The sequence below is a fragment of the Glutamicibacter sp. NPDC087831 genome, from assembly GCF_044742845.1.
Classification (GTDB): domain Bacteria; phylum Actinomycetota; class Actinomycetes; order Actinomycetales; family Micrococcaceae; genus Glutamicibacter.
This window is the reverse complement of sequence record NZ_JBIUVH010000003.1, coordinates 1-115,343: the sequence shown is the minus strand read 5'-3', so window position 1 is coordinate 115,343 and position 115,343 is coordinate 1. Positions and strand designations below refer to the sequence as shown.

The following is a 115,343-nucleotide window of genomic DNA, read 5'->3' as shown; positions in this document are numbered from 1 at the left end:
GCCGAACTTCTCAGCCAACGGGCCGGAAACCACGGTGAAGATACCGAAGAAGACGACACCGATGATCAGCATTGTCAAGAAGGTCGGGCGTTCAATGCCCAAGCCCGGAACGAAGCCTGCGGCGTCAAAGGTCTTGCCCTTGGCTTCAGCTGCAGCAGTCGCCTGCTCGACGGTAGCTGGCTGGGTGCCGTAGGTCAGGGTGAAGGAGGTCATCAGGTAGAACAGCACATAGGTTGCCAGCATGATGAAGGTACCGGCCAGGGTTGGGCGCCAGTGCTTCTTCATGGTCACCGCAAACGGCGACTTCACTACCTTCTTCTGGTCCAGGACCTTCTTGAAGGACGCGGATTCAACCAGCTTCAGGCGTACCCACAGGCCGATGATCACCATGACTGCCGAGAAGTAGAACGGAACGCGCCAGCCCCATGCCATGAACTGCTCTGCAGTGCAGAAGGTCTGCAGGGCCACGAACATCAGGTTCGCGATGATGAAGCCGATGGGTGCGCCCAGCTGGGGGAACGTGCCGTAGATGGCGCGCTTGTTCTTCGGCGCATTCTCGGTGGCCAGCAGCGCAGCGCCGGACCATTCGCCGCCCAGCGCCAGGCCCTGTGCGAAGCGCAGCAGCACCAGTGCGGTCGGAGCCAAAACGGTCCAGTTGCCCGCGGCCGGCGGCAGGAAGCCGATTAGGAAGGTGGCAATGCCCATCAGCAGCAGTGACGCCACCAGGGTGCCCTTGCGGCCGAGCTTGTCGCCGTAGTGGCCGAAGATGATCGAACCCAGTGGACGAGCCACGAAAGCCACGCCGAAGATCGCGAACGATGAAAGGATCGCGTTGATGGTGGAGGCGTTAGGGAAGAACAACGCCGGGAAAACGAGAACCGACGCGGTGGCGTAGGCGTAGAAGTCGAAGAATTCGACAGTGGTGCCAATCATGCTGGCAAACAGCACGCGACCGCGGGTGTTTTCCTTCGGCGCCACTGCTTGGTTAGCCTGCGACATGGAGGCTGCTCCTTAGAGTGAAAGTACGAGTCAGATGTTCATTTACGTTGCCATAATCGTAAACCTCGGTGACCAGTATTCGGATATTGATGTCCAGCATTTGGACACCAGATGAAATGAAAATGAACAGCAAACGGCAATCCACGGGCCTACTAGCAGGAATATGCGCTTCCACATATTGAGACGTGACCTGAGAAGACGGTTTTTACACTTATATCAGAGTCGGTCGGCAAAGTGAATGGCGTCACAAGAGCTTGTATTACGGCATTAATGGCAAAAGGACGGCATCTCCCTGAATGCAAGGGAAATGCCGCCCTGGAAAAGTTCTTCAGAACCTACCGATGACGGTGCAGGCGACGTGCCGCTTCGGCCAGCGAACCGGACAATGACGGGTAAACGGTGAAGGTTTCAGCCACGTCATCAACATGAAGGCTGTTCTGGACCGCCAGTGCCAGCGAGAAGATCAATTCACTGGCACGCGGAGCAACCACAACACCGCCGATAACAGTGCCCGAGCCCTTGCGGGAAACGATCTTCACGAAGCCCTGGTCCACGTTCATCATCTTGGCACGAGCGTTGGTGTTCAGGTCAACCTTGATGATGTTGGCCTGGTACTTGCCCTCGGCAACCGCACGCTGGGTCACACCCACGGTAGCGATTTCCGGGGAGGTGAAGACGTTGGATGCCACTAGATCCAGGTTCAATGGCTTTACCGAGTCGCCGAGCAGGTGGGCCACGGCAATGCGGCCCTGCATGGCTGCTACCGAAGCCAGGGCGAAGACGCCCGTGCAGTCGCCGGTAGCGTAGATGTTGGTTGCGGTAGTGCGCGAAACGCCATCGACCTTGATGTGGCCCGAGTCGGTCAGCTGCACACCGGCTTCTTCCAGACCCATGTTGGCGGTATTGGGGATGCCGCCCACTGCAACCAGGCAGTGGCTGCCTTCGAGCACGCGACCGTCCGCCAAGGTGACCAGCACCCTGTTGCCCTGGCGCTCCACGCCCTCGGCGCGAGCCTGGGAAACAACGTTAACGCCGTTGTCCTTGAAAGCATCTTCCAGCACGCCAGCTGCGTCTGCATCCTCGCCGGGCAGCACGCGGTCGCGCGAGGAAACCAGCGTGACCTTGGCACCGAGCAAGTTGTACGCCGAAGCGAATTCTGCACCGGTAACGCCGGAGCCTACAACGATCAGGTGTTCAGGCACCTCGTTCATGTTGTAGATCTGGGTCCAGTTGAAGATTCGCTCGCCATCAGGCTTGGCGGTAGGCAGTTCGCGCGGGTGGGCTCCCACGGCAATCAGCATGGCGTCCGCTTCGATTTCCTGCTCGGAACCATCCGGGTGCGATACGGCAACCGTGTGGTCGTCCAGCAAGCGGCCCTCGCCGATCACGATGCGCACGCCAGCGCGTTCGAGGGTGGTGCGGATATCCGAGGACTGCTCCTTGGCAAGATCCAGCAGGCGGTGGTTCACCACCGAGAAGTCGGTGACGGCCGAGTCGAGGCCGTCAACGTGGACTCCAAAGGTCTCTGCGTGCTTCACCCGGCGCACTGCGTCCGCCGTAGCGATCAGGGTCTTGGAGGGCACGACGTCGGTCAGCACCGCTGAACCGCCCATGCCTGCACGCTCCACGACGGTGACATTGGCGCCCAGCTGGGCTGCACCCATGGCAGCTTCGTAGCCGCCAGGTCCTCCGCCGAGAATAACTAAACGGGTTGCTTCATTCCTACGATCTGCGCTCACATTCACTATTGTTCACCATGCACGGTGATTGCGCACATCGAAGCACGATCCCGGAACGTGATTTTGAATCTGAAGCACTAGTTTCACCTGACAAAGCGCCCCGCTACCGGTAGCGTATTTCCCGTGACTGATATGCAAAATGACCCACAGGTCCTGGCGGCACAAGCTGCCCAGGCAATCGCCGAACAGACCGGCGTCGAAAAACACGACATCGCGGTGGTCCTGGGCTCCGGTTGGGGCCAGGCCGCCGAACTCATCGGCGAAACCACCCACACCCTGGATGCCGCCTCCATTCCAGGCTTCCATGCCCCGGCCGTACCCGGGCACAAGGGCAGTATCTCCTCGATCCTGACGTCCACTGGAAAGCGGGTCCTGGTTCTGGGTGCCCGCACCCATTACTACGAAGGGCGCGGCGTGCGCGCGGTAGTCCACCCCATCCGCACCGCGGCAGCTGCCGGCTGCGAGCAGCTGGTGCTCACCAACGGTTGCGGCGGCCTGAATCCGAACTGGACCCCAGGCACCCCGGTAATGATCTCGGACCACATCAACTTGACTGCCGCCTCCCCTTTGGAGGGCGCGACCTTCGTTGACCTGACCGACCTGTACTCCTCGCGCCTGCGCGAGATTGCCCTCGCAGTTGATCCGACCCTGGATCAGGGCGTGTACGCGCAGTTCACCGGACCGCACTACGAAACCCCGGCCGAAGTCCAGTACGCCAAGGTGATCGGTGCTGATCTGGTCGGCATGTCCACCGCATTGGAAGCAATAGCCGCCCGCCATGCAGGCATGGAGATCTTCGGTATTTCCCTGGTGACCAACCTGGCCGCCGGCATCAGCCCGGTGCCGCTGAGCCACGAGGAAGTCATCGAGGCCGGCCAGGCCGCCGGTCCGCGCATCTCCAAGTTGCTGGCACAGATCATCGCGAAGCTCTAAGCCTCGCATTATCGGCGCAAAGAAGCAGTCAGTGTCCTTCGAAGGGAAATCAGTGAATCACACGCAGAAAATCCAGTTGCTTGATGCGGCGGGCCAATGGGCAGCCCAGGATCCCGATCCGCAAACGCAGGAAGAACTGCAATTACTGATCCAGCGCGTCACCGACGGCGACGCGCTGGCCTTCGAGGACATCGCCGACCGCTTCAGCGGCGTCCTGGAATTCGGCACCGCAGGCCTGCGTGCCGAATTGGGCGCCGGCCCGATGCGCATGAACCGTGTGGTAGTCCTGCGCACCGCTGCGGGCATCGCCCGTTTCCTGGGCGAAAAGGCCAACGGCGGATATGTCCCGAAGGTCGTCATCGGATTCGATGCCCGTTTCAACTCGGATGCCTTCGCCAAGGATTCAGCAGCCGTCTTCGCCGCTGCCGGTTTTGAGGTGCTGCTGATGCCCTCGGCCTTGCCGACCCCGGTGCTGGCTTGGGCCGTTCGTGAATTCAGCGCGGAAGCCGGCGTCATGGTCACGGCCAGCCACAACCCTCCGCGGGACAACGGCTACAAGGTATACGTGGGCGGCAGGATCACCGATGCGCCGGGCCGCGGGGCTCAGATCGTCTCCCCCATCGATGCGCAGATCGCTTCCTTGATTGACCATGACCAGCCAGTGGCGCAGATCCCGCTGGCACAGTCCGGTTGGGAAGTGCTCCCGGCCCCAGGCGAAGAAGGCGATATCGAGGCAGCCTATCTCGCTTCCATCCACCCGATCATCGAAGCTAACCAGCCGCAGGGCCTGGTGCGCAAGAATCTGCGAATTGTGGTTTCGGCAATGCACGGCGTGGGTGGCCACACCATGCGCCAAGCCCTGCTGAACGCTGGTTTCGACGACGTGCACATGGTCGTTGAGCAGGAACACCCCGATCCGCTCTTCCCTACCGTGAAGTTCCCTAACCCCGAGGAGCCAGGGGCCATCGACCTGTCGCTGGAACTGGCCCGCACGGTCGGTGCTGATCTGGTCATTGCCAATGACCCCGATGCCGACCGTTGCGCGGCAGCCATCCTCGACGGCGGCAGCTGGCGGATGCTGCGCGGCGATGAGGTAGGTTGGCTGCTCGGGGACCAGGTCTCCAAGACCTTGCCAGAGGGCAAGAAATTGGCCAATTCCATCGTGTCTTCGCGCATGCTGGCAGCCATCGCCAAGGACGCCGGACGCGAGCACGAAGAAACCTTGACCGGATTCAAGTGGATCTCACGCGTTGAGGACCTGGGCTACGGCTACGAAGAAGCCCTGGGCTATTGCGTAGCCCCGGAACTGGTGCGCGACAAAGACGGGATTTCTGCCGGGATCGTCCTGGCCGATCTGGCTGCGCAGTTGAAGGCCTCGGGCAGCTCCATCCCGGACCGCCTGGATGAACTGGCCGCCAAGCATGGCGTGCACGTCACCGACCAGCTGTCCCTGCGCTTCACCGACTTGGCGCAGATCCCGGTGCTCATGGAAAGGATCCGCAAGAACGCTCCGGCCTCGCTGGGCGGCTCCGAGGTTTCCGAGGTGACCGACCTGTCCAGGGGCACCGAGAAGCTCCCTGCGACCAACGCCATGGTCTTGCATACATTTTCCGGTGCCCGAGTGATCGTTCGGCCCTCGGGAACGGAACCGAAACTCAAGTGCTACTTGGAAACTATTGAGCCGGTCGATGATCTGGCCGAGGTCCCTGAAGCCCGCAAACGCGCTACCGCGCAGGTCTTGGCAATCAAGGATGAATTGGCAGCTTACCTGAATGCCAACTAGGCTTACCCCTTCGAGACCTTCATTTGAAATGATTGAAATCTTTATTGTTAGAGGAAATGATGACTGAACTAAGCGCCCGCGAGATCGCAAGCTACATCGATCACACCCTGTTGGCTCAGAATGCTTCCCGCGAACAAGTTGTGCAGATCTGCGACGAAGCCAAGAAGTACGGCTTCAAGTCGGTCTGCGTCAACCCGTTGTGGGTTTCCACCGTTTCGCGCGAGCTGGAAGGCTCGGACGTACTGACCTGCTCGGTCATCGGTTTCCCGCTGGGTGCCTCGGCCACCGATACCAAGGTATTCGAAACCAAGCACGCAGTTGCAGACGGTGCCAACGAAATCGACATGGTGATCGACGTTGCTGCCGCCCTGCGTGGCGATCGGGATGCCTTGGTCAACGAGATCTTCGCCATTGCGCAGGCCGCGCATGAAGGTGGAGCCATCTTGAAGGTCATCATCGAAACCTGCTTGCTCACCGAGGAAGCCAAGGTCCTGGCCTGCGAGGCCGCAAAGGCCGCTGGCGCTGATTTCGTCAAGACTTCCACCGGTTTCTCCACCGGCGGCGCGACCGTCGAAGACGTCGAGCTGATGCGCAAGACCGTCGGCCCGGAAATGGGTGTCAAGGCCTCGGGCGGCGTTCGCAGTGTTGAAACCGCGCGGGCCATGATTGCGGCCGGTGCGACCCGGCTAGGTTCTAGCTCAGGAGTTGCTATCCTAGAGGGAGAGCAAAGCGGTTCCAGCTACTAGGAAATCGCACCAATCCGTTTTCCCAAGGAGAAAAAGTGTACTCGAACGGCAAGAACACTGCCCATTCCGGTGAAGGCCGCCTTGTCGGCAATATCGTCAACCTCGTGATCTTCTTCGTGATGTTCTCGGCTGGCGTCTACACCTTGGGCTACTGGACCCTTGAGGTTGCTTGGTGGCCGACCCTGGTCAGCTTCGCTCTGATGTTCTTGGCTTTCGCTATCCCGATGCACCTGATGGGTCGCGCGGAAAAGGCTGAGGATCTGGTTGCGGCAGCTAACGCCCACCAGAATTAATTAGAACTTTTCAAGAGAGGGAAACCCGTGTCCGGGTTTCCCTCTCTTGCGTTTAAGCTGCCTTGCCTCGCTTAGACTGGCCCCATGGAATCATGGGATCAGCGCATCGAAGAGTTCTGGAACTCAGCCAATGGCAAACGCCCTGAACAGTTGCGCACCGAACTGGCACTCCTGGTGCAGGGCAAGGTTCCGCAGGATCCGCGGGTGCTCTTCGAGGTCGCGTCCCTGCACGACTACCTAGGGGAAGAAGAACAAGCGGTCGGCCCCTACCGGGCGGCACTGGAAGCTGGGCTGGAAGCGCCAAGGCACGATGAAGCGCTGCTCCAGCTAGCCAGCACGCTGCGCAATCTCGGGCAGTACACCCAGTCCATCGAACTGTTGCAGCAGATCACTGCCGATTCACCGATCTTTACCGACGCCCAGGCCTTCCTGGTTCTGGCCCTGCACGATGCCGGGCAATCCACCGAAGCGGTCCAGCTGGCGGTCAGCGCATTAGCGCGCCATGCCTCGCTCTACGCCCGGGCGATCAAGGGCTACGCCGGAGAACTGGCCTCGCCTGCTGCCTCGGGCCAGCGGTAGCAAACGCCGGCCAGCAGCCTGCCGGAAAAGGCATCCTACTGGCCCGCGAGTTCAACCGAATCAGTCCTTTGCTGCCGGTGCAGGTGTTGGCTCGAAAATAGCGTAGAGCAGCTTCTCCGCCCACTCCAGGATCTCCCCGTCGGCCAAGTCCCGTCCGCCAATGGGCGAGGTCTTGGGCTTCGGGATGAAGATCGAATTCAGCGCCGGCTTGTTCGCAGCCCCCGGGTACAGGCGTTCCAAGCGCACCTGGCGCGAAGCTGGCAGGTCTTCAATTCTGGCCGGAGCCAGCTTGATGTGGTTGCCGACCTGCTGGATATCGTGCAGCCCCGCAGCACCCGCGCGAATACGCAGGGCCGCCACGCGCATGAGGTTCTCCACCGGAGTTGGAAGCTTGCCATAGCGATCCACCAGCTCATCGCGGACTTCACCCAGCGCCTCGTCGGTCTCGGCCTGGGCAATGTTGCGATAGGCTTCCAAACGCAGTCGTTCACCAGGTACATAGTCGTGTGGCAGGTGGGCATTGACCGGCAGGTCAATCTTCATCTCGGCGGCTTCTTCCTCGCCTTCGCCCTTGTAATCGGCCACGGCCTCGCCTACCAGGCGCAGGTACAAGTCGAAGCCCACACCGGCGATATGCCCGGACTGCTCGCCACCCAGCAGATTACCGGCTCCACGCAGTTCCAGGTCCTTCATGGCCAGCTGGTAGCCGGAGCCAAGCTCGTTGTGCGCGGCAACGGCTTTCAGGCGCTCCAGGGCGACCTCCCCCAGCGGTTTCTCTACATCCCACAGGAAGTAGGCGTAGGCACGCTCACGGCCGCGCCCTACGCGCCCGCGCAGCTGGTGCAGCTGGGACAGGCCGTAGTTGTTCGCGCGGTCCACAATCAGCGTGTTCGCATTGGAAATATCCAGGCCGGTTTCGATGATGGTGGTGGAGACCAGCACGTCGAATTTCTTCTCCCAGAAGTCCTGGATGATCCGCTCCAGCCGGGATTCGCTCATCTTGCCGTGCGCTACCTCCACGCGCGCTTCGGGGGCCAGCTCGCGCAATTCGGCAGCTACCCGCTCAATGGAGCTGACCCGGTTGTGCACGAAGAACACCTGGCCATCGCGCATCAGCTCACGCTTGATGGCCGCGGAAATCTGCTTGTCGCTGCGTGCACCCACGTAGGTCAGCACCGGATGGCGTTCTTCGGGCGGGGTCGCCAAGGTGGAGGTTTCGCGGATGCCGGTCAGCGACATCTCCAAGGTACGCGGGATCGGGGTGGCGCTCATCGCCAGCACATCCACGTTGGTGCGCATCTTCTTGAGCTCTTCCTTGTGCTCCACTCCGAAGCGCTGTTCCTCGTCAATGATGACCAGGCCCAGGTTCTTGAACTCCACGTTCTTGGAGAGCAGGCGGTGGGTGCCGATGACAATGTCCACGCTGCCGTCCTTGAGGCCGGCCAGGATTTCCTTCGATTCCTTGGCGCTCTGGAAACGCGAGAGGGTCTTCACGCGGACTGGGAAGCCCGAATAGCGTTCGGTGAAGGTCTGGTGGTGCTGGGAAGCCAGCAGGGTGGTAGGAACCAGCACGGCAACCTGCTTGGAGTCCTGGACGGCCTTGAAGGCGGCGCGAACCGCGATTTCGGTTTTGCCAAAGCCCACGTCACCGGAAATCAACCGGTCCATCGGGATTTCCTTCTCCATATCGGATTTCACCTCGTTGATGGCGGTGAGCTGATCCGGAGTCTCGATGAACGCGAAGGCTTCCTCCAGCTCGTTCTGCCACGGGGTGTCTGATGCGAAGGCGTGGCCACGGCTGGCCATGCGTGCCGAGTAGAGCTTAATCAGGTCGCCAGCAATTTCCTTGACGGCCTTGCGCGCCTTGGACTTGGTGCTGGCCCAGTCCGAACCGCCCATTTTGGACAAGGTCGGCGCTTCGCCGCCGACATACCGGGTGACCATATGCAGCTGGTCCATCGGGACGAACAGACGGTCCCCCGGGGCTCCGCGCTTGGAAGAGGCGTACTCCGCCACCAGGTACTCGCGCTTGGCATCCTTGCCCGAGCCATTGACCTTGCGGGCCACCAGCTCGACGAACTTGCCGATGCCGTGCTGTTCGTGGACGATGTAGTCCCCGGCCTGCAGGCTCAGCGGATCAACGGCATTGCGCTTGCGCTTGACCGTCAGCTTGCGGCCCTTGCGGTTCGGGTACGCGCTGGAGCGGCCCAGCAAGTCTGCTTCGGTGAGCAGTCCCAGCTTCAGTTCCTCGAAGACAAACCCGCGGCCGGCGGTGGCCTGGGTGATCTCGATCAGTCCAGCGGTGGGTTCCGCGGACAGGTCATCCACCCTGTGTGCCGGGATCTTGAACTCGGCGAAAAGCTCCGAGAGGCGGGCTGCCGGGCCGGGACCCTCGGTAGCCACGACGAAACGCCATTGGTCCTTGACGCGTCCGGCGATGAATTCCATCATCGCCTCGATGTCGCCCTGGTAGCCGTGCGGTTCACGGGCCGGGACACGGATGGTGGCCGCGCCCAAATCCAGCTCGTCATCGGCGCCCAGGGAGGTAATAGCCCACCAGGAAACCTTGGCGGCTTGTGCGTGTTCTACGGTTTCTGCCAGCGAGGCAAAATCACCGGTAGCCAGCTTTCGCTCGGAATCCGCGGTGGTCAGATCCAACGGAGCGCTGGCTCCATCCGAAGCCGAAGCCCACGCGGCAGCCAGGAATTCGGCATTGGTGGCGTTCAGGTCATGCGCGCGGGCGCGCACGCGCTCTGGCTCCATCACCAGCGCAATGGACGATTCCGGCAACAAGGACAGCAGCGGAACCATCTTGTCCACCAGCAGCGGAGCCAAGGATTCCATGCCTTCAACAGCGATGCCGCCGGCAATCTTGGTGAGCATTTCCTGGGCCGCCGGGAAATGGTTCTTCAGATTCGCTGCCCGGCTCATCACCTGCGGGGTGATGAGCATTTCACGGCAGGGCGTGGCAATGATCCGGGTGGGACCGGGATCATCAGTGGACCGCTGATCTGCGATGGCGAAGAATCGCATCGAGTCGATCTGGTCCCCGAAGAAATCAATGCGGACCGGATGGTCCAATGTCGGCGGGAAAACATCGATGATGCCACCACGCACCGCAAACTCGCCGCGGTGCGTCACCATGTCCACTCGGGCATAAGCCGCAGCAGCCAAGTCCTTGATGACTTTATCGAAGCCCGGCTCGGCATCCAGTTCCAGGATGACCGGGCGCAATTCGCCAAGGCCGGCGACCAACGGCTGCAGCACGGCACGAATTGGAGCAATGATGATGTTTAGGCTCTCATCCCGGTCGTGCAGCCGGCGCAGCACTTCCAGGCGGCGTCCCACGGTATCGCTTCGCGGCGACAAGCGCTCATGGGGCAAGGTTTCCCAAGAAGGGAACTCGGCGATCTGGCCTGCCGGGAGGTAGGCACCCAGTGAGCTGGAGACTTCTTCGGCTTCACGGCCGGTCGCGGTGACGATGAGCGTCACCCCCGAATGCTTGCTTTCACGCAGCGCCTGGCTGATATGCGCCGAGAGGATCGGTCGCATGCCCTGCGGGGCCGCGATTTCCAGCTCTTCGCTGCGCGTCGGGTAGTCATGAGCTGCGCGTTGCCCAATACGCCTGAAGGAAGGTTCCTCGCGCAGGAAATCATGAAGTCCGCTTAGGCTCATGGGGGTTCGGGTCCTCTCATGCAGACGCTTGGCCGGGTGCATTCATACTGTATTACGTCGAAACGACACCACGAACGCCGACCGTAAATGTTTTTCCACGGCCGGAAACGTCAATATGCTGTTTTGGGTGCAGTCCTAGCCTACCCAATGCGGCTTTGCAGATAGTGTTAATACTGTCCGTTGCCGGGCCTGCGATTTCGTTGCCCGGCCACTTAGATTTCCAGATTGGGATTAGCTTTCATGGCATTGAACGCAAGCACTCAGATCGCCCACCCTGCAGACCAGGTCATCGCTACGCTTAGCGATCGTGGCTTTGCCGAGCACCTGACCAAGGTCGCCAACGGTTCCTTGACCGATTTCTCCGTGAACGGCGATACCGCAGGCGCCTTCACCGTGACCACCGTTCGTTCGGTCCCCACCGATCGCGTTCCGGATATCGCCCGCAAGTTCGTTGGCGCGACCATCGAGATCACCCAGGTAGACCAGTGGACAGCACCAGATGCTGCCGGCAACCGCTCGGCTACGGTAAAGATCTCCGTTGCCGGTGTTCCGGTGACCGTCAGCGGCACCGAACAGCTCAAGGCCCAGGGCGAAACTTCCGAATTCTCCATCGACGCCAAGGTTTCCTCGTCGATTCCATTCATCGGCGGCAAGTTGGCTTCGGCTGCGGAGCCTTACCTGGGCAAGGCACTGAATTTGCAGGCTGCTCAGGTCAATGCCTGGCTTTCGAAATAAGCCACTCCGAATAGTTACGTTTCACATTCAGTCCCCGGACGTGCGATTTCTCGCAAAGCGTCCGGGGATTTGTGCTCTGAAGCACTGTTCGCGCTAGGGTTGGTGACAGGTGTGCCGGGAAGTCTGGTCGGCGAGAAATATTCATTTAACGAAGTAAGCGAGTTAAAAGCATGACCCAAACTCCGTCTTCGGGTTCCAGCAAGAACCTGTTTTCGCGCCCCAGCTATAAAGAATCTATCCGTATCGGCGACATCCTGCGCAAGGAAACCGTCGGCGGCATGGTACTCATCGCCGGCGCTTTGCTGGCATTGATCTGGGCTAACACCCCGCTGCGCGAGTCCTACTTCGCACTGCGTGACTTCCACTTCGGACCTACCCTTTTCGGTGTGGATCTGAATCTGTCCATCGGCCACTGGGCTGCCGATGCTCTGCTGGCGGTGTTCTTCTTCCTGACCGGCTTGGAGCTGAAAAAAGAATTCGTCATTGGCGATCTGCGCAATGCGAAAACGGCAGCCGTACCGGTAGCGGCCGCTTTTGGCGGCGTGCTGGTGCCGGCATTGATCTTTGTCGCTATCGCTTCCATGTCCGGTGGCGGTGAGTTGTTGCGTGGCTGGGCCATTCCAACCGCAACAGACATTGCGTTCGCCGTGGCTGTGCTCGCGGTGATTGGTTCGGCGCTTCCCGCAGCGCTGCGCATCTTCCTGCTGACTCTGGCTGTAGTCGATGACCTGATCGCTATTGTCATTATCGCCGTCGTATTCACCGATGACCTGAAGCTGTCCTACCTGGGCCTGTCGCTGATCCCCATCATTCTCTTCACGGTCCTTGCCCGTTTCCTTGGCAAGTTCTTCGCCAAGCGTGCGTGGGCCGCGTGGGCAATCCTGCTGCCGCTGGGTGTCATTACCTGGATCTTCGTCTTCGGCTCCGGCATCCACGCCACCATCGCCGGTGTGGTCTTGGGCTTCTGTGTCCCGGTCAAGCGCACCGATGGCCGTGACGGCATCGGCCTGGCTGAACGATTCGAGCACCGTTTCCGCCCGCTGTCCTCCGGCATATGCATTCCCATCTTCGCCTTCTTCGCCGCCGGCGTGACCGTGATTTCCCCTGACAATGGCAGCGGCGGCCTGCTCACCGATCCGGTGTTCTGGGGCATCGTGCTGGGTCTGGTGCTCGGCAAGCCGATCGGCATTATGGGCTCGACCTGGGTGCTGACCCGGTTCACCAAGGCCTCGCTGGACAAGGATGCCCGCTGGGGCGACCTGCTGGGTGTCACGTTGCTGGCAGGTATCGGTTTCACCGTATCCCTGCTGGTCTCCGAATTGTCCTTCGGGTTGGAGTCGGCGCACTATGAGCATGCCAAGGTAGCAATCCTGGCTGGTTCATTCGTTGCCGCGATCCTCGGTGCCCTGTGGCTGATTCCCCGTAACCGCCGATACAAGGTCATCCACGCGCGCGAGACCCGCGATGCCGATAAGGATGGCATCCCTGATGTGTACCAGCAGGACGACGAAGGAAAGTAGCCTTCTGGAATCCTGAAGAAATAGCTCGGGCGCCGGCTTCCACATGTGGAAGCCGGCGCCCGAGCTATTTGGTTTTGCTACTATTTGCGGGCCTCGTGCATGGCGACCTCAGCGGCTACCCAAGCGAGCATTGCGCACTTGACGCGTGCGGGGAACTTCGAGACGCCGACGAAGGCAGCGGCGTCTTCCAGCACCTCTTCATCCGGCTGGAAGTTTCCCTTGGAGCGCATCATCTCGCGGAAATAGTCCCTCTTCCCAAGAAATTCTTCCTTGGTCAGCTCAGGCAGCATCTCGGCCAGCACCGAGGCAGAGGCCATGGAGATGGAGCACCCATCGCCTTCCCAGCTCATCGACGTGAAATGCTCCTGGTCATCAAGCTCTACGCGGACACGGATCTGGTCGCCGCAGATCGGGTTGTGCTGGTGGGACTCGCCGTGCAGCAATCCTTCGGTGGTCTCAACCAGCGGCGAACCGATGCGGCGCTTCGAGTGGTCCAAGATGACCTGTTGGTATAGCTGATCCAATTCGTTCATTTAAACTCCAAAGTATTCGCGCACGGAGCTCAAGGCCTCAAGCAGGGCCTTGATGTCTTCTTCCGTGTTGTACAGATAGGTGCTGGCGCGGGTCGTGGAATTCACGCCCAGGGCGCGGTGCAGCGGCTGCGCACAGTGGTGGCCCACGCGTACCGCAATGCCGCGCGAGTCGAGGTATTGGCCGACATCATGCGGGTGCACCCCGATCACTTCAAACGGGACAGTACCGATACGCTGCGCGTCGGCCGGACCGAAGACGCGCACGCCTTCGATTTTCGAGATGCCCTCATAGAGCATTGCTCCGAGGTGCTCTTCCCAGGCCGCGATACGGCCCATGCCGATTTCATCCAGGTAGCTGACTGCGGTAGCCAAGCCGTGGGTCTGGGCGATGCGCTGGGTTCCGGCCTCGAAACGCTGCGGCGATGGCATGTATTCTGCGTGCTCCATGTCCACCACGGTGATCATCGATCCACCCGAGAGGAACGGTGGCATTGCGTTGAGCAGTTCTTCACGGCCGTAGAGTGCGCCGATTCCGGTTGGGCCGAGCATCTTGTGGCCGGAGAAGGCCATGAAGTCAACGTCCAGGGCTTTCACGTCGACCGGCAGGTGCGGCACGGACTGGCATCCGTCCAGCACGGTCAGGGCCCCGACCTTGCGGGCAGCGTCAACGAACTTCTGGGTATCGGTGATGGTACCCAGCACATTCGAAACGTGGGTGAAGGCAACGAGCTTGGTTTTCTCGGTAACCAGCTCATCAAGCAATTCGTAGCGCAGTGCACCATCTTCGGTGACGGGCACATAGCGCAGCGTAGCACCGGTGCGGAAAGCCAGTTCCTGCCACGGGATCAGGTTCGCGTGGTGTTCAAGTTCGGTGGTGAGGATTTCATCGCCCGGGCCCAAGCGGAATCGGGCCGCGGCCTCTCCCCCGCGCCCCAAGGAGGCATTGGACATCGAGTAGCTGATCAGGTTCAGCGCTTCGGTGGCATTGGCAGTCCACACCAGTTCGTTGGTGCGTGCACCGATGAACTTGGCGACCTTCTCGCGTGCTTCCTCATAGATCTCGGTAGCTTCAACTGCCAAGGAATGCGCACCGCGGTGTACTGCTGCGTTGGCGTTCTCGTAGTAGTGCTGCTCGGCTTCATAGACGCAACGCGGCTTCTGGCTGGTGGCGCCGGAGTCCAGGTACACAACGTCAACGCCGTTGACTTGGTGCTCCAGAATTTCAAAGTCGGCCTTGATGCGCTCAACTTCTCCAGCTGTCAACGCCTCAAGGGCTTCTGGCTGACCGGTCATCGTGTGCACGTGGTCCTCCGAATAATTGTCATGGATGCCGGACAGGCCGTGGCAAAGAATCGTCACAGGCCTATTAGGCAAGGGGTACATTGGGTAATTATTCCACTCCGGGCCTCGAAGCACATCTAAGTTAGGCCTTAGTAAGGAACGCCTCGGTCCATAGCTTTCCTAATTTAATGAAGTCGAGGACCGCTGCGGACCGTTCAAGTCCCCAGCGGTCCCCGCTTGGCTTCACCGCGCCCCATAGGGATCAGCGGTCAGCTGATATGGAATTTTGCCTGGGCAGCTTCCAATCCCGAGTTCATCAGCAATTCCACTGCGTCAGCGCAATTGTCGATCAGAAACGGAAGATCGGCCTTTTCGGTCTTGGAGAAGTCCTGCAAAACCCATTTGGCAGTATCCATGCGGCCCGGAGGGCGCCCAACGCCTGCGCGCACGCGCAGGTAGTCCTTGGAGCCCATGGCCTTTGAGATATCCCGCAGGCCGTTATGCCCGCCTTCACCGCCACCGCGCTTGAGCTTGATGGTATCGAAGGGAATGTCAATCTCGTCGTGCACGACAATCAGCCGGGCGGCATCGATGCCGAAGAACTTCGCCGCGTTAGCTACCGGCCCGCCCGAAAGATTCATGAAAACCATGGGCTTGGCCAGCACGATGCGTGGACCGCCAACCCCCATGCGTCCTTCGACAACCTGGGAACGCGAGGAGTGGGTCTTGAATTTCGAGCCGACTCGATGAGCCAGTTCATCGAGCACCATCTGCCCGATATTGTGTCTATTGCCAGCGTAGCCGGACCCGGGGTTCCCGAGTCCGGCTACGAGCCAAGTTCCATCACTCATGATGCTCAGCTAAAACCTAGGTCGCTGTAATTAGGCAGCGATGATCAGGTCCATGTGATCAACGGTGCGGTTCAGCGCGTGGATCTGGATGTCCTTGATGGTGGTCTTCACGGTCTTGCCTTCGATGTTCAGAACCAGCTCAACACCGCGGTCGCGAACGGCCAGGGTGGTTTCGCGGCCTGGAAGCAGTACGTGCTGTGGCTCGGAGCCTGCACCGTAGACAACTGCTGGGATCTGGCCATCGCGGCGAGCCTGGCGGGCAGCGCCCTTGCCGAAATCGCTACGTACAACGGCGTCAAGGTTGACAGATGCCATGATAATTCTCCTTAGGAAATGAATGCTTCGTTAAGGCCCTTGCGTGGACTCGGGAAGCATCCAACATCTAGGAGATGAAAGAGCTTTTCCGGCCTTGTCGATAACGGTCCCACCATTGCTGGTGTTTCCCTCGCCTGGGCACAGTCAACAATTCTACCAGCTGCCATCGCCAACGGGAAAACCTGTAGCGAACGCCACTATTCCTGGATTCCGCTCAACGGCTTTGGAAAATAAAAGTATCGTCCAGCGTAAAGCCGTGGGCGTCATCGCAGCGATAACCGCGCAGCCACGGCACTCCATCCACCATCCGCAGATAGAATCCGCGCGGGAATTCCTGATCGCCGGGTGCCGCGGAAGCGACGGTCAACGAATCAGCCGGCTTCTTCCCATCACTGAGCACTGAATTGTTGGAAGACGCTTGGTCTAGGAAATCCAGTCGCATATACGGGCCGGTCATGGCGGGGCACAACTTCAATCCGACGCTGACTGCGCGTTCAAGGACCTGAGTCAACGTTGCTCCGACCTCCAGACCAAGCTGTCGCAGATTACGACTTACCACGGTCACCTTTTGGGGCCGACACAACCTCATCGAAAATCCGGTGGGCTAACAGCATTTTGGCGTAGTCGTTAAGCTGAACCCCTGTTTGGACCATGCGTTGCAGTAGCTCAGCGCGTTCCAGCCCTCCCACAGCGACCTGGCGTATGCCAAGTTCCATGCTGCCCCTCTTGGTCCTTGATCCACCATAAATAATAGTTTTCCGTGTCTGTATAAGGCACCTTCACCGGGCATTTTCTCGGGCGGGGTATATGGGAATCCGAAGTGTTTGAAAACTCGGTGTTTCAAAAATTAGCCGAGTCAAGAACACGTATATCCCGTATGACGACCGGCTTACGGAACACTTCCCTGCGATACATCTTTGAACTTCAACTCAATGCAGGATTCTTGAAAATGCCCAACGTACATGACGAAAGGATGAAGCACAAAACACATACTGAATCGTCTTGCCCACGGAATAGCTGTAAATTTTCTATGGACTGCCTGCTGTTCGTTGGCAGTATTCTAGGAGGACAACTTGGCAATGTATTCAGGTCGTGGGCTGTGGCATTTTCTTGATTCACCGGCAATTCTGGCAACGACCTCAAGGATGGGTTTCGGTTGGCACGGGTTGGACATGCAGCATGGCCTGTGGAGTGAACCCCAAATAATTTCCGCTCTTGCTGAGGCACCAGGTGGAAACATCGCCGTGCGGGTTCGCAGCGGAAGCTACGCAGATATTGGGTTTGCCCTCGATGCCGGTGCCACCCACATCATGGTTCCCATGGTCAATACGGCCGAAGAAGCCCAAGACGTAGCCCACGCGGCAAGGTACGCTCCGCAGGGCGGGAGAAGCTGGGGACCGATGAGTGCGCTGTTCGGGGCACCCGTGCTTAACCCCCAAGAAGCGAACTCTCGAATTCACCTGTCGTTGATGATCGAATCCGCCGAAGGACTGGAAAACCTGGACGCAATCCTTGGCACACCGGGCATCGACTCCATATTCGTGGGCCCGGTCGACTTGGCAATGAGCCTTGGAACGGACGTGGATTCGTTGCTCGCCGCCAAGGACTCTCCGCTTGGATACATAGCAAAAGCGTGCCATGACCACCATATTGAAGTAGGTGCTTTCGCAGGCTCGTCGGTCAGGGCCAGCGCCTTCGAAGGACTCGGCTACGACTGGGTGGCCACCGATACGGATATGGGACTCCTTAAGGCAGGTGCCGCACTAGCCCTCGATGGCTGATTCTGCCGTTGACGGGCAGGATTCCGATTCCCCTGACCCGCTCAGCGTTCCTCTTACGGGCACTGTCAATGATCGGTTAACCGCCTCTGGCCGGCACCCTAAGGTGCCGGCCAGAGGCTTTGCGAAACGAGGGCTGCTAGGCGCGGCCGTCAAACAGGTTCGTGACCGAACCGTCGTGGAATACTTCCGAGATCGCGCGGGCGATCGTCGGGGCAATCGAGAGCACGGTGAGGTTCTCGAAACGCTTCTCTTCAGGGATTGGCAGGGTGTTGGTGACAACAACCTCGCGGGCACCGCAATCAGCCAAACGCTGGGCGGCCGGATCCGAGAAGACCGCGTGGGTAGCCGCGATGATGACGTCCTTGGCGCCGGCTTCCTTCAGCACGCGCACAGCGCCTGCGATGGTTCCGCCGGTGTCGATCATGTCGTCGATCAGGATCGCGATGCGGCCCTCCACCTGGCCAACCACGGTCTTGGACTCGGCCTGGTTAGGCACCGTCAGATCGCGGGACTTGTGGACGAAGGCCAGCGGGGTGCCGCCCAGTCGATCTGCCCACTGCTCGGCAACGCGCACGCGGCCGGTGTCAGGGGAAACCACGGTGACTTCATTTACATCGACCTTGGACTTGATGTAGTCAGCCAGCAGCGGGAAGCCGAACAGGTGGTCCACCGGACCGTCGAAGAAGCCCTGGATCTGTGCGGTGTGCAGATCGCAGGAAATCACGCGGTCAGCACCGGCGGTCTTGAACAGGTCGGCAACCAGGCGGGCCGAGATCGGCTCGCGGCCGCGGCCCTTCTTGTCCTGGCGCGCGTAAGGGTAGAACGGCGCCACGACAGTGATGCGGCGGGCCGAAGCACGCTTCATCGAGTCAATCATGATCAGCTGTTCCATCAGCCAGTTGTTCGTTGGTGCTGGGTAGGACTGCAGCAGGAAAACGTCCTTGCCGCGAACCGACTCATCCGAACGCACGTAGATCTCGCCATTGGCGAAGTCGTAGGCGTTCAACGGCAGCAGTTCGGTGTCGAGTTCCTTGGCTACTTCTGCAGCCAGCTCAGGGTGCGCACGACCGGTGGCCAGCACCAGCTTCTTGTCGACGTTATGGCTGATTTCACTCATGGGGTTTGCTTTCTCGCTCGCTTCGCTATCACGTATGAGGTTGTTGTCGAGGAAATGAAGTCTGTAGCTGAATTACTCGGAAGCCGAAGAGTTCAGCGAGGACTTGAACGCTGCGTCAGCCGAGGAGGTGCCTGGGCGCTTTTCCAGCGTCCACCCCTCGGAGTTGCGCTGCGGTGCCACAGACAGTGCCAAGGCACCGGCCGGGACGTTCTTGCGGACGATGGCTCCGGCTCCGGTGTAGGCGCCGTCCCCGATTTCAACCGGGGCAACGAATACGGTGTTGGAGCTGGTGCGCACATGCGAACCGATCTTGGTGCGGTGCTTCTTTTCGCCATCGTAGTTTGCGGTGATGTTGCCGCAGCCGATATTGGTGAATTCACCGATTTCAGCATCTCCGGCGTAGCCGAGGTGCGAGAGCTTGGAGCCACGGCCAATCGTGACGTTCTTGGTTTCGTAGAAGGCGCCGATCTTGCCATCCGCACCGAGGTCGGTGCCGGGACGCAGGTAGGCGAACGGGCCAACCGAGGCGCCATCAGCGATGCGCGAGTCGGTGGCGTCGGTGCGCTTCACGGTAGCGCGCTGGCCAACAACCACGTTGGTCAGGGTGCTGTCCGGGCCAACGGTGGCATTGGCGCCGATGATGGTCTCGCCGTGCAGCTGGGTGCCTGGCTTGAGGGTGGCGTCCTGGCCGATCATGACGTCAGCGTCGATCCACGTGGTCGCCGGATCAACGATGGTCACGCCCTGGCGCATCCAGAATTCGGTCTTGCGCTCGTTGTAGATGCGGGCCAGATTGGAAACCTGGACGCGGTCGTTGGCGCCCTCGATCTGCCAGCGGTCAGCGATCTGCGAGGAGGCGACGCGGCCACCGCGGCCGCGGGCGATGGCGAGCACATCGGTCAGGTACATTTCGCCCTGCGCATTTTCGGTGGTGACCTCGGTCAGCGCCGAACGCAGGATCTGGGCATCGAAAGCGTAGATGCCGGAGTTGATTTCCTTGATCAGCAGTTCTTCTGCCGAAGCGTCCTTCTGCTCGCGGATTCCTGCAACCTCGCCCTGTTCATCGCGCAGGATGCGGCCGTAGCCGTTAGGGTCATCCAATTCGGTGGTCAGCACGGTCACGGAGTTGCGGTTCGACTCGTGCGTAGCAACCAGTTCCTGGAGCACCTCGCTGGTGAGCAACGGCACATCGCCATAGGTCACCACAACGGTGCCTTCAAGCGATGGGTCCACGGCTTCCAAGCCCAACTGCACGGCGCGGCCGGTACCCGGGATTTCATCCTGGTCGGCAATGGTGATGGAAGGGAACTGTCCCAGAATGTGCTCTGCGACCAGATCACGCTGGTGGCGGACCACCGCTACCAGGTTCTGCGGCTCCAACGCGGAAGCCGCGTAGAGTGCGTGGCCAATCATGGACCGACCTGCGATTTCATGCATGATCTTCGGCTTCGCCGATTTCATGCGAGTGCCAGCGCCGGCGGCTAGGACGATGACAGCTACTGGTGCGTTGACCTGATCACTCAAGTGCATTCTCCTGCAAATTGGATTCAAGGTTTTGGGCAGAGAAGTAAAACCTCAAAGCAAGTCTATCGCGAGCTTCGGGGTGCGCTGAAACTGTTTAAAAAATAAAAGCGCCACTTGCGTGACGCTTCATCATTGGTTCCGCCCCTAGGATTCGAACCTAGAATGCACAGCTCCAAAGGCTGGCGTGTTGCCATTACACCAGGGCGGAAAATGGCTTGCGCAGGTCATGCCCGACAAGCACGCTAATTATTCTGCCATGATCAGCCCAATGTGCGAAATCGCAAAACACCGTAGCTAAACTCACTTTTATTCTCTGCTTTAAACTGCCCAAGTCCTCTGGCACGGCACACGCTCAGATGGTCCTGCCAGGGCCTCGATTTGCTCCCGGAACGTAAAATGGAAATTGTGGCTCATTTACTCGGGGGCGAAGCCCTACATCTGGAATATCCCACCCATGTCGTTTTCGACTCGGTAACCATCGGCATTTCCGATGGCGACCGCATCGGCCTGGTGGGTCGCAACGGCGAAGGCAAGTCCTCGCTGCTCGGCATGCTCTCCGACAGGATCGAGCCCAACTCCGGGCGTGTTACCAAGCGCAACGGCCTGCGCGTGGGCGTGCTGGACCAGTCAGACACCCTGGATCCCGAAGCGACCGTGCACTTCTGCGTGGTGGGCGAGATGGACGACCACGAGTGGGCCGGCGAAGCGCGCATCCGCGACATCATCTCCGGGCTGGTCGCCGACCTGGACTGGGAAGCGAAGGTCAGCACCCTCTCCGGCGGCCAGCGCCGCCGCGTGGCTCTGGCCGCGCTGCTGGTGCAGGACTGGGACGTCGTCATCCTGGACGAACCGACCAACCACCTGGATGTCGAAGGCATCTCCTGGCTCGCCGAGCACATCAATAACCGCTGGTCCAAGAACGCCGGCGGCCTGATGGTCGTCACCCACGACCGCTGGTTCCTCGACGCGGTCTGCACCACCACCTGGGAAGTGCACGACCGCCTGGTCGAGCCCTTCGAGGGCGGTTACGCCGCCTACGTGCTGCAGCGCGTGGAACGCGACCGCATCGCCGCGGTCACCGAAAACAAGCGCCAGAACATGATGAAGAAGGAACTGGCCTGGCTGCGCCGCGGCGCCCCGGCCCGTACCTCCAAGCCGAAGTTCCGCATTGAGGCAGCCAACCAGCTGATCGCCGATGTCCCGCCGGCACGCAACCCGCTGGAGTTGCAGAAGATGGCCACCAGCCGGCTGGGCAAGGACGTCATCGACCTGCTGGACACGGAGGTCTCCTTCGGCGCCAAGCAAGTACTCAAGCCCTTCACCTGGCGCATCGGCCCGGGCGAACGCACCGGCCTGCTCGGTGCCAACGGTGCCGGCAAATCCACCTTGCTGGGCCTGATCGCCGGGACCGTGGAGCCAACTGGCGGCAAGATCAAGCGCGGCCAGACCGTGAAGCTGGCCGTGCTGGACCAGCAGTTCCGCGAACTGGAGCAGATCGGCCAGGACAAGGTCCGCGAAATCCTCGCCCGCTACCGCACCACGTTCAATGTGGATGGCAAGGACCTGACCCCGGCCCAGCTGCTGGAGCGCCTGGGCTTCTCCTCGGCACACCTGTCGACCAAGGTTGCTGAACTCTCCGGCGGCCAGCGCCGCCGCTTGCAGCTGCTGATGATCCTGATGGATGAGCCCAACGTGATGATCCTCGATGAGCCCACCAATGATGTCGATACCGACATGCTGGCGGCCCTGGAAGACCTGCTGGATTCCTGGCCCGGCACCTTGATCGTGGTCTCCCACGACCGCTACCTGCTCGAACGCGTCACCGACCAGCAGTACGCGATCCTGAACGGCAACTTCCGCCACGTGCCCGGCGGCGTGGACGAGTACCTGTTGCTGCGAGCTGCCGAAGGTTCCACTGGCGGGTCCAATCCTTCGCAGGCTTCTTCCGAAACTGCCGCCAAGCCTGCTGGCCCTTCGGGCGCAGAGCTGCGTGCCGCGCAGAAGGAACTGAATGCCAATGAACGCAAGGTCGGCCAGCTAGAGGAAAAGATCGCCAAGGTCCACGCCAAGATGGCCGATCATGACCAGAGCGACTATGAAGGGCTGGGCAAGTTCACCGCTGAGATCAACGAGTATCAAGCGCAGATCGACGAATTGGAAGAACGGTGGCTGGAACTGTCCGAGCTGCTCGGATAGCGTCTGCGTACTGTGACTGAGCTGGAGGGTCCGGAAACGGTCATTGTTGAGACACACGCAGACGAGTTAAGGCGACGCTACTGTTAGTTTATTTGGTACTGGCTTGCCACGTTACTGGCTGTGTACGGTTCCTAAAATATCACTGCCGTGCGCCTTTAGAAGGGTCCCTGCGACAGTCCCGTCGACGATTCATTGGTGAGGGAATCCAGCTCTCCAGCTACTTGCGACGCCACACGGATGTATTCCAGAGCTGATTCAAGGCTTATATCTCCCACCCCATGAGCGGCGGCATTTCGAAGCGAAGCTAGTTCGGTCACAGCATTTTTTCAGATTACTGGGGGCGGAGGAATCTCTTCGAAAGGCGGTGATGGACGATCCAGCACGTGAGGGCTAGGAACCAACAGCCTTAAGATACTTTCCGACTTGCCGCTCAACCTCGAGAAATGCGTTAATAACCCCGGCCGATGGTTTCACCTTCGCGAGTTGCGATGAGAGCTCGTCCGATGGCTCAGAGCCAACAGTCTGCTCTTGACCTAAACTCTTGATTCCTTCGGACAGGACTTTGACTGCAGCGGTGCTCCACGAAGCCTCAAGCCAAGGACTTTTCAGGCTTTCCATGCTGGGCAAACGGTCTTTTATCGCTTCCAAGAGACTTTCTAATCCAGTGCGGAACTTCATAAGTAGAAAAATGACGGCCAGTGGCCGAGCAAGAGAAGCTACCACCGACGAAATAGAGACGAAGACGTCGGGCCAAAGATCGTGCGCTGACGTTTCGACTGGAAAAAAATATACTGCAAACAATGAATACACCACCCGCACTTTCCAAAATGGAGTGATGTCGATCAAGGACGTCTTGGGATGGGCCACCAACCCAATCGTCGGGCCAGCCATGATCGCGACCAAGCCCGAGCCGGAGCGTGCTGCGATCAAGGACGAACTCGACGCCTTGAATGCAAATCCAGCGGCAAAATACCGTAGGCTTCCAATGTCCGATTTCCCATTCTTCCGTCATTTCCCGACGTTGCTGGAAGACCGCCTGAACCACCGAGATGATCCGCAGTTCTTTTCCGAGAGCTGCGTCGAGCGCGAGGAAGCGGCACGCATCGAAGTTCCAATCGCCCACATTGGCGGTTGGTTCGACCTCTTTACCCGCAATACGGTGCGGCAGTTCGAGCTGGCCAGCGAGATGGCATCGACCGATCAGCTCCTGGTCGTCGGCCCGTGGCAGCACGGAAACTTCGTCAGCGAAAAATTGTCTGGCGTCAAACTTCCTGGCAGCACGGTGGATACCAACCAGATCGTGTTCGATTGGATCGCATCGCGCAATCGAGACAGCAAGCGAGATGAGTCGAGCCCATCGGCGTACATCTACGTTTTGGGTGCCAACAAGTGGCGCGCTGAGCAACAGTGGCCCATCGCTGGAACCAAGGTCACCTCCCACTACCTTCGCGCCGACAACAGGCTCAGCGTAGATCCAGGCCCAGAAGGTGAACGCTCATTCGACTACGATCCGCGCAACCCATACGATGCCAAGTCCGTCGTTGGTGGCCTGCCCGATGTCGGAGCACATCACGACCACCCTGGGGTCCTGGTCTACCAATCGGACGTGCTTACTGTCCCGGTCGAGATTACCGGATGGCCAAGCGTCGAGCTCAAAGCTCGAACCTCCTCCACAGACGTCGACTGGCTGGTTGAGCTGAATGTCGTTTCAGCATATGGAACCTCGCGGCTTTACAGCGAAGGCATCACCCGCGCACGGTACCGGAATGGCCGGGACAAGCCCGAGGCCGTGGTGCCAGGCGAAGAAGTCACCTACACCATCGAGATGCGCCCGACCTCGGTCCAAGTCCAACCCGGAGAAAGGATTGAAATTGCCATCTCGGGCGGCAAGTTCCCCACCTACGAACGCAACCCAGGCAGCTTCATCGACCTGAATACGTGCACCGAAGATGACATGGTCGTCTCGCACAACGACATCTTGTCCGGCGTAACCGGTTCCAAGGTGAATCTGCCCATCGTTTCAGTCGAAGCACAGGGGGAATGGATCAAGAACCCTTGGCCTGGTTCCCTCAAGTGGCGCCTGACCATGGGCTTGACGGCACGGGCGCTGATGTCGGTTTCAGGGCACGCGACGACCTGAGCTGAATACTGGCAACTGCCCCGTGGCGCTGAGCGCGCCACGGGGAATTGTGTTCGTACGCCGGTTATGTGGAGTGATTACACACAGCTGAAAGTCTCAGGATCATTCACCCCGCAGCGGGCGAAGGTCGAGCAACGGCATTGATATCTCGCAATGCCTGCATGAACCATGCGCGATCCGCCTAAATAAGGCCAAAGCGAATGAATCGCTCAACGACTAGAAATCATTGATAACGGAGCCCCAGACGCGGCTAGCTGACAATTCAGGCGACGACTACCTATAAACCTAGCGACGATGCGCCACTCGGGCGACCGTGACGACAAGAACCTCGTCCATCGCTTCATAAAGTACCCGGTAGTCACCAATACGAATCCGCCACGCGTTAGTTTCACCTACTAGTTTCTTACACCCGCTAGGACGAGGATCCCTCTCCAGATGAGCAATACCTAACAAAACGCGACGCCGTATACCAGGGTCTAGCTTCTTCAGTTCTTTAGCAGCCGAAGTGGTAAATTCGACGCGGCAAGAGGTCACGCGTCGAGCTCAGCGCGCAGTTCGCTGAGGCTAATGCGCTCGCCATCATCGACCAGCTTGGCGGCTCGATAATCGGCGACATCCCGGAACATCTCCAGTTGCTCCAAAAGCTCAAAATCTTCAGGTCCAATGAGGACCGCAGCAGGCTTTCCATTCTTCGTAATCTGCACACGCTCATGCCCATAGCTAGCACGGCTAACAGCATCAGCAAGACCATCGCGAAGTGCGCGAATCGTGACAGAGGAGGTGATGGAGTTCATTCTTCTACGATATCATTTGTGTACACAATATACATAATGGACAGTTTCAATTGAAAACTAAAGCATCGGCGGTGCGTGTCAAAATCGTCGTTTACGACACATCAATCAACTTCCCTTGACGATATTTTCGACAGTTGAAAAATCAACAGATTTTCCAAGTCATTTCGTAGTTAAACCCAGTTCCATAAACCGCCTATCCGTAAAGCACTCTTCCCACGAGTATTGATACATCTAGGCTCATTGGATATCTCTTGGGGCTTACCAGGCGCTGATTAGTACCCCCAACGTGTGGCAATTTTTAGTGCTTCTGCTTTTGAATTCACATCCAACTTGCGGTATAGAGAACTAATCTGGGATTTAACAGTATTAGGCGAGACAAAAAGCTCATCTGCGATCTGACCGCGTGAACGGTCCGCACGCAGGCCTGCGAGCACACTGAGTTCACGATCAGTCAAAACAGGCCTGACTTCGACACTGGTGGGTGGCATAAAAATCTTCAATCTGCCCAGCTGATCGGAAGTAAGTTGCAGCAACTCTTCCAATTCCAACATGCTCCCGCTCATCCAAAACGGGGCCAAATCAATCAGCTCACCATCCAATGCATGTCGTTTTGCAATGTCCTCCAGGACGCCTTCCGGCAGCACCCCAATGTAACGTGCTGCTAGCCGCGTATTTCGGATCAGATTATCGTGCCGGGCTCCAGTCACTAAGCTCGGCGTTGCCGCCAGAACAGCAAGAGCCCCGTTGCGGTCCCCCCGATACAGTCGATACAGCGCACGGGTTGCAATGAGTTCAGGTGAAGAAGCGGGTATTGTGGACGCGCCTTGATGGTTCAACGCATTGAAACCACCCTCAACACCCAGAAATGCTGCGGCATGATGCAAGGCTCTACCGGCCATGGGTGAATTGGCTGCATAGGGGCGGGAGAGCACAAGTGCCCCCAGAATCCGGTGCGCTGCCTCTGCTCGATCAGTCGATGCCGCATGGATGGCAAGTAGCAGCGCGTGCACCGCCCAAAACTCATCGTTATCAGGCTCATCTGGCAGTTGACCAAGTACTGAACCCAATTTTCCGATATCCAACTCGGCGAAAGCCACGAATGCTTCGGCAAGTTCTGCAGCTCGACCGACCATTGCCGAACCCCAACGAACCTTGGAATGATGATGGCGGAAGCTTACGAGCCAGCGACGAGCAGCACGGGTGTTGCCTTCCTGAGCATGAACCAGCGACAATTTGGATGCTGCATCCGCGGCAATAAAATGGTTTTCCGTAACCTCGGCCAAGGACCACGCAGATTCGTAAGCGGCTGCCGCCGCAGGGCGTTCGTTGGCGATATCCATCGACATTCCGGCATGTAATTCAGCCATGGCTGCCAACGATGGTCTGACATTGCCAGCAGCTGTTGCCTGCCGGACCGCACGACGTAGACGGCGTGCGGCATCTGCCCCTTCGGAACCGTAGTGGCCGTGGAACCTCAGTATTCCCAACTCAACCAAGCCCGCGAAGATAGCCTCAGATTTCGGTTGCCTATAGAGCTCGATGGTGTGCTCGCGTAGCAATTGGGCAGTCTGATCCGTCAAATAGTCAGGCTCCGTTGTCGGAAAAGGAATAACCATCCGGTCTTTAACGGCCGCGGCAGCGATCTTCATCGCAGGACCATAGATTTGCGATCGTCGAGTAGCCCATCGAGGCAACCGGGTGCCTGCCTCGAATAGGAGACGTGGCTCAGTGGTAAAAAGGTCCACCCACCCATCGACGAGGACGGTGGAAAGAGCCCGCCACGAATGTCTGCCTAGTGCTGAACGTACGGCCTCGCCGGTTCTTCCAGCCGCATGCATGGATTCGATGGCGTGCTCGTGGAGCCACTGTGCACGCTGGGGCTCCCGCCACTCCAAGTCGTCAATAATCACCTGCCGAAGCAATTGGGGCATAGCCCAGTCCCCGGACAGGGAGCGTTGTGCCATGGCCGCGCGGCTAAGGGCCGAGATACTTGGAGGGTTTGGATAACGATCGCCATAGAAAGCTACCATGAGATCTTCAGTAAGTTCAGGAAGGAACGCGCACTCCCTCAATATGCCTTCAGGATCAAGAGCATCAATCCATGGCAAGGCTGCACGACGCAGCGCATTGACTGCAGCATTTTGATTAGAGGAATCCGCCAAGAGACTACGCACACAACCAGGCCAACCACCGGTCAGTTGCCATAATCTTTCTGCATCAGGGAAATCTTCTCCGGTCAACGTGGATATATCTGAAGCGGTTAAGAAAAGATCCTTGAAATCAACAACGTGAGCATTGAAATGGCGCAGCATCTTGGCGGCGGGAAAATCAGCAGGAAGAATGACCGCTATGCGTGTGTTGGGTGCACGCATCTGCTGTTCGGCAATTTTATCGAAGATCTCCTCGGGCGGAATACCCACGTTGATCAGCTCGCCTTGGCCATCGAGCCATCGTAGAGCCACCCGGTGCCGATTCGATTCTTGCGGCGCATAGATCAACAACAAGCGTATCTCCGGATCGAGGCTTGGGGCTATCCGGTCCCATAAAATCTCGGCAACAAGTTCTTCAGCGGGAGGCCTTGACTGCGTTTGGGGGTCCATGCCCAAATTATATCTTTTGACTTGGGATCTTTCGGAAGGAGTTCCGGGTAGTTTTTTGACACAGGGGCACCGCCGGACTTTAGCTCACACGGTCGAGAAATATTGCTAGGAATAGGGCAATGCCCGGATCTCCTAAATGGGAAATCCGGGCATTGCTTTTTGTATTACTTCAAGAGCTGACTAGCTGTGACGTCCGCGAGTGCGTCGAGCCAAAACTAAACCAGCCGCCGTCAAGACCAAACCAAGCGCCAGTAGCCACAAGGCAGTGAAACCGGTGCTAGCCAGTCCATCGTCTTTTGGCTTCTGCGTCTGCTGCGGTTCCTCGGAACCATCCACAGAGTCCGAGCCTGAAGGCTGATCAGACTTCTCAGCAGAGGTTGGATCCTGTGAAGGATCCTTGCTCTTCTCTGGCGACTCGGTTGAATCTTCTGCAGGTTCCTCGGTTGGATCCGTCGGGCTCGGCTCAGTTGGATCCGTCGGGCTCGGCTCAGTTGGATCCGTCGGGCTCGGCTCAGTTGGATCCGTCGGGCTCGGCTCAGTTGGATCCGTCGGAGTCGGTTCAGGATCTTCGTCTAGATAGAAGCCGAAGTCGAGAGTCCCGTCGTGATCCCCATCTTCGGTCAGACCTTCAGACTTAGCTTCCCAAGTCGAAGAGTCCTTATCCCGGTCGGTACCATTTTCCTTGGTTGGCAGGTAGCCATCCAAAGCATCAGCGGATTCCTCCCGATCAATGACCACCGTGTAAGACTCTCCATCCTTCAAGACCGGAAGATCCTTGAAGTTGTAGTAGCCATTCTCGTCAGTGGTTACCGGACCGACTGGGTTCCCGTTGACATCAACAACTTCCTTGCCGTCCGGGCCGATCAGTTTCAGCACGACACCCTCAATTGGGTCTTCGTCCTTATCCTGAATTCCGTCGCGGTTCTTATCGACCCATACATAATCGCCCAAGGAAACCGAAGGTTCCTCAGTCGGCTCAGTCGGCTCCACGATAGGTTCCGTCGGAGTCGTAGGTTCCGTCGGTTCCGTCGGAGTCGTAGGTTCCGTCGGTTCCGTCGGAGTCGTAGGTTCCGTCGGAGTCGTAGGTTCCGTCGGTTCCGTCGGAGTCGTAGGTTCCGTCGGAGTCGTAGGTTCCGTCGGAGTCGTAGGTTCCGTCGGTTCCGTCGGAGTCGTAGGTTCCGTCGGCTCCACGGTAGGTTCCGTCGGAGTCGTAGGTTCCGTCGGCTCCACCGTAGGTTCCGTCGGAGTCGTAGGTTCCGTCGGCTCCACCGTAGGTTCCGTCGGAGTCGTAGGTTCCGTCGGCTCCACGGTAGGTTCCGTCGGAGTCGTAGGTTCCGTCGGTTCCGTCGGCTCAACAGTTGGTTCAGTCGGCTCTGGTTCTGGTTTCAGAACCACACCGGCATCCCACGTTGGGTCGATACCCTCAGTAGCCTTGAACTCCTGATCGGCGTAATCCTTGGTCAACGAAGAATTCTCGTCATCCAAGGTGAACTTGATAGTCAGGCCAGACTTCGGATCAGCATCCGAGTCATTCGCATCATCTTCCCCAGCATCCTGCGAAGTAAATTCATACTTCTCAGCCTGCTCGGCAGTCAGCTCGAACTTGACCTGGTAATCGCCGGCCAGCAGCTCATCAAAGATATAGCGGCCATTCTTATCGGTAGTCGTCGAGGAAACTTCCTCACCGTTACCGTCAAGCAGAATTACCTTGACGCCATCAAGAACTTCAGAATCGCCTTGCAACCCATCATTGTTCTTATCAACCCAGACATAGTCGCCCACGGCATAAGTCTTGACCGGCTCAGGCTTCAGTACAAAACCGAAGTCCAAGGTTGGATCGTGCTGACCATCTTCGGTCAGACCCTCCGACTTGGCTTCCCAAGTCGATGAATCATTCTCACGGCTATCTTCCGTCTCAACAGTTGGCACATAAGGAGCCAAAGCTTCCTTAGATGCTTCTCGGTCGATGCTCACCGTGTAGGACTTACCTTCTTCGAGTACAGGAAGGTCCTTGAACTCGTAGAAACCGTTCTCATCGGTAGTAGTCGGTTCAACAGGATTACCGTTGACATCTACTACAGGTTTGCCATCTGGACCAACAAGAGTCAGAACAACATCCTTGATGCCCTTTTCATCCTCATCCTGTAGTCCGTCGTTGTTCTCATCAACCCAAACGTAGTCACCAACGGAGACCCGTGGTTCCTCTGGAGCAATAACAAAACCGAAGTCCAACGTTGGATCATGCTCGCCATCTTCAGTCAAACCCTCCGAAATGGCTTCCCAAGTCGACGAATCATTCTCACGGCTACCATCGGTCTCAATCGTTGGCACGTAAGGAGCCAACGGTTCCTTAGACGCTTCTCGATCAATGCTCACCGTGTAGGACTGCCCCTCTTCGAGTACAGGAAGATCCTTGAACTCGTAGAAACCATTCTCATCGGTAGTGGTCGGTTCAACAGGGTTACCGTTGACATCCACTACTGGCTCACCATCTGGTCCAACAAGCTTCAGAACGACATCCTTGATGCCCTTCTCATCCTCATCTTGGATTCCGTCACGGTTTTCATCGACCCAGACGTAGTCACCAACGGAGACCTTCGGAGCAATGAACCCGAAGTCCAGGGTTGGATCACGCTGACCGTCTTCAGTCAGGTCACCCGACTCAGCTTCCCAAGTCGAGGAATCTTTATCTCGATCGGCGCCGTTTTCCTTGGTTGGCACGTAAGGAGCCAATGGTTCCTTCGACGCGTCCTGATCAATGATCACCTTGTAGGACTGCCCCTCTTCAAGTACAGGAAGATCCTTGAACTCGTAGAAACCATTCTCATCGGTAGTAGTCGGTTCAACAGGGTTACCGTTGACATCCACTACTGGCTCACCATCTGGTCCAACAAGCTTCAGAACGACATCCTTGATGCCCTTCTCATCCTCATCTTGGATTCCGTCACGGTTTTCATCGATCCAGACATAGTCACCAACGGAAACCTTCGGAATCGTGACGAAACCGAAGTCCAACGTTGGATCATGATCGTCATTTTCAGTCAAACCCTCCGAAATGGCTTCCCAAGTCGACGAATCATTCTCACGACTGTCGTCAGTCTCGATGGTCGGAATGTAAGGAGCCAAAGGTTCCTTCGACGCTTCACGATCGATGCTCACCGTGTAGGACTGTCCATCTTCGAGAACCGGCAGGTTGTCAAAGACGTAGTAGCCGTTTTCGTCGGTGGTGGTTGGCCCAACAGGCTTCCCGTTGACATCCACTACTGGCTTGCCATCCGGCCCGGTGATGGTCAGAACGACATCCTTGATGCCCTTCTCATCTTCATCCTGGATTCCGTCACGGTTTTCATCGATCCAGACATAGTCACCAACGGAAACCTTCGGGGTAACAAATCCGAAGTCCAAGGTTGGATCGTGCTGCCCGTCTTCAGTCAGCCCCTGTGAAATGGCTTCCCATGTCGACGAATCATTCTCACGACTGTCGTCAGTCTCGATGGTCGGAATGTAAGGAGCCAACGGTTCCTTAGAAGCTTCCCGATCGATAGTCACCTTGTAGGACTGTCCATCTTCGAGTACCGGCAGGTCCTTGAATTCATAGAATCCATTCTCATCGGTGATAGTTGCTTCAACGGGGTTGCCGTTGATATCAACTACTGGTTCACCGTCAGGTCCAGCGAGTTTCAGAACGACATCCTTGATGCCCTTCTCATCTTCATCCTGGATTCCGTCACGGTTTTCATCGATCCAGACATAGTCGCCAACGGAGACCTTCGGGGTAACAAATCCGAAGTCCAAAGTTGGATCATGCTGGCCGTCTTCGGTCAGACCGGTAGAGGTTGCTTCCCACGTCGAGGAGTCATTCTCACGGCTATCATCTGTCTCGATGGTCGGAATGTAAGGAGCCAACGGTTCCTTCGACGCTTCGCGATCGATGCTCACCTTGTAGGACTGTCCGTCTTCGAGGACTGGTAGGTTCTCGAAGATGTAAAGGCCGTTCTCATCGGTCATGGTCGGCAGCACTGGGTTACCGAAGACATCGGTAACTTCCTTGCCATCCGGCCCGGCGAGGGTCAGAACGACATCCTTGATGCCCTTCTCATCCTCATCCTGCAGACCATCACGATTTTCATCGATCCAGACGTAGTCACCGACCGAGACCTTCTCCTTCTCCTCAGGCTTGAAGGTGATACCAGTCTTGATTGGCTCCTGGCTGCGGTAATCGGTTTGGCCATTTACCTGAGCCTGGGCTGCGTAACCAAAGGAGTTCCACGCCGGCGCGAAGTCCGAAGCGCCCTCGGGCATTTCAGTTTCCGAAACGGTGGTGAAGGTCAGCGATACTCTCTCGCCTGGCGCAAACCCTTCGGACGAATCCAGGACAAGTTTGATGCCCTTGATTTCCTTCGGATTAGCGGGACGCTCGGTGGTCCAGTTTCCGTCGCAACCAGCCCATGGATCCTGCATATTTGCGCCGGTTGGCTTGCACAGCGCAGGGTCGCCGGTCAGGTAAGAGAGCACCATGTCGGTTCCTGCAGGCACTTCTGGCAGCTTGATGTCCAAGAGGGTCGGAATCCACTGGGAACCACGCGGGGTGCTGGCTTGGGAACCCGTTACACCGGTGTCACCGATGTAGGGGAAGATATCCAGAATTTCCATGTGCTGCGCGTTGACGTTACCGGTGTTGGTGACGCTGAGGTTCCACTCGGCAATACCGCCCGGTTTGGTCTCCAAGATGCATGGGTAACGATAGAATCCGCCTTCAAATTCGTAGCAGGTGTCAGCGTTTTCAACCTTAGAGTTGACGTTGTACACGCCGGTCTTCTCGGTCTGTCCACCTGTCAGAACCTCGCGAACGAGCTTACGTGATGAGTAGGCTTGGCCTTCGATGATCGAAACGAGATTGTCATCGCTGCTCTCTTCGGAGTTGTCACCGCTGAAGGTGACCTTGTTCTCCAGTTTTTCTTTCGCGTTCAGCCCTCCACGCACCGTGGTTGGGAGCTTCACGGTGATCGATTCGCCCGGGTACAGTTTGGTTCCCTCGGGGAAGCTGAACTTCAGAGAGTTGCCTTCTTCAACCGCAACAACCTTCGAGGTATCAACCGCGCTGCCTTCCGGCGCTTGGTTGAACTTCTTGTCAAAAGAATACGTAGTCAGCGACTGCCATTCAGGATCAAGAATCAGCTTCGGACCCTGAGCATCGCTTGGCAATATATCGGTAATGACAGGATTCAAGATCGCGTCGGTACCGTTGTTGGTGGCCGTGAACGTGTAGTTCAACTCACGGCCCGGCGCGATCTGACCGTTGCGAGCATCCGAAGTCTTAGAAACCTCGGAATGGGTCTTTCCCGGGTTGAATACCAGATCGTCGGTTGCGTCGTCGGTGTCACGATCCTTGCCCAGACGGGAGACCTCTGCCGAAGCAGTGTTCTCGGTTGCCAGTGCCTGGGTTTCGCCAGGATTACTCTGACCGTCTTCGAGTGCAATCAGTTCACCACTGCGCAGGGTGTACCGCGGCAGAACATTGAACTTGATGGTCGTGTCATTGCTGACAAGTTCTTCAAAGTTCCGACCTTCAGCAGTGACTCGAACGCCTTGAACCTGATCATTAGCAGGCGCAGTAGTAGTCCAGTCGCCGCCTTCAGCGACCAGCGTTCCATCCTTCGACACATACTCCGCACCGGTGAAGTACTCGATGGTGACATCGTAGACACGGCTGTTTGGGACGGGATCCCACCCGGCGAAGTCGAAGGTGTTCCAGAATGTTGGATCCTGATCCACAATCTGAACATAGTCGGCCTTGTGGGTTCCGCTATTAACGTTCAAGGTGACGTTTACCGGTGCGGGGTTACCGTTGCTGGTAAAGAAGTCGATCGGGCCTTCGGGGTTGAACGTCTTGGTCAAAGTTGCATTGAGATCCACCGAGTTTTCGGTGATGATCTCCAGCGGTGCCTGTGGTTCTTTGACAGCCGATTCGTCACCGCGCTGAACGGTCGCTACAGCCGTGTTAGGCAGAACGTAGCCGCGCTTGCCGTCAATACGGTCAAGCTCGGCCAATGCTGCGTCGATGGGTTGTGCCGGATCCGAGCCACGAAGGTCATCGCGCAGCTTGGTGCCAACAGAGACCCAGAACTCGGCGTCGCGTGGAACCAGCTTTTCGCCGTCCTTCGCGAGGCTGAATTCAAATGCTGTGACTTCTTCCCAGCTGCGTCCGTCCGAAAGCGTTGGGGTCAGAGCGTCCGCACCGGTGAAGTTCAGGTCCCCAGCAGCGGTCTTCAAAGTCAGGTGGGCTAGATCCTGGAGTGCTTCGTCAGACAGTCGCACACTGATACCTGTAATGTCAACGTAGTCAAAAGGATTAACCTCGCCGTCTTTCGAATCAACGATCGACAGCTTGTCGACACCATAGGTTGAAGTGTTCTTCGCCCATAGGCTCAAGGCGCTCGTTGGGTTCTTGTTCGTCGGCGCCTCGGAAACAGGTTTCTGAACGATGACGCTCGGGTCCCAAGACTTCGAACTTTGCAGCTGAATCTTCTTGTCGACCCAGACTGACCCTTCGGTATCGTCACCGTTGTTGACACCCAAGACGTTGTCGGTCTTCAACTCATCGGATAGCTCCGTAATGACCTCGAAGTTGACTAATGCCTGCACATCCTTGTCGTGCGGGAACGAGCCTGAATCGCGAGTGTAGGTAATCTGAACTCCGGTAGCACCTTCGGGCAAGATGGTGTTTTCGATTGCCTTGCCGTCTTCGGAGATGACCAAGTCATGCCAATCACCGCTGGCATCCTTATATTTTACAACGACCTTAGTGGCCCCCTGGGTAGCCGGCACCGAGATGCTGTTGGCCTTGAGTGCGGGGACCATTGATGAGAAGTCGTCGGTCTGCACGATCTCGCGGACGTCCATGTTGGTGTTGTTCTGATCAACCTTGGTGTTTAGCCAAACGGTAGTCTTGTCGCCCGGTATACCTTCGATGCGGTGAGGGGTAAACCCCTTGCCACCGATCAACGCGAATTTTGGCTCCTGGACCAGCAAGGTCGCATCGGCTTCGTCTTCGACGACATCTTGGTTTCCAGAGGGAGTGCCCTGGCCCAGAACAACGTTCTTGTAGCCGTCGGGAGAAACTGCGGTTGCCAGAACACCGAATTCGAACTCGTATCCAGATCCAGGGGCGAAAGTGCCGTCGAAGGAGATTTCAAAGCCCTTGACGTCACTACCCGCAGGAAGATTGTCAGGCAAGGAGATCTTTCCGTCATTGTTCTCAAGTAGGTATTCTATGCCGTCAACCGTCAGCACACCCGCGGTGGCTCCGGCTGGCCAGGTGCCGCCGTTGAACTGGTCGAAATCAATACCTTCGCCGAACGGTGAAGTACCCGTTGCGGGTTCCTTCAAAGTTAGATTAGTGAGATTTCGATTTGAGGTGTTGGTCAGTCCAAGCTTCACCGTAGAAGCATTGCGCCCTTCACCAATTTCTGCGGCATCACCAGCAACGACCAACTCCGGGGAGAAGGACTTCGTGGCATCTACCGTGTAGTTTGCCGACTCAATCACGAAGCTATCTTCAGCAGTGAAAGGGTCATTCTGTTCGCCGTTAGGGAGTACAGCGATGATGTTGGTTTCATTCGCGACCACAGCGGCTTCGGCACCATCGCGTAGGACGGTGTTCAGTGGAATCGATCCAGTTGTACCGTTGGCGATGATTCCGCCTTCGGTGTCGGTTGATTTCGTTGAGGTGAAGACGAATTTAAACCCGGTAATGGTTTTTAGATCAAAGCTCTCCGGGAATACAGGCGGTGCGTTAGGGTTGGCGGTTTCTAGAACCTGAGGTTCTGGCGCGTCACCCACGAAGTAGGAAACGACGAGTTCATCGGCACCCTCGGGGTAGACAATGTCACCGAATCCGGTGAATTCAACTGAAGCGAATGGAGCGGAATTGCCTGATGGCTCCTCGATGATCAGCGAAGTTGCGCCCACCTTTGAGGTGTTCTTGATTCCTCCGAGCGTCGCGCTGATGTTCTTATCAGCTCCTTGCTCCAGCACATCTTCGGACCACTGCTTAGTAATTTCGGCGTTGGGAGCCAGATCAATGTTCGGAACAACAGCTTCGGCTGGGTCCTTGATGGATCCAAGGTCAGAAGTGAGTTCTGCTTCGTTAATCAGCTGCTGGCCGTTGAATTTTGGGTCCGCGTTATCGGGGAACTTTGCCACGATGGTTATCGTGTAGTCGGTGCCATCGTTGATACCGATTTTCCCGGGGCGGTCCTCAGAGGTTTCATTGAAAGTCAGCTTTACCGAAGTGCCATCTTCCGAGGGTTCTTCGGTAATATCCTTCGCGAACCCGTTGTAATTAATGCTTTCCAGCACCAATGGTTCAGGAAGGGCATCAATCAGAAACGCATCGCTACACGGTTCAGTGTTTGAGGAGCAGCCCAGCTTGATCTCGTAGTTGACGAAATCGCCCGGACGAATCACTTCATTACTGGTCAGATTCTTTTCCAAGAACATGCCAGCACCGGCGGCGGCACGAGTACCAACTTGCGGTGCTATTGTGCCCTGAATATTATTTACTGCTGTGGACTCTTTGTCCGCTCTTGAATCACTTGCTTCTTGACCTTCCGGTCCGCCTTCTTGCGAGTCGGCGCTTGCGACAGCTGTATCTGCTACAGACGAATCGGAGGAAGGAGCGGCCACTGCTGGCGCTACACCTGCCATTCCAATTCCGACGGTTATCGCAAGGAACGAGGCAAGCATAGATTTCCAGCGTTTTGATACGCCAGATTCGTGCTCTATTCGCATTTTCATATTCCCAATTACCGTTGTTTAGCAGGGTGGTAAACACCCGTCTGGTTCCCTAAACGCAGACTTCCCCCACTGTGGACATCGCGAGTCTAGCAAGGTGATAAATGGGACTATCAGGTTGGAAATAGCTGAGGTCAGGGAAGGATTACTATGCGAATTTGCGCGTTATGCATACGAGCTAGATTTCCAGAAGCTCGCAACCACGGATTTTATGATCGAAGATCGCTATTCTCTCTCAGATACATTCATGCTGAGCCAAGTACGCGTTTCGATTTGAAAATTTTCATACCTTACTAAATTTGGCGTTGGAAAATGATTTTGACATGGCTATATTTAGAACAGCTCTCTCGGTGAGTAGCAATTGAAGTCATTCGCGCCAGAGGATTTCACTTTTCGTGACACTGGACCACGAAGGGAAGGTGAAATAATCACGCGTCAGAAGTGATGTGATTCTTCCCAATTTGGAGCTCGTGAATTATCTACCATCTTCACAGAACTGCAAGTACTTCAAGAGTGTCCAACTGAAAATAACCTTTCGTCGGCTCACGGGTTAAATTCACCCCAAAATTCACCCTTTCTAACCCATGAGCGCTAAATCTCTAACTCACGAGTGCTAGGTCGATCATTTCCGCTGACACAGTTATTGCTGACTCAGTTATTTAATAAATCCCTCGTGGCCAAGTACGCGTACAAAGGCTGTTCGCCGGCATCCGGCGGGTTTCTTAATTTCCGGCACCTCTAAAAGCGCCTTACTGCTGACGACTGTATCGGCCACTCGATCGTCGAATGCAATGGGCTGATTCTAAGTGAACCCCTCGATGCAACGGTTGCTTTTTTCATAGACCCGGGGGCTACCTAAATAAGAAGACAAACAAGGTAAATACATTCGGCGACATGTCTTGTAACCAATAGGTTGCAAGACGTCTCTTCGAACACCGCTCCCCCGCATCAAAAGCACTGAAAATCCAACGCTTCGAAAGTCTCGCAACCATGGGCTTCAAGTAGCAACATCTAGTCGTGCGTACAAGCCCGTTGCGAGACCTTGCTGACATGGAATTTCGGTCGATGTGAATACTTGCATGCATTTGTGAATTGAAAAGTTACTCTGTGCCCGTGTTTATCCCTCGATCACCGAGATGACGGTAGAACGTGGCACGGCTCCACCCGACCAGGCGTGCTGCGTCTTCGGCGGTGCGTCCCTTGCGCCAGCCTGCACTCCGACCTTGATCGAAGCCAACAGCTCCGTTCAATTACGCATGCTTCGTGAGGGCAGGCAAAACTTGGCGATGCTCCATCAGCAACCCCCTGACGAATACGCCTCGTGGAAGCTACGCCAGGAAGCCTTTGGCCTGGCCATACGACTTGGTTCGGCGCTCATGCATGAGGCCGAGCTGACTGTGCCCTCCTTGGACGGCGTTCGTGTGCTTATCCACTCGCGGGATCAGGTGCCGACGCCGCAACAGGAGGGGATTCTCGGCAGGGCCTTGGAGGCGGGCGTGCAGCCAAAGTGGCAGTTTGCGCAGTTCGTTGAACACGCCAGGGCAAGTGCGGAGGTTGCAGATGCCGATGTGGCGCTGGTCAGCCAGATGACAGCCCAACGCCAGTTGCCTGGTTGGCGTTGGCGGCCAATACTTGGCCTCCCGCTCGAGATTACGATGTGGCTGGTGTCTCAACGGCAAACACGAGCAACCGTCCAGGCCGCAGCTCAAGCCGTCGTAAGCTATGCCGCAGCCAATCCGCCAGGAGGTGAACTTTAGTGGTTCATATCCGCCTCGTTGCTGGAAAGCCGCCAATCGAAGTTACGACTTAACCGTCAAACGAAGCTAACAATCACACCTGCGTAAGTCGGCCAAAAAGAATTCCCGGAAATACTGGTTTCCGGGCCACCTCCTTATACTGTGATTTTTCCCCAATCCACTCAAGATCGTGGCAGACTGGCGAACATGGGAATTGTGATCATGGAGGGCCGGTTGCTGTGCGCGGACGCGGCTGAGGCTGAATTGGTGGAGAAATTGCTGCCGGAGCATATACGCCTCACCAAGGCGGAAGACGGCTGCATTTCTTTCTCTGTCACGCAAACCGGCGATCCCTGGGTCTGGCTGGTGCACGAGGAATTCGAAGACAGTGCCGCTTTCGAGGCCCACCAGCAGCGGGCCGCGAAGAGCGAATGGGGCCAGACGACCTCCGGATTGCAACGAATCTACAAGATCAAGGGCTTATAGCCAGGTGCATTTTGAAGCCCACATGCGACGCGGTAAATCCTAGCCCCTCGTAAAAGCGGTGCGCGTCCTGGCGTTGCGCGTCGCTTGTCAGCTGGACCAGCGGAATTCTCTTGCTTTCGGCTTCGGAAATGGCCCAGCGGATCATTTCCGTTCCCAGGCCACCGCCGCGCAATGCGCTGGCCACGCGCACTGCCTCGATCTGCATCCGCTTCGCTCCCCTGCGCGCAAGACCCGGCAACATGGTCAGCTGCATCGTGCCGGCAATGGCTCCGTCATTGCCCTCCACCACGATCAGCGTATGCGCTGGGTCTGCGTGAATCTCGTTGAAAGCCTCCAGATACTGTTCCCCGGCGTCCCCAGCGTCCGCATGCTCTGCACGACGGATCTCATCATCTGCCATCAAGGCAATGATCTGTTCAAGATCCGTAGCCCGTGCTTCGCGCAGGAGGTAGTTCTGGCCGCGTGCCGACAAGCTGCAGGCGCTCATGGGCTCCTCGCGCACCTCAGGCACTGGCCCTGGGCGTACGCGCCGCACCCACCGAGATGGCCATGACGAAGATTCCGGCCGCTTGCAGTGCCCAGCCAAGAATTCCGGCCTGCATCAGCGTGATCATCAAGACGCCAGAAATAATGAGCACAAGTGCTAATGCGCACACATAGATTCCACGTTTATCAAGTCCCATGGCCACAGCCTATGCCCCAGTGTGCCAGCGCTCAAGGCTTTCCGGTGATTCTATCGGCCAGCACGGCCAGCGGCGAGGAGCTCCCCCGCCCCTTCAGTTCGCTTCGATCTGCGGCACCATAGGCTGCATAGAGCCCCTTGGTTGCCAGCCAGCGCAGTGGTTCCGGCTCCCATTTGCGCACCTGGTGATTGACCCACGGCAGATTGGCCAATTCAGTGCTTTCCCCGAGGATCAAGTCGCGCAAGGTTCGTCCGGCCAGGTTCGCTGCGCCGACCCCGGTGCCGACATAGCCGCCGGCCCAGCCCAGTCCGGCCGCCGGGTCCAGCCCGACGGTAGCGGCCCAGTCCCGCGGCACGCCCAGTACCCCGGACCAGGCATGATCGATTCTCGAATTCCGGGTCTGCGGGAACATGCGGTGCAGGATTTCCTGCAGTCCCTCCACGGTGCTTTGCGGCGTCTGGCCATCGGCATCCGTGCGCGAACCATATTTATACGGCACTCCCCGGCCTCCAATGGCAATGCGGTTATCCGCGGTGCGCTGGGCATACATGTAGACGTGGGCGTAGTCCCCCAGCACCTCGCCGTTGTTCCATGCCAGTTCGTCCCAGATGGATGGAGCTAGCGGTTCGGTGGCAATCAAGGACGAATTCATCGGGAGCCACAAGCGCTTGTGTCCTGCTAGCCCGGCAGTAAACCCTTCGGTGGCACGGATGATGTACTCGGCGTCCAATGACCCACCGTCGAATTCGATGCGGCGTGCGCGCAGTGTGGTGGCGCGGGTGTTTTCATAGATCCGTACGCCGAGCCGCTCCACGGCTTCGGCGAGTCCGCGTACCAGTTTTGCAGGATGGATTCTGGCCGCGTGCGGATGCCACAGCCCGGCCCGGGCATTGGCGACGTTGATCTTGCCTTGCGCTGCCTCGGCTTCCAGCAATTCGGTGTGCGTGTGTTCCCATTGCGCGTCGGCCATGGCATCGGCGCGCAAGCGCTTTTCCTGGGCAGGGGTGTAGGCAACTTCGAGTTCGCCGCCCTGCAGGATATCTGCATCGATCCCCTCGGCAGCGCACACCTCGATGACCTCGGCGACGGTCCGGTTCATGGCCAGCTGGAAGTCATTGACTGCTTGCCTGCCATGGGATTTCAGGTAGCGTTCGCGGCCAGCGGTGATGGTGTTGGTCAGCCATCCCCCATTGCGCCCTGAGGCGCCGTAGCCCACGTGCCGGGCTTCGAGGATCGTGATGCGAAGATCCGTGTTGGCCTTGGCCAGGTAATAGGCGGTCCACAGTCCGGTGAACCCGGCACCGATGATGGCGACATCTGCGGTGCCCTGACCGCGTAATTGCTGGCGTGGCTCTGGCAGGCCGATGTCTTCCCACCAGTGCGAGACGCGTCCATTGAGCATGTTGTATTCCGCCCCAGATCCAAAATGAATGGCTCTCAATAATTGCTTTGGGACTCAGCCTAGGGCCGGGCCCAGGGCGCAACAAGAGGGGTGGCGGAAAATGATGCAGGAAATCCCTGCCCGGCCCAAGGCCAGACAGGGACTTCCGGAAAAATTATTCGGAAACGGTAATGTGCGCTCCGGGCGCTGGAGCGGTCACCGGGATGGTAGCGACACCCACCTCATCGCCCAGCTGGGCCATGACCTCTTCAGCATGCTCGGCATCTTCGACCAGCAGAGCCAAGGTCGGCCCCGAACCGGAAACCATGGCTCGCAGGGCACCGGCGCCTTCTGCCATATCGCGCATGGTGCCTAGTTCCGGGGCAAGGGCCAAGGAAGCCTGGGTCAGGTCATTAGCCAGCACCTGGGCCAACGCTGGCGCGTCCGAAGCCATCAGCGCTTCGATGACCGCTGGATCGATTTCCTGCGGGACTTCGATCTCCGTGCCGGAACGCAAGCGATCGAGCATGCCATAGACTCGCGGGGTCGATAGGCCAAAGCTGGCCGGGATCAGCACCCAATGAGTCTTGGCACGAGTCAGCAACGGGGCAAGCTTGTCGCCGATGCCCAGGCCGATGGCGGCCCCGCCCATCAAGGCGAAAGGCACGTCAGCACCGAGGCGTGCGCCCAAGCGGCCGAGTTCTTCCCGGTCCAGCCCGGTTCCCCACAATTCGTTGCAGGCTACCAGGGTGGCCGCCGCGTCTGCAGAGCCTCCACCCATTCCGCCGGCGATCGGGACGCGCTTGGTGATGTGCAGGTTCGCTCCGAGGCTGCAGCCCGTGTGCTCGCGAAGCAGCTGGGCTGCCTGGTGCACCAGATTGCCTGCACCCAGCGGAAAGCTTTCCGGTTCGGAGACCACAGGGGAATTCGGTTCCAGGCTCAGCTGCAATTCCCCGTCGGTGCGCAGCGTCGCTTCAATCTGCTCGGCCAGGGAGACCGCGACGTAGAGGCTCGCCACTTCGTGGTATCCGTCTTCGCGAGGAGGACCGACCTTGAAGTAGCAGTTGATTTTGCCCGGTGCGGTCGCGATGACACGCTGCTTAGACATGCTTATGCCTCGCTAGCTGGAGCTTCAGCGGGAATATCCTGTGCGGCACGGGCAATGTCGATGTACTGGTCAATATCCAGCTTCTCGCCGCGTTCCTTCGGATCAATGCCCGCTGCTACCAGGATCTGTTCGGCACGAGCACCGGAGCCTGCCCAGCCGGAGAGGGCAGCACGCAGCGTCTTGCGGCGCTGGGCGAAGGCTGCATCGATGATGGCGAAGACTTCCTTGCGATCCGGGGCGTCGCTGCGGTCCTTGTCGCGGGTGAACCCCACCAGGCCGGAGTGGATCTTCGGCGCTGGCCAGAAGACGTTCATGCCGATCACGCCAGCCTTGCGCATGGTTCCGTACCAGGCGCCCTTCACCGATGGGACGCCATAGATCTTATTGCCCGGGGTGGCGGCCATCCGGTCGGCAACTTCGTCCTGCACCATGACCAAGCCATTGCGGATGGAAGGGAAGTGCTCCAGCAGGTGCAGCACTACCGGGACGGCAACGTTATACGGGAGGTTGGCGACCAGCGAGGTTGGCTCGCCGGGAAGTTCGGTGACCTTCATGGCGTCGGAAAGGATCACGGTCAGATCGTCTTCTCGGCCAGGGCGGAACTCGGCCATGGTCTGCGGCAGTCGTTTTGCCAGGGGTGGATCGATCTCCACAGCCACGACCTTGGCGGCGGCATCCATGATGCCCAGGGTCAGGGAACCTAGGCCCGGGCCTACTTCCAGCACTGTTTCGGATGGGTCGACTTTGGCGGCGGCGACAATGCGGCGGATGGTGTTCCCATCGATCACAAAGTTCTGCCCCAGCGTCTTGGTAGGGCGGATTCCCAGCTCTTCGGCCAGACGACGGATTTCGGTGGCCCCAAGCAGCGGCAAAGATTCCTTAGACATCACAAATCCAATTCTAGTTCAGCTAAATTGATCCAAACATAACAACGCGACGCATCCACCGTGATGGTGGACGCGTCGCGTTGTTATTCGGCTTTTGCTTTTAGCGCAGGCCCAGCTTGGACGAGCACGATGGCCAGTGGCCCCAGCCGCCTGATCGACGCAGCACTTCAGCTGCAGCGATCTGCTCCTGCGGAGTTGCCTGGTGCGGCAGCGGTGCGTACTTGGTGCCACCCACATTGCGCCACGACGATGCAGAGAACTGCAGTCCGCCGTAGTAGCCGTTGCCGGTGTTAATCGACCAGTTGCCGCCGGATTCGCACTTGGCCAGGGCAGCCCAAGTCGAGGAGATACTGCTCGGGGTTGGAGTGTTCTTGGAAGTTGAAGTTTCCTTCTTCTCTTCCTTGGTGCCAACACGGATTTCCTCGGCAACGGGCTTCTTGGTGACCTTGGACTTGAGGACTTCTTCCTCGCCCTTCTTGCCGTTGCGGGTTTCCTGGCGCAGGGTCAGCTCACGCTCGCCCTTCTTGCCTTCGGTCTTGACCTCGGTGTCGCCCTTATCCAACGAGCTGTCCTTGACCTTCTTGGTCTCGAAGTCGATGTCGCGCGTTTCGTCCCACGTCTTGACCGTTACGTCGATCACCTCGACAGTGGTGCCCGCGGCCAGCTTGACGCTGTCCTTGACGTCCTTGTCGGTTTCGTCCTTGATCTTCACGTTGATTTCGTCGTTGCCGTCGACCTTGATCTTCTCGTCGGCAAGCAATTGCTTGACGGTCAAAGCAGTCGTTGCGATTTTCTTCTTCTTGTCCTTGACGACCAGGGTCATTTCCTTGGGCGTGATGACTTCCAATTCATCGCTCAAGGCTGCGAGCTGCATGTCCTCATCGAGGGAAACCTCGGAATCCTTATCCAGGTCGAGCTGTTCAACCACGTCGGCAACGGTCATGCCGGTAGTGTGCACAACGCGCTCGGTGCCATCCACGGTTACTTCGATCGACTTGTTGCGCTTGATATCAACAAGCTGCTGGTCGGCAAGCTCGGAATCCAGTGCTGCGGAGATCTCGTCGCGCTCAGCCAAGGCAACGTCCTGCTGTTCCAGCAGTGCGCCAACGGTGGCAGCACGGGTGGTGATTTCCTGGCGCTGGCCGTCCACCGACATGACGACCGATTTCTGGCCAGAAATATAGAAAACAGCACCGGCAATAACCACAGCTACGGCGAGCGCCTGAGCCAGGTATTTCACCCAGGTCTTCTTGAGCAAGTGAGTCACGGTAATGAGGTCCCCATCGTTTGTAGACCCAACTACGGGAATCCTGTCAGGATCTCCGGTTGGGCCCGGCAGTGTTCGCTGCCTGTCCTTCAGTCAAAGTTGCGCCGTGTTTCCACTTGCAGCAAGGCGTGAGGATCAGGCTGTCCTGAACACACCGTGCCGAAAATAGGCGGGGGCGGTACCGGACATCTCATCCACCGTAACCGAATTGTTATATTTGTGGCAAGTGTCCTGTAACGAGACACACAACCTCCGGGTCTAGAATTCTCCGTACACTTCTCGCGTATTCGCATCGATCCGGGTGCAGAATTCGGCCAGATCGATCCCCTTGGTTTCCGCCAAGAACCTAGTCGTGTACGGAATCATGTAGCTGGCGTTCGGGCGGCCCCGGAAGGGGTGCGGCGTCAAGAACGGTGCGTCGGTTTCTACCAGAAGCAGTTCTGGATCCGCCAGCGCCAAGGCCTCGCGAAGATCATGCGAATTCTTGAATGTCACAGTTCCAGAGAACGACATGTACCAGCCGTTGTCGTTGCAGATCCGGGCTAATGCCGCGTCCCCAGAGAAGCAGTGGAAGACCACTTTCCCCGGCAATGGCGCGTCCTTGAGCACACGAACCACGTCCTCATGGGCATCCCGGTCATGGATCTGCAGGGCCTTGCCCTGCTCCACCGCAATGCGCAGATGCTCCCGGAAGGAATGCTCCTGGGCACCCCGTCCGTCTTCACCGGTACGGAAGTAGTCCAACCCGGTTTCGCCAATTGCACGCACCCGCGGATCCGCGGCAAGTTCTTCGATCCGCGCGATCGCTCCTTCCAGCTCCCCGCGTTCAGCCAGACGCGCGGCATCGTTGGGGTGAATGGCTACCGCGGCCAGGATATTCGAGTACTCGTTAGCTACCTGAACCGCGTATTCCGATGACTCCACGTCGCAGCCGACCTGGATCAGACCTTTCACGCCAACAGCTGCCGCCGCCGCCAGGGCATCGGCAGCCGTGACCTTCACAGTTCCGTCAAGGAAATCCAGATGCGTATGGTTATCGACCACTGGCACTGGAAGCGCTTCTGGCGCTTCCGGGTACTGCAAATTGCGCTGACTTCCGCCCTTTTCATTGCCAGAAGCACGCGACCGCTCCCCCTGCTCTGCTGCAGCGGCTTGCTCCGTCGGGCGGTAGGCCTCGGGAACCAGGGTGGGATCAGTGTGCTTCTTCTTGGACACGGTTATCCTTTGCGCGTGAATACTGGGATCGAATCTGTGGTTAATTGTGGCACCACTAGGGGTAGCAACGACAATCAGGTGCTCAGCTCCCGGTAGTTAGGCTCTGTTGCTGGACAAAAGATCCCCATATGATGTGATGCAAGACCCAATTGAATGAATGCTGCGGCGATCGATCTTGCCAACGATTCGTTCTTCAGGAGGAACCGCGCATGAGTGCAAACCGAACAGTGCCGTCGCTTGATTCGGCATTCCAGTCCAATTGCCAGCGCATTTTCGATGCTGTCCAGAGCGTCATCACCGGCAAGCCGGAGGCGGTGACTAGCGCATTGACGGTTCTGCTGGCACAGGGCCACCTGCTGGTGGAAGACGTTCCCGGGGTCGGTAAGACCATGCTGGCCAAGTCATTGGCGCGCAGCGTCAATGGTTCGGTGCACCGCATCCAGTTCACCCCGGACCTTTTGCCCAGTGACGTCACCGGTGTCTCGGTTTACTCCCCGCAGACTCACGAATTCACTTTCCATCCCGGACCGGTCTTCGCCAATATCGTCATCGCCGATGAAATCAATCGTGCGAATGCCAAGACCCAGTCGGCATTGCTGGAATGCATGGAAGAAAAGCAAGTCACCGTCGATTCGATCACCCATCGGCTGGAGCAGCCTTTCATGGTCGTGGCCACGCAGAACCCGGTGGAATCCGAGGGCACATTCGCCCTGCCCGAGGCACAGCGCGACCGATTCATGGCACGGCTTTCGCTGGGTTACCCACAACGCGATGCCGAAATCACCATGCTCACCGGCCGGCACCAGTTCGACCCATTGGAAGCACTGCAAGCCGTGGTGCAGCTGGCTGATCTGGGATACATGATTGAGCAGGTTAAAGCGGTGACGGTCACAGAACGGCTAGGCGCCTACGTGGTGGATCTGGGCCGAGCCACACGCGAGCACCCGCAAGTGGCGCTGGGGGCCTCGCCTCGCGCACTGATTCAGTGGGTTCGCGCGGCCAAAGCCCATGCCGCGATTCATGGACGCGACCACGTCTTGCCAGAAGACGTTCGCAGCGTGGCCCAGATGGTGCTGAACCACCGGTTGATCCTGACCCGGCGAGCGGTTGCGGACGGCTTGGATGCCAGCGCCGTGATCCAAGAGCTTGTTGCCAGCACCCCAGTGAGCTAACGGGCAGCCATGGAGAAGATTCCCCGCTACGATTCGCGCGATGCCCTCTCCTGGACGCGCACCGAAAATTCGGCGACAGCCCTGCGGCGTTGGCACCTTGACCTGTTCACCGTGCGCGGTTGGTGCACTGCCGGAGCTGGCGGCCTGCTGGTGTTCGTGGCATATCTCCTGGGCCGGCACGAAATGATGGCTTTGGGCCTGGCCCTGGTGGCGTTGGCTTTGGCGAACTGGGGTTTGGCCTTGCGCCTGCGCGGACGCACGATTATCCACCGGGAGCTGCTCTCGGCGGTTCCCAGCGTTGGCGAGGTCAGCAAGTTCCGCTTGTCGTGTGCTGAGCGTTCCATCATCCAGGAACAATTGCCGGAGGATTTCGGACCCGGCCCACGATTCCAGGCCCCGGGTTCAATCGAATACGAATTGGTGTTCCGCACACGCGGGATCCACCTTGTGGGACCAGCCCAGCAAATAGTCGTGGACCCTCTGGGGCTGATACAGGGAATGGTGCGCACCGGAGCGAGCCTGCAGATCCCCGTGCGTTCCCAATTGCACCGCTTGGATCGTTTCGCCCCGCTCGGCGAACGAACGCTCACTGGCGATGCGAAATTCTCCAGGAGCACCACCACCGACTACTACGATGTCGCGACGCGCGACTACCAGCAAGGCGACTCCGTCCGCCAGGTGCACTGGAAAGCCAGTGCCCGGCACGGAAAGCTCATGGTCCGCCAGGAAAACCACGTGGCAACCGCGCAGGCGCTCCTGGTCCTGGACACTTCCTTCGAGCATTGGAATCACAGCGGATCGGATCTGAGGATCTCGTTGCCGCAGGCTCACGCGGAGGCACTCACCAGCAGCCGCCGCTTTGAAAATGCGTTGTCGTTGGCCAGCAGCATCGGCCTGAGATATGCCACTAGCGGCTACCAGCTCGCCTTCCGGGACCTCACCGGGGCCTCGTTGGCGCAACGAGACCCGCAAAGCGTCTCCGAGCTCGGCGCGCTGAACAGTTTTGAAGACTTCCATGCCGCAACTTCGGACCTGGCCTTGACCAACGGAACAGTTGAAGCCAACGGTTCCGAGATTCTGGGCAATACCCTGCGCAAGGAGCTCTTGGTGTTCCGCGAAGAACCGGTCATCATGATCCTCGGAGAGCTCACTGCGCCGCAGGCAGCTTGGCTGGCTACGCTCTCGCGCACCGTGCGCAATGTCGAGGTTTTCCTGCTGGTCAGCCACCCTGAACGCTATGGGCAGATACAACTTGAATTGGCTCGCACCAGTTGGAAAGTGCATATTCTTCCCGGCGATATGGCGATAGACGAGATGTGGGGATGATGAGCGCTGGCCGTGCTGGGGCAAGCATTCTGGCCCCGACTCCTGAAAATCCGGACCCGAGCGGTGGCTCGGCTCCCGCGATGCGGCTTCTGCTCGTGCGGGTTGCTGCTGCCTGCTGCCTGGCAGTCGCTGTATTAGCGGGTGCCGCCTCGCTGTCCGGGGTCATTGAAGGCTCCAGCTGGTTCCCGGCCTTGGTCCTCCCGGTCTTCGCCGTGCACCTGTGCGCCGGTCTGCTGCGCGCAGTCCGCCGCTTGCGCTGGAGTGCTGTTCCTGCTGCGGCAATCGTCGCCGTGGCATCCATTGCGCTCAGCGATGCCCGGGAAAGCAACATCTACGGTTTGCCTCTCGCCCAATGGGTCTGGAATGTGCTTGGTGAAGCGGGAATCCAGCTAGCTACCCAGGTGCCGCCGGTAGCCAATTCCCGCTCTGTGGCTTTCAGCGTATTGTGCTTCACTTTGGCAATCAGCCTGATCGTGGAAATGCTGGCCAGCTCGCGGCGCATGGCCATGCTGATCATCATTCCCTTGTCCCTGGCGCCGATCATCGCGTCGCTGTTCAAGCAGGAAGGCGCCGGAATTGGCTATCTCGCGCTGCTGTTGTCGGCAGTGCTCGGCTATATTGCGCTGATTCCTTATCTCTTTGCCCCTGCATCTTCCAAGCATTCCCAAGTGATGCTTCCTGCGCCCAGGACGCTGGGAATCCTGGGTGTCAGCGTGATGGCCTGTGTCGGTGCCCTCTTGGCGGCCAGCATCTGGATGCCTGGTTTCCGCAGCGGCATGTTCTCCGAAGGGCAACGTCCTTCGGGTGATCTGCTGGCCAGCAATGTCGATCCGCTGATCAACCTCGGGAGAGACCTCCGCTCGAACAGCGGTGTTCCCATCCTGGACTACTACACAACTGCTGAAGAAGCGCCTTACCTGCGCACTCAGGTGATCAAGGATCTTTCCGCAGACCGCTGGGAACCAAGCGAAAGCTCCATGCAGCACACGCTTGATGGCACCTCCGCGGTGTCAACGAATTTCAGCACGTTCAACAGCACCGACGAAGTCTTGCGAATGACTTGGCCTGATGGCATCAGCAGTCCGGTCCTTCCTTTGCCCAACCAATCCTATTTCGTGCAGGGCATCGTCGGGGATTGGAACTGGACCTACGAGACCTCGGTGGCTAGGCTCACTGGCGACGCCATGGCATCGACCAACGACATTTCAGTGGCCTACGCGGATTTGGCCATCAGCACGCAAATGGTCCGCAATGTCGGGCACATGGGAGTCGATGCCAGCGACCAGCTGCCCGAGGAATACCTGCGTCTTCCGCAGGATCCTGACAACGGATTGGAACCGTTGCTGCAGCAAACCCTCGATGAGGTTTTCGGCAAGAAGGGGAAGCCTGCCAACGACATTGATACCGCCGTGGCTTTGCAGCATTTCTTCCGTTCCGGGAATTTCGTGTACTCCGAACGCACCCCGCTGCGCGAAGGCTACGACGGGGCCAATCGTCGAGTTGTTGAAGCATTCCTGGCCCGGCGCCAGGGGTATTGCGTGCACTTCGCCTCGGCGATGGCCCTGCTGGCTCGTGAAGCCGGAATCCCTTCGCGCATTGCCGTGGGGTATGCACCTGGTGAAGCCAGCGGAGACACTCTCGAAATCACCGGGGACACCGCCCAGAGCATGCTGGAACGGCGCCTGGAAGAAGGTACCGAGCTCACCGGATATACCGTCAGCGGGAAACAGTCCCACGCGTGGCCAGAATTGTATTTGAACGGGCTGGGTTGGATTCCGTTTGAGCCCACCCCGGGTCGGGGCTACTCGCCAAGTTACGCGCCGGAACCAACTCCTACGTCGAACCCGCAAGAAAGCACTGCACCCCAAGTGCCCACCGAGCGCGGCAACCCGAGCCTCCCGGCCAGCGCCGCGCCTTCTGCGCCGGCACCGTCCGCAGATTCTGGGACCCAGGGCGCAAAGGCAGTGTGGCTGTTGCCAGCGGTCCTGTTGCTGGCCTTCCTCGCACTGGGAGTTGCTCCGTGGCGTCGCCATCGCCTGCGTGAGGAGCGGCTAGGACGCGTGCGCCGTGGCGGCGCTGATGCCGCTCCAGCTCTGCTGGCCGAGCTGCAGGCTATTGGGGCCGATTACCGGGGGCCGGCTGGCAGCCACGAGTCGGCCGGTGACTACACTACCCGGCTGGGCGAAGACCATCCCCAAGTCGCCAAGGATTTGCAGTCCCTGAAAACTGTCATCCAAGAGAGCTTCTACGCCAACAGGCATCCCAGCGCTGATGATGCCGCTCCGCTGCTTGACGCCTTGCACGCGATCCAGGGCAATTTGCGCGGCGAGCTGTCCTTTATCCAACGAATCAGGGCATTCTTGTTCCCTGCTTCGGTGCACCCGCGTCATTCGCGCTCGGAAGAATCCACGCGAATCGACATGTAGCCATCGGTTTAACCGGCCAAGGCCCGACCGGAAGAATCCGGTCGGGCCTCGGCGCGAGCTGGAGAATCTACTTCTTGGCTGCGTAAGGATCGGCAATGCCGATGTACTGCACGGTGGTGTATTCCTCCAGGCCTTCGGCGCCGCCTTCGCGGCCCAGGCCCGACTGCTTCACGCCACCGAATGGTGCCGCGGCGTTGGAGATCACGCCAGCGTTGAATCCAACCAGGCCGAATTCGATCTGCTCCGAAACACGGAACATGCGGTTGAAGTCCTGCGAGTAGATGTAGGAAGCCAAACCGTATTCGGTGGAGTTGGCCAGCTTGATAGCCTGGGCCTCATCCTTGAACGTGGTCACTGGTGCCACTGGGCCGAAGATTTCCTGGCTCAGGATCTTGGCGTCGTTGGCGACATTGGCCAGCACGGTTGGCTGGTAGAAGTAGCCCGGGCCGTCAACTGGCGCACCGCCGGTGATGGCAGTCGCGCCGGCGGCGACGGCGGCTTCAACCAGCGAGTGGACTTCGTCGCGGGCCTTTTCCTCGACCAGCGGGCCTACCGTGGTGTCGGCTTCGGTGCCGCGCCCTGGCTTCAGGGCCTTCATCGCTGCAGCGAACTTGGCGGTGAATTCCTCGGCAACGTCCTCATGGACCAGGAAGCGGTTAGCAGCGGTGCAGGCTTCGCCCATGTTGCGCATCTTGGCTGCCATGGCGCCCTCGACAGCAGCATCCAGATCGGCATCCTCGAAGACGATGAATGGTGCGTTGCCACCCAACTCCATCGAGGTGCGCAGGACCTTGTCTGCGGCGTCCTTCATCAGCTGCTTGCCCACCGGGGTCGAGCCGGTGAAGGAAACCTTGCGCAGGCGGTCATCTTGCATCAGCGGGCCGGAGATCTTCGAGGCCGAAGCGCCGGAGACCACGTTCAGCACACCAGCTGGAAGGCCTGCTTCCATCATCGTGGCTGCGAAAAGCTGGGAAGTCAGCGGGGTCAGCTTGGCTGGTTTGAGCACCATGGTGCAGCCTGCCGCTACTGCAGGGCCGACCTTGCGGGTAGCCATGGCCAGCGGGAAGTTCCATGGGGTGATCAGCAGGCATGGGCCAACCGGCTTGTGCTGGACCAGTACCTTGTTCTTGCCCTCGGGGGTGGTGAGGTAGCGGCCGTAGTGGCGTACGGCTTCTTCGGAGAACCAGCGCAGGAATTCGGCGCCATAGGTTACTTCGCCATAGGCCTCGGCCAGTGGTTTGCCCATTTCCAGGCTCATCAGCAGCGCAAAGTCATCCTTGCGCTCGGTGACAAGGTCGAAAGCACGGCGCAGGATCTCCGCGCGTTCGCGTGGTGCGGTCAGTGCCCATTCGGCTTGGACTGCGTCAGCTGCATCCAGTGCAGCCATTGCGTCTTCGCTCGTAGCACTGGCCAGCGTCAGCAACTTCTCGCCGGTAGCCGGGTCGAGCACGTCGAAGGTGCCACCGTCGGAGGCATCCCTCCATTCGCCATTAATCAATAGGCCGGTTGGCACCTTGGCAAGCAGTTCCGCTTCGCGCTGGGCAGTAATCGACATACGAGCATCTCCTGATAGAAAATAATGAAAACTAATCGTCTTTGATGTCTACGCTATTCCTGGCAGGTGGTGGCTGTAAATTGCCGTCTGCACGATAAACGCGAGCATTCATTGTGCATTTAGCCTATGCGACTTCGGCTATTTTCCCGCTTCGTGACGTGCTGCCAGAACAGCTTCATAAAGCTCGCGTTTCTGCACGCCGAATTTTTCGGCGACTTCGGCCACGGCCTGCTTCATGCGCATGCCTTCCTCCACGAGGGCTGCAACCTTGGGAAGCAAATCCTCGATGGATGCGGCCTCGGCTTCCGGGGCTCCGTGGACCACCACAACAATTTCTCCGCGTACGCCATCTTCTGCCCATGCGCGCAGATTTGCCAGTGAATCTCGACGGACCTCTTCAAACTTCTTGGTCAGCTCGCGGGCTACGGCGGCCTGGCGGTCTTGGCCAAATGCTTCGATAGCGGCATCCAGGAAGTCGCTCAGCCGGTGAGGAGCCTCGAAGAACACCATGGTGCGATCTTCGGCGAGCAAGGAATCCAGGCGCTTGCGGCGTTCCCCCGCCTTGCGCGGCAGGAAGCCTTCAAAGGTGAAACGGCCAGTTGGCAATCCGGACAGGGCCAGCGCGGTGAGCACCGCAGAAGGGCCCGGTACCGCGGTGACACGGATTCCAGCACTCAAGGCAGCGGCCACCAATGGGTAGCCGGGGTCCGATACCGCCGGCATTCCTGCATCGGAAACCACCAGCACAGTCGCGCCCTCGGCGGCCAGGTCAATCACCTCGGAGAGCTTGTGAGCCTCGTTGTGCTCATGCAGGCTCATCACCCTCGCAGTGATTTTAATGCCCAGGGCATGGGCCAGGTGGTGGAAGTTTCTGGTGTCCTCCGCGGCGATGATATCGGCACTGGCCATAATCTCCCGCAGACGCGGGGAGGCGTCGGACAAATTGCCAATCGGGGTGGCTCCCAGGACGATTACGCCCTCATTATCTGAGTTCTGCACATTCTTAAGCCTACGCGACGCAGGAAAAGCCCACTTTCTGGACTTTCCCCCGGTAGCATGAATTGGTGATGGGCACCTCGGTTTTAGACACTCCGGACTCCGGCCACGTACGCTCGGCGCGACAGGCCTTCACTTTCGAGAGCCTGAAACAGCGGCTCCTGCCTGTGGTGGCTCCCAGCGGCCCGCTGATGTGGATCATTCCGCTGGTCGTGACACTGATTGCCGGCCTCTTGCGCTTCGTCAACCTGGCGCACCCGCACCTGCTGATCTTTGATGAAACCTATTACGTCAAGGACGCTTTCGCGATGCTGCAAAGCGGATACGAGCGCGAATGGGCTGACGACAGCGACGGGAAGTTCATCGCGGGCGACCCGCAGCTGGAAGCTGAAGCTTCTTTTGTCGTCCACCCGCCGCTGGGCAAGTGGTTGATCGGCGTGGGCATGCTCCTCTTCGGTGATTTCAATGGCTTCGGCTGGCGTTTTTCCACAGCGCTCGTCGGCACCCTCTCGGTCCTGCTAGTCACTCTGTGCGCCCGCTTGCTCTTCGGTTCCCACGTCCTTGCCGGCATCGCCGGTTTGCTCATGGCCATCGACGGCCATTCCATAGTCATGTCGCGCACCGCGTTGCTGGACATCTTCTTGATGTTCTTTGTGATTGCCGCGTTTTATGCCCTGCTCAAAGACCGGATACATGGCAGAACCGTGCTTGCCCGGAAGCTTTCAGTGCCCGAGGGTAACCGGCCAGATGACTTCCTGCTCGTTCATGGCCCTATGCTCTGGTGGCGCCCATGGCGGCTGATCGCAGCGATCATGCTCGGTGGCGCAGTTGGCATTAAATGGTCGGCGCTGTCCTTCGTAGCTGTATTCTGCCTCATGGCGGTGCTTTGGGACTTTGGTGCGCGGCGCACCGCAGGAGTTCACAAGTGGCAGTCGGCGGCATTCATCCGCGACGGAATCTATTCCTTCTTCACCATGCTGCCGCTGGTGCTGCTGACCTATTTGTCCACGTGGACCGGGTGGCTGATCACCCAGGGCGGCCGATACCGCCATTGGGCCGAGGAGAATCCCGGCGAAGGCATTAGCTGGCTGCCCTCGCCGTTGCGTTCCTTGTGGCATTATCACCAGGCTGGCTACGAATTCCATACCGGGCTCGACTCCGAGCATGGCTGGCAATCCTCGCCGTGGACGTGGCCCTTCGCCGGACGTCCAGTGCTGTTCTACTTCGAAGGCTACGACAAGGGAGCCAACGGCTGCGGGCTGGAACGTTGCACCGAGGTCATTACCGACCTGCCTAACCCGTTGATGTGGTGGGCCTGCACCATCAGCATGTTCTTGCTGATTCTGTGGTGGATTGGCGCCCGTGATTGGCGCGCCGGAGCGGTCCTCTCATCGGTGGCGGCCGGGTTCCTGCCGTGGCTGATGTACCCAGAACGCACAATGTTCTTCTTCTACACCCTGCCACTGGTTCCGTTCATGGTTCTCGCGTTGACGTATATGATTGGCAGGTTCATTCCACGCGACCCTAATTCCAGTGCCGCGCACCGATCACGCATCATCGTACTCACCATATTCATGGCGTTATTCCTAGTCACGTCGGCCTTTTTCTGGCCGATATGGAGTGGGGAAATGATCGCGGATGACTACTGGCGCTTGCACGTGTGGCTCCCCAGCTGGGGCTAGGCTGCCCGTGGCTTGGCCACCTGCTTCCATGAAATAGGCCACTAAGACGACCATCGAATCCCAAAGGACAATTCTTCAATGCAAGAAGTAACCGTCGAGCTACTCACTGATCTAGCACCAGAAGTAAACACGACGAGCCTACTCCTTGATCGCGTAGCACGTGGGGCGCAACGACCACTGTTCAGCGTGCAGCGCGACGGCACCTGGCATGATCTCAGTGCCGGTGATTTCCTCATTGATGTCAAGCGCCTGGCAATGGCGCTGATCAATGATGGGTTGCAGCCCGGTGACAAGGTCGCCATTATTTCCCGTACCCGCTATGAATGGGCTTTGGCAGAGGAAGCGGTGTGGTTCGCCGGAGGCGTGACGGTCCCCATCTACGAAACTTCCAGCGCCTTCCAGATCGAATGGATCCTGCGCGACTCCGGTGCGCGCGTGGTTTTCGCCGAAAACCACGAGCTGCGCGCCAACGTCCGCCAGGCGGCGGCTCAGCTGGGCGAACCGGTTCGCACCCACATCTTTGAAGGCTCCGACACGGCGGACAAGACGCTTATTCCCTCCGCTGGCCTGCATCAGCTGATGGTTCCTGCCAACCAAGTCGATGAGCAGCTGGTCGAATCCCGCCGTGCTTCCATGACCCTCCAGGACGTGGCCACGATGGTCTACACCTCGGGTACCACCGGGCGTCCCAAGGGCTGCAATATGACCCACTCGAACTTTGCCATGGTGGCGCATAATCTGGCCGGCCATATGCTCGAAGTGCTCGGGGAAGAGCGCCGAACGCTGATGTTCCTGCCGCTGGCCCACGTATTGGCTCGTGCCGTCCAGCAGACCTGCATCCACGGCGGATCGGTGATTGCGCATTCCAGTTCCATGGCCAATCTGGTCGAGGACATGTCCGCGGTCAAGCCCGGCTTCCTGCTGGCCGTGCCGCGCGTCTTCGAGAAAATTCGCACCACCGCTTTGGCCACAGCCGAACGTGGCGGCAAGGCCGAGCTGTTCCTCAAGGCAGAACAGGCAGCCATCGAGGTTTCCAAGATCCGTGATGCGCGTGCGCGTGGCCTCAAGACTCGCATGCCCTTGGGCCTGCGTGCCCGCCATGCCTTGTTCAGCAAGGTCCTCTACCCGAAGTTGCAGGCCGTCTTTGGCGGCCACTGCGGTTACGCGATTTCCGGAGCCAGTGCATTGAACCCGGACTTGGCTCATTTCTTCCGCGGCGCTGGCATTGAACTGCTCGAAGGCTACGGCCTGACCGAAACCACCGCCCCAGCCACCGTGAATCAAGCATCACGAATCCGCGTGGGCACCGTGGGTCGTCCGCTTCCCGGCACCTCCATCAGGATCGCCGATGACGGTGAAATCCTGGTCAAGGGCATTGGGGTTTTCGCGAGCTATCACAACAATCCTGCCGCCACGGCTGAAGTCTTCGATGAAGACGGCTATTTCAAGACTGGTGATACCGGAGTCCTGGATGATGGAGGATTCCTCCAGGTCACTGGCCGCAAGAAGGAACTGATCGTCACCGCCGGCGGCAAGAACGTCTCCCCTGGCCCGTTGGAAGAGATGGTCCGCGCCGGACGCATCGTCTCCCAGTGCGTACTGGCTGGCGAACAGCGCCCATTCATTACGGCCATGATGACCCTCGATCCCGAAGAACTGGTGCTGTGGGCCAAGGCCAAGGGGCTTGAAGCAATGACCCTGGCTGAGGCGGCCATCAACCCAGCAGTGATCGCCGAGGTCCAGAGCTACGTGGATACCGCTAACTTGACCGTTTCCAAGGCTGAGTCCATTCGCAAGTTCGTGGTCCTGGAAGAGGAATTCACCGAAGCTTCCGGGCACCTGACCAACTCGTTGAAGCTCAAGCGCCAGAGCGTTCTCGAAGAATTCGAAGGCCGCGTGGAAGCCCTCTACCGCCAGTAATTCCCACTGGGTAAAGCAATGGGGAGCAGTTCGCCATGAACTGCTCCCCCAGTGCTTTAAGCCTTGTGCCAGCTAGTTGCCAATGCCGAACGCACGGGCCTCCTGGCGCAGCCGGGCCGCCTCACGGCGGCGGCCGGTTGGCCAGCAACTGATCAATACAGTGACGATCGTGGCCAGCACCAGCACGGCGATGCCAATGGCGCTATCGAGCCAGTACTGCTCTGGGTACAGGCGGATCAGCGTATCGCTGACGTTGAAGGTCCAGGTGCCGTCGGAGAAGAAGAGGGCATGGAACTGGGTGAAGAAATTGTCCCATCCCACAATCGCGGAGACGGCCAGCGCAGCAATGCCCGCCAAGGCCAAGATCGCTCCCGAGAACAATGCACGCCGTACGCCGCCTGCATAGCGCTTGGCGAGGTACCAAACACCGATGATCAAGATGACCGCTAGAACAGCTCCGAGGATATAGGCGAACCCGATGAGGTTCTTCACGTCCACCATGTGCTGGACCTCCCCTTCGGTGAACATGCTTGAATCGGTGGAAAGCTTCAGGCCGGCCAAGTATTCGGGGCCGGCAAAGTTGTTCAGGTAATCCACACCGTAGCTGCCGTAGGTCAGGCGTTCAGAATCGGTGAAACCAAAGGAATCGCTTGGGAATCCAGGGCGGCCGTAGGACAGGGCCAGGAAAGCCGGCGTGGCAACCAAACGGATGGCAGCGATCAAGGTCAGCAACGGGAAGACCAGAGCCACGATCACCTGGGCAGTACGGCCCAGGGCCGGCTTCGAGTTCAGTGCCCGTTCGCGCGCAACCCGGCGCTTCACGGCCGCTTCGGAAGGTTCCGGTTCTGGCGCGTAGCTGCCAAAGACGCGGTTACGTGCTTGGGCAACGGCAGCCTTTGTTGTTGGCAGGGATCCGGTCTTCGGAGCAGCAGACACCGGTGGCACGCTTTGCGCGGTGGTTGCCTTCTCGCTGGCCTGCGGCTCAGCGGACTTCCCGGCACCGGCGGCGGCTTCGCTTTGCACCTGCTTCTCCGCTTCGATTTCGTGCGGTAGCTTGATGGCGCGAATGACATCTTCTACTGGCTCTTTAGCGGCCGGCTTCGCAGCGGGCGCCTTGGCGGCAGGCTTCGCGGCCGCAGGTTTGGCCGCAACTGGCTTGGCGGCTGCCTGCTTGGACGCCGCGGGCTTGACGGGCGCTGGCTTGACCGGCTGCTTGGTTGCCGGGGCTTTGGCCGCAGCAGGCTTGGCCTCAGCTGGCTTGGCCGCAGGGGTCGCGGCAGGCTTGTCTGCCGCTGGCTTCACGGGGGCAGGCTGCGCCTTGGCTGCAGGAGCTGCAGTTGGGTTCTTGGTCTCGGCGTCGGTTTTGCCGGACATCGCGCGGCGGATGGCCTCTTTGCGGGCTTCTTCCTTTTGGGCAGCGGCGTTTGCCTGGGCCTGGTTCTTGTGCTTTTCCAGGCGCGCAGTAAGCTCTTCAGCTTTTTGGCTCAGGCTGGTCTGTGGGCTTGTCATGTTGCCAGTGGCAGCCGGTGCCGGCTGGCCCGTAGTTCCTTGCCCTCCAGTGGGGTTTTTCGCCGCCTCAGCCATGAGGAGTCCTCCTGCAATTCGCGCGATGGTGTGCTGTTTTGGGGTTGCTTTACGGGCCGAGTACGGCGCACGCGCCTTTAGCATATCCAGCGAGGCGAGTCATCTGACGGATTACCACACCAAAATTGGATTTCAGCTAGGACACAAAGAGGTGCTGCAGATGCCGCCGAAGTGCCGATGCAGGTTCAAGAATTCTTCGAGAAGAAGGTCTAGGCTTCTTCGTCGCCAGCTGGGAGCACAGCCAAGCGGACGCGAGTGTCAAAGCGCTGTGCACGGATATCGCGGGGACGGACTGAATCAATGGGCGAATCCGATGCGTGGCGAGGTTCGCGAACCTTTGGTTCTCGATCGCGGACGGCATTCACCAACGCGTTCAGCTCATCTTCTGGTTCAAGCACATCTGGGATGGCGCCACGGATCAGGCTCCACCCGCTGGGAACTGTCAGACGGTTCGCATGGCGGGCGCACAGGTCATAGCAGTGCGGTTCCGGGTACGTCGCCAAAGGCCCAAGAACAGCAGTTGAATCTGCGTATACGTAGGTAAGAGTAGCGCGGGCCGTTTCACGGCAGGCTGGGCGAGAACAAAGACGAAGACCTTCCACGTTTGCCATTCTACTCGGCTGGTCAGCACATCCTTGGGATCTTCGCCCATTTGCGGGCTGATGGGCACCGGCACAGTGTCGCAAGCGCTAGGCTGAGTTCATGAACTCCAAGTTGCCTGATCCGCCAAGCGGTTCCCGTCGCCACCGCCACGGACGCGGGCGGCGTGGCCCGCTGATGCCCATGCATCTTCCTGCTTACCGTTCACGGCCGGAACGATTTGATGATGCCGTGATGGCCAGTGCGCAAAGGCTCTCGGAACGCTGGCCCGGAGAAATTGAAAAGATCGATTTCCTGATTGATCCGGTGCCCAGTGACAAGCTGCTGGAACAGGCTGCTGCACTGGGCGAGCGGGTGCCGCTTGCATCATCAAAATCAGCTTCGGCTAGCCGCCCAGCGCGCATCATCATTTATCGCTTGCCCATTGAGCAGATTGCGGAAAACACCGGCGAACTCTTGGATCTGGTCCATCAGTGCGTGGTGCACGAGGTCGCGCAGCTTTGGATGAAACCCATCTCGGAAGTGGACCCCGGATATTTCCCTGAGGATCCGGACTACTAGGGCCATCTTCTCTAGCTGGCCTGGATCCGGCTTTCACGTCCCGGCGCATGGGAGGCCAGGCCAACGCGCACGGCACCGATCCATACCAGCGCAGCACCAACCAGGTGGGCGACCACAAGCAGCTCTGGCAGGCTGGTCATGGCCTGGATCGCTCCGAGCAGCCCCTGTCCGGCCAATACCCAGAGGTAGAGCTTGGCTTTGTGCGCCACGTCCGGTACTTGTTCTTTTCTTGCTTGACGCCACATCACCATAGCAACAACCAGTGCGCCCACGGCTGCTGCGGCATGCACGAGAGTGATCTGCAGCCAGTCGAAGCCCATCCGCGGGACCTCGGCCGAGTCTCCGGCATGCGGACCTGAGCCGGTCACCCCGGTGCCAATGATGACGAGCAGGGCGCTGAGAACAACTAACCAGGTTCCCAGCGACTTCAGCGAATCCGTACTGGCTTTTGAGCCGGCGTTTCCCAGATTCTGCACCTTGTCCCAGGTGGCCGCAGCGGCAGTGAGCAGCAAGGTCGCAGCCAGGAAATGGGCGGCAACTACGTAGGGGTTCAGTTTCACCCAGACGGTGATCCCGCCAATGACCGCATTGAGCACAACAAGCCAGAACTGGAACCACGCCCATCGGGTGATGCCCGGAACTGGTTCGCGTTGCAGTCGGGCGGCAATGATGACCCAACCAACCGCTGCGCACAGGACAAAGGTGAGCAGCCGATTGACGAACTCGATGGTCGCGTGAATCCCCATTTCAGCGGTTGGCGCGATGGAGCCGCCGGTGCAGGTTGGCCAGTCGGGGCAGCCTAGTCCTGACCCGGTGACTCGAACGACACCGCCGCCGACAATAATCAGAATCGCTGCGATCATTGCCGATAGCGAAGCTGCCTTGAGCGAACTACGTTCCAGCGTGATTCGCTCAGCCAGCCATGCGAAAGGGGTCTTCAATTATCCAGTTCCTTAATGGCGGATTCCTAGCCGCCGATGTTCACCACAATGCCGTCGCGTCCGGCATTCGCCTGTGGCATGGCAGCCCAAGCGATGGAACGATCGGAACCGAGCACCAGCTGGGCCAGGTAAGCGTTGGCATCTGTCGAGAAGATGACTGCTTGGGCATCTTCGGAGACAGATTTCGGATCAAAGACAACATTCTGCCCGGCCTTGATCTGGAGTTTCTTCGGTTCCTCCAGCTTGCCGTCCTTATTAACCACCACTGCTTCCACCGCTGAGTCTGCAGCTACGGCGGCGATGGCGAATTTCCCAGTGCCATTAGCCGACAGCGGCATGGCCTGCGTACCGGCTAGCGCGTTGGAGCTCACCGCCCAGGCAGTGTCCGAGGAGTCCTTCGGGTCCGCACCGCGAACCATCTTCACCGCTGCGGTGACCGGAGCATCGGACTCGACAACTACCGTGTAATAGCCACCAGCCAGCTGGGTCAGATCCACAATCTTCGTCGCGTCGGAGTCGACGGCGAGGTTATCGTCGAAGCTGGCGGCGACTTCGCCGTCTTCGCCCAGGACCTTCACCTTGAATCCAGCGCCCGAGGAACCGGTTGCCGCAACGTGCAGCTGTGGAACCAAGGACTTGTTGTCCTTGCTGAGCTTGGAAATATTCTCCTTGCTCTCGATCCACACTCCCGGAATCACCTGGCTGTTGGAAGCCGTCGCGTTGGCGCTGACCAGTTCAACACCCGACGGGGTCAAACCGCGCAGGGCGGCCTGCTGGACCGATGCAGTGATTTTTCCGCCAACACTGGTGATTTCAGCCGAAACAGAATTCAGGTTCTGCGCGTAGCCGCCGAGCACGATGGCCCGGCTCTCCCCCGCTGCCAGGACAATGTTCTGCAGCGTCGAGGTGTCGATCAAGCCGTCTGGACCGCGAAGCCGCAGGGACACCTGGGCAGTGGTATGCGTTGGGTTGGCCAAATGCATCACGCTGGTGGAACCGGTACTTGTCTGCAGGCCGGTGAATCGCCAGTTGGACGCCGGAGCCTGGCACGTTGCGGCAGCAAGCCCTGCCAGGTCGCCATCCTTGGCTTGGTAGCTGCGCACGGCGCTGCCCTTCGAAGCGAGTTCGCCCAGCGGCTGCAAGGTGTAGACCTGGGCGTCATCGATATCGTTGGCGGTTGAAATCTTGCTGGCGCGGCCGGTCAGGCCCTCATCATCAGCGCCACGGGCCTCGGCAGCTTCATCCTCAGCGATGCGTCCAGTCAGCTCATGCGCGCCGCTGCCATCGAGCTTGGTGAAGGAGGAGCCCGGAATGCGCTTGGCCAGATCCGAAACAGCAATGCTGCGCAAGTTGCTGGAAATGTCCTTGGCACCTGGGGCGAACTGCGCATCGGTGCCTTCCACGCCCTTGAGCAGCTGCGGGGTTGCCGAGCAAACGCTGCTGGAGTCACCTGCGGGCAGGTTCGTCACGGCAGCTGGCAAAGACTTTTCGGCCGGTGCCGGGGCAAAAATTGATCCGGCACCCACTGCAGCGCCAGCAGCCGCGACGGCTACCAGGCTGAGCAGAACCGCGCCGGTCTTCTTGCGCGTCGGCGCGGCAGCCGCATCCTTGGAGGCCGCGGCGCGGGCCTTGTCCAGCTTCTGGCGACGCTTCGAGACGTTGCCGTCCACCGATTCCGCCTGCGGCCCGGCTGCGGGCGCATCCAGCGCACTGGCAGCGGCAAGTTCTTCCTTCGCGGCGTTCCGCGCGCGAACCTTCTCCAGCCGATGGCGGCGCTTGGCAGCCTTCGGATCTTCCGGTTCTGATGCCATTGCGGCTTCTTCTCCAGGCTTCGGGCCGGCCGGCTGGTTCTTCTCAGCCTCGGTGGAACCAGCGCCAGCTGCGGCACCAGTGGCTGCCACGCCGGCAACTTGCGCAGCTGCGCCTTGCTGCCCCGAGGAGTCCCCGGCATCGTTCTGCTTCCCGGAAGCCCTAGCCGCTTCTGCGGCCGGCGGCTTGACTGGTTCGGGAACAACTACAGGGTCCTGGACTGCAGGCTTCTTCGGTCCAGCGTCCTGGGCGGCACCAGGCCCCGTCTTGCTTCCAGCCGCGGCTGGGCCGGCGTTCTTGGCAGGCTCGGCGCCCTGGGAGTGTTCCGGCTGCGCAGCTGCATCAGTGGTGCCCGCGGCGGCTGCATCAGCTGCAGGCAGTTTGGCGTGCGCAGCCTCGGGCTGCTCCGATCCGGCTTGAACGGAGTCCGGCTTGGGAGCCGGCTTCTGTTCCGCCGGTTCGCCTTGAGCCTTCGCCTGGGCAGCCTGCGCGGTGGGCACCGTTTCCTTGGCGTCCTTGTTCCCTGACTTCGCCTCAGGCTGCGGCTTTGCCTTTGGTTCTTCCCGCTGAGCGGCCTTGGCTTCAGCCTTCGCCGCTTTCTCGGCGTTCTTCGCTTCGGCCTTGGACCGGGCCTGGGCTTCCTTGGCGCGGGCCTTGTCCAATTTGGCATCGACCTTGGCCCGGGCCTTGGCAGCCTTTGTCTCAGCACGCGATAGTGTCGCCGACACTGGGGTGGTGTCCTTGGCTTCTGGTTGCGCGGAGGCCGGTTTCGGGGCCGGGGTCTGTTCAGTTGGCTTGTCAGCAGAATCCGCTGAGTTCACGTTCTTCTCGTCGCTCACTACTTCTTCTCCTGCTCGGCATCGGCGTCCGAAATCCGGTCGCTGAGCTTCGGGGTCAAGTTCTCACGCATCTCGCTGGCGCGTTCGCGTGCCTCGCGTCGGCTCAGTGGCATGGTGCCGGTAGCCGGGCTCTGGACTTCGGCGGCCGCCAAAACGGCCGAGCCGTCGGCGAGTTCTTCATTTTCGTCGCGTGGCTCACGGAAGCGGTATTCGTTGTTGCGGTAGTTGGCGAATCGCCGCGAGCTTGGCACCGGAATGGCCAAGAGGACGGTAATCAGCAGAACTATCGCGCTGAGCACCAGAACCGGTATGGCCGTGGAGTCCTTGTGCGACAACGTCAGCTTGCCGCCCTCGGCAGGAAGCTCGTAAGCCTGGGCCCATCGAGTTTCCGAATCCTCGGGATAGGACACCGAACGCAGGGATTCGCCATCAACGCTGGCCCGCAGCTTCGGATCCGACGCTGTTGCAAGGACCAGGGTCCGCTTGGCATCAGAAGCCGGAATTTCCAGATTGGCGATCTTGCCACGCTGGGTCGGCAATACGCTCACGTCTCCGTTTTCAGCGACAACGCGGGCAAATCCAGCGCCCTGATTCTCTTCATCGGCTTCATAATCCACTCGCCACAACCAGCCGCTGTCGGTCTGGCCGACCGATGCCAGCCCAGTGGCCGCATCCAGGATGCGAACGGTCGCTGGGACAGATTCACCAGTCTCGTTGAGCACGACAAAGCCCACGCCCAAGTCGCGCAACGATTCGCGCGAATCCAATGCAGACTCGGAGAGCAGCATCGCTACGGCTTTGCTCTGAACCTGCGCGGTGGCAGAAGCTTCATTGCGTTCAGGATCCAGCAGCGGTCCGGTCATTTGCTTGACCTGCGAGTAGCGGCTGATGCTGTCCAGGGTTTCACCGGAACCCGAAACCAACTGGCTGTCGATTTCACCGGAGGAACGCGGGCTGAGCACCAAGGTGCGCTTCTGGAATTCGGAGCGGCCCGCATCGGCTGCCGTGGCAGGCAGTGTGCGAGGCTGGGAGCTGTGGACCTGCTGGGCCGAATTCAGGGACGTCAGCGTTTCGGACTCCGCGGCCGGATTCAGCTGGGCGCCAAGCAGCACGGCGCCGGAAGCGAGAACCGCGATCACGCTGAATGCGGCCATCAGGCCCATCGCCGGACGAGAACCCTGCGTCCGCATCGAGCGCGGCTGATCTTCATGGCGCAGGGCAGCTAGCGCGTTGGCGGCAGCTGCAAGCAATGCAAACATGGCAAAGGAGACGAACGGACCGGTGTAGGCGCTCACCGCGGTGTGCGAGTCCAAGGTGAACGGGACAAAACCGACGGCCCATCCCGCTGCCAGCGACAGGACTGCGCCCCACAGCAGGCGGCGGGAGTTCCGGCGCATGCTGGAACTGTGGCTGAGCGAAGAACTCAAGGTCCCGAAAACAGCCAGCACGATGATTGGAGCCCCGACCAGCAGTGCGGCGACCAAAGCCCACGGACCGGCGGGCAGGAAGTCCCAACCCACCAGCGAGGCGTTGGCGTTGAAGGATTCCGGGAAGCCCAGCAGCATCTGCCATGGGGCAGCTGGCGAGAACGCGCGCGCCGCACCGGGCTCGGTGAACAGCAGCCGCAGATCGCCCAGGCCGGCAAACAGCAGCGGAAGATTCCACACGATTGCAGGCAGCGGGATCCACCACAGGCTGCGTGCGCGGCGCACCGAGAAGATGGCCAAAACGTAAATCAGGATGCTGGCGGTCAGGAAGAATGAAACGGAACCGGCGGAGATCACCCAGAGCAGCAAGGCGGCGCTAGCCGAAGCGGTCCATGCGGATACGGATTGCTGCTTCGGGTTCTTGGGCTTCGCGCCTTCGATGGCCACATGGGCATTCATGGCACGGATAATTGCCAGGAAGAACAGCGGCAGCAAGATGTGGATCAATACCGAGCCGACTCGTCCCGAGGCCAGCGAAGAGACCAGCGAAGGCAACAGGGCCCAGATCAATGCGGCGAAGAACCGGACAGCACGCGAACGGCTCACCGCGCCAATGCCCCACCACGCGGTCAGGGCGGCCAACGGCATCGCGGCGAAGAAGAGATAGATCGAAGCTTCGTTGGCATGGTTGAAAGTCACCAGCGAGAAAAGCCAGAACAGCACATCGGAGTTATCCGGCGGAGCGCTCAATCCGGTGGTGATGTTCTGCCACCACGATAGGGCGTTGGCGCCGATTTCCTGGTTGCTGTTGGACAGCGGGCGCAGCGCGCCGCCGGACAAAGCAGTGGATCCAAGCAGGCTGCGCCAAGCAACCAGCGAAGCGGCCCCGGAGAGCAAGAGTGCCAGAATCAGCGAGAGTACTGCGGTGGTGCGCGGCGGACGGGCGATTCGCACGAAGTCGGAGAAGTTGTCACCGCTAGGTTCAACCATCGCGTCGGCGCCACTGCCATCCCCGTAGACCTCGCCATCGGCACGCCCGGTGTTCACATTGCGGCGGTATTCGCGCACCTGTGCGCCGGAGACCATCAGCTTGCGGACCTGGCGGCGTGGAATTTCGCGGATCTGGGCGACGTTGCGACGTGAAGCGGCCAGCTTGCCCGGGGAGAACAGTCCGCGCAGGACCGAAGCCAGGTGGCTGAAGCCATGGCCCGGGTCCTTGGCCAGCAATGCTACGAGGAAGTGGCCGATGCCGCCGAGCAGCAATCCAATCCACAAGAACGGCAGTTCCAAAGGCGAAGCGAACTTCAAGCGCTGGAAGACCTCCGAGCGCTTGGCTTCGCGCGGGCCTGCCAGCGAGTCGACGACCTCGACCTGGTGGTACATCTTGGCACTTGGCACCACGACCACGCGGTGACCGGCCAGGCGGTTGCGCCAGCATAGGTCCACGTCGTCGCCACGGCCCGGAATAGCCGGGTCGAATCCGCCCAGCTGCTCAAAGACCTCGCGCCGGATAAACATGCCGGCCGAGGACACGGCAAAGTAATCGCTTCGTCCGTCGTACTGGCCCTGGTCGACTTCGTCGATATCGATCATGGTCAGGCGCTGGGCCTTGCGGTCCACGCTCAAACCCACCTCGACCAGATGGCGCGGGTTATCGATGTCCAGCAGCTTGCAACCGGCAATGGATACCGATTCGGAGGCCTCAACGGTCCGAGTCAGCTGTTCCAGCGCGTCGGGAGCAGGCATGGAGTCATCATGGATAATCCATAGCCATTCATCACGGTCCAAACGCGCTTCGGGCAGTTGCGAAACCGCTACTTCCAGCGACAGCCCCAAGGATCCTTCATCGGCGACCAGCAAGGCGGAGTTGGAAGGCAAGTTCGCCCGCAGGACCTCTAGCGATGCGTCAGAGGACGAAGCGTCAACTCCGACGAAGCGTTCGATAGGCCGGGACTGGTTTCGCAGTGCGGCCAAAGTGCGTGGTAAAAAGTCAGCGCCATCGTGCGAAGCAACGATGGCGGTGACGTGAATTGGCGGACGAATTAGATTGCTCGTTTCCGTAGACGGCGACGTTCGCGCTCTGAGAGCCCTCCCCAGATTCCGAAGCGCTCGTCATTGCTCAAGGCATATTCTAGACATTCCGAACGGACAACACATGCGCCGCAGACGCGTTTCGCGTCGCGAGTCGATCCGCCCTTTTCAGGGAAGAACGCTTCGGGGTCAGTCTGTGCGCACAGAGCACGGGCCTGCCAGCCCAGCTCGCCCTCGTCAACTTCGCCGCCAACACCAAGCCAAACTGCCTTGATGGTTTCGCGCACTTCGTCATCCTCGTCGAGCTCAGGAGCCCACGAGCCAACCGAGGAGATTTCTTCGGTGTCGGATAACGTGTCGTGCTCTTTCAGGAAGCTGTCGGCCGCGGTCTCCAGATCGGCTGCAACTGCAACCCGTGCGGACTCACCGGCTTGAGGATCGACAAACCAGTCGGATGGTGCGTCCTCCAGCCCATATTGAGCCGACGCAACAGCCGAGGTCGAAAATTCGGAGTACCCCTGCTCCAGATTCGCCATGGTGATGTTGACCTTTCGATTGGTTTGAGGAGATCGGGCCGTCATTGCTCCCGATCCATCCGGCAGCATTTATTCCATCGAACTAGCGAAAAGTGATGAACCTGCCCGGACTCACCATCTAATTACAGCCGTGTAACTCCGCTAGAGTCAAGCGGGGAGGTCATTCTAAGAAGAGTTCTCAGGAAACTCCCGGCACAACACGCCGTCAAAAGACGCACATGAGGTGGGCGAGTCCCGTCTTGGCTGAATTCTCGGTGAATTCTCAGTAATTAAATTTAAGGACATCCAATGAGCAATAGCCTACAATCACGAACATTTGTCGAGAATCTTCTCGCGCCGCGGCGCAGTTCAGCCTCCCCATGGCTCACCTGGTACTCCGTCAGCGGGGAACGCATCGAGCTGTCCGGACGGGTATTTGACAATTGGGTCGCGAAAAGCGCCAATCTCTTGGGCGAGGTTTTCGACCTCGATGAAGACTCGATCGTGGTGCTCGATTTGCCGGCGCATTGGAAGTCCCTGGTCGTGGCCCTGGCCGCGCTGCACCATGGCGCCACGCTGGTCGATGCTGGGCATGATGATGCACAGCAGGCATCGGTGTGGGTGACGGCCCAACCGGATGATGAGCGCATCCCCAGCAGCTCTGAAATCCTTGCCGTGAACCCGGCAGCTCTCGCGCTGTCCTTCGGCTCGGATCTCGGCCCTGTCGCAGAAGACTTCAATGCCTCCGTGCGTACCTACGGGGATCAGTTCTATCCCTCGCCAGTAACTGGTGATGCCTCAGCCATCGCAACCAATGGTGACACCCCGGTCAGCCTTGCTGCGTTATTCGATACCGAAGCTAAGGCGCAAGGAACAATTCTAGTGCGTGCTCAGCAACCCGTGCTCTCCTTGCTGCCCTTCGCCATTGGCCAGTGGGCAGCGGGTGACGGAATTGTGCTAGTAGAAGACGGGATGGAAGTGACCCAGCGCCTGCGCGACGGCGAACGCATTAACTTCGACTACCAACCAGCGGATTAGCGAGCCACCGTCGGTACCGTGCCGGTATCGGCCTGGCCAGCGGAGTGCGCTGCGTCAGCGCCGGTATCGGCCTTGTGATTGCCCAGAACTTCGTGGTCGTGGGCGAATTCTTCCTCCGCATCCATCGCGCTGCCGAAGACCCAGAAACGGTAGGCGAAGAAACGGAAGATGGTGCCGAGCACCAAGCCGACTACCGAACCGGCAATGAACACCGAGGTGGGATCGGTCAAGCCCAGCCAGTATTTGGTGACCCATACGCAGGCCGCGGCAATGCCCAAGCCGATGGCATTCATGATGATGAACATCACGAGCTCGCGCACCACATTGGCCTGGCGGCGGTGGCGGAAAGTCCAGTAGCGGTTGGCCACCCAAGAGAACATCGTCGCGACGACGCCAGCAATGATTTTCGCTTTAACCTGGGAATCGCTCATGGAACCGTGCAGGAGCCAGACGTAGATCCCCGAGTCGATGATGAACGCAACGCCACCGACGACGCCGAACTTCGCCACCTCGCGCCACAGCAACGAGATGAGTCCGGCTATTTTGAGTTTGATGCGCTCGAGCAATTGTCCTCCAGGGAATATTGTTCCCGTCTGGCTAGCAGTAACAAGGCGCGCTAAGCACTACGAGAAGCGCGCGATCTTGCTATTTTATCGGCACTTTCTGGAAATTGACCGAATTGTGAGAGTAATCAGACAACGCGCATGCGATTCTCAACGTCGCTTTCGATACCCTTGTAATCGTGAGCTTTCCAAAAATTGGTGTGATTGGTGGCGGGCAGCTAGCCCGAATGATGGCCCCCGAGGCCCTGAACCTAGGTTTCGAACTGCATGTTCTTGCCGAAGGTCCTGATGTTTCGGCTGCGCGAAGCGTTCCCGACGCTCCTGTAGGCGACTACAAAGACCTCGAAACCCTGCGTGAATTCGCCAAGGGCAAGGACGTTGTCACCTTTGACCACGAGCACGTGCCCAACGAATTCTTGACCACCCTGATCAATGAGGGCGTCAATATCCAGCCCCGTCCGGCTGCGCTGATCCATGCCCAGGACAAGCTGGTCATGCGCGAGGCCATCGAACGCCTCGGACTACCGAACCCTGCGTGGGCCAAGGTTGACGATGTCGATGCCCTGATCGCTTTCGGTGAGCAGACCGGCTGGCCCATTGTGCTCAAGACCCCGCGCGGCGGCTACGACGGCAAGGGCGTGCGCATGCTGGACAATGCCCAAGACGCCAGGGATTCCGCCGACTGGTTCGCCCATGGCCCGCTGCTGGCCGAGGACAAGGTCGAGTTCTCCCGCGAACTTTCCGCGTTGGTAGCCCGCACCCCTTCAGGCGAGGCCAAGGCTTGGCCCGTGGTCCACACCATCCAGGTTGATGGAGTCTGCGATGAAGTGATCGCGCCTGCCCAGGATATTGACGAAGCCACCGCGGCCACCGCAGCCGATGCGGCCTTGCGCATCGCCGAAGAATTCGGCGTCACCGGAGTCATGGCCGCAGAGCTCTTTGAAACCCCGGGTTCAGGAGCCGGTTTCGTGATCAACGAATTGGCCATGCGCCCGCACAACACCGGCCACTGGACCATGAACGGTTCGGTCACCAGCCAATTCGAGCAGCACCTGCGTGCGGTTCTGGATCTGCCGCTGGGCGAAACCCGCGAGCTGGGCGTGACTGTGATGAAGAACTATCTCGGCGGCGCCAACCAGGACCTCTACTCGGCTTTCCAAGCCGCCTTGGCCGCAGCGCCAGAAGTCAAAGTCCATGCCTACGGCAAGTCCGTGCGCCCGGGCCGCAAGATCGGCCACGTCAACGTTGTGGCTAACGCCGGGCAAAGCGTAGATGAACTTCGTTCGCAGGCCAATAAGGTTGCCGCGCTCATCCGCGACGGCATCGAAGCCGCCGTCTAGACTTTATTTTGATCAAGAGCCGCTGCCGCGTACCGGGCAGCGGCTCTTACTAGAACACCGCAAGGAAATATCTCATGTCTGAAGCACCACTGGTCGGCCTCGTAATGGGTTCTGATTCCGATTGGCCGGTCATGCGCCTGGCCGCACAGGCACTGGCCGAATTCGGAATCCCTTTTGAAGCGGACGTCGTTTCGGCGCACCGCATGCCAGAAGAAATGATCGATTACGGCAAGAAAGCCCACGAACGCGGACTGCGCGCAATCATCGCCGGCGCAGGCGGTGCAGCGCATCTTCCGGGCATGCTTGCAGCTGTTACACCGCTGCCGGTGATCGGAGTTCCAGTTCCACTGGCTAAACTAGATGGAATGGACTCCCTGCTCTCCATCGTCCAGATGCCTGCAGGAGTCCCCGTAGCAACTGTTTCCATTGGCGGAGCACGCAATGCCGGCCTGCTGGCTGTGCGCATGCTCGCAGCGGGAACCGATGAGCTAGCCGAATCGTTACAGGTAAAGTTGCTTCAGTTTGCAGATTCACTGCGCGAGCAAGCCCATGCCAAGGGTTCGGCTTTGCGCGCTGAAGTTGCCAACGAGAATTTCGCTTCCTAGGGAAAGTCCAAAAGTACATGGGTTCTGCCAGTCACCGCGCACCAAGTCCGTTGCGCCAGCCGGAGACCATCAGCTCTCCGCAGCGCAGCAAGCGGGCTCTGATCCTGGTCCTGCTGACCATCTTCTTCCCCGGCGGCGCTCAGCTGGTCGCGGGAAATCGCAAGCTTGGACGGATCGCAGTGTCCATCACCATGGCCTGCTGGCTGGCCATTCTTGCGCTGGTTGCCCTGTACTTCATTGATCGTTCGATCATTCTCGGCTGGGTTGCCCACCCGAACTTCCAGCTGTTCTTGATCATCGTGCTCGGCACGCTGGCCCTGGGCTGGCTGATCATGTTCATCAACACCTTGGTGATTATCCGGCCTAAGCTGCTGGCCCCTGGCATGCGTGCCATCGTTACCATTTTCACCCTGGCAGCCGTGGTGGCCACCAGCGGTGTCTTCATCTACGGCGCCTCGCTGCTGAATACCGGACGCGAAACCATTGTGGCCGTATTCGATGAAGGACCCGCCTTCGAGCCAGTCGACGGGCGCTACAACATCGCAGTGTTCGGTGCCGACTCCGGTGCCAACCGCGAAGGCGTCCGCACCGACGTTGCGGCTCTGCTTTCTGTTGATGCCAAAACCGGCAAGAGCCTGCTGATCTCGGTGCCGCGCAACTTCCAGAGCGCACGCTTCGCCCCGGGCTCGCCCATGGAGAAGATCTGGCCCGAAGGCTACAACTGCGGCGACGAATGCATCTTCAACGCCATCTACCGCAATGCCGAAACCGAGCACGCGGATGCTTTCCCCGAGACCGTGAAGAACGTCGGCGCGCAAGCTGCCATGGACGCGCTGGAAGGCACCACGGGGCTCCCTGTCCAGGGCTACGTCATGATCAACATGGCCGGGTTCGAGCAGTTTGTCGACGCATTGGGCGGGGTCACCATCGACTCCGGCGGATGGGTTCCCTACAACGGGAAATACCACGAAAACAGCACCGTGCGCACGCACTGGTTCGCACCGGGCACCCACGAATTCACCGGCAAGCAGGCATTGTGGTTTGCTCGCTCACGCGACTTCACCGATGACTACCACCGCATCAAGCGCCAGCAGTGCTTGCAGCAGGGAATCATCAAGCAGTTCAAGCCGCAAACGATCCTGAGCAATTTCACTTCGATCATGTCCGCCGGTGAACAGCTGGTTGAAACCGACATTCCAGCAGGTCAGCTCGGTTCCTTCGTATCTCTGGCCGAGAAGGTCTCCAAGGAGCCAATGGCCCGCTTGACCCTCGGTGCGCCGGACTTCGAACGCAGCTTCTCCACCTACCCCGACTTCGACAAGCTGCAAGAGCGTATCCAGACGTTGATCGCAAAGCAGAACGAGCCGGAGAAGAAGAAGGAAAAGAAGAAGGACAATCCTGAAAAGAGCGAGGACTCCTCCAAGTCCTCGGCTCCGGAAGAAACAACCCAGGCTTCCGAAGAAGCGCCGGAAACCACTGACGTGAACAATGCTCCGAAGCTGTCGAAAGAGGACAGCCCGGAATTCACCCAGCCAGATGGCAGCCCGATCACCGAAGAGTACTTGGTGCAATTGGAAATGGCAGGCTACCGCACGTTGATTTCAGAGATCGCGGCCAATAACGACGAATGCTCGGTTCCGTAAACGGTTAAGACCCCCCGACCGCCATGCGACCCAACTACCGCTCCTGAAAGGCTATGGTCAAAAGACGTGTTCGAGTTGAAAAACGCGATTAGGGACTACCACTGGGGATCTGCTTCGCAGATTTCCGATCTGCTCGATCTGCCCGCGGAAACCACCCCGCAGGCCGAGATGTGGCTCGGTGCCCATCCCGGGTGCCCGAGCCGGATCTCCGATAGCGGGACAGCGCTCAATGATTTCATCGCCCAGGATCCAGAGCACATATTGGGTTCAGCAGTCGCCCAGCGCTACGGACGTCTGCCCTACCTGTTCAAGGTGCTCTCGGCGACCCAGCCGCTGTCGATCCAGACGCACCCCACGCTGAAGCAGGCGCAAGAGCGTTTCGCCCAGGAAAACGCGGACGGCAAGCCGTTGGATGCTGCTGACCGCAACTACCGCGATGACAACCACAAGCCGGAGATGCTCTTTGCCCTGACCGACTTCGTGGCGCTATCGGGCTTCCGCCAACCAGCGCAGATTGTTGAAGACCTGCAGATCCTGGCCGCGCAGCTGCCGGACTCGGCGCATGCACCGATAGGCCAGCTGCTCGACCTGCTGCAGGGCACCGATCCGCTGGCCCGGACTTTCAAGCATGTGCTGACCGCGGGGGAGGAAATTTCCCAGCTGGTAGCGCAGATCGGCGAAGCAGTGGCCGGCAGCCCCGAATTGCACGGCAATGCCCATTTCGCCGAGCTAGCCTCGATCAACAAGATCTATCCTGGCGATCCTGGGGTCTTGGTCGCACTGCTGCTGAATTTGATCTTCCTGGAGCCTGGCCAGGCCATCAGCCTGGGCGCCGGCAACGTCCACGCCTACCTGCGCGGTTTGGGAATCGAGGTCATGGCCAATTCGGATAATGTGCTGCGTGGTGGCCTGACCAGCAAGCATATCGATGTTCCCGAACTGCTGGATGTCACCATTGCTGCCCCCTCCCCTGCCCCGATCCTGGAGCCGGTGGCCCTTGATACCCATGACCGCTTGTACAAGCCCGACTTCGAAGAGTTCCAGCTGCAGGTACTCGATCCCATAGAGCCGGGCCTTGCCGCTGATCTGCAGTTGCATGGTGCCGCTGTGCTGCTGTGCACCGCCGGTGAGTTCCTGGTAGCCACGCGTGAAAGCGAACGCAGCATCAGCCGCGGGCAGTCGTTGTTCCTCACCGCGGCCGAACTGCCAGCCACCGCCATCTTGCAGGGCACCGTTCCGGGCCAGCTCTTCGCAGCCAGCGCCCAGATCGACTAGCCGCACTGCCCTGAGGCCCTTCGTGGCACTATAGGGGCCAAACGCAAAACTGCGAGCCATGGACTTGAATCAAGTCCATGGCTCGCAGTTTTGCAATCAGATGCGGATTAGCGGGTGTAGGCTTCCCACTTATCCTGGTGGTGCTCACCCTCGACGAAGCGGATGGTGCCGGACTTGGCACGCATGACGATCGACTGGGTGTGGATGCGGTTGTCCTTGTAGCGGACACCGCGCAGCAGGTCGCCATCGGTGATGCCGGTCGCAGCGAAGTAGCAGTTATCCGAGGTCACCAAGTCGTTCGTGGTCAGCACGCGGCCCAATTCGTGGCCGGCGTCGATGGCCTTCTGCTTCTCGTCGTCATCAGTTGGCCACAGGCGGCCCTGGATCACGCCGCCCAGCGCCTTGATAGCGCAGGCGGTCACGATGCCTTCAGGGGTGCCGCCGACACCCATCAGCGCGTCAACGCCGGTGCCTTCGCGGGTTGCGGCGATGGCGCCGGCAACGTCACCGTCCATAATCAGCTTGGTGCGGGCACCAGCCGCGCGGATCTCCTCGATCAGGCCAGCGTGGCGTGGGCGGTCCAGGATGGTCACAGTCACCTGGCTGACCTTCTTGCCCTTGGCCTTGGCGATCAGATGCAGGTTCTGCTTCACTGGCAGGCGGAGGTCAACGAGCTCGGCTGCCTCTGGCCCGGTGACCAGCTTCTCCATGTAGAACACGGCGGAGGGGTCGAACATCGAACCGCGGTCGGCGACGGCCAACACGGACAGGGCGTTGTTCAGGCCCAGCGCGGTCAGACGGGTTCCGTCAATCGGGTCGACTGCGACGTCGCATTCGGCGCCGGTGCCGCTGCCAACCTGTTCTCCGTTGAACAGCATTGGAGCTTCGTCTTTTTCACCTTCGCCAATCACGACAACGCCGTTGAAGTTCACGGTGGACAGCAAGCCGCGCATGGCGTCGACTGCGGCACCGTCTGCGGCATTCTTGTCACCGAATCCGACCCACGGCGAGGAAGCGATGGCTGCCGCTTCGGTTGCACGCACCAGCTCCAGTGCTAGGTTGCGGTCCGGCTCCGCGTCGGAAACCGACAGTCGCGGAGAAAGGTGGGCATAATTGTTCTTTTCGGTCACGAAAGATCCCATCACTGAGTCGTAGTCATTGCGCCTATGCAAACAAGGACATTCTATCCTCTAGAGTTTTCGCTTTACAGTTCGTGTCGGGAGTGCCTGCTCATAGTTCGACGTGCGTTTGGGCACTCTGGTTCGAATTCCACAGAATCTTCGGGGAGAATGGAAGGCGTGCAACCTGAGAAGAACACCGAGAACAGCGTCCCGGCTACCGGCAACACGGTCAACGGTACCCAGACGCCTGCTGCGTCCCCTCGAAGCCTCGACGATCCGAATGCCACCTTCGAGGATCTGCCGTACAAGCCGCAGCTCACCGAGAAGCAGGCCAAGCGCGCGAACCAGACCTTCAAGGGCATGGTGCTGTCCATCGGCTTCACGGTTGCCATACTCATTCCGGTGCTCATGCTCAACCCGCCGCCCAAGGACGACGCGTTTGAAAGCGACGTCAACCTGCAGGCCACCGCGGAACAGACGGAACAGATTTCTGGCTTTGAGATCTTCGCCCCGGAACTGGGCGACAAGGCATATGCGAACTTCGCTCGCTGGCAGGCTAACACTGCACAGGGTGTCCCCTATTGGGAATGCGGCCTCGTCTTCGAAGACAAGAACTTCGTGTGGGTTCGCCAAGCTGCTGACGCCAACCCGACATGGATAGCCCTGATCACCGATGCGGCGACGCCCACCGAAACTCGCACCATCGGCGGAGCGCAGTGGGAAGTGCGCACCAAGGACCAGAGCACGTACCTGATCTCCGAGTTCAAGGACTCCACCGTCGTACTTTCCAGTGACACCTCGGCCGAACAGCTGAACAGTGTTGCCGAACAGGTCGCTAGCGAGCTGGATTAAGTCACGTTCACGGGAAAAGCCAGTCATATATTCGATATTCGAACAGCATCCCGTAGAATCTGAGTCATGCTCTCTGAATCAACACAACCGACCCTGACGCCTAAAGAGGCTTGGGAAAAGCTCAGCGCCGGCAATTTCCGTTTCGTCAACGAAGATACCCAGCACCCCAACCAGGACAGTGCTCGACGGCAGAAGTTGATCTCCGGCCAGGAACCTTTCGCTGTCATCTTCGGCTGCTCTGATTCCCGCCTTGCGGCAGAGATCATTTTCGATGTGGGTTTGGGCGACATGTTCGTGGTGCGTACCGCAGGCCATGTCCTGGATCCAGCAAGCCTCGGTTCATTGGAATTCGCCGTTGACGCCCTGAACGTACCGTTGATCGTCATCCTCGGGCATAACTCCTGCGGTGCGATTACCAGCGCCATCCAAGCCAAGGAAACTGGCAACATGCCCAAGGGCTTCGTTCGCGACCTGGTCGAGCACATCACCCCTTCAGTCCATGCCGCCGAACGCAAGGGCATCACCGACGTGAACGGCACCGTTGTCGAGCACGTCAAGCAGACCACCGACCGTCTCGTCGACCTGTCCAGCATCATCGCGCTGGCCATCGAAGAGGGCCGCACCGCGGTCGCCGGCGTTGCCTACCACCTGCACGATGGCCGTGCCCAGCTGGTCTCCAGCCTGGGCCTCGACTAGAAGCTCCAAGCTTCAGGAAAAGCCTTGTAAAACGGCTTTTATTCCCAAATCGGTGAAGCGTCACTGTTGGTTGTGATGTTTACGTCAGAGACCTGTCATTCGATGACGGTTCGGGCGTACTCTGGGCTCATGACTAACAGTGACGATTTCCGTATCGAACATGACACCATGGGCGAAGTCCGAGTTCCGGCTCAGGCCCTGTACCGCGCGCAAACCCAGCGTGCCGTCGATAATTTCCCGATCTCGGGCAAGACCTTGGAATCCTCGCATATCAAGGCCCTGGCCCAGGTCAAGAAGGCCGCCGCACGAGCCAACCTGGCGCTCGGCGTTCTCGACGAAGAACGCGCTGAGGCCATTGTGGCCGCAGCCGATCAGGTCGCTACCGGGCAGTACGACGAGCACTTCCCCATCGACGTATTCCAGACCGGTTCCGGAACCAGCTCGAATATGAACACCAACGAAGTTCTCGCCGAATTGGCCACCCGTGCCTTGAAGGCCCGGGACAGCGGCACCGAGGTCCACCCGAACGACCACGTGAACGCCTCGCAATCTTCCAACGACGTCTTCCCGACGTCCGTGCATGTTGCCGCCACCGGAGCTCTGCTCAATGACCTGGTCCCGGCCCTCGGAACCTTGGCTTCCTCGCTGGAGGCGAAGTCCGCCGAGTTCAAGGATGTGGTCAAATCCGGCCGCACCCACCTGATGGATGCCACCCCAGTCACCCTTGGCCAGGAATTTGGCGGCTACGCAGCACAGGTACGCTACGGCATTGAACGCATCGAAGCGGCCCTGCCACGCGTTGCCGAAGTTCCCCTGGGCGGCACCGCGGTAGGCACCGGCATCAACACCCCAGACGGCTTCCCGCAGCAGGTCATCGAGTTCCTGCGCGAAGACACCGGCCTGCCCATCACCGAGGCGCGCAACCATTTCGAAGCACAGGCCAACCGCGACGGACTGGTCGAGGCCTCCGCAGCTTTGCGCACCATCGCTATCTCGCTGATCAAGATCGCCAATGACCTGCGGTGGATGGGCTCCGGCCCCAACACCGGCTTGGGAGAAATTGCGATCCCTGATCTGCAGCCAGGATCCTCCATCATGCCCGGCAAGGTCAACCCGGTCATTTCGGAGGCAACCATCCAGGTAGCAGCCCAGGTCATCGGCAACGACACGGCCATCGCTTGGGCCGGAACCAACGGCGCCTTCGAGCTGAACGTGGGCATCCCGGTCATGGCCTCCAACCTGCTCGAATCCATTCGCCTGCTGTCCAGCACCTCAACGGTGATGGCCGAAAAGATGATCGACGGCATCAAGGCCAATGTGGAACGCGCGCGCTTCCTGGCCGAGGCTTCCCCATCGATTGTCACCCCGCTGAATAAGCTGATCGGCTATGAAAACGCAGCCAAGATCGCCAAGAAGGCTGTTGCCGAGGGGCTGACCGTACGCGAAGCAACCATCGCTTTGGGCTTCGTTGAACGCGGTGAAGTCACCGAGGAACAGCTCGATCAGCTTCTGGATGTTTCCACCATGGTGGGCAAGCACTAATTCCCTGCTGCTCCACCCCTGCTGCTACCGCGGTTCGATGCTCGCCATCGGGTCGCGGTAGCGTACTTTAACCCGGAAAAACAGACTCCTACTTACCGGTAACATCTGCTAGCCTCCACCTATGACCCGCACCACATCTCGCTCTTTTAAACGTCTTGGCCTCTGGATTTCCGGCACGCTGGTAGTCCTCTTGGCCGCATTCTTCGCTTTTGCTCCCGGCATCGTGGAAAACACCCGCAATAAGATCGAGGCCGCGGGTCTGCCAGCGGTCGGCGACGACGCCTCGGAACTGCATTCGCGCTTGCAGATTGCCGACATGCATGCCGACACCTTGATGTGGGACCGTTCGCTGCTCAAGCGCTCGGACCGCGGCCATGTCGACCTGCCGCGCATGGAAGAAGGCAATGTCGCCCTGCAGGTCTTCTCCTCGGTTTCCAAGTCGCCCGTCGGCCAGAATTACGACTCCAATAGCGCCGAATCGGATAACATCACGCTGCTGGGCATTGTCCAGCTGCAACCGCCTCAGACCTGGTTCTCGCTCCTGGAGCGTTCGCGCTACCAGGCCAAGAAGCTGCGCGACGACGCCGCCGACTCGCAAGGCACCCTGCGCACCATCACCACCACCGCCGAGCTCGACCAACTGTTCAAGGACCGCAAGAGCGGCCAGCAGGTCACCGGAGGCCTCTTCTCGGTAGAGGGCCTGCATAATCTTGAGGGCGACGTCAGGAACGTGGATGTCCTGTTCAACGATGGCATGCGCATGGCCGGGTTCACGCACTTCTTCGACAACTCGGTGGCCGGCTCCAAACACGGGGTCGAGAAATCAGGGCTCACCGACCTTGGCCGTGCTGCACTCAAGCGCATGGAAGAGCTGGGGGTCATCGTCGACCTGGCGCATTCCAGCGACGCGGCTTTCAATGAAGTCCTCTCCCTGGCTACTGAACCCGTGGTATTCAGCCACGGCGGTGTCCAAGCCACCTGCGATGTGAACCGGAACCTCACTGACGATCAGATCCAGGCCATAGCCGAGACCGGCGGCGTTATCGGAATTGGCTACTGGGACGCTGCGGTCTGCACCCTGGATGTGGATTCGGTGGTGGACGCGATGGAGCACGTCATCAAGGTCGCAGGAATCGAACACGTCGGTTTGGGCAGCGACTTCGACGGAGCAACTACCGTCGCATGGGATGCCAGCCAGATTGCTGTCATCACCCAGGAACTGATGAATCGCGGCTATTCGGATACGGAAATCGCGGCCATCATGGGCGGAAATACGTTGCGCGTATTCCGCGAGGTGCTTCCAGCGAACTAGCTCAGTTCAATCCAATAGCGTCGCAGGTCCTCAGTGGAGCCGAAGCGGGGCCCGATTTCGGCAACCGGAGTGACGCGTTCGAGGACTCCGCCGCAAGCTTCGATGGTTCGCGCCGAAGCAGTATTGGAGTCGTTGCAGGTAAGCAGGACCCGCGGCAGGCCAAGGCTGCGGGCTTGTTCCAGGGATCCGGCGAGCGCGGTTCTGGCCAGGCGATTGCCACGGGCGCCCGGGCGTATACCGTAGCCGATGTGCCCGCCGACTTCGCGAAGGAAATCATTGCCCAGCTCGTGACGCAAGCTGACCGCGCCCAAGTACTCATCGTCGTGCGCTAGCCACAGGGTGCTTTGCGCAACGAAGCCATCCGGTGGCGTGAATTGCGGCTTTTCCAGATCCTTGAGCAGCTGGACCCACTGCGCGAAGTCTTCTGCGTTGCGCAGATCCCAACCGTATTTGGCAGCGTAGAAGACCGAGGCCCCGTCCTGCTCCGCCCCCGCCCATTCGGTTGTGCTCCGCATGAAGGAAGCATGCAGTGCGGCAGAAGGTTCAATCAGTCCAATCCCGGTCATGGAGCAAGTCTAAGCTCATGCCGGCGGCATTCACGCATGCCACAGCGGATTTGAAGGCAGAAAACGTCAACTGGCGAAATAGCCACCGGGCCGAGGGTCCAGTGCCCATTGCAGCGCCCGTTCGTGCAGCGGCGGGAGTTCTGGCCGGTCAGCCAGTTCGAAGTACCCCACTTCCAAATTCTCGTCATCGTTGACCTTCGCCGTGCCGGAAAGGTGCCGAGCCTTGAAAACTACATCCAGGTACTGCGCGTGATCCCCATTGGGATACACCGTGGGAGCTGTCACCCCGACCCCCAACAGGTCCGTGATTTCGCATTCGACGCCGGTTTCTTCCAGCACTTCGCGGTGTGCTGTATGCGAAGGCTCTTCGCCTGGATCAATAATTCCTGCCGGCAGGGTCCATTTGCCATTGTCAGCACGTCGCACCAACAGCACCCGGCTGTCGTGGAGGACAACTATTTTCACCCCGGAGAGCCATAGCAGTTCATGACCGATGCGTTCTCGAAGATGGGTTACGAATTCTGGAGTTGCCATGATTTCATCGTGCCATAAGCAGCACTGCTAAAGACCCAATGAGCATGAAGGGACCGAAAGGGACCGCTGATTTCAGCGTCAATTTCCGCACCGCCACGCCCCCGATAACCCAGCCGGTGGCCAGCAGGAAGGCAAGCAAGGTCGCGAAGAACAAACTGGGCAAGGAATAGTATCCGAGATTCATCCCCAGCACGCCGGCCAGCTTCACATCGCCCATGCCCATTGCCCCAGCGGAAATCAGCGCGAGGAGCAGATAGCCTCCGCCAAGCAGCAGCAACCCCAAAAGGCTCATCAGCAGCCCATGCCCATCAGAACGGAAGATCCCCAGCGGCGCGATCACCACGATGCTGGCCGCCAACCAGTAGGCCAGTAGCCGGTTGGGCAAACGATGCCTCGCCATGTCTTCCTTGGACAGGAGGAACCCGAAACCAAGAAAGCAGGCTAGCTGGAGGAGAACCAGCGCTGCGGTGGTCGGGCTTTCCTGTGCCACGTTCCAAATTTCTGACATGCATAGAGCATAGGCACCTCATTGGATCTTCGGCAGAGGGGTCTTCCTCTTGTGAATAATTCAGCCGCTTCTACAATTGGAGTATGGACGTTCCAGCAGTTCCAGTTCTTTTCCCCGGGCAATCCGCCCCTGAGTCGGCGGCCCGTCGTCGTTTCCGTGCCTTGGCCCGGTCCGCCCCATGGCTGAGCACCTCCTTGCAGTTCCAGGTCCAGGTCCCGGAGCATTACGCCAAACCGGACGAAGGCCTGGAAGGCCAGCTGACCGCCATCCTCCGCCAGCGAGAAGCCATAGCCGTGCGCTCGGCCGAGGGGCAACTGGTGTACCAAAAGGAGAAGTTCACCGCAGACCGGAGCCGAGGCTACGTCGCAGCCACCAATTCCTCATGGAAGCTGCCGGCCTCGCTGACCTCCCCGGTTTATACCTCAGACCACCTGATCTTGCGCCGTCCACAAATTTCTGGCTTCAATGGGTTGCTGCCCTTGGAGCATTGGGAACCAATGCTCGATCCGGTGGAACTTGCCGGCACCGAGCCTGCCGCCCATGATCTCGCTTTCGACCACCCCACCTACATTCACGAGCTCGCAGAGATCACCCATGGCAACCGGCCTGCTCTAGCCGCCGTTCTCACTGCGGGACACAACTACCAGCCCGCACTGGCCAGCTGTCCTCTCGTTCCCGCCGGGACACGAACCCTCGTGGTACTGGATCTGGCAACAGGCGTCTGCCTGAACCGCCGGGTGCTCTCCGCCCACACCGGGATGCCTGCAGCCCCGGAGCTGTCGCTTCAGGTCCTGGCCCAGAACGAGTACTACATCGATTCCTTGTTCACCGCCCCAGCTCCCACGCTTACCGACGTGCGGGCGCCGATTCCGTGGGAGCTGCGCAGCGAGCGCCAATCCTAGGACAAGGTGGGCGAATCAAGCAGGTTGGTGACTAGCGCGGCGATAGCAGAGCGCTCGGAACGGGTCAGGGTCACATGCCCGAAGAGGGCATGTCCCTTGAGCTGTTCCACGACCGCGGCGACGCCGTCGTAGCGGCCTACATGCAAGTTATCGCGCTGTGCCACGTCATGGGTGAGCACCACCTTGGAATTCTGCCCGATGCGCGATAGCACCGTGAGCAGAACATTGCGTTCCAGCGACTGGGCTTCATCAACAATGACGAAGGAATCATGCAGCGAACGCCCGCGGATGTGGGTCAGCGGCAGGACTTCAAGCATCCCGCGTTCGACCACTTCATCAATGGCATTCTTCGACACGATCGAGCCGAGGGTATCGAAGACCGCCTGGGCCCAAGGTCCCATCTTTTCGCCCTCGGAGCCCGGCAGGTAGCCTAGTTCCTGGCCGCCAACGGCATAGAGCGGACGGAACACGGTGATCTTGCGGTGTTCCCTGCGTTCAAGCACTGCTTCCATTCCGGCGCACAGGGCCAACGCCGATTTACCGGTTCCGGCGTTGCCGCCCAGGGAGACGATGCCCACGGATGGATCCATCAGCAGGTCCAAGGCGATGCGCTGCTCTGCACTGCGTCCATGCAATCCGAAGGCCTGCTGGTCGCCACGCACCAATTTCAAGGTGTTCGCATCAACCTTGCGGCCCAGGGCGCTTCCGCGCGGGGATGTGATGACGAACCCGGTGTTGATCGGTTCATCGGCGACCGCAGGGTGGTTCAGAAGCTGTTCATGTTCGTAGAGCTTGGCCATGGTCTCTTCGCCCAGTTCCAGCTGCTGTATGCCGGTCCACCCGGTCGAGGCGATCAGCTCATTGCGGTACACCTCGGCATGGATGCCCATGGCAGAGGCCTTGATGCGCATCGGCAGGTCCTTGGTAACCAGCGCAACGTCGAGGCCAGCATCCAGCAGGTGCTTGGCGACAGCCAGGATGCGTGAATCGTTATCGCCTGAGCGCATGCCTACCGGCAGGACTTCCGGGGCGATGTTGTTCAGTTCAATGCGCAGTGTTCCACCAGTTTTGGACACGGGCACCGCTTGGGCTAATCCCCCATGGCTGGCAATCAGCTCATCAAGCACACGCAAGGCATGGCGTGCAAAGAAGCCCAGATCAGGATCCTTGCGCTTATGTTCTAGCTCGGTGACGACAGTCAGCGGGATCACGACATGGTGCTCATCGAAGTGGAACATGGCTTTCGGGTCAGAAAGCAAGACCGAAGTATCAATGACGTAGGTTCGTACACCCTGTTCGGCTGTTCGTGTCATGGCAGCGCACCCATTCTCGAATCCGGCGTGGGGACTCTCCCCACGCGTAAGTGGGGAATCCCGACACCGGATGTCCAAGGCGATTCCGGCAATTGCTCCGGCTGGCGCTGCATTTGGTCATCTAGTGAGGAACCCTTCGATCAGCTGGGTCTTGTTGCCCCGGCCTTATGATCACCATAGACCTTGAAGCGCTACCTGGGGACTACGTTCAGGTAACGATTAGCTGAACAGCTGAGCCGGGTGCACCATTCGGGGCTCAGGTGCCGAAGCGGCGCTGGCGATCAGCGAAGTCGCGCAACGCACGCAAGAAATCCACGCGGCGGAAATCCGGCCACAACGCCTCGCAGAAGTAGAACTCCGAGTACGCGCTTTGCCAGGTCAAGAAGCCGGAGAGACGCTGTTCCCCGCTGGTGCGGATCACCAAATCCGGGTCTGGCTGGCCCTTGGTGTACAGTGCCGATTCGATGTCTTCAGTGGACAGTCCGGCGGCAAGTTCCTCGATCGTGCGTCCATCCTCGGCGGCCTTGCAAAGCAGCGACTTGAAAGCATCAAGGATTTCACGGCGTCCGCCGTAGCCGATGGCCACATTCACATGAACACCGGTGCGGTTGGCGGTAACGGTTTCCAGCGCGGCAAGCTTCTGCGCCAGGTCTTCAGGCAGCAAGTCCTTGGCTCCCACCTGCTGGACCTTGACCCGGTTGGTCTCTCCCAGACGGTCCAGGGTCGTGCCGATAACTTCCAAGAGGTCGCGCAGCTCGCTGGCTTCTCGATTGAGGTTGTCGGTGGAGAGCATGTACAAGGTAACCATCTGGATGTCCAGGTCCTCGCACCAATCGAGGAACTCCAGGATCTTGTCCGCACCGGCCTGGTGGCCTGCCATGGTCGGGGTGCCGGCCAGCTTGGCCCACCGGCGGTTGCCATCGACCATCACGCCAATATGGTGCGGAAGCTTGTCGGCAGGGAGGGACTTCGCCAAGCGCCGTTCGTAGTAACGGTACGCAAGGTTCGGAAGCTGCACCTTGTCCCTGCCTTTCGATAGATTCCAAAAACTCTAGGTTCTAAATCTACCGCTATTTATCGCCCAGCATGGGTATCTGCCCGCTTCACCGCGTCCACGATGGACACATTCTCCCGGGCTCAGGCACCCTTTCCGGAAGCGAACAGCGAGAACAATCCGTCCACCCCGGCTACAGGCATCTGGCAAAGCTCTTCGCGGCAAGGCTGGATCTGGACGGTCTGGGCCGCACCAGGTAGCGACGGATCGTGGCGCACATTCAATCCGAGGCTCAACGCCACCGAACGCACGCGCTTGGCTTCTGCCGAATCCCACTGCGACAGCGCAAGATACTGGACCGGGCTGGAAACTATGCACTGCACTTCCAAGGCGGTCGCTACCTGTGTTGGCGCGTCGCTGGCCAAAGCCAGGGCGTGGGCAGAAAGTACGCGGGCGCTTTCCAAGTCCGCCGCATCTGCTTCGGTGTAGTCTCCCGCCGCCATGGACTGCAGGGCATGCATCGCCAGCGCCTTGGCGTAGAGCGCACCCGAGGCCGGCAGCGCATCATCAAGCACCGTGACGGCAGCAATGTTGCTGCGCTGGGCTGCGATGCGCGCATCGGCTTGGACCGCGTCACGCGGCACCCCGGTTTCCGGGTCTACGAAGTCGGCAGCGCGTCCCAGCAAGTCGCTGGCACGCTCGGCCCACTGCTTGTGCCCGGTGGCCTGGCCCAACGCCAAGAATCCCAGGGCCAGGGCGGCATAGTCCTGCAAGGTGCCTTCATTGCCGTGCTCAGCACGATTGGCGAAGCTCACGCGGGCCAGCCGTCCGGCTTTTTCATCCCACTGCATCGTCCACACCGAGGTTGCTGCCTTCTCGGCGAGCGCCAAGGCTTCCGGCTGGTCCAGGAGCAGCGCGGCTTCAGACAAGGCTTCGATGGCCAGCCCGTTCCAACCGGCGATCACCTTCTCATCGCGGACCGGCATAATTCGCGAGCGGCGCAGCGTGCGCATTGCATCCCGCAGTTCATGGAGAACACCGATTTCGTTCGTTTCAGGAACCCTCAACAGCGAGAAGCAGAAGTTCTGCGGGTCCTCGGCCACCGGCGCGAAACGCAACAGCCCCTTGGGCAGCCGCTGAATCAAAGGGTCGGTGACCAGTGCGATTTCCTCGCGGCTAAAGGTGTAGTACGCGCCCTCGATCTGCTGGCCATCACGGGATGAATCGGCATCCAGGGAAGCCGCGAAAGCTGGAGCGGCCGAAGATGCGGTGAGCAGTTCCTCGTTGAGGAAGTCGATAATGCCTTGGGCGCTGCGCTGGGCGAGCCAGGCGAGATTCTGCGCGCGCTGGGCTATCTCCCCTTCGGACTTGCGGGCGAATTCCGCCGCCAGGACGCTGGTGCGAGCCGCCAGTGAAAGCAGACCGGCATTGTCGTAGAGCATCTTTTCGAAGTGCGGGACCGACCAGTTCTCATCAACGCAGTAACGGGCGAAACCGCCATCAACATGATCCTGCAGGCCGCCAAGGAACATCGCTTCGAGATGGGTGGCCGCTGCGGCGAAGGCCTCGGCGGCGCGGTCAGGGGTGGTGACCACTGCACGCCACAGTGTCTTCAGAGCCCAGGTCGGCGGGAACTTAGGTGCCGGGGTGAAGCCGCCTTCCGGTTTGGTGGCGGCAACCCATCGATCAAGTGCTGCGCCGAAGGCCTGCGCTGCTGGTTGCTGCGACTGCAGCGACAACAGCGAGCTCTGGCGGCTTCCGAGTTCGGCCAAATGCGCGGCGAGCATCTGGGCCTGCTCTTCCAGCGAATCGCGCTTGGTTTCCCAGGCCTCGTGGACGGCGTTAAGCACTTGGCGGAAGCTTGGGGTCTCGCCACGGGGCGTCTTCGGATAGTACGTGCCGGCATGCGCGGTACGCCCGTCAGGAAGGGCGAAAATCGTCATCGGCCAACCACCGGCACCGGTGAGCGCCTGGGTAGCCAGCATGTAGGTGTCGTCCACGAGCGGATGCTCTTCGCGGTCCACCTTGATAGCTACGAAGTTTTCGTTCAGCAGCGCCGCGATTTCAGGATCGTCGAAAGACTCGTGGCTCATCACGTGGCACCAATGGCAGGCAGCGTAGCCGATGGAAAGCATGACCGGTACGTCGCGTAACCGGGCCTGTTCGAAGGCTTCGTCCCCATAGGGGAACCAGTCGACAAGTTGGTGCGAATGCTGTCTGAGGTATTGGCTGGATGAGCCAGCGAGTCGTTGAGCCACGCAATCATGCTATCGCGCAGCTCACAAAGCGCCTACTGCTGTTCGTCGGTCTTCGGGTCGTGCGGCTCTTCGGATTCCTGAAGCTTGCGCTCTTCGCCCTTGGCCACCATTTCCTGCTGCTTTGCCTCGGCTTCCGAGGTGTAGCGCACGCGGCGCACTCGACGGACCATGTCGCGAATCAGGAAGATCACGGCAACCACCAAGGCTGCGGTGAAAATGAACCCAAGGAATCCTGGACCGTATTCGCTGCTGGTCTCCGTACCGACACCGAGGGTCGAGGAAGTCAGAGCCAGGGATTCGAAGATCGTATTCACGATGTAAAGACAACTCTTTTCTAGTACTGGAAAGCGCTTAGTACTATCTTAGTCCGGCAAACAGGTCGGTCTCGGGCAACTCGGTAGCTACCTTGGAGGAAATCAGCGTGTAGTCTTCCCACGGCCAGTGCTCCGCGTAGACGTGTTCCGGTACGGCGAAGAAGAAACCTTCCGGGTCGATCTGGGTTCTGTGGGCCAGCAACGCCTGATCGCGCTGCGAGAAGAAATCCGCGCAGTTGATCTGGGTGGTCGTGGTGTGTGGGGAAACCCACTTGAACATCTGGTTTTCCTCGTCCGCTTCCCACAGCGCAACGCGCTCGGTGTAGGGGGACTCGTAACCTGCTTCCAGCATCGCGTAGTGCAAGGTGCGGAAACGATCCGGTGCGAAAGCACGGTCGTAGTACAACTTGCTCACCGACCACGGCGCACCCAGTTCCGGGTACATCTGCGGATTAGCCGCGTGCTCAAAGGCAAAGGTTGAAACCTTATGGCAGTGGATGTGGTCCGGGTGGGGGTACCCGCCGTTTTCGTCATAGGTCGTGATGACGTGGGGACGGAATTCACGGATCAGCTTGATGATGCCGGCAGCAGCGATTTCTACTGGCTGCAAGGCGAAGGCGCCAAAGGGCAGCTCCGGCAGCGGATCCCCTTCCGGCAAGCCGGAGTCGACATAGCCTAGCCAGCGGTGCTTGACGCCCAGCACTGCAGCGGCCTCGGCCATCTCGGTCCGCCGGACGCCTGCCAGGTCGCGGTGCGCATGGGCGAGTTCGCCAGCGGCGGCGTTGAGAATATCCCCGCGCTCACCGCCGGTGCAGGAAACGACCATCACTTCGGCGCCAGCATCAACATAGGCAGCCATCGTTGCAGCACCCTTTGAAGATTCGTCGTCCGGGTGCGCGTGAATAGCCATGAGCCGCAGACCCTGCGAAGGAGCAATTTTCTTCACGTCGTGAATCTCCACTTATCTTCTTTCCTTATGCCACGTTTTGGACGGCCCGAAGCTTCGAATCTGTCCGTCATCCATAACAACTCACAGCCGACCACCGGTTATTCCCCCATGCTGAAAGACGGTAAACTTGAGTAAGGAACCAACGTACGGCATTCCCAGTTCAAATGCCGCCAGGCAAGAGAGTGGTGCAAGGCAAATAATGTCTGATCCAAGCTTAACGGCTCGCTACAACAACCCCAAGAAACGCAGTCTTCCCAGGAAAACGCGTAACTGGCTAATTGCTGCCGCGCTCTCCGTCGGCGTTGCGGGGGCCGCCTATGTCGGCTTCAACAACTACAGCGCCATCAGCGCGCAGGACATCGAGTTCGAGGTCATTTCCGCAACGAAGGCCAAGGCCATTGTCGCAGTCGAATACAACACCAAGCACCGCGTGCAGTGCGATATTCGTGCGATGAACGAATCCAAGGCCATCGTCGGATACGACACCATTTTGCTTGATCCTGGAGAAGCTACCGGGCACATCACCCAACGCCTGGAGATTGACCTGCACACCGACAACCTGGCGACCACCGCTGGCGTGGAGTCCTGCTACGAGGTTCCGCAGGAATACAAGGGTTAATATTTCAGCTTCTTCATCCCCTAATAGCTGAATCTATTGGGCTTAAATCGTTTTGGCGACTACTATCGTTGAAAAGATACGTTTCGCCCCGCATCGGCGCATGGTTCTAGCTGAGTACTAGGACATGAGCCTGGCGGGGTCTTTGCTTGCATCGCCCATAACGTGTGAGCCCTCAGATCCGTACCGAATCCGACTTCGTCGACGCCACCGTTTCGGTGGCTTTCGGCTTTAGGACCACTTATCGGTCCCAAGGCCAAGCGAAGTCCTAACTGACCAAAGGAAGTACAACGTGAGCACCAACAGCAACGAACCTGTCGTTTGGCTGACTCAGGAAGCCTACGATCGGCTCCAGGACGAACTGACTTTCCTCTCAGGCCCGGGACGTGCCGAGATCGTTGCCCGTATCGAGCAGGCACGTTCGGAAGGTGACCTGAAGGAGAACGGCGGTTACCACGCCGCCCGTGAAGAGCAGGGCAAGGCCGAAGCGCGCATCCTCTACCTGAAGGATCTGCTGCGCCGCGCCGATGTAGGCGATGCTCCTGCCGATGACGGTGTTGTTGAGCCAGGCATGCTGGTTGTCGCCAATATCGCTGGCGACGAGACCACTTTCCTGTTCGGCTCCCGCGAAGTTGCCGGCGACACCGACCTCGAGGTCTACTCCGAGCAGTCCCCTATTGGCGTTGCCGTGCACGGCGCAAAGGTCGGCGACAAGCTGTCGTACTTGGCTCCAAACGGCCGCGACATCAAGGTTGAGATCATCTCTGCAAAGCCTTACCAGTCCTAGCAACTAGGCTGCAATGCAAAGTCCGAAGGCCGCCAACCCATCTGGGTTGGCGGCCTTCGGACTTTGCTGCTTATGTGCTAGGCGACTGAACCGCCGGCAGTATTGGTGATCTGCGGGTCGAAGCCTTCGGCGCGCAGGTTATTGAGCACCGTCTTGGAATGCTCATGGCCCTTGGTTTCCAGGTCGATGGTGATCGCGACATCGCCCATGGACAGCGAACCACCGATACGGGTGTGGTCCAGACGGGTGACATTCGCATCCGATTCGGCGATGATGTTGGAGATCTGCGCGAGCGAGCCGGGGCGGTCTGGAAGCATCATGCGTATGGTCAAGAAGCGGCCGGCCGCTGACAGGCCACGCTGGATCACCTTGAGCATCAGCAGCGGATCGATGTTGCCGCCAGAAAGGATTACCGCGGTGGTTGCCGGATTGATCCCGTGCGCTTCCAGCTTGTTCTCCAGCAGTGCCGCGACGCCCACCGCACCGGCTGGTTCCACCACGAGCTTGTTGCGCTCCAGGAGCACCACCAGAGCTCGTGCGAGCGTATCTTCCGATACCGTCACCACGTCATCAACCAATTCCTTGATGATCGCGAAAGGCAGCTGCCCTGGCTTGCCTACAGCGATGCCGTCGGCAATGGTGTGCACGTTATCCAGCGGGACCAACGCGTCAGCGGCCAGGGATGGCGGGTAGGCCGCGGCGTTCTCCGCCTGGACACCCACCACCTTGATCTCGCGGCCCAGTTCGCGGGCCTTGGCCTTCAGCGCGATGGCGACGCCGGCCAGCAGTCCACCGCCGCCAACACCCATTAGCACGGTGTCCACCTCAGGAAGCTGTTCGAGCAGTTCCAAGCCGATGGTGCCTTGGCCGGCAATGATGTCCGGGTGGTCGAAAGGATGCACGAAGACTGCCCCGGACTCGTCGGCAAAACGCTGCGCCTCGGCCAGCGCTTCATCCACGGTGTCACCGAAAAGCACGACTTCTGCACCATGATCACGCGTCGCGGTCAGTTTCGGCAAGGCGACGCCCCGGGGCATGTAGATGCGCGCCTTGATTCCGAGGTGGCTGGCGGCCTGGGCAACGCCCTGCGCGTGGTTGCCTGCCGACGCGGCGACCACGCCTCGGGCCTTCTCGTCGTCGCTGAGCTTGGACATGCGTACATAGGCACCGCGGACCTTGAAGGATCCGGCGCGCTGCATGTTCTCGCATTTGAGGAAAACTTCGGCGCCAACATGCTGGGACAAAACACGGGAATGCTCCACCGGGGTGCGGGCAATAACCGGTTTGAGTACTTCAGCGGCGGCTTCGATATCAGCCAGCGTAACCGGCAAAGTAGGTTCGGTGCTCATGGATTATTCCTCATCTGCTGTGGACTCAGGGTGCCGGGTTTCCGGCGAAGCTGTTGGTGCGGCGGCAGGTCCTGCAGCTGCAGCCGGCGGGTCGGCCTTCGCTGGGTCGCTCGCCTTGGGGCTCTGCGCCACTACTTGGTTTCCGTAGTGCTCAATCACGAATTGGTCGGTTTCCCAGGTTCGGCCCGACAGGTATTTCACGACCGCGTTGACCACCGCCAGCAGCGGTACGGCGAATAGCGCACCCGGAATGCCTGCAAGCATGGTGCCGCCGGCTACTGACAAGACCACTGCCAGTGGGTGCAGGCTCACTGCCTTGCCCATAATCAGTGGCTGCAGGATGTTGGACTCCGCCTGCTGGACCAGCAGCACTACGGCCAGCATGATCAATGCGTTGACCCAGCCATTGGCTACCAACGCGAGCAAAACTGCCAGGGCACCGGTAAACAGTGCACCGACGATCGGGATGAAGGAGCCGATGAAGACCAGGACGCCCAGTGGCATGGCAAGTGGCACGCCCAGGAAGAATGCACCGAATCCGATGCCGATGGCGTCGATCAGCGCAACGATCATCTGGACTCGCACATAGGTGACCAGCGAGGCCCAGCCCCGGGTCAAGGCGCCGTCCATCGCCGGGCGGGCGCGGCGCGGCAAGAGGTTCACCAGGAACAAACCGATCTTGCGCCCGTCAAGCAGCAGGAAAATCAAGGCGAAGACGGCCAGCAATGTGCCTGTCAGGATCTGCCCGATCGCGGAAGTCCAGCTGATTGCTTCACTTAGGATGTTGGTGGCATTGCCGCGAAGCTGGACGAGGGTATCGTCCAGCACCTTCTGCAGGTCGTCGTTGGTCAGCTTGAGCGGGCCATTGAACAGCCAGTCCTGGACCTGCTCGATGCCCGAAAGCGCTTGGGTCCACAGGGCGGTAAAACCGGCCGAAAGTTTTTGCCCTGCTACCGATAGCCCTGCGGTGACCAGCGCAAGGAAGCCGATGAGAGTAATGCCGACGGCCAACCCGCGAGGTACAGCAAGCTTGGAGTTCATCGTATTCACAACCGGTGAGAGCAGCCCTGCTAGCAGCGCTGCGATGAAAACCGGGATGACCAGCAAGGAGACTTTTGACAGCGCCCACACCAGCACGCCCAAGGCTGCGACGATGATCAGGAAACGCCAAGCCCACGCTGCTGCCATGCGCATGGCATACGGCATATCCTCGGCGCTTTTGAAATCCGTCAGATCTGGCCCTGGTGTGGCAGGAGTTTCCGCCGGCTGACTCGGAAGTGAAACACGAAAACGGCGTAGACGTTCCAACCGGCTCTTCTTCATGGAACCACGCTATCGCGTTTGCCAGACAGCTTCTTGATCCATGTCTCAATTGTGACAAAAACCAAGGACCAGTGCCCGATATGGGCACTGGTCCTAGAAATCTAATTCAATATGTTTATTTGCTCTTGCCGAGGGTAACCAGATTGCACAGGCTGCCTCTTATTGCTCACGCCAACTTGAAAACACGGCTCATCAGGCGCTTCGCACATGCTATCTCCGGCGGCGCATGACCGCTTCAAGGACCCTCTCCTCAGCGTCTTCACCGGGCTTGATGCCCGCGGGTACCTTGAAGAAGAAAATTGCCCCCAGTGCCCACCAAATGGCGAAGATGGCCCACGGTTCCCAGCTCAGCGAGGCCGGCATGCCGGGCATGTAGAGGCTGAAGAGCGCAGCGGTGAGCAGGACTGAAGTCCAGCCGATGATAGTCCCAGCAATTCCGTTGCCGCCAACGCGCAGCGGACGATCCATCATGGGTTCGCGCTTGCGCAGCACAAGGAAGGTGACCGAGACCAGGAAGTAGGCCACGATGATGCTTGGCGCCCCCGAATCCACGAGCCACCCCAGCATTTCAGCGCCGAAGAATGGGGCCAGCATGGAGATTCCACCGATGAAGACCAGTGCGTTGGCTGGCGTGCGGTATTCGGGATGCAATGTGCCAAACCAGGAAGGAAGCATGCCGCTTCGGGCCAGGGAGTAGACCAATCGCGAAGCTCCCAGCAATAGAGAGTTCCATGAAGTCAAGATGCCGGCAATGCCACCGGCAATCAGCACCTTGGCCATCAGCTCCGAACCGAACATGGCCCCGAAAGCATCCGCCGTTGCAATGTCAGCTCCAGCCAGTTGCGCAGCTGGCATCGCTGACGCTGTGGTCAGGACAACCATGACGTACCAGATGGTGGCCAAGACTACGGAGACGACTACGAGCTTGCCAATTTGCTTGGCCGGAATCTTCACTTCTTCAGCGGACTGCGGAATCACGTCAAAACCGATGAACAGGAATGGCACCGCCACCAGCACGGCAAAGAACCCGCTGGTTCCAGGGGTGAAGAAAGGTTCCATGTTCTTGGCTTCGCCGCCGGCAAAGGCGCCGGCAATCATCAGGGCACCGATTGCCACCAGGAAGAGCACCACGAAGGTCTGCAATACGCCAGCTTGCTTCACGCCGCGAATATTGATCCAGGTGATCACCACCGCTGAAAGCACGCCTACCAACGCCCACGTCAGATTTACTTCAAAACCGGCAACCGTCCACAAGGGGATCTGGCTCATGCCCGGGAAGATGTATTCCACGGTTCGTGGCAAAGCAACCGCCTCGAAAGCCACAATCGTGACATAGCCGCCGGTAATTGCCCACGATCCGATAAACGAAGGCCGGGCGCCCAAGGCGCGCAGGATGAAGTTATGCTCGCCACCGGCTTTGGGCATGGCCGCGGTCAGTTCGGCATAGGTCAGGCCAACGACCGCCATGATGCCACCGCCAACGAGCATGGCCAGGACCGCCCCCATGGTGCCGGCGTTATCCAGCCACCCACCGGTCAGCACTACCCAGCCGAAGCCGATCATTGCACCGAACCCTAGGGCCAGGGCATCCAAGTTGCCCAAGGATTTCACCAGCCCCGGCGTTTTTCCCGCTGATTGCTCGACTGCCATTGCGTTCCTCCTGCCAAATCTGCTGTGAGTTGAGTAACTGAATAGCTACAGGAGAATCTAACCAAGGTTTCGCATGAGCGCCCAATCAGCTGTCATTTTCCATGGCATAGGCGGTTGCAGTCGATCATAAAAATTCATATTTGAACAGGCGATTAACGGGCAAGGACCAGTGCCCGAAATGGGCACTGGTCCTTGCAAGCTATGCTATTGCGGCTAGTCGTCGCCACGCAGGATCGCGAGAATACGCAGGATCTCGGTGTACAGCCAGATCAGGGTCATGGTCAGGCCGAAGGCGCCGCGCCATGCCATGATGGCTGGAGCACCCTGGTCGGACAATTCCTCGATCATGGTGAAGTCGGCAACCAGTGCGTAGGTTGCCAGCAGAACGGCAACTACACCGATAACCAAGCCGAGCACTCCGCCGCGCATGCCGAACATGCCATCGATGACGCCGGTGAGCATCAGAACCATGTTGAGCAGCGAGAAGACGATCAGGCCGACCATGCCGATCATGAACATCTTGTTCAGCTTGGGAGTCATGCGGTACTTGCCCGAGCGGTACAGCGCCAAGGTTACGCCGGCAACACACAGGGTAGCCAGCACAGCCTGGATAGCGATTCCCTCAAGGCCCGGCCGGCTTTCAAGGAAGCCGGAGAGACCACCAAGGAACAGGCCCTGGGCCGCGGCATACAGCAAGATGAGCACAGGCGATGGGCGCTTCTTGAAAGCGTTAACCAGACCGAGGACAAAGCCAACCAAGGCACCTGGCAACATGAGGGCCGGCATGCCCCAGCCAATCGCGGCGCCAACAACAACCAAGGCCAGGCAGAGCACGGTCTTGTTGATCGTGGTTCCGATGGTCATGCGGCCGGTGTCGGCGCTGGTTGCAGCAGGCTGCTGGTACATCTGCTGCAGCTGGTCTGCGCTCATATTTGCGGTGTCACGGAATCCAACAGCACTTCCAGGCTTGGTTCCCCAAGCATCAGAGCGGCTGCTGGAACCAAAAATTGGATTGCCCAATGTCATTCCCCCATAGATTGCGATTGCGCCGGCACGTGGCTAGCTGAAGATCTTTTGCTTAATCCTATTGAGCATTGCTGTGAAATCACTCAGTCGGAAGGATGATATAGGGCATTTTTCCGAAGAAAAACTACTCTGTCAGCGATATTCTTGAAAGTTCTACCATCAAGGTTGCCTTGGCAGCCGATTTTGGTGGAATGCACGATGCCTGGGGTTGAACGATGGATGCGCTCCCACTTTTGGCAAAAGAAAAGACCGCTGCTGACCGGAAAATCCGGAACAGCAACGGCCTTATTCTGTACCCCCAGTGGGACTCGAACCCACAAGCCTTTCGGCAGCTGATTTTAAGTCAGCCGTGTATGCCAATTCCACCATAGGGGCAAGACTCTCAAATTTTACGTGATCGGCAAAGCAAATAGAAAATCCTTCTTTGCTGACGTATGCGAGGGGCCAATTGCTTGGCCCCTCGCATCATCGTCGATCAACTACGGCTCAAGCCTACTTCTTCGGCTTGGCCGACTCTTCGAAAGCAGTGCGTGGTGCTTCGAGGTTGTTCAGCTGCAGGGCATCGCGCTTGAAGACCAGTGCAACCAGCCAGTCGCCAACGACGCGGAACTTGCGCTCGAAGGTCGGCATGGCCATGCCGTGGTAGCCGCGGTGTGCCATCCATGCTGGCCAGCCCTTGAGCTTGATGCCAACAACCTTGGCAACGCCCTTGTTGCGGCCGAAGCCGGCAACTGCGCCCAGGTTGGAGTGCTTGTATTCCTTGATGGTGCCAACACCGTAGCGCGCAGCGTACAGGTTCTTGGCCAACAGCTTGGCCTGGCGCACTGCGTGCTGTGCGTTGGGAACGCAGGTGCCGTCCGGCAGGCCGCCGGTGACGTCCTTGACTGCCGAGATATCGCCGGCTGCCCAGGCGCCTTCCAGAGGTTCGCCGTTGGCATCCTTGATACGAAGGTCCGTGCGGGTCTCGATGCGGCCGCGCTGCTCGATTGGGAAATCGGTGGAGCGAACCATCGGGTTGGCCATGACGCCAGCAGTCCAGATCAAGGTGTCGGAACCGAACTCGCCCGCTGGGGACTTGTCGGCCATGTTGATCAGTTCCAGGTTGCCTTCTTCGGCATTGTTCAGCGAAGTGTTCAGCAAGACCTCGATGCCGCGGCTGCGCAGGTGATCGACAACCCACTCCGCCTGCTCGGCGGTGACTTCTGGCATGATGCGGCCCATGGCCTCGATCAGGACGAAGCGTGCTTCCTTCGCATCGATGCGGTCGTTGAGGCCGATCAAGTGACGGGCCATGTCTTCCAGCTCGGCGATGGTCTCGATGCCGGCGAAGCCGCCGCCGACAACCACGAAGGTCAGGGCGCGCTTGCGTGCAACTGGATCAGTCATGTTCGAAGCGGACTCGATGCGCTCGGCAACCTTGTTGCGCAGGGCGACGGCCTCTTCGATGGTCTTCAAGCCAATGCCGGTTTCAGCCAGGCCAGCGATGGGGAAGGTACGGGTGACCGCACCAGCGGACATCACGACATCGGTGTATTCCAGCTCGAACTGCTCGCCGTTGACCGGAGCAATGACAGCCTTCTTGTTGGCATGGTCGATGCTCAGCACGCGGCCGTTGACCAGCTCGGAGTGCTTCAGGTGCTGACGGTGCGAGACCACAACGTGGCGTGGTTCAATCTGGCCACCGGCAACTTCTGGCAGGAATGGCTGGTAAGTCATGTACGGGTTCGGGTCGACAACGGTGACGATGCCGCCGTGTGCCTTGACCTTCTTCTGCAACTTCATCGCGACGTACAGGCCTACGTAGCCACCGCCGACGATAAGAATGCGCGGACGCTTCTGGGAGGTTTCGATGATCGACATACTGTTGATTCTACGCGGATTTTTCGAGTTAGTGAAAACATTCACTAACTATTTCCGTTCGGTGTGTCACGTCGTCGCCAGGCATGGGCGTTTCCGGCTGCCGAGGTTCGCACCAACCTGTCGAATTAAGCATCGGAAGGCGCGAAAAAGCGGGGTGGATCTTCAGTTTCCACCCCGCTTTGTCCGCTATTTACTTCTCTTCTTCGGGAATCTCGTCGAACAGATCCCGGCCGCCAGCTTGATCCGGGACTTTCAATGAACTCAAGGAAGCCGAACCAAGCCGCGCCGCAGCCTTCTCGCGTCGACGACGCACCAGGGTCTGGGCGATGCCTGCAATGATCACCAGCAGCAAGAGCACTCCCCCGCCGACGATCAGCAACGGCTGAAGCGCCGGTGCCGAGTCATCGGGAAGAACCGGATCTGGCGCCGCGACCTGCTTGAGGTCCGATTTCTCCATCGAGACGCCCGGAGCTGGGGTATCAGCAGTCTTCTGGGTGTCGCGGCGGTGCACGCGAATCCACTCGCTGATCGTGCCCAGCGGGTTCTCGGATACCGAGGGGACGCTCGCCGTCACTGCCGCCTGCGCATCGATGATTCCGTAGCCGTAGAGGTTGTCCACGCCGGCTGTGCCGGTGTCCTTGGCGGTCTTCAGGATGCGGTTGATGACCTCAGGAGCTTTCATGTTCGGGTATTCCGAACGAATCAATGCGGCCACGCCCGCCACCAAAGGAGCCGCGCCTGAGGTACCGGACCAGCGCGCGTAGCCGTCATCTGGCAAGCCGCCGACCAACTGCTCGGCAGGGGCTGCAACGCCGATGGAAATGCCTTCGGTCGAGGAATCCTGCGAAGCCTTGCCGCTGGCATCAACGCCGGCCACGGTCAGCACTCCCGGAATGGTGGCCGGGGCGCCCACCTGGCTCATGCCGCCCGAACGGTTGCCTGCAGCGGCAACAATAACCACGTCATGGTCTTCTGCGTACTTGAAGGCGTCATCCCAGCTTTCCGGCCATGCCGGGCTGGTTGAACCGAGAGACATGTTGATGACCTTGGCCCCGGAATCCACGGCCCATTTCACGGCACGGGGGATCTGGGTTTCCACTGGAATCTTCGCCGGGTTGCCTTCGCCCATCCACAGCGACACAGACAGCAGGTCTGCTGCCGGAGCGACGCCGAGCACGCCGTCCTTGCCGCTCTTCAGCTTTGGCACCTTTTCGTACTCAGGTTCCTGGGGAATGTCCTCGTCTTCGTCTTCGGCGGTCTTCTTGGCCTTTTCCCACGCGGCCTTCAAGCGCTCGTTCTCGGATTTAACCCGCTTGATTTCGCCCTTGTTGTTGCCGCGCCCGCCGAGCAAGGTAGCCACCAAGGTGCCGTGCTCGCTCATGACGCCTATGGGCTTGTTGCCCTTGTCTCCGCCTGAGCCGGACATATCAGCACCGCCAACCACGGCACCCTTCAAGTCTGGATGCGCGGTATCAATGCCGGTATCAATGATCGCGACTTTGACGCCTTCGCCCTTTGTGGTCTTGTGCGCTTCGGCCACGCCCAACGACTTGAGCCAGTATTCGGACTCACGCATGTTGTCAGCGCGGGCAGGTACGCCCACGCTGAGCAGGGTGAAGGCCAACAGCGCTGCGACAAGCAGAGAGCCGAGCTTGAGGAAGCCCATTCTTTTCCTGGCACGCAAAGCTGAGCTCAAGACATCTCCTTGGGTCGGTGACTGGGTGACAGGTTCAGGCGGCGGCAGCTGAAGCCGCGATTCCGTCGAGAATATCGTGTTCGGAAGCAATCAGAACCATTTCGCGGTTCCCGCTGGCCTTTTCAAGGTAATGAAGGATGCGTTGCACAATGGCTGCGCCAGCTTGGATCACATCAACTCGTCCCGGATGCATGAAGCCCAGTGCCGCGCGCTCTTCCCGGCTGTAGGAAAGCATGCTGGCGGTGGCTTGGCGCATCTGGGCGAAGCTCAGCTGCGCCCCATGGATCTTTTCCGACTCGTACTGCTTCAATCCCAGGGCCTGGGCGGTGAGCGTCGTGAAAGTGCCTGCAACCATGATCACCGCGTCGACCTGCGCAACGTCAACCGATCCGGCCAAGGATTCCAAGGTGCTGTCCATGAATTCCAAGGCCTGGTCCGAACGCATTCCCGCTTGGTGGAACCGTTCGGTAACGCGCACACAACCCATGTCCAGGCTCTTGGCTGCCAACGGGCCGGTGGCATCACCGAGAACGAATTCAGTGGATCCACCACCGAGGTCGATCACCAGGCTCTTGCCGCTTTGCCCGTCCCGAACCGAAGCCGCACCGGCAAAGGACAGGGAGGCTTCTTCTTCACCGCTGATCACTTCCGGGGCGACGCCCAGGATCTTGGTGATCCGCTCGGTGAAGACCTCGCGATTCGATGCATCGCGGGCCGCCGAGGTCGCTGCGAAACGGATGGCTTCCACCCCATGCTCATCGCACAGCTTCTTGTACTCGCGAGCAGCTTCAAAGGTGCGCTCCAAGGCCTCGGGAGCGAAAGCGCCGGTAGCGTCAACGCCCTGGCCCAAGCGCACGATGCGCATGGTGCGCAGCACGTCGACCAGCTGGCCATCGGCCCCGATGTCCGCGATCAGCAGACGGATGGAGTTGGTTCCGCAGTCAATACCGGCCACGCGCATTAGGCGTCATCCTGGTCAGCGCCCTGTGCGGATTCACGCACGGCACGCTTCCGGGCGCGTTCTGCGCGCTTGGCCGCTGGGTCCTGCTGTTCCTGGGTCTTCACGTGGCGCGAGCGGTCACGGCTCGGCGCCTCGGATTCGGTATCCCAAGCACCTACGCAGTAGCACTTGTCCTTGGTCCACCACTGGGCAATCCCAGCCAGCGCTTCATCACCCAGCGGGTTCACGCCCTCGCCGGCAGCCAGCGAGTGCCCTACCAGCACGTGCAAGCACTTGACGCGGGTCGGCATGCCGCCAGCGGAGACCCCAGCGATTTCCGGAACGGCCCCGGTTCCCGAGCGCTGGCCAATCGCATCGCGGTTGGCCAGGTACGACTCGTGGGCAGCTACATAAGCCTGCGCCAGCTGCGCGTCCTCACCCAGGCGGTCATTCATCTCGTTCATCAACCCGGCAGCTTCCAACCGCGACACTGCCGCAGTGATCACCGGGTGCGCCAGGTAGTAGGTGGTGGGGAAGGGAATACCCGAGGAAAGGCGCGGTGCCGTGGTGGCTACCAGAGGGTTTCCGCAAACGCAGCGCGCACCGATCTCCACCACATCGCGCACCGGGCGGTTCAGCTGGCGGGACAGGGTGTCGAGGTCACCTTCGCTGGGTACTCGTCCGGCGGCGTCAAGGGCTTCGCGGATTGGCTGTTCAGTCACGGTTATAAGTCTCTTCGTGTTTAAAGTGGTTAGTCAGTGGCAGAACGTCGAACGGAGTCGAGCAGAGCATCAACCCATGGAAGTTCCTGGCGCACCTCGAAGGTGCTTCCGTTGCCGTCGGCGGGCGTCTCTTCATCCTTAGGGCGTTCACCCACCACCATGTAGAGCTTTTCACCAGGCATTACCAAGTTTATCCGCTCGCGTGCTTGCTGCTTGATGTACAGCGGGTCATCCCAGCGCGCGATCTCTGCCTTGAGGTCATCGCGCTGCGTCTCCAGCGCTTCGATCGAGGCATTCAGCTCATTCAGCTCCGCCATCTGCGTGCGGTAGAAATTCACCGTGGGCACGAGCATCACTGCGAAGAAGGCCAGGACCACGATCAAGGCGGCGATACGGCCGGAAAACCGGTGCGCAGCAACGGGTTCGCCCTCGGGGACGTGGTTCTGGCCAGACGGCTTCTGCCCCGGCTTGCGGCGTACGGCAGCAGAGAACTTCACCCGGTCATCGCGTCGGCGTTCGTTCTGCTTTTCCTTGGCACGTTCGCGCAGCGGCACCTTCGGCTTCGGCGCGTAATTTCCTGCAAATTTTTTCGGCTCACGTGACGCATCTGACGCTGGGCGTGCCGTCGATTTCGGCTGTGCTGCAACGCTTCTGGGCTTCTGCGCAGCGGGAGCGGCCTTCGGTGGGCGCGGCGTTGCAGGAGTTTGCCTGGCCTGCGCTTGTGGCCTGACGATGCGCAGAGCGTCGGTAGGCGGTTCAGCTTCGGAACCTGCGCCGTCATGTTTCGTCTGGTCAACCGGGGTTATTACGGCTTCTTCGGCCGGATCCGGAGTATTACGGCGAGGCATTCGCGGTGGTCGCTGAGCCATACTCCCCCAATTCCCGTGGTGCTTTTCTTGCGGTGTTGCCGTGGACTTGGCAAGATAATTCCATTAAATAACGAAAAGCCCGCCGGTATCCACTACCGACGAGCTTATTCGCTATTACTGAAAATTAGCTGTTGAAACGCGGGAACGCGCTACGGCCAGCGTAGACCGCCGAGGCGCCCAGGTCTTCTTCGATACGCAGCAGCTGGTTGTACTTGGCTACGCGCTCGGAGCGAGCTGGTGCACCGGTCTTGATCTGCCCGGCGTTGGTTGCCACGCAGATGTCAGCGATGGTGACATCTTCGGTTTCACCCGAACGGTGCGAGGTGATGGTGGTGTACCCGGCACGCTGCGCCATGGTCACTGCATCGATGGTTTCGGTCAGGGTGCCGATCTGGTTGACCTTCACCAGCAGCGAGTTGGCGGTGCCCTTGGCGATGCCGTCGGCCAGGCGCTGCGGGTTGGTGACGAACAGGTCGTCGCCTACCAGCTGCACCTTGTCGCCAATGGCGTCGGTCAGGGTCTTCCAGCCATCCCAGTCGTCTTCATCCAGTGGATCCTCGATCGAAACCAATGGGAAGTCGGCCACCAGGCCAGCGTAGTAGTCGCTCATTTCCTGGGCGGAGAGCGCCTGGCCCTCGAACTGGTAAGCGCCGTTCTCGTAGAACTCGGAGGAAGCGACATCCAGCGCCAGGGCGATGTCTTCGCCCGGGGTGTAGCCAGCGCGCTTGATCGCTTCGGTGATCAGTTCCAGAGCCGCGCGGTTGCTTGGCAGGTTCGGAGCGAAACCGCCCTCGTCGCCCAGGCCGGTGGAGAGGTTCTTCTCCTTCAGCACGGACTTGAGGTTGTGGTAGACCTCGACGCCCCAGCGCAGGCCCTCGGAGAAGGTCGGCGCGCCGAGCGGGGCGATCATGAATTCCTGGATGTCCACGTCGGAGTCGGCGTGGGAGCCGCCGTTGAGGATGTTCATCAGTGGCACTGGCAGTACGTGCGCGTTAGGGCCGCCCAGGTACTTGAACAGTGGCAGGTTGGCGCTCACTGCAGCGGCGTTGGCCACTGCCAGGGAGACGCCGAGGATGGCGTTTGCACCCAGCTTGGACTTGTTGGCAGTGCCGTCCAGTTCGATCATGGTGGCATCGATGGCGCGCTGGTCGGTGGCGTCAAGGCCCTCCAGCTCGTCGGCGATTTCGTCGATGACGGACTCTACAGCACCCAGTACGCCCTTGCCGAGGTACCGGTCTTTGTCGCCGTCGCGACGCTCAGCTGCTTCGAAAGCGCCGGTGGATGCACCGGAAGGAACAGCAGCACGGCCATGCGAGCCGTCGGATAGCAGGACCTCGACCTCGACGGTCGGATTGCCGCGGGAATCAAGGATTTCGCGCGCGTGAATGGCGTCAATCAATGCCATGAGTATGGACTCCTTGTAGAAAAGGGGTGGTCTTGGGGCAGGTCAACCAGCGGTCGCTGATAAGACCGTCGGCGCCATTGCCTGTCTCTAGCCTAGCGCTTCGAAGGTGATTTGGGCGATGTTGTTGCGCCAGTTTCCGCGCCGTATTGCTGGCCCAGGGCCGCACGCAGCACCGATTCGGCATCCAGACCCAGCTCCTCGGCCCTCGCTGACAGGGCCATTAATTCCTTGGCCAGGGAGAACTCGTCGACGATTCGTTCACGGATCTGCTCGGTGACTAGCCCGGCCGCGGGCTGTACCGATCCTGCTCTGGCATGGCGATCAAGCAATTTCTGCGCGAGCGCCAGGGACGGCAGCCCAGCGGGCAGTCCCGCGTTCTTCCGCTTCTTCGGCTGGCCGGCGCGTTCGGCCTGCTTCGCCGCATCCCACACGCGGATAATCTCATCCACATCCGTGATGACGTCCTGGCGGACCTGGCCCTGCTCGTCGAAAATATGCCGGTTGCGGCGCAATAGCTTCGCATTCAGCGTTTCGGCGACATCTTCCAGGCCGAAATGGTCTTGCTCCTCGGCGATCAGCGAATGCAGCAGGATCTGGAAGAACAAGTCCCCCAGCTCCTCCTTCAACAGATCCGGGTTCCGTTCGGCGATGGCGTCCAGTACCTCATAGCTTTCCTCAATGAGGTAGGTGCGCAGCGACTCGTGAGTCAGCGCGCCAGTCCAGGCGCATCTGCTGCGAAGGGTCCGTACGGTGGCGTTGAGCTGCTCTAGCTGCGTTCTGTTCTCCGGCATAGGAACATGCTATCGAAGCGGGCTTTCAGCCTGCGGCCAAGGAGCTGCCCATTGCTGCCCATTCGGGCTAGCATGGCCGTAGTTCATCCCGACGACGCGAAGGATTGCCAATGACCGTCCAAGACACCGCCCAGCTGGAATTCCTGGATCAGCTTCCAGCCAAACTCTTCATCGGCGGCCGGTGGGTTGAGGGGCGCTCCGAGCGCATCCTGCGCACTGCCAACCCTTTTGATGACTCGCTCCTGGCCGAGATCCGCCAGGCGTCGACCGACGACGTCGACGACGCCTATGGCGCTGCCGCCGCTGCGCAGCCAGGCTGGGCGGCGCTCTCCCCCGGCAAGCGCTCGAAGGTCTTGAACCAGGCCGCCGACTACCTGCAGTCGAACTTCGAGGGCATCCTGGCGCTGTTGACCGCCGAGTCCGGTTCCACGCAGTTGAAGGCGAACATCGAACTGGGCGGCGCCATCGCTGCCATCCGCGAAGCAGCCACCTTCCCCACCCGCGTGCACGGCAAGATCCTGCCCTCCAATGCCGAGGGCAAGGAGAACCGGGTCTACCGCGAACCGGTCGGCGTGGTGGGCGTCATCAGCCCGTGGAATTTCCCGCTGCTGCTGTCGGCCCGGTCCGTAGCGCCGGCCCTGGCCCTGGGCAATGCGGTGGTGCTCAAACCCGCCTCGGATACCCCGCTGGTGGGAGCCTTGGTCCTGGCCAAGGCTTTCGCCGAGGCTGGCCTGCCAGATGGCGTGCTGAACGCAGTGGTTGGGTCCGGTTCGGAAATCGGCGATTACTTCGTGGCGCATCGGACCCCGTCGCTGGTTTCGTTCACCGGTTCGACTCCGGTGGGCAAGAACGTCGGGAAAATCGCGGTCAGCGGCGAGCACATGAAACGCGTGGCGCTGGAGCTTGGCGGCAACGCGCCATTCGTCGTGCTCGAAGACGCTGATCTTGACGAAGCAGCCAAGGCCGCGACCCTGGGCAAGTTCTTGCACCAGGGGCAGATCTGCATGGCCATCAACCGCATCATCGTCCAGGCTCCGGTCTACGAGGCCTTCATCGAGAAGTTCATCGAGCAGGTCGGCAAGCTCGGCTATGGCGATGCCGCCGATCCAGCCAATCTCGTGGGACCGATCATCAATGATGCGCAGTTGGCGTCGGTGAGCGGCAAGATCAAGACCGCACGTGGCCAGGGCGCCCGCGAAGTCCTGGCAGGTTCGATCACAGGCCGTGTGGTCTCTCCCCACGTCTTCGCAGATGTCACCAGCGGCATGGAACTGTTCCGCGAGGAGATCTTCGGCCCGGTCGTGGGCATCGCCAAGGCCGACTCCGAAGAGCATGCGCTGGAACTGGCCAACGACACCGAATTCGGCTTGTCCTCGGCCGTTTTCACGCAAAACCTGGAGAAGGGCGTCGCCTTTGCCCGCGGCATCAAGGCCGGGATGACTCACGTCAATGACATCACCGTCAATGATGAACCGCATGTGATGTTCGGTGGCGAGAAGAATTCGGGTCTGGGCCGTTTCAACGGCGAGTGGGCTATCGAGGAATTCACCACCGATCACTGGGTCGGCGTGCAGTCCACCAAGAAGCAGTACCCGTTCTAGGAACCACCTGCCCTTGGAACCAGCGAAGCCGCCCCTTGCTTGGGCAAGGGACGGCTTCGGTGGTTGCCTGGCGGCTGGGTCCTGGAACTAGTCGGCGACGTTTTCGTATTCGTCTTCTTCGTAGTCCTCGTCATCCAGCAGGTTGTCGTAGTAGTCGTTGATGTACTCAACGAGCAGCTCGCGCATTTCCAGCGGGACGAAAGCAGCTTCGGCGGCGTTCAGCGTCAGATCCAGCAGATCTTCCAAGTCGTAGTCGAAGGCTTCTACCAGCAATTCGAACTCATCGGACAAGGTGGTGCCGGACATCAGGCGGTTATCCGGCGAGATGGTGACATTGAAACCGGTCTGGACCAGCAGGTCGATCGGGTGGTTCCCGATGCCTTCGCCGAATTTGGAGGTAGCACCGGTCTGCAGGTTCGAGGACGGGCAGACTTCCAGCGGGATGCCGCGTTCGCGGACCCAGTTCGCTACCGGGCCCAGCGATACCAGGCCGGTATCGTCGCTGAGTTCTTCGCCGTTCTCGTCGATAGCTCCGAACTCGATCTCGATGTCCTCGGCTACGCGGACTCCGTGGCCCAGGCGCTGGGCGCGGCCGATCAGGATGGCTTCCTTGATGGAATCCAGGCCGGCTGCTTCGCCAGCGTGCACGGTGGTTGGGAAGAGATTCTCGGCCAGCAGGTCGAAAGCTTCCTTCATCACTGAGGGCGGGAAGCCATCTTCAGCACCGGCGATATCGAAACCGACGACGCCACGACCACGGTGGCGCAGGGCCAGCTTGGCGATTTCCACGCCTTGGTCGCTGTGGCGCATGGCGGTAACGATCTGGCCGATCTGCATCGGGTGGCCCTCGGCGTTGAGCTGCTCGCAGGCCTGGTCCAGGCCTTCCTGGATGGCGTCGACGACGTCGTCCAGGCTCAAGCCTTCGCGGCGGTGCTGCTCTGGTGCATAGCGGACTTCGCCGTAGATGACACCGTCTTCAGCGAGGTCCTCTACGAATTCGCGGGCAACGCGGATCAGCGCATCTCGGGTCTGCATGACCGCGACGGTGTGCTCGAAGGTTTCCAGGTAGCGTGGCAGCGAGCCGGAGTCGGCTGATTCACGGAACCATTCGCCCAAAGCTTCTGCTTCGGTCTCTGGCAGCTCGTGTCCAATCTCGGCGGCCAGCTCGATGATCGTCTGAGGGCGCAAACCACCGTCGAGGTGGTCATGGAGCGAAACTTTAGGCAGATCCCGGAAGTCGAATTCGGGATCGTAGTCAGTATGAATCATTTCTTCAGTCACACCACTGAGCCTAGTCGCATTTTCGCGGAACTGACAGCTCCAACGGGTAAAGATCTGCGAGCCACTATGTGACCCTGATCAATACGGGAGGTTAACCCTCGTCAGGGGTTGGCGGGACGGTCTGCCTGGCTGGTTGCACCGGGTGCCCTTCGCGCTTCGCCGCGCGCCGATGCAGGCGATCCAGCACCCAGCTGACGATCCGGTCGATGACGAATCCGAGCACTACGGCGATGACAATGGAAACTGCAATGCCCAGCAGCTTGTTGTCGTGCATCCAGTTGCCGGCCAGCGCACCGATGCTGACGGAGTAGGCAGCCCAGGTCAGTACGCCGATGGTGTCGAAGAGGGTGAAGCGCTTGTGGCTGAATCCGGTGGCGCCCGCGGTCAGGTTCACGGCCACTCGGCCAATCGGGATGTATCGGGCCGTGAAAATCAGCAGAGCGCCCGAGGTTTCAAGTTTCTTCTCGGCATAGTTCAGCACCCGCTGCGCGCGTTGCCCGCGCATCCACTTGAAGCCCCTGGATCCGATCTTGCGTCCGATGGCGTACGTGATCTGGTCGCCGAGCAAGGCACCGCCGGCACCGAGCAAGCCAATCAAGACAAGGTTGGGAACACCGGTGTGGACGCCGACCGCGGCCAGCGAAACCAAAAAGGATTCACTCGGGACGAGGGGGAAAATCGCATCGATCATGCAGAACAGAAACAATAACGGCAGGATCCACCATGCGCTGGCGGCCTGCGTGATTGCCTCATTGACTAATTCCATGCGTGCCTACATCTACTTTCCCAAGGCGCTCCATGCGCTGAATGTCTCTCCATTTTCGCTCGAGAACTCACCTGCGCGCATCCTGCTTACGTTGCGTTGTGGACAATTCCCATCTGCTACCCAGGTAGGAGTTAACTGACTAACGTTTGACTACGCCGTTATTGTTCCCGGGAACTTTCTGGGAACTTCCACTGCGGCAGCTGGCCTGGGAACCACCAGGATGCCAGGCCATTGCTACCGCAACTTCGAAGACGAACGGACCTGCAGAGCCCTCCGGAAAAGAAAAGCCCAGCTGATGCAGGCAGCGAGGCCGGGGAAGAGCACTCGCAGGGCGACCAGGCTCCCGATATTTCTGGAGCGGGGCACTGATTGCCAGCGGATCGGTCGCCGGCAAGCGAAAGAGCCGGGAAACACGGCAACGTGTTTCCCGGCTCCTTGAGCGCCAATCCGGATTCGGCTACTTGGCGGCGATGCGGTCCAGGATCAGGCGGGTGTCCGGACGGTCATCGGCCGAACCGATCATGATGGCGCGCTGGACCAGCTCGATGGCACGCTCCATCTTGGCCGGGGTGTCGGTCAGCAAGGTGGCAATCGGCTCGCCACGGCGAACCAAGGCACCTGGCTTCACGTGCATGCGCACGCCGGCGCCGGCCTGGACGCTGTCTTCCTTGCGGGCACGTCCTGCGCCCAGGGTCCACGCGGCCAGGCCGATGTCCATCGCGTCGAGCTTGATCAGCACGCCCTCGGCGGGCGCCACCACGGTGTGCGATTCCTTGGCTACCGGCAGCTTGGCATCCGGATCGCCGCCCTGGGCCGCGATCATCTTGCGCCAGATGTCCATGGCCTTGCCGTTCTTCAGCGCACCGGGGACATCCGCATCCTTGATGCCTGCCCCGGCAAGCATCTCGGTGGCCAGGGCCACGGTCAGCTCCACGACGTCCTCTGGTCCGCCGCCTGCCAGGACCTCAACGGATTCCTCGACCTCGATGGCGTTGCCGGCGGTCAGGCCCAGCGGGGTTTCCATGTTGGTCAGCAGAGCCACGGTGTTCACCGACGCATCGGTGCCCAGGTTCACCATCGTCTCGGCCAGTTCGCGGGCCATGGCCTCGTCCTTCATGAACGCGCCGGAGCCGACCTTCACATCCAGCACCAGGGTGCCGGTGCCTTCGGCGATCTTCTTGCTCATGATCGATGACGCGATCAGCGGGATGGCTTCCACAGTGGCGGTGACATCGCGCAGGGCATAGAGCTTCTTGTCCGCCGGAGCCAGTCCGGTGCCGGCGGCGCAGATGACCGCGCCGACGTTGGACAGCTGGGAGAACAGCGCTTCGTTGGACAGATCCGCCTTCCAGCCGGGAATGGCTTCGAGCTTGTCCAGGGTGCCGCCGGTGTGGCCCAGCCCGCGGCCCGAGAGCTGCGGGACGGCCACGCCGAAGCTGGCGACCAGCGGAGCCAGCGGCAAGGTGATCTTGTCCCCCACGCCCCCGGTGGAGTGCTTGTCGGTGGTGGCCAGCTTCTTGCCCGACGGGTCGGTGAGGGCAGAGAAGTCCATGCGTTCCCCGGAGTTGATCATCGCAGTAGTCCAGCGCGAGATCTCGTTGCGGTTCATGCCCTGGAAGTAGATGGCCATGTTCAGCGCGGACATCTGCTCTTCGGCGATGGCCCCGCGGGTGTAGGCATCGATGGTCCAGTCGATCATCTCGTTGCTCAGTTCGCCGCCATCGCGCTTGGCGCGGATGACTTCGACGGCACTGAATTGCTCGGTAGCCATATCAGGCACCTTCCATTCTGCTGTTGGCCGGTGTGCTCCGGCGCTAGAAGTTGAGATTCTGCGGCCCGAACGCGTCAGGCAAGAGGTCGTCGATTCCCACGATGCCGCGGGCTGTCTTGATCAGCAGCTGCGCCCCGCGGTGCTCGAAAAGCAGCTGGCGGCACCGGCCGCACGGGGTAATCAGTTCGAGCTCGCCCTCGCGCAGCTGGCCGAAGCACAGGAAGTATTCCATGGTGCCCCCGCCGGTGGCGAAGAGCTGGCCCACCATGGCGCATTCAGCGCACAGGGTGACCCCGTAGGCGGCGTTCTCGATGTTGCACCCGGAAATCAGGCGGCCGTCGCTGGTCAGTGCCGCGGCACCCACCCGGAACTCGGAGTAGGGCGCGTAGGCCTGGGACAGCGCGGCCGCAGCCGCAGCTTCGAGCTGCGGCCACGGCGCGTTGTTGCTATTCATGGGAAATCGCTATTCCTTCACGTAGGGTTCGCCCGCAGCTGCCGGTCCGCGCGAACGCCCCACCAATCCGGCCACCGCGAAGATGGTCACCAGGTAAGGCATCATGGCCATGAACTGGCTCGGTACCGGGGTGCCGATGATCGTCAGGATCACCTGCAAGTTATCGGCGAAGCCGAAGAGCAGGGCGGCCAGGAAAGCGCCGATCGGGTTCCACCGGCCGAAGATGACTGCGGCCAGCGCGATGAAGCCGCGGCCACCGGAGATTTCCTTGGTGAAGGAGTCGATGGCCACCAGGGTGAAGAAGGAACCGCCGATGCCGGCCACGATGCCGCCGAGGGTGACATTCCAGAAGCGGATCGCGTTGACCTTGATGCCCAGGGTATCGGCTGCCTTCGGATGCTCGCCCACGGCGCGCACGCGCAGGCCCCACTTGGTCTTGAACAGGCCGAACCAGACCAGGAAGACGGCCAGGTACATCAGGTAGCCGATCACCGACTGCTTGAACAGGATCGGGCCGATGACCGGGATCGAGGAGAGCAGCGGGATTTCAATGACCGGCAGGTGCGCTGGCGAGTTGAAGCGCTCCGGGTCCTCCTGCATCACGGTGGTGAACAGGAAGCCGGTGATGCCCGAAACCAGCACGTTCAGGACCACGCCGACGATGATCTGGTTGACCACGTACTTGATGGAGAAGACCGCCAGGACCAGCGAGACCATGGCGCCGGCCAGGCCGGCGGCAACCAGGCCCGCGAAGGCGCTCTGGGTCAGCGAGGCGACCAGTGCCGCGGTGAAAGCACCGCCCAGCAGCTGGCCCTCGATGGCGATGTTGACCACGCCGGCACGCTCGCACAGCACGCCCGAAAGCGAACCGAAGACCAGCGGCACGGCCAGCACCACGCCACCGGCCAGCAGGCTGGCCAGCGAAATGCTGTTGATGTTGGCGCCGGAAACCACCCAGATCAGGAAGCCCAGCACGAACAGGACCGCCGCGATGGCGACCATCCAGGTGGCCAGGATCCTGCCCTGCTTGCGCTGCATCCACGCGTAGGCGGCAATGGCCAGCAGCAGCACGCCGAACACGATGTTGGTGATGCGGCCCGGGAAGACCAGTTCGGGCAGCTCGAAGGCGTCGCCGGCGCTGTTCAGCGTGAAGTGGGCGGCTTGGTCGTTGCCCAGCAGGCCGAAGCTGAAGAAGACGATCACTGCGATCACCGAGAGGATGATAGGGGTCTTCTTGCTCGGCAGGACGTTGATTGCCGGCTGCAAGGTGGAAGAGGTCACTTGGCACCTGCCTTAGTAGGTTCGAGCTTGGAGCTGCGCTTCTTCTTGCGGTTCATGCCGAAGATGGCCTTGACCAGCGGCGGGGCGGCGATGAACAGCACGATCAGCGACTGCACCACCGAAACGATGTCGATCGGGGTGCCGGTGGTGATCTGCATGTTCACCGCACCGGCCTGGAACGCGCCGAAGAGCAGGCCGGCGAAGAAGGTGCCCCACGGGGTGGAGCGGCCCAGCAACGCCACGGTGATCGCGTCGAAGCCCAGCGAGCCGGCGATGCCGCCGGTGAGCACCTTTTCGGTGCCTGCCACCTGTGCCACGCCTGCGGCACCGGCCAAGGCGCCAGCCAGCGCCATCGCAATGATGGTGGTGCGGGCCACGTTGATGCCGGCGGTCTGCGCGGCTTCCGGGTTGTGGCCCACGGCGCGGAATTCGAAGCCCACGGTGGAGCGCTTGAACATCCAGGACACGGCCAGCACCAGCAGCACCGCCATCACGAAGCCCAGGTGCAAACGCGAACCGGGGATCGCCGGGAAGATGGCCGAGCTGTCCAGGATCGGCGAGATCGGGTTGGTCTCGCCGGGACGGCGGAACCCCTGGGTGTTCATCAGGAAGTCGATCAGGTACACGGCCACGTAGTTGAACATGATCGTGAGGATCACTTCGTGGGCGCCGGTCTTGGCCTTGAGCAGGCCGACCAGGCCGCCCCAGATCGCGCCGCCGAGCAGGCCGAAGACGATCACCAGCAGCAGGTGCAGGCCGAGGGGCAGGTGCCAGGCGAAGCCGATGTAGGCGGCCAGCACCGAGCCGATGATGATCTGGCCCTGGGCACCGATGTTGAACAGGCCGGCGCGGAATGCCACGGCCACGCCCAAGCCGGCGCAGATCAGCGGGGTGGAGACGGTCAGGGTCTCCAGGAACGGCTTGAACCCCTGCGAGGAGTTATAGATCGAGCCGTTGAACAGCGCCACATAGCTTTCGGTGGCCGCACGCCAGAATTCGCCGAAGAAGGCCGAAGGCTGGGCGAAGAGGTAGCCGGCCGTTTCGCCCACCTTCTCATCGGTGACCGCAATCAGCAGGCCACCGATGACCAGTGCGACGATGACGCCGAGGACCGAGACCAGGCCTGGTCCCTGGGTGATTTGGCGCAAGAGGTCATTGCCCGGCTTGCCGGAGCCGGGAACCACAGGTGCTTTCTCGCTCACTGCGCTTCTCCTTCCTGGTTGTCATGCTCGCTAGCTGGCTGGGCTTCAACCGGCTCGTTCTCCGCCTTCGCGAATTCGGCCTGGGCCAGGGCTTCTTCCTGCGAAACGCCGGCCATCATCAAGCCCAGCACCTCGCGGGAGGTGTCGCCCGGCACGATGCCGTTGATTCTGCCCTTGTAGAGCACGGCGATGCGGTCGGCCAATTCCATGACCTCGTCCAGCTCGGTGGAAACGATCATCACCGGGGTGCCCTTGTCTCGCTCGGCCACGATGCGGCGGTGCAGGAACTCGATGGATCCCACATCCACGCCGCGGGTCGGCTGCGAAGCGATGAACAGCTTCAAATCGCGGCTCAGCTCGCGGGCCATCACGACCTTCTGCTGGTTGCCGCCCGAGAGGCTGGAGGCAGGGTTCAGCGGATTATCGGTACGCACGTCGAAGCCCTGGATCTGCTGCGCGGCGTTCTTCTTGATCGCCTCCAGGTTCATCGAGATGCCCTTGCCGAAGGGCGGGCGGTCGTAGAGGTCCAGCACCAGGTTCTCCTCGATGGAGAACTGGGTGACCAGGCCGTGCACCGACCGGTCTTCGGGAACGAAGCCGAGGCCCGAGCGCAGGATCTGCTTGACCGACTTTCCAACCAGCTCTTGGCCGGCGAGCTTGACCGAGCCGCCCGTCACCGGCTGGGTGCCCAGGATCGCTTCGGTCAGTTCGGTCTGGCCGTTGCCCTGCACGCCGGCGATCGCCAGGATCTCGCCTGCATGGATATCCAAGGTGACCGAGTCCAGCGTGGTGGTGCCCGCCGGGTCGACGACCGTCAGGTCCTTGACCTGCAGTACCGCCTGCCCGGGAGTGGCTGCGGCCTTGTTCAGGTTCAGTTCCACGGCGCGGCCGACCATGAGGTTGGCCAGCTCGGTGGTGGAGGATTCCGGGGAGACCGAATCGATGACCTGGCCGCGGCGGATCACGGTGATCACATCGGAGACGGCGCGCACTTCGCGCAGCTTGTGCGAGATGAAGACGATGGAGGTGCCGTTGGCCTTGAGCTGGCGCATGATGTCCAGCAGCTCGTCGGTTTCCTGCGGGGTCAGCACCGCGGTCGGCTCATCGAGGATCAGGATCTTGGCCTCGCGCACCAGGGCCTTGATGATCTCGACACGCTGCTGCACGCCAACGGGCAGGTCTTCGACGACCGCGTCCGGGTCCACGTCGAAGCCGTAGCGGTCGGAGATCTCGCGGATCTTCTTGCGGGTGACCTGCAGGTCAAGCACGCCGCCAGCCTTGGTGGTTTCTGCGCCGAGGGCAATATTCTCTGCCACGGTGAAGACCGGGACCAGCATGAAGTGCTGGTGCACCATGCCGATGCCCGAGGCCATGGCGTCGCCCGGTCCGGAGAACTCGACGGGCTTCCCGTCCAGCAAAATTTGGCCCTCGGTCGGCTGGTACAGCCCGTAGAGCACGTTCATAAGCGTGGACTTTCCAGCACCGTTTTCGCCGAGCAGACAGTGAATCTGGGCGTCATCGACCGTCAGGTCGATATCTTTGTTGGCGTAGAAAGAACCGAAGGCTTTCGAGATTCCTCGTAGTTCGAGTTTCACGATTCCACCATCTTCATTGTTCGTTTGGCGAGGTTCTTGCTTGCAGGTTGTTTTGGCTCTTAGGCAGGCATAAAGCGCGTCACCTGCCCACCGCTGTATTGCGGCGAGCGGTGACGCGCTCCATGGCTGGTTTGCCTAGACCTACTTGGGGCTGGAGGCCGATTCGATCTCCAGCTCACCGGAGATGATCTGCTGCTTCAGGGCATCGATCTCCTTCTTGGTGTCTTCGCCGATTTCCTCATCGAAGTTGTGGAACGGTGCCAGTGCAACGCCCTCGTTCTCCAAGGTGCCCACGTACGGGGTCGAGTCGAACTTGCCCTCGGCGTCGGTGCGGATGACATCTTCGACTGCGGTGTCCATGGTCTTCACGACCGAGGTCAGCATGACGTCCTTGTAGTCGGGAGCGGTCAGGAAGCCGTCGGAGTCGACCCACACGAGCTTGGCTTCCTTGCCGCCGTCGTTGGCCTCGACCACTGCAGCGCCAGCGCCCTTGCCCACTGGGCCGGCGACAGGCATGACAACGTCAGCGCCGGAAGCGATGAAGTTCTTGGTGATCTGCTTGCCCTTATCCTGCTTCTCGAAGTCGCCGGAGAAGGTGCCGTCCTGCTTCTTCTTGTCCCAGCCCAGCAGCTTGACGTCCTTGCCCTTGTCTTCGTTGAACTTGGCCACGCCGTCAGCGAAGCCGTCCATGAAGATGGTGACGGTAGGGATCTTGATGCCGCCGAAGGTGGCAACGGTGCCGGTCTTCGAAGCGGCAGCTGCTGCGTAGCCTGCCAGGTAGGCAGCCTGGGCCGTGTCGTAGATGATCGGCTTGACGTTTTCGATCGGCTTCTCGTACTGGAAGTCGACGATGGCGAAGTTCTTATCCGGGTTGGCCGCGGCAGCCTCAGCGGTTGCGTCGCCCAGCAGGAAGCCGATGGTGACGGTCAGGTCGCAGCCTGCGTTGACCATGCCGTTGAGGTTGGTCGCGAAGTCGGCGTTCGACTTGGATTCTGCATCCTTGGTCTGGATGCCCAGGTCCTTCTCGGCGTTCTTCAAGCCGCGGAAGGAAGATTCGTTGAAGGACTGGTCGTCGAATCCACCGGAGTCGGACACAATGCAGCCAACGTAGTCCGGGAACTGGCCAGCCGAGCTGGTCTCTTCCGGTGCAGCGCCGCAGGCGCTCAAAGCTAATGCCGAGATGCCGAGCATGGCTGCAGCCATACCGGTCTTGCGCGATACGAAGCGCATCTGTTCCTCCAAAGAATCTTGCGAGATAATGCGGGAGGCAAGACACCTGACCCTCGTGCAAGGCTTCATTGCCTAGGCCTTACTCGAGCACACCAAAAGTCATAGCATTCCCATCGTTTCCATAGCCTATCGGAGATATGTCACAGGTAAAGACGATAAAGATTACAAACAGATAACTTACGGGCCGCAAAACGGCAAGCGCTTAACGCCAACGCCCAAGTCACTGACCGAATTGTTAAAGCGTCAAAGAAATGTTAAAAACTTTCGGGTTTGATGTGGCCAACGCCCTATTTGGCGTTTGCCTCGCGCACGGCCTGCATGGCGGCGGCCGCCATGATGCGAACCCCCACGCCAATGCACGATTCGTCCGGGATATAGTCCCCGCGGTGCAGGTCATAGGTTTTGCCGCCCGGGGTGCGGGTTCCCAGCCGCAGCATCGCACCGGAAACCTTCTGCGTCATCCACGCGAAGTCTTCCCCGCCCATGGACTGCGGAGTCAGCTCGATGGCCTCGGCTCCGAACTCGCGGCGCGCGGCGTCCTCGATCAATGCGGTCTCCGCCGGAGCGTTGACCACAGGAGGCACTCCACGGGTGTGCTGCAGCTTGATTTCCACTCCGTAGGGAGCGGCGATCTGGCGCACGGCCTGGTCCAGCAGCTCACCGGCCTCGTACCAGGCATCGCCGTCCAGGCAGCGCATGGTGCCGGCCAGGTATCCGGTGGCGGGGATCGCGTTCGGCACGCTGCCGGCATGGATCTGGCCCCAGACCACCGAGACGGCCGAGCGCACGTCGACCTTGCGTCCGAGCACGGCCGGGACCTGGGTGGCGATCTGGCTCATCGCGAAAACGATGTCTTCGGTCAGGTGCGGGCGCGAGGTGTGCCCGCCCCGGCCGTTGACCTCGATGCGGATGGTGTCGCTGGCCGAGGTGATCGCACCGATGCGGGTGCCGATATGCCCGGCGTCGATCCGCGGGTCGCAATGCAGCGCGAGCACCCGCGGCACGCCATCGAGCAAGCCCTGATCGATCACCGACAGCGCCCCGCCGGGAAGCTTCTCCTCGGCGGGCTGGAAGATCACCCGCACGCAGCCATCGAGCTTGCCGGCGGCATGGATCCTGCCCAGGGCCAAGGCCACTCCAATCATCACGGTGGTGTGGATGTCGTGGCCGCAGGCGTGCGCCACGCCCTGGGTCATCGAGGCGAAGTCCAGGTTGGTTTCCTCCACCACCGGCAGCGCGTCGATGTCGGCACGGAAGGCGATGCGGATGGGCCCTTCGCCAATGTCCACGAAGGCGCCGGTGTCGGCCATTTTCTGCGGCGCCAGCCCGGCAGCACGCAGGGTTTCGAGAATCCGCTCGGTGGTTTGGTGCTCAGCAAAGGACAGCTCCGGGTTGCGATGCAGTTCCCTGCGGAAGCCGATCAGCTGGTCGATCAGCGGCTCGGTGAAGTCGCTGACGGAAGCCGGATTGCCATTTTCATTCACGGTGGACACCTTTTGAAGATACTCGGCACGGTGCAGAAAATGACAGTTTTCCGTAATGTTCGGGCGCATTGCGCAACATCAGGCAAGGGAAACGGGGCGCGCCGACCTATTGCCGGCCAGCTCGCCCCGTTCGCAATCCTGCTGTGCTAGAGCACCTCGGTAGCGCCGTCGGCCTTCAAGGCCTCCACGGTCTGCTTGACCTTCTGCGCATGCTCCTTGGTGGTCACCAGCAACGCGTCGGC

The 115,343-nt window shown here is 59.9% G+C and carries 90 protein-coding genes, 2 tRNA genes and 1 pseudogene (1 of these 93 running past the window's edge); 31 read left to right on the top strand and 62 right to left on the bottom strand.

Features of this window, described 5'->3' with window-relative positions; genetic code table 11:
• Positions 1 to 999 carry the 5' portion of an MFS transporter gene (locus ACIOJF_RS11315; RefSeq protein ID WP_105657113.1) on the bottom strand. It extends 390 nt beyond the left edge of the window, so only the first 999 of its 1,389 coding nucleotides appear in the window; it begins with the start codon at positions 997 to 999; its stop codon lies beyond the left edge, outside the window.
• Positions 1,000 to 1,334: 335 nt separating this feature from the next.
• Complete coding sequence (locus ACIOJF_RS11310; protein ID WP_402741661.1) at positions 1,335 to 2,744, bottom strand: NAD(P)H-quinone dehydrogenase; 1,410 nt, start codon at positions 2,742 to 2,744, stop codon at positions 1,335 to 1,337.
• Positions 2,745 to 2,870: 126 nt separating this feature from the next.
• Between ACIOJF_RS11310 and ACIOJF_RS11305 the strand changes: the two genes are divergently transcribed.
• The 5 genes from ACIOJF_RS11305 (at position 2,871) to ACIOJF_RS11285 (ending at position 7,072) form a co-directional block, all read left to right on the top strand.
• Positions 2,871 to 3,671, top strand: coding sequence for a purine-nucleoside phosphorylase (locus ACIOJF_RS11305; protein ID WP_105657112.1), 801 nt, complete (start codon positions 2,871 to 2,873; stop codon positions 3,669 to 3,671).
• A gap of 52 nt (positions 3,672 to 3,723) precedes the next feature.
• Entirely contained in the window at positions 3,724 to 5,454 is a 1,731-nt protein-coding gene (locus ACIOJF_RS11300; RefSeq protein WP_105661907.1) for a phospho-sugar mutase, read from the top strand.
• 59 nt (positions 5,455 to 5,513) lie between these two features.
• Positions 5,514 to 6,200: a deoxyribose-phosphate aldolase gene (gene deoC, locus ACIOJF_RS11295; protein ID WP_400290567.1), complete on the top strand. Its 687-nt coding sequence runs from the start codon at positions 5,514 to 5,516 to the stop codon at positions 6,198 to 6,200.
• Between the two features lie 35 nt (positions 6,201 to 6,235).
• Positions 6,236 to 6,493: a hypothetical protein gene (locus ACIOJF_RS11290; protein WP_105657110.1), complete on the top strand. Its 258-nt coding sequence runs from the start codon at positions 6,236 to 6,238 to the stop codon at positions 6,491 to 6,493.
• 84 nt (positions 6,494 to 6,577) lie between these two features.
• Positions 6,578 to 7,072 carry a tetratricopeptide repeat protein gene (locus ACIOJF_RS11285; RefSeq protein WP_332498369.1) on the top strand — a complete coding sequence of 165 codons (495 nt, stop codon included), beginning with the start codon at positions 6,578 to 6,580 and terminating at the stop codon, positions 7,070 to 7,072.
• A 60-nt stretch (positions 7,073 to 7,132) separates the two neighbouring features.
• Here the strand turns inward: ACIOJF_RS11285 and mfd are convergent, their stop codons facing one another.
• Positions 7,133 to 10,747: a transcription-repair coupling factor gene (mfd, locus tag ACIOJF_RS11280; RefSeq protein ID WP_402741660.1), complete on the bottom strand. Its 3,615-nt coding sequence runs from the start codon at positions 10,745 to 10,747 to the stop codon at positions 7,133 to 7,135.
• A 240-nt stretch (positions 10,748 to 10,987) separates the two neighbouring features.
• Between mfd and ACIOJF_RS11275 the strand changes: the two genes are divergently transcribed.
• The gene (locus ACIOJF_RS11275) at positions 10,988 to 11,482 is read left to right on the top strand and encodes a DUF2505 domain-containing protein (protein ID WP_105657107.1); all 495 of its coding nucleotides are present in this window, start codon (positions 10,988 to 10,990) and stop codon (positions 11,480 to 11,482) included.
• 170 nt (positions 11,483 to 11,652) lie between these two features.
• Positions 11,653 to 13,002 (top strand): Na+/H+ antiporter NhaA, encoded by a 1,350-nt coding sequence (gene nhaA / locus ACIOJF_RS11270; RefSeq protein WP_402735503.1) that lies wholly within the window; start codon positions 11,653 to 11,655, stop codon positions 13,000 to 13,002.
• 80 nt (positions 13,003 to 13,082) lie between these two features.
• Here the strand turns inward: nhaA and sufU are convergent, their stop codons facing one another.
• The 5 genes and pseudogenes from sufU to ACIOJF_RS11245 all read right to left on the bottom strand — a co-directional run bounded on the left by sufU (position 13,083) and on the right by ACIOJF_RS11245 (position 16,493).
• Entirely contained in the window at positions 13,083 to 13,535 is a 453-nt protein-coding gene (sufU, locus tag ACIOJF_RS11265) for a Fe-S cluster assembly sulfur transfer protein SufU (RefSeq protein ID WP_105657105.1), read from the bottom strand.
• Positions 13,536 to 14,828 (bottom strand): SufS family cysteine desulfurase, encoded by a 1,293-nt coding sequence (locus ACIOJF_RS11260; RefSeq protein ID WP_402741706.1) that lies wholly within the window; start codon positions 14,826 to 14,828, stop codon positions 13,536 to 13,538.
• Between the two features lie 257 nt (positions 14,829 to 15,085).
• A complete protein-coding gene (gene pth / locus ACIOJF_RS11255) occupies positions 15,086 to 15,667 on the bottom strand; it encodes an aminoacyl-tRNA hydrolase (RefSeq protein ID WP_105657104.1) in 582 nt (193 codons plus the stop codon).
• A 42-nt stretch (positions 15,668 to 15,709) separates the two neighbouring features.
• Positions 15,710 to 15,982 (bottom strand): annotated as a pseudogene (locus ACIOJF_RS11250) (50S ribosomal protein L25); the annotation flags it as partial.
• Positions 15,983 to 16,196: 214 nt separating this feature from the next.
• On the bottom strand, positions 16,197 to 16,493 hold the full coding sequence (locus ACIOJF_RS11245) for a hypothetical protein (RefSeq protein WP_146112922.1): 297 nt from the start codon (positions 16,491 to 16,493) through the stop codon (positions 16,197 to 16,199).
• 568 nt (positions 16,494 to 17,061) lie between these two features.
• Between ACIOJF_RS11245 and ACIOJF_RS11240 the strand changes: the two genes are divergently transcribed.
• Positions 17,062 to 17,763, top strand: coding sequence for an HpcH/HpaI aldolase/citrate lyase family protein (locus ACIOJF_RS11240; protein ID WP_402735612.1), 702 nt, complete (start codon positions 17,062 to 17,064; stop codon positions 17,761 to 17,763).
• 136 nt (positions 17,764 to 17,899) lie between these two features.
• On the opposite strand, the gene ACIOJF_RS11235 is transcribed toward ACIOJF_RS11240, so the two are convergent.
• The 3 genes from ACIOJF_RS11235 to ACIOJF_RS11225 all read right to left on the bottom strand — a co-directional run bounded on the left by ACIOJF_RS11235 (position 17,900) and on the right by ACIOJF_RS11225 (position 20,612).
• Positions 17,900 to 18,880, bottom strand: coding sequence for a ribose-phosphate diphosphokinase (locus ACIOJF_RS11235; RefSeq protein WP_105657098.1), 981 nt, complete (start codon positions 18,878 to 18,880; stop codon positions 17,900 to 17,902).
• Between the two features lie 72 nt (positions 18,881 to 18,952).
• Positions 18,953 to 20,404: a bifunctional UDP-N-acetylglucosamine diphosphorylase/glucosamine-1-phosphate N-acetyltransferase GlmU gene (gene glmU, locus ACIOJF_RS11230; protein ID WP_402735502.1), complete on the bottom strand. Its 1,452-nt coding sequence runs from the start codon at positions 20,402 to 20,404 to the stop codon at positions 18,953 to 18,955.
• A 133-nt stretch (positions 20,405 to 20,537) separates the two neighbouring features.
• Positions 20,538 to 20,612, bottom strand: a tRNA-Gln gene (locus ACIOJF_RS11225).
• A 197-nt stretch (positions 20,613 to 20,809) separates the two neighbouring features.
• On the opposite strand from ACIOJF_RS11225, the gene ACIOJF_RS11220 reads away from it, so the two are divergent.
• Positions 20,810 to 22,600, top strand: coding sequence for an ABC-F family ATP-binding cassette domain-containing protein (locus ACIOJF_RS11220; protein WP_105657291.1), 1,791 nt, complete (start codon positions 20,810 to 20,812; stop codon positions 22,598 to 22,600).
• 390 nt (positions 22,601 to 22,990) lie between these two features.
• Here the strand turns inward: ACIOJF_RS11220 and ACIOJF_RS11215 are convergent, their stop codons facing one another.
• Entirely contained in the window at positions 22,991 to 23,530 is a 540-nt protein-coding gene (locus ACIOJF_RS11215) for a hypothetical protein (RefSeq protein WP_402741710.1), read from the bottom strand.
• Here ACIOJF_RS11215 and ACIOJF_RS11210 point away from each other — a divergent pair.
• Positions 23,436 to 24,740 (top strand): CocE/NonD family hydrolase, encoded by a 1,305-nt coding sequence (locus ACIOJF_RS11210; RefSeq protein WP_402735501.1) that lies wholly within the window; start codon positions 23,436 to 23,438, stop codon positions 24,738 to 24,740. The two genes, ACIOJF_RS11215 and ACIOJF_RS11210, sit on opposite strands and share 95 nt — an antisense overlap.
• A gap of 285 nt (positions 24,741 to 25,025) precedes the next feature.
• Here ACIOJF_RS11210 and ACIOJF_RS11205 read toward each other — a convergent pair whose 3' ends face one another.
• The 4 genes from ACIOJF_RS11205 to ACIOJF_RS11190 all read right to left on the bottom strand — a co-directional run bounded on the left by ACIOJF_RS11205 (position 25,026) and on the right by ACIOJF_RS11190 (position 36,636).
• Positions 25,026 to 25,274, bottom strand: a complete 249-nt coding sequence (locus ACIOJF_RS11205) for a type II toxin-antitoxin system RelE/ParE family toxin (RefSeq protein WP_105657094.1) — start codon at positions 25,272 to 25,274, stop codon at positions 25,026 to 25,028.
• A complete protein-coding gene (locus tag ACIOJF_RS11200) occupies positions 25,271 to 25,534 on the bottom strand; it encodes a type II toxin-antitoxin system Phd/YefM family antitoxin (RefSeq protein WP_105657093.1) in 264 nt (87 codons plus the stop codon). Before ACIOJF_RS11200 ends, ACIOJF_RS11205 begins: the two co-directional genes overlap by 4 nt.
• A gap of 272 nt (positions 25,535 to 25,806) precedes the next feature.
• The gene (locus ACIOJF_RS11195; RefSeq protein WP_133833059.1) at positions 25,807 to 28,134 is read right to left on the bottom strand and encodes a helix-turn-helix transcriptional regulator; all 2,328 of its coding nucleotides are present in this window, start codon (positions 28,132 to 28,134) and stop codon (positions 25,807 to 25,809) included.
• 180 nt (positions 28,135 to 28,314) lie between these two features.
• Complete coding sequence (locus ACIOJF_RS11190) at positions 28,315 to 36,636, bottom strand: SdrD B-like domain-containing protein (RefSeq protein ID WP_402741659.1); 8,322 nt, start codon at positions 36,634 to 36,636, stop codon at positions 28,315 to 28,317.
• Positions 36,637 to 38,153: 1,517 nt separating this feature from the next.
• Between ACIOJF_RS11190 and ACIOJF_RS11185 the strand changes: the two genes are divergently transcribed.
• Both ACIOJF_RS11185 and ACIOJF_RS11180 read left to right on the top strand, forming a co-directional pair.
• Positions 38,154 to 38,687: a hypothetical protein gene (locus ACIOJF_RS11185; protein WP_402735736.1), complete on the top strand. Its 534-nt coding sequence runs from the start codon at positions 38,154 to 38,156 to the stop codon at positions 38,685 to 38,687.
• 186 nt (positions 38,688 to 38,873) lie between these two features.
• Positions 38,874 to 39,152: an antibiotic biosynthesis monooxygenase gene (locus ACIOJF_RS11180; protein ID WP_208294223.1), complete on the top strand. Its 279-nt coding sequence runs from the start codon at positions 38,874 to 38,876 to the stop codon at positions 39,150 to 39,152.
• Here the strand turns inward: ACIOJF_RS11180 and ACIOJF_RS11175 are convergent.
• The 7 genes from ACIOJF_RS11175 to ACIOJF_RS11145 form a co-directional block, all read right to left on the bottom strand.
• Entirely contained in the window at positions 39,139 to 39,639 is a 501-nt protein-coding gene (locus tag ACIOJF_RS11175; RefSeq protein ID WP_105657485.1) for a GNAT family N-acetyltransferase, read from the bottom strand. The two genes, ACIOJF_RS11180 and ACIOJF_RS11175, sit on opposite strands and share 14 nt — an antisense overlap.
• Positions 39,640 to 39,655: 16 nt before the next feature.
• A complete protein-coding gene (locus tag ACIOJF_RS11170) occupies positions 39,656 to 39,835 on the bottom strand; it encodes a hypothetical protein (protein ID WP_402735619.1) in 180 nt (59 codons plus the stop codon).
• 31 nt (positions 39,836 to 39,866) lie between these two features.
• On the bottom strand, positions 39,867 to 41,237 hold the full coding sequence (locus ACIOJF_RS11165) for an NAD(P)/FAD-dependent oxidoreductase (protein WP_402741658.1): 1,371 nt from the start codon (positions 41,235 to 41,237) through the stop codon (positions 39,867 to 39,869).
• A 154-nt stretch (positions 41,238 to 41,391) separates the two neighbouring features.
• Complete coding sequence (locus ACIOJF_RS11160; RefSeq protein WP_105657483.1) at positions 41,392 to 42,324, bottom strand: 4-(cytidine 5'-diphospho)-2-C-methyl-D-erythritol kinase; 933 nt, start codon at positions 42,322 to 42,324, stop codon at positions 41,392 to 41,394.
• 2 nt (positions 42,325 to 42,326) lie between these two features.
• Positions 42,327 to 43,211: a 16S rRNA (adenine(1518)-N(6)/adenine(1519)-N(6))-dimethyltransferase RsmA gene (rsmA, locus tag ACIOJF_RS11155; protein ID WP_105657482.1), complete on the bottom strand. Its 885-nt coding sequence runs from the start codon at positions 43,209 to 43,211 to the stop codon at positions 42,327 to 42,329.
• Between the two features lie 100 nt (positions 43,212 to 43,311).
• Positions 43,312 to 44,478: a resuscitation-promoting factor gene (locus tag ACIOJF_RS11150; protein WP_105657481.1), complete on the bottom strand. Its 1,167-nt coding sequence runs from the start codon at positions 44,476 to 44,478 to the stop codon at positions 43,312 to 43,314.
• Positions 44,479 to 44,736: 258 nt separating this feature from the next.
• A complete protein-coding gene (locus ACIOJF_RS11145; RefSeq protein WP_105657480.1) occupies positions 44,737 to 45,693 on the bottom strand; it encodes a TatD family hydrolase in 957 nt (318 codons plus the stop codon).
• A gap of 209 nt (positions 45,694 to 45,902) precedes the next feature.
• Here ACIOJF_RS11145 and ACIOJF_RS11140 point away from each other — a divergent pair, with 209 nt between their 5' ends.
• The 3 genes from ACIOJF_RS11140 to ACIOJF_RS11130 all read left to right on the top strand — a co-directional run bounded on the left by ACIOJF_RS11140 (position 45,903) and on the right by ACIOJF_RS11130 (position 50,617).
• On the top strand, positions 45,903 to 46,865 hold the full coding sequence (locus ACIOJF_RS11140; protein WP_105657479.1) for a MoxR family ATPase: 963 nt from the start codon (positions 45,903 to 45,905) through the stop codon (positions 46,863 to 46,865).
• Positions 46,866 to 46,874: 9 nt separating this feature from the next.
• On the top strand, positions 46,875 to 48,191 hold the full coding sequence (locus ACIOJF_RS11135; RefSeq protein ID WP_105657478.1) for a DUF58 domain-containing protein: 1,317 nt from the start codon (positions 46,875 to 46,877) through the stop codon (positions 48,189 to 48,191).
• An 80-nt stretch (positions 48,192 to 48,271) separates the two neighbouring features.
• Positions 48,272 to 50,617, top strand: coding sequence for a DUF3488 and transglutaminase-like domain-containing protein (locus tag ACIOJF_RS11130; protein WP_181148840.1), 2,346 nt, complete (start codon positions 48,272 to 48,274; stop codon positions 50,615 to 50,617).
• 67 nt (positions 50,618 to 50,684) lie between these two features.
• Here ACIOJF_RS11130 and ACIOJF_RS11125 read toward each other — a convergent pair whose 3' ends face one another.
• Both ACIOJF_RS11125 and rsmI read right to left on the bottom strand, forming a co-directional pair.
• Positions 50,685 to 52,172, bottom strand: coding sequence for an NAD-dependent succinate-semialdehyde dehydrogenase (locus ACIOJF_RS11125; protein WP_105657476.1), 1,488 nt, complete (start codon positions 52,170 to 52,172; stop codon positions 50,685 to 50,687).
• A 138-nt stretch (positions 52,173 to 52,310) separates the two neighbouring features.
• Positions 52,311 to 53,171: a 16S rRNA (cytidine(1402)-2'-O)-methyltransferase gene (gene rsmI, locus ACIOJF_RS11120; RefSeq protein ID WP_105657475.1), complete on the bottom strand. Its 861-nt coding sequence runs from the start codon at positions 53,169 to 53,171 to the stop codon at positions 52,311 to 52,313.
• A 68-nt stretch (positions 53,172 to 53,239) separates the two neighbouring features.
• Between rsmI and ACIOJF_RS11115 the strand changes: the two genes are divergently transcribed.
• Together ACIOJF_RS11115 and ACIOJF_RS11110 are read left to right on the top strand one after the other, a co-directional pair.
• Positions 53,240 to 54,850 (top strand): dolichyl-phosphate-mannose--protein mannosyltransferase, encoded by a 1,611-nt coding sequence (locus ACIOJF_RS11115; RefSeq protein ID WP_105657474.1) that lies wholly within the window; start codon positions 53,240 to 53,242, stop codon positions 54,848 to 54,850.
• A gap of 78 nt (positions 54,851 to 54,928) precedes the next feature.
• The gene (locus ACIOJF_RS11110) at positions 54,929 to 56,770 is read left to right on the top strand and encodes a long-chain fatty acid--CoA ligase (protein WP_105657473.1); all 1,842 of its coding nucleotides are present in this window, start codon (positions 54,929 to 54,931) and stop codon (positions 56,768 to 56,770) included.
• A 72-nt stretch (positions 56,771 to 56,842) separates the two neighbouring features.
• On the opposite strand, the gene ACIOJF_RS11105 is transcribed toward ACIOJF_RS11110, so the two are convergent.
• Together ACIOJF_RS11105 and ACIOJF_RS11100 are read right to left on the bottom strand one after the other, a co-directional pair.
• A complete protein-coding gene (locus ACIOJF_RS11105; protein ID WP_146112267.1) occupies positions 56,843 to 58,279 on the bottom strand; it encodes a TIGR01906 family membrane protein in 1,437 nt (478 codons plus the stop codon).
• Positions 58,280 to 58,563: 284 nt separating this feature from the next.
• Positions 58,564 to 58,965, bottom strand: coding sequence for a DUF3499 domain-containing protein (locus ACIOJF_RS11100; protein WP_208294212.1), 402 nt, complete (start codon positions 58,963 to 58,965; stop codon positions 58,564 to 58,566).
• Between the two features lie 91 nt (positions 58,966 to 59,056).
• Between ACIOJF_RS11100 and ACIOJF_RS11095 the strand changes: the two genes are divergently transcribed.
• The gene (locus ACIOJF_RS11095; RefSeq protein ID WP_402741657.1) at positions 59,057 to 59,515 is read left to right on the top strand and encodes a metallopeptidase family protein; all 459 of its coding nucleotides are present in this window, start codon (positions 59,057 to 59,059) and stop codon (positions 59,513 to 59,515) included.
• Positions 59,516 to 59,526: 11 nt separating this feature from the next.
• Here ACIOJF_RS11095 and ACIOJF_RS11090 read toward each other — a convergent pair whose 3' ends face one another.
• The 4 genes from ACIOJF_RS11090 to ACIOJF_RS11075 are packed head-to-tail and all read right to left on the bottom strand — an operon-like array spanning position 59,527 to position 67,098.
• On the bottom strand, positions 59,527 to 60,456 hold the full coding sequence (locus ACIOJF_RS11090) for a heme A synthase (RefSeq protein ID WP_402741656.1): 930 nt from the start codon (positions 60,454 to 60,456) through the stop codon (positions 59,527 to 59,529).
• Positions 60,457 to 60,482: 26 nt separating this feature from the next.
• Positions 60,483 to 63,104 carry a DUF5719 family protein gene (locus ACIOJF_RS11085; RefSeq protein ID WP_402741655.1) on the bottom strand — a complete coding sequence of 874 codons (2,622 nt, stop codon included), beginning with the start codon at positions 63,102 to 63,104 and terminating at the stop codon, positions 60,483 to 60,485.
• Positions 63,104 to 66,562, bottom strand: a complete 3,459-nt coding sequence (locus ACIOJF_RS11080) for a glycosyltransferase family 2 protein (RefSeq protein ID WP_402741705.1) — start codon at positions 66,560 to 66,562, stop codon at positions 63,104 to 63,106. Before ACIOJF_RS11080 ends, ACIOJF_RS11085 begins: the two co-directional genes overlap by 1 nt.
• 11 nt (positions 66,563 to 66,573) lie before the next feature.
• Positions 66,574 to 67,098 carry a WhiB family transcriptional regulator gene (locus tag ACIOJF_RS11075; RefSeq protein ID WP_105657494.1) on the bottom strand — a complete coding sequence of 175 codons (525 nt, stop codon included), beginning with the start codon at positions 67,096 to 67,098 and terminating at the stop codon, positions 66,574 to 66,576.
• Between the two features lie 288 nt (positions 67,099 to 67,386).
• On the opposite strand from ACIOJF_RS11075, the gene ACIOJF_RS11070 reads away from it, so the two are divergent.
• Positions 67,387 to 68,115, top strand: a complete 729-nt coding sequence (locus tag ACIOJF_RS11070; RefSeq protein ID WP_146112920.1) for a TIGR03089 family protein — start codon at positions 67,387 to 67,389, stop codon at positions 68,113 to 68,115.
• Here ACIOJF_RS11070 and ACIOJF_RS11065 read toward each other — a convergent pair.
• The gene (locus tag ACIOJF_RS11065; protein WP_105657466.1) at positions 68,112 to 68,681 is read right to left on the bottom strand and encodes a GtrA family protein; all 570 of its coding nucleotides are present in this window, start codon (positions 68,679 to 68,681) and stop codon (positions 68,112 to 68,114) included. The two genes, ACIOJF_RS11070 and ACIOJF_RS11065, sit on opposite strands and share 4 nt — an antisense overlap.
• Positions 68,682 to 68,857: 176 nt before the next feature.
• Between ACIOJF_RS11065 and ACIOJF_RS11060 the strand changes: the two genes are divergently transcribed.
• The 4 genes from ACIOJF_RS11060 to manA all read left to right on the top strand — a co-directional run bounded on the left by ACIOJF_RS11060 (position 68,858) and on the right by manA (position 73,541).
• Complete coding sequence (locus tag ACIOJF_RS11060; protein ID WP_402735629.1) at positions 68,858 to 70,018, top strand: 5-(carboxyamino)imidazole ribonucleotide synthase; 1,161 nt, start codon at positions 68,858 to 68,860, stop codon at positions 70,016 to 70,018.
• A gap of 74 nt (positions 70,019 to 70,092) precedes the next feature.
• Positions 70,093 to 70,623, top strand: a complete 531-nt coding sequence (purE, locus tag ACIOJF_RS11055) for a 5-(carboxyamino)imidazole ribonucleotide mutase (protein ID WP_105657464.1) — start codon at positions 70,093 to 70,095, stop codon at positions 70,621 to 70,623.
• Between the two features lie 17 nt (positions 70,624 to 70,640).
• Positions 70,641 to 72,266 carry an LCP family protein gene (locus ACIOJF_RS11050; RefSeq protein WP_402696483.1) on the top strand — a complete coding sequence of 542 codons (1,626 nt, stop codon included), beginning with the start codon at positions 70,641 to 70,643 and terminating at the stop codon, positions 72,264 to 72,266.
• A 66-nt stretch (positions 72,267 to 72,332) separates the two neighbouring features.
• Positions 72,333 to 73,541: a mannose-6-phosphate isomerase, class I gene (gene manA / locus ACIOJF_RS11045; RefSeq protein WP_402741654.1), complete on the top strand. Its 1,209-nt coding sequence runs from the start codon at positions 72,333 to 72,335 to the stop codon at positions 73,539 to 73,541.
• Between the two features lie 107 nt (positions 73,542 to 73,648).
• Here the strand turns inward: manA and glpX are convergent, their stop codons facing one another.
• Entirely contained in the window at positions 73,649 to 74,683 is a 1,035-nt protein-coding gene (glpX, locus tag ACIOJF_RS11040; RefSeq protein ID WP_105657461.1) for a class II fructose-bisphosphatase, read from the bottom strand.
• A 156-nt stretch (positions 74,684 to 74,839) separates the two neighbouring features.
• Between glpX and ACIOJF_RS11035 the strand changes: the two genes are divergently transcribed.
• The 4 genes from ACIOJF_RS11035 to ACIOJF_RS11020 all read left to right on the top strand — a co-directional run bounded on the left by ACIOJF_RS11035 (position 74,840) and on the right by ACIOJF_RS11020 (position 79,064).
• Positions 74,840 to 75,514 (top strand): DUF4245 domain-containing protein, encoded by a 675-nt coding sequence (locus tag ACIOJF_RS11035; RefSeq protein ID WP_332728213.1) that lies wholly within the window; start codon positions 74,840 to 74,842, stop codon positions 75,512 to 75,514.
• A gap of 66 nt (positions 75,515 to 75,580) precedes the next feature.
• Complete coding sequence (locus ACIOJF_RS11030; RefSeq protein ID WP_105657459.1) at positions 75,581 to 76,210, top strand: carbonic anhydrase; 630 nt, start codon at positions 75,581 to 75,583, stop codon at positions 76,208 to 76,210.
• Between the two features lie 129 nt (positions 76,211 to 76,339).
• Positions 76,340 to 77,752 carry a class II fumarate hydratase gene (locus tag ACIOJF_RS11025; protein ID WP_105657458.1) on the top strand — a complete coding sequence of 471 codons (1,413 nt, stop codon included), beginning with the start codon at positions 76,340 to 76,342 and terminating at the stop codon, positions 77,750 to 77,752.
• A gap of 121 nt (positions 77,753 to 77,873) precedes the next feature.
• On the top strand, positions 77,874 to 79,064 hold the full coding sequence (locus ACIOJF_RS11020; protein WP_402735631.1) for a dipeptidase: 1,191 nt from the start codon (positions 77,874 to 77,876) through the stop codon (positions 79,062 to 79,064).
• Here ACIOJF_RS11020 and ACIOJF_RS11015 read toward each other — a convergent pair.
• From ACIOJF_RS11015 to ACIOJF_RS11005, 3 genes are all read right to left on the bottom strand, one after another.
• A complete protein-coding gene (locus tag ACIOJF_RS11015; protein WP_402741653.1) occupies positions 79,061 to 79,630 on the bottom strand; it encodes a GNAT family N-acetyltransferase in 570 nt (189 codons plus the stop codon). The two genes, ACIOJF_RS11020 and ACIOJF_RS11015, sit on opposite strands and share 4 nt — an antisense overlap.
• A gap of 66 nt (positions 79,631 to 79,696) precedes the next feature.
• Complete coding sequence (locus ACIOJF_RS11010; protein WP_105657455.1) at positions 79,697 to 80,164, bottom strand: NUDIX domain-containing protein; 468 nt, start codon at positions 80,162 to 80,164, stop codon at positions 79,697 to 79,699.
• A 4-nt stretch (positions 80,165 to 80,168) separates the two neighbouring features.
• Positions 80,169 to 80,672, bottom strand: coding sequence for an A24 family peptidase (locus tag ACIOJF_RS11005; RefSeq protein WP_105661711.1), 504 nt, complete (start codon positions 80,670 to 80,672; stop codon positions 80,169 to 80,171).
• Positions 80,673 to 80,755: 83 nt separating this feature from the next.
• On the opposite strand from ACIOJF_RS11005, the gene ACIOJF_RS11000 reads away from it, so the two are divergent.
• Entirely contained in the window at positions 80,756 to 81,574 is an 819-nt protein-coding gene (locus ACIOJF_RS11000; protein ID WP_402741652.1) for a hypothetical protein, read from the top strand.
• Here ACIOJF_RS11000 and ACIOJF_RS10995 read toward each other — a convergent pair.
• The 5 genes from ACIOJF_RS10995 to mca form a co-directional block, all read right to left on the bottom strand.
• Complete coding sequence (locus ACIOJF_RS10995) at positions 81,571 to 82,887, bottom strand: PhoH family protein (RefSeq protein ID WP_105657452.1); 1,317 nt, start codon at positions 82,885 to 82,887, stop codon at positions 81,571 to 81,573. The two genes, ACIOJF_RS11000 and ACIOJF_RS10995, sit on opposite strands and share 4 nt — an antisense overlap.
• Positions 82,888 to 83,143: 256 nt before the next feature.
• Entirely contained in the window at positions 83,144 to 83,905 is a 762-nt protein-coding gene (locus tag ACIOJF_RS10990) for an isoprenyl transferase (RefSeq protein ID WP_402735633.1), read from the bottom strand.
• A gap of 119 nt (positions 83,906 to 84,024) precedes the next feature.
• On the bottom strand, positions 84,025 to 86,139 hold the full coding sequence (locus ACIOJF_RS10985; RefSeq protein ID WP_402735634.1) for a thioredoxin domain-containing protein: 2,115 nt from the start codon (positions 86,137 to 86,139) through the stop codon (positions 84,025 to 84,027).
• A 32-nt stretch (positions 86,140 to 86,171) separates the two neighbouring features.
• The gene (locus ACIOJF_RS10980) at positions 86,172 to 86,453 is read right to left on the bottom strand and encodes a hypothetical protein (protein ID WP_105657449.1); all 282 of its coding nucleotides are present in this window, start codon (positions 86,451 to 86,453) and stop codon (positions 86,172 to 86,174) included.
• Between the two features lie 43 nt (positions 86,454 to 86,496).
• The gene (mca, locus tag ACIOJF_RS10975) at positions 86,497 to 87,363 is read right to left on the bottom strand and encodes a mycothiol conjugate amidase Mca (protein ID WP_105657493.1); all 867 of its coding nucleotides are present in this window, start codon (positions 87,361 to 87,363) and stop codon (positions 86,497 to 86,499) included.
• A 238-nt stretch (positions 87,364 to 87,601) separates the two neighbouring features.
• On the opposite strand from mca, the gene ACIOJF_RS10970 reads away from it, so the two are divergent.
• Both ACIOJF_RS10970 and greA read left to right on the top strand, forming a co-directional pair.
• On the top strand, positions 87,602 to 88,021 hold the full coding sequence (locus ACIOJF_RS10970; protein ID WP_105657448.1) for a DUF4307 domain-containing protein: 420 nt from the start codon (positions 87,602 to 87,604) through the stop codon (positions 88,019 to 88,021).
• A gap of 289 nt (positions 88,022 to 88,310) precedes the next feature.
• Positions 88,311 to 88,805, top strand: coding sequence for a transcription elongation factor GreA (greA, locus tag ACIOJF_RS10965; protein ID WP_105657447.1), 495 nt, complete (start codon positions 88,311 to 88,313; stop codon positions 88,803 to 88,805).
• Between the two features lie 77 nt (positions 88,806 to 88,882).
• On the opposite strand, the gene ilvA is transcribed toward greA, so the two are convergent.
• The 12 genes from ilvA to ACIOJF_RS10905 form a co-directional block, all read right to left on the bottom strand.
• On the bottom strand, positions 88,883 to 90,154 hold the full coding sequence (gene ilvA / locus ACIOJF_RS10960; RefSeq protein ID WP_105657446.1) for a threonine ammonia-lyase: 1,272 nt from the start codon (positions 90,152 to 90,154) through the stop codon (positions 88,883 to 88,885).
• A 3-nt stretch (positions 90,155 to 90,157) separates the two neighbouring features.
• Complete coding sequence (locus ACIOJF_RS10955; RefSeq protein ID WP_286134180.1) at positions 90,158 to 91,348, bottom strand: AI-2E family transporter; 1,191 nt, start codon at positions 91,346 to 91,348, stop codon at positions 90,158 to 90,160.
• Between the two features lie 339 nt (positions 91,349 to 91,687).
• The gene (locus tag ACIOJF_RS10950; protein WP_105661706.1) at positions 91,688 to 93,127 is read right to left on the bottom strand and encodes an APC family permease; all 1,440 of its coding nucleotides are present in this window, start codon (positions 93,125 to 93,127) and stop codon (positions 91,688 to 91,690) included.
• 213 nt (positions 93,128 to 93,340) lie between these two features.
• A complete protein-coding gene (locus tag ACIOJF_RS10945; protein ID WP_332489193.1) occupies positions 93,341 to 94,057 on the bottom strand; it encodes a Bax inhibitor-1/YccA family protein in 717 nt (238 codons plus the stop codon).
• Between the two features lie 389 nt (positions 94,058 to 94,446).
• A tRNA-Leu gene (locus ACIOJF_RS10940) sits at positions 94,447 to 94,528 on the bottom strand.
• A gap of 117 nt (positions 94,529 to 94,645) precedes the next feature.
• A complete protein-coding gene (locus ACIOJF_RS10935) occupies positions 94,646 to 96,013 on the bottom strand; it encodes an NAD(P)/FAD-dependent oxidoreductase (protein ID WP_105657442.1) in 1,368 nt (455 codons plus the stop codon).
• A gap of 190 nt (positions 96,014 to 96,203) precedes the next feature.
• Entirely contained in the window at positions 96,204 to 97,679 is a 1,476-nt protein-coding gene (locus tag ACIOJF_RS10930; RefSeq protein WP_402741704.1) for a S8 family serine peptidase, read from the bottom strand.
• A 64-nt stretch (positions 97,680 to 97,743) separates the two neighbouring features.
• Complete coding sequence (locus ACIOJF_RS10925; protein WP_105657440.1) at positions 97,744 to 98,670, bottom strand: Ppx/GppA phosphatase family protein; 927 nt, start codon at positions 98,668 to 98,670, stop codon at positions 97,744 to 97,746.
• On the bottom strand, positions 98,670 to 99,371 hold the full coding sequence (locus ACIOJF_RS10920; protein WP_402741651.1) for a DUF501 domain-containing protein: 702 nt from the start codon (positions 99,369 to 99,371) through the stop codon (positions 98,670 to 98,672). The genes ACIOJF_RS10925 and ACIOJF_RS10920 overlap by 1 nt, the downstream gene beginning before the upstream one ends.
• A gap of 29 nt (positions 99,372 to 99,400) precedes the next feature.
• Positions 99,401 to 100,240, bottom strand: a complete 840-nt coding sequence (locus ACIOJF_RS10915) for a septum formation initiator family protein (RefSeq protein ID WP_286134178.1) — start codon at positions 100,238 to 100,240, stop codon at positions 99,401 to 99,403.
• Positions 100,241 to 100,364: 124 nt separating this feature from the next.
• Entirely contained in the window at positions 100,365 to 101,645 is a 1,281-nt protein-coding gene (eno, locus tag ACIOJF_RS10910) for a phosphopyruvate hydratase (RefSeq protein ID WP_105657437.1), read from the bottom strand.
• 92 nt (positions 101,646 to 101,737) lie between these two features.
• Positions 101,738 to 102,436 (bottom strand): MazG nucleotide pyrophosphohydrolase domain-containing protein, encoded by a 699-nt coding sequence (locus tag ACIOJF_RS10905; protein ID WP_105657436.1) that lies wholly within the window; start codon positions 102,434 to 102,436, stop codon positions 101,738 to 101,740.
• Positions 102,437 to 102,546: 110 nt separating this feature from the next.
• On the opposite strand from ACIOJF_RS10905, the gene ACIOJF_RS10900 reads away from it, so the two are divergent.
• Positions 102,547 to 104,037 carry an aldehyde dehydrogenase family protein gene (locus tag ACIOJF_RS10900; RefSeq protein ID WP_105657435.1) on the top strand — a complete coding sequence of 497 codons (1,491 nt, stop codon included), beginning with the start codon at positions 102,547 to 102,549 and terminating at the stop codon, positions 104,035 to 104,037.
• An 87-nt stretch (positions 104,038 to 104,124) separates the two neighbouring features.
• Here the strand turns inward: ACIOJF_RS10900 and ACIOJF_RS10895 are convergent, their stop codons facing one another.
• From ACIOJF_RS10895 to ACIOJF_RS10855, 9 genes are all read right to left on the bottom strand, one after another.
• Entirely contained in the window at positions 104,125 to 105,306 is a 1,182-nt protein-coding gene (locus ACIOJF_RS10895; RefSeq protein ID WP_402735733.1) for an adenosine deaminase, read from the bottom strand.
• 103 nt (positions 105,307 to 105,409) lie between these two features.
• Positions 105,410 to 106,084, bottom strand: a complete 675-nt coding sequence (locus ACIOJF_RS10890) for a DedA family protein (protein WP_105657434.1) — start codon at positions 106,082 to 106,084, stop codon at positions 105,410 to 105,412.
• Positions 106,085 to 106,541: 457 nt separating this feature from the next.
• Complete coding sequence (locus ACIOJF_RS10885; RefSeq protein WP_105657433.1) at positions 106,542 to 107,855, bottom strand: thymidine phosphorylase; 1,314 nt, start codon at positions 107,853 to 107,855, stop codon at positions 106,542 to 106,544.
• A 43-nt stretch (positions 107,856 to 107,898) separates the two neighbouring features.
• Positions 107,899 to 108,309: a cytidine deaminase gene (locus ACIOJF_RS10880; protein WP_105657432.1), complete on the bottom strand. Its 411-nt coding sequence runs from the start codon at positions 108,307 to 108,309 to the stop codon at positions 107,899 to 107,901.
• 9 nt (positions 108,310 to 108,318) lie between these two features.
• Positions 108,319 to 109,590: an ABC transporter permease gene (locus ACIOJF_RS10875; RefSeq protein ID WP_105657431.1), complete on the bottom strand. Its 1,272-nt coding sequence runs from the start codon at positions 109,588 to 109,590 to the stop codon at positions 108,319 to 108,321.
• Positions 109,587 to 110,792, bottom strand: a complete 1,206-nt coding sequence (locus tag ACIOJF_RS10870) for an ABC transporter permease (protein WP_402741650.1) — start codon at positions 110,790 to 110,792, stop codon at positions 109,587 to 109,589. The genes ACIOJF_RS10875 and ACIOJF_RS10870 overlap by 4 nt, the downstream gene beginning before the upstream one ends.
• Complete coding sequence (locus ACIOJF_RS10865) at positions 110,789 to 112,387, bottom strand: ABC transporter ATP-binding protein (protein WP_105657429.1); 1,599 nt, start codon at positions 112,385 to 112,387, stop codon at positions 110,789 to 110,791. The genes ACIOJF_RS10870 and ACIOJF_RS10865 overlap by 4 nt, the downstream gene beginning before the upstream one ends.
• Positions 112,388 to 112,528: 141 nt before the next feature.
• Positions 112,529 to 113,617 (bottom strand): BMP family protein, encoded by a 1,089-nt coding sequence (locus tag ACIOJF_RS10860; RefSeq protein WP_105657428.1) that lies wholly within the window; start codon positions 113,615 to 113,617, stop codon positions 112,529 to 112,531.
• A 287-nt stretch (positions 113,618 to 113,904) separates the two neighbouring features.
• Positions 113,905 to 115,101: an amidohydrolase gene (locus ACIOJF_RS10855; RefSeq protein WP_402741649.1), complete on the bottom strand. Its 1,197-nt coding sequence runs from the start codon at positions 115,099 to 115,101 to the stop codon at positions 113,905 to 113,907.
• Positions 115,102 to 115,343 lie beyond the last annotated feature (242 nt).

Coding starts and splice junctions, on each gene's coding strand:
- ACIOJF_RS11305 (WP_105657112.1), top strand. CDS start 2,871: ATGCAAAATGACCCACAGGTCCTGGCGGCACAAGCTGCCCAGGCAATC.
- deoC (WP_400290567.1), top strand. CDS start 5,514: ATGACTGAACTAAGCGCCCGCGAGATCGCAAGCTACATCGATCACACC.
- ACIOJF_RS11285 (WP_332498369.1), top strand. CDS start 6,578: ATGGAATCATGGGATCAGCGCATCGAAGAGTTCTGGAACTCAGCCAAT.
- mfd (WP_402741660.1), bottom strand. CDS start 10,747: ATGAGCCTAAGCGGACTTCATGATTTCCTGCGCGAGGAACCTTCCTTC.
- ACIOJF_RS11275 (WP_105657107.1), top strand. CDS start 10,988: ATGGCATTGAACGCAAGCACTCAGATCGCCCACCCTGCAGACCAGGTC.
- nhaA (WP_402735503.1), top strand. CDS start 11,653: ATGACCCAAACTCCGTCTTCGGGTTCCAGCAAGAACCTGTTTTCGCGC.
- sufU (WP_105657105.1), bottom strand. CDS start 13,535: ATGAACGAATTGGATCAGCTATACCAACAGGTCATCTTGGACCACTCG.
- ACIOJF_RS11260 (WP_402741706.1), bottom strand. CDS start 14,828: ATGACCGGTCAGCCAGAAGCCCTTGAGGCGTTGACAGCTGGAGAAGTT.
- pth (WP_105657104.1), bottom strand. CDS start 15,667: ATGAGTGATGGAACTTGGCTCGTAGCCGGACTCGGGAACCCCGGGTCC.
- ACIOJF_RS11240 (WP_402735612.1), top strand. CDS start 17,062: ATGTATTCAGGTCGTGGGCTGTGGCATTTTCTTGATTCACCGGCAATT.
- ACIOJF_RS11235 (WP_105657098.1), bottom strand. CDS start 18,880: ATGAGTGAAATCAGCCATAACGTCGACAAGAAGCTGGTGCTGGCCACC.
- ACIOJF_RS11210 (WP_402735501.1), top strand. CDS start 23,436: ATGTCGATCAAGGACGTCTTGGGATGGGCCACCAACCCAATCGTCGGG.
- ACIOJF_RS11200 (WP_105657093.1), bottom strand. CDS start 25,534: ATGAACTCCATCACCTCCTCTGTCACGATTCGCGCACTTCGCGATGGT.
- ACIOJF_RS11195 (WP_133833059.1), bottom strand. CDS start 28,134: ATGGACCCCCAAACGCAGTCAAGGCCTCCCGCTGAAGAACTTGTTGCC.
- ACIOJF_RS11190 (WP_402741659.1), bottom strand. CDS start 36,636: ATGTTCTTGGAAAAGAATCTGACCAGTAATGAAGTGATTCGTCCGGGC.
- ACIOJF_RS11180 (WP_208294223.1), top strand. CDS start 38,874: ATGGGAATTGTGATCATGGAGGGCCGGTTGCTGTGCGCGGACGCGGCT.
- ACIOJF_RS11175 (WP_105657485.1), bottom strand. CDS start 39,639: ATGAGCGCCTGCAGCTTGTCGGCACGCGGCCAGAACTACCTCCTGCGC.
- ACIOJF_RS11170 (WP_402735619.1), bottom strand. CDS start 39,835: ATGGGACTTGATAAACGTGGAATCTATGTGTGCGCATTAGCACTTGTG.
- ACIOJF_RS11165 (WP_402741658.1), bottom strand. CDS start 41,237: ATGCTCAATGGACGCGTCTCGCACTGGTGGGAAGACATCGGCCTGCCA.
- ACIOJF_RS11160 (WP_105657483.1), bottom strand. CDS start 42,324: ATGTCTAAGCAGCGTGTCATCGCGACCGCACCGGGCAAAATCAACTGC.
- rsmA (WP_105657482.1), bottom strand. CDS start 43,211: ATGTCTAAGGAATCTTTGCCGCTGCTTGGGGCCACCGAAATCCGTCGT.
- ACIOJF_RS11140 (WP_105657479.1), top strand. CDS start 45,903: ATGAGTGCAAACCGAACAGTGCCGTCGCTTGATTCGGCATTCCAGTCC.
- ACIOJF_RS11135 (WP_105657478.1), top strand. CDS start 46,875: ATGGAGAAGATTCCCCGCTACGATTCGCGCGATGCCCTCTCCTGGACG.
- ACIOJF_RS11130 (WP_181148840.1), top strand. CDS start 48,272: ATGCGGCTTCTGCTCGTGCGGGTTGCTGCTGCCTGCTGCCTGGCAGTC.
- ACIOJF_RS11125 (WP_105657476.1), bottom strand. CDS start 52,172: ATGTCGATTACTGCCCAGCGCGAAGCGGAACTGCTTGCCAAGGTGCCA.
- ACIOJF_RS11115 (WP_105657474.1), top strand. CDS start 53,240: ATGGGCACCTCGGTTTTAGACACTCCGGACTCCGGCCACGTACGCTCG.
- ACIOJF_RS11110 (WP_105657473.1), top strand. CDS start 54,929: ATGCAAGAAGTAACCGTCGAGCTACTCACTGATCTAGCACCAGAAGTA.
- ACIOJF_RS11105 (WP_146112267.1), bottom strand. CDS start 58,279: ATGACAAGCCCACAGACCAGCCTGAGCCAAAAAGCTGAAGAGCTTACT.
- ACIOJF_RS11100 (WP_208294212.1), bottom strand. CDS start 58,965: ATGGCAAACGTGGAAGGTCTTCGTCTTTGTTCTCGCCCAGCCTGCCGT.
- ACIOJF_RS11095 (WP_402741657.1), top strand. CDS start 59,057: ATGAACTCCAAGTTGCCTGATCCGCCAAGCGGTTCCCGTCGCCACCGC.
- ACIOJF_RS11075 (WP_105657494.1), bottom strand. CDS start 67,098: ATGGCGAATCTGGAGCAGGGGTACTCCGAATTTTCGACCTCGGCTGTT.
- ACIOJF_RS11070 (WP_146112920.1), top strand. CDS start 67,387: ATGAGCAATAGCCTACAATCACGAACATTTGTCGAGAATCTTCTCGCG.
- purE (WP_105657464.1), top strand. CDS start 70,093: ATGTCTGAAGCACCACTGGTCGGCCTCGTAATGGGTTCTGATTCCGAT.
- ACIOJF_RS11050 (WP_402696483.1), top strand. CDS start 70,641: ATGGGTTCTGCCAGTCACCGCGCACCAAGTCCGTTGCGCCAGCCGGAG.
- glpX (WP_105657461.1), bottom strand. CDS start 74,683: ATGGGATCTTTCGTGACCGAAAAGAACAATTATGCCCACCTTTCTCCG.
- ACIOJF_RS11030 (WP_105657459.1), top strand. CDS start 75,581: ATGCTCTCTGAATCAACACAACCGACCCTGACGCCTAAAGAGGCTTGG.
- ACIOJF_RS11025 (WP_105657458.1), top strand. CDS start 76,340: ATGACTAACAGTGACGATTTCCGTATCGAACATGACACCATGGGCGAA.
- ACIOJF_RS11020 (WP_402735631.1), top strand. CDS start 77,874: ATGACCCGCACCACATCTCGCTCTTTTAAACGTCTTGGCCTCTGGATT.
- ACIOJF_RS11015 (WP_402741653.1), bottom strand. CDS start 79,630: ATGACCGGGATTGGACTGATTGAACCTTCTGCCGCACTGCATGCTTCC.
- ACIOJF_RS11010 (WP_105657455.1), bottom strand. CDS start 80,164: ATGGCAACTCCAGAATTCGTAACCCATCTTCGAGAACGCATCGGTCAT.
- ACIOJF_RS11005 (WP_105661711.1), bottom strand. CDS start 80,672: ATGTCAGAAATTTGGAACGTGGCACAGGAAAGCCCGACCACCGCAGCG.
- ACIOJF_RS11000 (WP_402741652.1), top strand. CDS start 80,756: ATGGACGTTCCAGCAGTTCCAGTTCTTTTCCCCGGGCAATCCGCCCCT.
- ACIOJF_RS10995 (WP_105657452.1), bottom strand. CDS start 82,887: ATGACACGAACAGCCGAACAGGGTGTACGAACCTACGTCATTGATACT.
- mca (WP_105657493.1), bottom strand. CDS start 87,363: ATGGCTATTCACGCGCACCCGGACGACGAATCTTCAAAGGGTGCTGCA.
- ACIOJF_RS10970 (WP_105657448.1), top strand. CDS start 87,602: ATGTCTGATCCAAGCTTAACGGCTCGCTACAACAACCCCAAGAAACGC.
- ilvA (WP_105657446.1), bottom strand. CDS start 90,154: ATGAGCACCGAACCTACTTTGCCGGTTACGCTGGCTGATATCGAAGCC.
- ACIOJF_RS10955 (WP_286134180.1), bottom strand. CDS start 91,348: ATGCGCATGGCAGCAGCGTGGGCTTGGCGTTTCCTGATCATCGTCGCA.
- ACIOJF_RS10950 (WP_105661706.1), bottom strand. CDS start 93,127: ATGGCAGTCGAGCAATCAGCGGGAAAAACGCCGGGGCTGGTGAAATCC.
- ACIOJF_RS10945 (WP_332489193.1), bottom strand. CDS start 94,057: ATGAGCGCAGACCAGCTGCAGCAGATGTACCAGCAGCCTGCTGCAACC.
- ACIOJF_RS10935 (WP_105657442.1), bottom strand. CDS start 96,013: ATGTCGATCATCGAAACCTCCCAGAAGCGTCCGCGCATTCTTATCGTC.
- ACIOJF_RS10930 (WP_402741704.1), bottom strand. CDS start 97,679: ATGGGCTTCCTCAAGCTCGGCTCTCTGCTTGTCGCAGCGCTGTTGGCC.
- ACIOJF_RS10925 (WP_105657440.1), bottom strand. CDS start 98,670: ATGCGCGTGGCCGGTATTGACTGCGGAACCAACTCCATCCGTCTGCTG.
- ACIOJF_RS10915 (WP_286134178.1), bottom strand. CDS start 100,240: ATGGCTCAGCGACCACCGCGAATGCCTCGCCGTAATACTCCGGATCCG.
- eno (WP_105657437.1), bottom strand. CDS start 101,645: ATGGCATTGATTGACGCCATTCACGCGCGCGAAATCCTTGATTCCCGC.
- ACIOJF_RS10905 (WP_105657436.1), bottom strand. CDS start 102,436: ATGCCGGAGAACAGAACGCAGCTAGAGCAGCTCAACGCCACCGTACGG.
- ACIOJF_RS10900 (WP_105657435.1), top strand. CDS start 102,547: ATGACCGTCCAAGACACCGCCCAGCTGGAATTCCTGGATCAGCTTCCA.
- ACIOJF_RS10895 (WP_402735733.1), bottom strand. CDS start 105,306: ATGATTCATACTGACTACGATCCCGAATTCGACTTCCGGGATCTGCCT.
- ACIOJF_RS10890 (WP_105657434.1), bottom strand. CDS start 106,084: ATGGAATTAGTCAATGAGGCAATCACGCAGGCCGCCAGCGCATGGTGG.
- ACIOJF_RS10885 (WP_105657433.1), bottom strand. CDS start 107,855: ATGGCTACCGAGCAATTCAGTGCCGTCGAAGTCATCCGCGCCAAGCGC.
- ACIOJF_RS10880 (WP_105657432.1), bottom strand. CDS start 108,309: ATGAATAGCAACAACGCGCCGTGGCCGCAGCTCGAAGCTGCGGCTGCG.
- ACIOJF_RS10860 (WP_105657428.1), bottom strand. CDS start 113,617: ATGCGCTTCGTATCGCGCAAGACCGGTATGGCTGCAGCCATGCTCGGC.